The 113,393-nt window shown below is 61.1% G+C and carries 103 protein-coding genes and 1 tRNA gene (2 of these 104 cut by a window edge); 50 read left to right on the top strand and 54 right to left on the bottom strand.

From position 1 onward, the window contains the following. The 4 genes from ACODTD_RS14135 to ACODTD_RS14120 form a co-directional block, all read left to right on the top strand. Positions 1-710 carry the 3' portion of a LysR family transcriptional regulator gene (locus ACODTD_RS14135; protein ID WP_011331981.1) on the top strand. Its footprint begins 178 nt before the window's first position, so the window shows 710 of its 888 coding nt (coding positions 179-888); its start codon lies beyond the left edge, outside the window; the stop codon is at positions 708-710. 92 nt (positions 711-802) lie between these two features. Further along, the gene (gene fdhD / locus ACODTD_RS14130) at positions 803-1,642 is read left to right on the top strand and encodes a formate dehydrogenase accessory sulfurtransferase FdhD (protein WP_011331980.1); all 840 of its coding nucleotides are present in this window, start codon (positions 803-805) and stop codon (positions 1,640-1,642) included. Further along, complete coding sequence (locus ACODTD_RS14125; RefSeq protein ID WP_221615540.1) at positions 1,639-3,987, top strand: FdhF/YdeP family oxidoreductase; 2,349 nt, start codon at positions 1,639-1,641, stop codon at positions 3,985-3,987. The genes fdhD and ACODTD_RS14125 overlap by 4 nt, the downstream gene beginning before the upstream one ends. Before the next feature lie 288 nt (positions 3,988-4,275). Beyond that, a complete protein-coding gene (locus ACODTD_RS14120) occupies positions 4,276-4,755 on the top strand; it encodes a glycine zipper domain-containing protein (protein ID WP_011331978.1) in 480 nt (159 codons plus the stop codon). A gap of 65 nt (positions 4,756-4,820) precedes the next feature. Here ACODTD_RS14120 and ACODTD_RS14115 read toward each other — a convergent pair whose 3' ends face one another. From ACODTD_RS14115 to ACODTD_RS14100, 4 genes are all read right to left on the bottom strand, one after another. Continuing rightward, the gene (locus tag ACODTD_RS14115) at positions 4,821-5,252 is read right to left on the bottom strand and encodes an acyl-CoA thioesterase (protein ID WP_011331977.1); all 432 of its coding nucleotides are present in this window, start codon (positions 5,250-5,252) and stop codon (positions 4,821-4,823) included. Positions 5,253-5,283: 31 nt separating this feature from the next. After that, on the bottom strand, positions 5,284-6,507 hold the full coding sequence (locus ACODTD_RS14110) for a 3-hydroxyacyl-CoA dehydrogenase (protein WP_011331976.1): 1,224 nt from the start codon (positions 6,505-6,507) through the stop codon (positions 5,284-5,286). 109 nt (positions 6,508-6,616) lie between these two features. Then, complete coding sequence (locus tag ACODTD_RS14105) at positions 6,617-8,545, bottom strand: RecQ family ATP-dependent DNA helicase (RefSeq protein ID WP_489104951.1); 1,929 nt, start codon at positions 8,543-8,545, stop codon at positions 6,617-6,619. A gap of 372 nt (positions 8,546-8,917) precedes the next feature. Beyond that, complete coding sequence (locus ACODTD_RS14100) at positions 8,918-9,421, bottom strand: hypothetical protein (RefSeq protein WP_011331974.1); 504 nt, start codon at positions 9,419-9,421, stop codon at positions 8,918-8,920. 303 nt (positions 9,422-9,724) lie between these two features. On the opposite strand from ACODTD_RS14100, the gene ACODTD_RS14095 reads away from it, so the two are divergent. The 5 genes from ACODTD_RS14095 (at position 9,725) to nadS (ending at position 12,802) form a co-directional block, all read left to right on the top strand. Further along, a complete protein-coding gene (locus ACODTD_RS14095; RefSeq protein WP_011331973.1) occupies positions 9,725-10,006 on the top strand; it encodes a hypothetical protein in 282 nt (93 codons plus the stop codon). A gap of 102 nt (positions 10,007-10,108) precedes the next feature. Next, on the top strand, positions 10,109-11,236 hold the full coding sequence (locus tag ACODTD_RS14090; RefSeq protein WP_011331972.1) for a hypothetical protein: 1,128 nt from the start codon (positions 10,109-10,111) through the stop codon (positions 11,234-11,236). 550 nt (positions 11,237-11,786) lie between these two features. Beyond that, a complete protein-coding gene (locus tag ACODTD_RS14085; protein WP_011331971.1) occupies positions 11,787-12,086 on the top strand; it encodes a hypothetical protein in 300 nt (99 codons plus the stop codon). Between the two features lie 111 nt (positions 12,087-12,197). Then, entirely contained in the window at positions 12,198-12,512 is a 315-nt protein-coding gene (locus ACODTD_RS14080) for a type II toxin-antitoxin system RelE/ParE family toxin (protein WP_011331970.1), read from the top strand. A gap of 2 nt (positions 12,513-12,514) precedes the next feature. Next, the gene (gene nadS / locus ACODTD_RS14075; RefSeq protein ID WP_041475108.1) at positions 12,515-12,802 is read left to right on the top strand and encodes a NadS family protein; all 288 of its coding nucleotides are present in this window, start codon (positions 12,515-12,517) and stop codon (positions 12,800-12,802) included. A 65-nt stretch (positions 12,803-12,867) separates the two neighbouring features. Here nadS and ACODTD_RS14070 read toward each other — a convergent pair whose 3' ends face one another. Beyond that, the gene (locus ACODTD_RS14070; protein WP_007952682.1) at positions 12,868-14,409 is read right to left on the bottom strand and encodes a phosphoenolpyruvate carboxykinase; all 1,542 of its coding nucleotides are present in this window, start codon (positions 14,407-14,409) and stop codon (positions 12,868-12,870) included. 181 nt (positions 14,410-14,590) lie between these two features. Continuing rightward, positions 14,591-15,493, bottom strand: a complete 903-nt coding sequence (hslO, locus tag ACODTD_RS14065) for an Hsp33 family molecular chaperone HslO (protein WP_489104950.1) — start codon at positions 15,491-15,493, stop codon at positions 14,591-14,593. A 104-nt stretch (positions 15,494-15,597) separates the two neighbouring features. On the opposite strand from hslO, the gene ACODTD_RS14060 reads away from it, so the two are divergent. After that, on the top strand, positions 15,598-16,398 hold the full coding sequence (locus tag ACODTD_RS14060; RefSeq protein ID WP_011331967.1) for a phosphatase PAP2 family protein: 801 nt from the start codon (positions 15,598-15,600) through the stop codon (positions 16,396-16,398). Between the two features lie 67 nt (positions 16,399-16,465). Here ACODTD_RS14060 and ACODTD_RS14055 read toward each other — a convergent pair whose 3' ends face one another. Beyond that, positions 16,466-16,873: an RNA-binding S4 domain-containing protein gene (locus ACODTD_RS14055; RefSeq protein ID WP_011331966.1), complete on the bottom strand. Its 408-nt coding sequence runs from the start codon at positions 16,871-16,873 to the stop codon at positions 16,466-16,468. A 116-nt stretch (positions 16,874-16,989) separates the two neighbouring features. Here ACODTD_RS14055 and rimA point away from each other — a divergent pair, with 116 nt between their 5' ends. The 3 genes from rimA to rimK are packed head-to-tail and all read left to right on the top strand — an operon-like array spanning position 16,990 to position 19,167. After that, complete coding sequence (gene rimA, locus ACODTD_RS14050) at positions 16,990-17,769, top strand: S6 modification regulatory phosphodiesterase RimA (protein ID WP_011331965.1); 780 nt, start codon at positions 16,990-16,992, stop codon at positions 17,767-17,769. Between the two features lie 16 nt (positions 17,770-17,785). Then, positions 17,786-18,265 (top strand): retropepsin-like aspartic endopeptidase RimB, encoded by a 480-nt coding sequence (rimB, locus tag ACODTD_RS14045; RefSeq protein WP_011331964.1) that lies wholly within the window; start codon positions 17,786-17,788, stop codon positions 18,263-18,265. Further along, on the top strand, positions 18,262-19,167 hold the full coding sequence (gene rimK, locus ACODTD_RS14040; protein WP_007949201.1) for a 30S ribosomal protein S6--L-glutamate ligase: 906 nt from the start codon (positions 18,262-18,264) through the stop codon (positions 19,165-19,167). Before rimB ends, rimK begins: the two co-directional genes overlap by 4 nt. A gap of 35 nt (positions 19,168-19,202) precedes the next feature. Here the strand turns inward: rimK and ACODTD_RS14035 are convergent, their stop codons facing one another. Together ACODTD_RS14035 and ompR are read right to left on the bottom strand one after the other, a co-directional pair. Then, a complete protein-coding gene (locus tag ACODTD_RS14035) occupies positions 19,203-20,516 on the bottom strand; it encodes an ATP-binding protein (RefSeq protein WP_007952691.1) in 1,314 nt (437 codons plus the stop codon). Between the two features lie 114 nt (positions 20,517-20,630). Continuing rightward, complete coding sequence (ompR, locus tag ACODTD_RS14030; protein ID WP_007952694.1) at positions 20,631-21,371, bottom strand: osmolarity response regulator transcription factor OmpR; 741 nt, start codon at positions 21,369-21,371, stop codon at positions 20,631-20,633. Between the two features lie 360 nt (positions 21,372-21,731). Here ompR and ACODTD_RS14025 point away from each other — a divergent pair, with 360 nt between their 5' ends. The 7 genes from ACODTD_RS14025 (at position 21,732) to tauD (ending at position 29,956) form a co-directional block, all read left to right on the top strand. Beyond that, positions 21,732-24,056, top strand: coding sequence for a Tex family protein (locus ACODTD_RS14025; protein ID WP_011331963.1), 2,325 nt, complete (start codon positions 21,732-21,734; stop codon positions 24,054-24,056). After that, positions 24,056-24,439 carry a PaaI family thioesterase gene (locus ACODTD_RS14020; protein WP_201817938.1) on the top strand — a complete coding sequence of 128 codons (384 nt, stop codon included), beginning with the start codon at positions 24,056-24,058 and terminating at the stop codon, positions 24,437-24,439. The genes ACODTD_RS14025 and ACODTD_RS14020 overlap by 1 nt, the downstream gene beginning before the upstream one ends. A 214-nt stretch (positions 24,440-24,653) precedes the next feature. Further along, a complete protein-coding gene (gene gshA, locus ACODTD_RS14015; protein ID WP_007952700.1) occupies positions 24,654-26,237 on the top strand; it encodes a glutamate--cysteine ligase in 1,584 nt (527 codons plus the stop codon). A 194-nt stretch (positions 26,238-26,431) separates the two neighbouring features. Beyond that, a complete protein-coding gene (tauA, locus tag ACODTD_RS14010; RefSeq protein WP_201817939.1) occupies positions 26,432-27,409 on the top strand; it encodes a taurine ABC transporter substrate-binding protein in 978 nt (325 codons plus the stop codon). Positions 27,410-27,425: 16 nt separating this feature from the next. Beyond that, positions 27,426-28,220 (top strand): taurine ABC transporter ATP-binding subunit, encoded by a 795-nt coding sequence (gene tauB, locus ACODTD_RS14005; RefSeq protein ID WP_011331959.1) that lies wholly within the window; start codon positions 27,426-27,428, stop codon positions 28,218-28,220. Then, positions 28,217-29,056: a taurine ABC transporter permease TauC gene (tauC, locus tag ACODTD_RS14000; RefSeq protein ID WP_221615545.1), complete on the top strand. Its 840-nt coding sequence runs from the start codon at positions 28,217-28,219 to the stop codon at positions 29,054-29,056. The genes tauB and tauC overlap by 4 nt, the downstream gene beginning before the upstream one ends. Before the next feature lie 57 nt (positions 29,057-29,113). Further along, positions 29,114-29,956, top strand: a complete 843-nt coding sequence (gene tauD / locus ACODTD_RS13995; RefSeq protein ID WP_489104949.1) for a taurine dioxygenase — start codon at positions 29,114-29,116, stop codon at positions 29,954-29,956. Between the two features lie 219 nt (positions 29,957-30,175). On the opposite strand, the gene mgrA is transcribed toward tauD, so the two are convergent. The 3 genes from mgrA to ACODTD_RS13980 are packed head-to-tail and all read right to left on the bottom strand — an operon-like array spanning position 30,176 to position 34,799. Further along, positions 30,176-31,213: an L-glyceraldehyde 3-phosphate reductase gene (gene mgrA / locus ACODTD_RS13990; RefSeq protein WP_011331956.1), complete on the bottom strand. Its 1,038-nt coding sequence runs from the start codon at positions 31,211-31,213 to the stop codon at positions 30,176-30,178. 39 nt (positions 31,214-31,252) lie between these two features. After that, entirely contained in the window at positions 31,253-32,572 is a 1,320-nt protein-coding gene (locus ACODTD_RS13985) for an LLM class flavin-dependent oxidoreductase (RefSeq protein ID WP_221615547.1), read from the bottom strand. Between the two features lies 1 nt (position 32,573). Then, complete coding sequence (locus tag ACODTD_RS13980) at positions 32,574-34,799, bottom strand: TonB-dependent receptor (protein WP_489104948.1); 2,226 nt, start codon at positions 34,797-34,799, stop codon at positions 32,574-32,576. 206 nt (positions 34,800-35,005) lie between these two features. Here ACODTD_RS13980 and ACODTD_RS13975 point away from each other — a divergent pair, with 206 nt between their 5' ends. Beyond that, positions 35,006-36,043: a LacI family DNA-binding transcriptional regulator gene (locus tag ACODTD_RS13975; protein ID WP_011331953.1), complete on the top strand. Its 1,038-nt coding sequence runs from the start codon at positions 35,006-35,008 to the stop codon at positions 36,041-36,043. A gap of 199 nt (positions 36,044-36,242) precedes the next feature. Further along, a complete protein-coding gene (locus ACODTD_RS13970) occupies positions 36,243-36,503 on the top strand; it encodes a hypothetical protein (protein WP_201817942.1) in 261 nt (86 codons plus the stop codon). 24 nt (positions 36,504-36,527) lie between these two features. Here ACODTD_RS13970 and betT read toward each other — a convergent pair whose 3' ends face one another. Further along, positions 36,528-38,489, bottom strand: a complete 1,962-nt coding sequence (gene betT / locus ACODTD_RS13965; RefSeq protein ID WP_489104974.1) for a choline transporter BetT — start codon at positions 38,487-38,489, stop codon at positions 36,528-36,530. Positions 38,490-38,777: 288 nt separating this feature from the next. Further along, the gene (epsC, locus tag ACODTD_RS13960; RefSeq protein ID WP_007952730.1) at positions 38,778-39,704 is read right to left on the bottom strand and encodes a serine O-acetyltransferase EpsC; all 927 of its coding nucleotides are present in this window, start codon (positions 39,702-39,704) and stop codon (positions 38,778-38,780) included. A gap of 190 nt (positions 39,705-39,894) precedes the next feature. Here epsC and ACODTD_RS13955 point away from each other — a divergent pair, with 190 nt between their 5' ends. The 11 genes from ACODTD_RS13955 (at position 39,895) to ACODTD_RS13905 (ending at position 51,273) form a co-directional block, all read left to right on the top strand. Next, positions 39,895-40,899, top strand: a complete 1,005-nt coding sequence (locus ACODTD_RS13955) for a D-cysteine desulfhydrase (RefSeq protein WP_085647938.1) — start codon at positions 39,895-39,897, stop codon at positions 40,897-40,899. A 245-nt stretch (positions 40,900-41,144) separates the two neighbouring features. Beyond that, a complete protein-coding gene (gene tcyJ / locus ACODTD_RS13950; protein ID WP_201817951.1) occupies positions 41,145-41,945 on the top strand; it encodes a cystine ABC transporter substrate-binding protein in 801 nt (266 codons plus the stop codon). Beyond that, the gene (gene tcyL / locus ACODTD_RS13945) at positions 41,945-42,610 is read left to right on the top strand and encodes a cystine ABC transporter permease (protein WP_011331947.1); all 666 of its coding nucleotides are present in this window, start codon (positions 41,945-41,947) and stop codon (positions 42,608-42,610) included. The genes tcyJ and tcyL overlap by 1 nt, the downstream gene beginning before the upstream one ends. 4 nt (positions 42,611-42,614) lie before the next feature. Then, positions 42,615-43,364: an L-cystine ABC transporter ATP-binding protein TcyN gene (tcyN, locus tag ACODTD_RS13940; protein WP_011331946.1), complete on the top strand. Its 750-nt coding sequence runs from the start codon at positions 42,615-42,617 to the stop codon at positions 43,362-43,364. Between the two features lie 456 nt (positions 43,365-43,820). Next, positions 43,821-44,585, top strand: a complete 765-nt coding sequence (locus ACODTD_RS13935) for a hypothetical protein (protein WP_011331945.1) — start codon at positions 43,821-43,823, stop codon at positions 44,583-44,585. A gap of 266 nt (positions 44,586-44,851) precedes the next feature. Further along, entirely contained in the window at positions 44,852-46,093 is a 1,242-nt protein-coding gene (locus ACODTD_RS13930) for an SfnB family sulfur acquisition oxidoreductase (RefSeq protein WP_011331944.1), read from the top strand. A 38-nt stretch (positions 46,094-46,131) separates the two neighbouring features. Beyond that, positions 46,132-47,325, top strand: a complete 1,194-nt coding sequence (locus ACODTD_RS13925) for an SfnB family sulfur acquisition oxidoreductase (protein WP_011331943.1) — start codon at positions 46,132-46,134, stop codon at positions 47,323-47,325. Further along, positions 47,325-48,689: an LLM class flavin-dependent oxidoreductase gene (locus ACODTD_RS13920; protein ID WP_011331942.1), complete on the top strand. Its 1,365-nt coding sequence runs from the start codon at positions 47,325-47,327 to the stop codon at positions 48,687-48,689. Before ACODTD_RS13925 ends, ACODTD_RS13920 begins: the two co-directional genes overlap by 1 nt. A 13-nt stretch (positions 48,690-48,702) precedes the next feature. Beyond that, entirely contained in the window at positions 48,703-49,512 is an 810-nt protein-coding gene (locus ACODTD_RS13915; RefSeq protein ID WP_007952748.1) for a MetQ/NlpA family ABC transporter substrate-binding protein, read from the top strand. A gap of 2 nt (positions 49,513-49,514) precedes the next feature. Continuing rightward, the gene (locus ACODTD_RS13910) at positions 49,515-50,639 is read left to right on the top strand and encodes a methionine ABC transporter ATP-binding protein (RefSeq protein WP_489104947.1); all 1,125 of its coding nucleotides are present in this window, start codon (positions 49,515-49,517) and stop codon (positions 50,637-50,639) included. Further along, a complete protein-coding gene (locus tag ACODTD_RS13905; RefSeq protein ID WP_007952752.1) occupies positions 50,629-51,273 on the top strand; it encodes a methionine ABC transporter permease in 645 nt (214 codons plus the stop codon). The genes ACODTD_RS13910 and ACODTD_RS13905 overlap by 11 nt, the downstream gene beginning before the upstream one ends. A 5-nt stretch (positions 51,274-51,278) precedes the next feature. Here ACODTD_RS13905 and ACODTD_RS13900 read toward each other — a convergent pair whose 3' ends face one another. Beyond that, positions 51,279-52,697, bottom strand: coding sequence for a hypothetical protein (locus tag ACODTD_RS13900; protein ID WP_489104946.1), 1,419 nt, complete (start codon positions 52,695-52,697; stop codon positions 51,279-51,281). A 182-nt stretch (positions 52,698-52,879) separates the two neighbouring features. Between ACODTD_RS13900 and ACODTD_RS13895 the strand changes: the two genes are divergently transcribed. After that, positions 52,880-53,509, top strand: coding sequence for a class I SAM-dependent methyltransferase (locus ACODTD_RS13895; RefSeq protein WP_221615552.1), 630 nt, complete (start codon positions 52,880-52,882; stop codon positions 53,507-53,509). A 26-nt stretch (positions 53,510-53,535) separates the two neighbouring features. Here the strand turns inward: ACODTD_RS13895 and ACODTD_RS13890 are convergent, their stop codons facing one another. From ACODTD_RS13890 to ACODTD_RS13880, 3 genes are read right to left on the bottom strand one after another with little or no spacing between them, the layout of a single operon-like run. Then, complete coding sequence (locus ACODTD_RS13890; protein ID WP_064382722.1) at positions 53,536-56,589, bottom strand: efflux RND transporter permease subunit; 3,054 nt, start codon at positions 56,587-56,589, stop codon at positions 53,536-53,538. Next, a complete protein-coding gene (locus ACODTD_RS13885) occupies positions 56,586-57,650 on the bottom strand; it encodes an efflux RND transporter periplasmic adaptor subunit (protein WP_221615553.1) in 1,065 nt (354 codons plus the stop codon). The genes ACODTD_RS13890 and ACODTD_RS13885 overlap by 4 nt, the downstream gene beginning before the upstream one ends. After that, positions 57,647-58,750 (bottom strand): efflux RND transporter periplasmic adaptor subunit, encoded by a 1,104-nt coding sequence (locus ACODTD_RS13880; RefSeq protein ID WP_011331936.1) that lies wholly within the window; start codon positions 58,748-58,750, stop codon positions 57,647-57,649. Before ACODTD_RS13880 ends, ACODTD_RS13885 begins: the two co-directional genes overlap by 4 nt. Before the next feature lie 144 nt (positions 58,751-58,894). Here ACODTD_RS13880 and ACODTD_RS13875 point away from each other — a divergent pair, with 144 nt between their 5' ends. Continuing rightward, on the top strand, positions 58,895-60,055 hold the full coding sequence (locus ACODTD_RS13875; protein WP_285357460.1) for an AAA family ATPase: 1,161 nt from the start codon (positions 58,895-58,897) through the stop codon (positions 60,053-60,055). On the opposite strand, the gene ACODTD_RS13870 is transcribed toward ACODTD_RS13875, so the two are convergent. From ACODTD_RS13870 to ACODTD_RS13825, 10 genes are all read right to left on the bottom strand, one after another. Then, on the bottom strand, positions 60,052-60,930 hold the full coding sequence (locus ACODTD_RS13870; RefSeq protein WP_489104945.1) for a transporter substrate-binding domain-containing protein: 879 nt from the start codon (positions 60,928-60,930) through the stop codon (positions 60,052-60,054). The genes ACODTD_RS13875 and ACODTD_RS13870 overlap by 4 nt on opposite strands. Further along, positions 60,927-61,724 (bottom strand): amino acid ABC transporter ATP-binding protein, encoded by a 798-nt coding sequence (locus tag ACODTD_RS13865; protein WP_285357463.1) that lies wholly within the window; start codon positions 61,722-61,724, stop codon positions 60,927-60,929. Before ACODTD_RS13865 ends, ACODTD_RS13870 begins: the two co-directional genes overlap by 4 nt. Next, positions 61,721-62,380: an amino acid ABC transporter permease gene (locus tag ACODTD_RS13860; RefSeq protein WP_285357465.1), complete on the bottom strand. Its 660-nt coding sequence runs from the start codon at positions 62,378-62,380 to the stop codon at positions 61,721-61,723. Before ACODTD_RS13860 ends, ACODTD_RS13865 begins: the two co-directional genes overlap by 4 nt. After that, a complete protein-coding gene (locus ACODTD_RS13855) occupies positions 62,361-63,026 on the bottom strand; it encodes an amino acid ABC transporter permease (protein ID WP_285357468.1) in 666 nt (221 codons plus the stop codon). The genes ACODTD_RS13860 and ACODTD_RS13855 overlap by 20 nt, the downstream gene beginning before the upstream one ends. A gap of 462 nt (positions 63,027-63,488) precedes the next feature. After that, positions 63,489-64,286, bottom strand: coding sequence for a MetQ/NlpA family ABC transporter substrate-binding protein (locus tag ACODTD_RS13850; protein ID WP_011331930.1), 798 nt, complete (start codon positions 64,284-64,286; stop codon positions 63,489-63,491). A 164-nt stretch (positions 64,287-64,450) separates the two neighbouring features. Further along, the gene (locus ACODTD_RS13845) at positions 64,451-65,383 is read right to left on the bottom strand and encodes a sigma 54-interacting transcriptional regulator (RefSeq protein ID WP_011331929.1); all 933 of its coding nucleotides are present in this window, start codon (positions 65,381-65,383) and stop codon (positions 64,451-64,453) included. 56 nt (positions 65,384-65,439) lie between these two features. Continuing rightward, positions 65,440-66,021, bottom strand: coding sequence for an alpha/beta hydrolase (locus tag ACODTD_RS13840; RefSeq protein ID WP_007952774.1), 582 nt, complete (start codon positions 66,019-66,021; stop codon positions 65,440-65,442). Between the two features lie 169 nt (positions 66,022-66,190). Continuing rightward, positions 66,191-66,592, bottom strand: coding sequence for an ExbD/TolR family protein (locus ACODTD_RS13835; protein ID WP_003220570.1), 402 nt, complete (start codon positions 66,590-66,592; stop codon positions 66,191-66,193). A gap of 1 nt (position 66,593) precedes the next feature. Beyond that, positions 66,594-67,319 carry a MotA/TolQ/ExbB proton channel family protein gene (locus ACODTD_RS13830; protein ID WP_011331927.1) on the bottom strand — a complete coding sequence of 242 codons (726 nt, stop codon included), beginning with the start codon at positions 67,317-67,319 and terminating at the stop codon, positions 66,594-66,596. A 45-nt stretch (positions 67,320-67,364) separates the two neighbouring features. Next, positions 67,365-68,177, bottom strand: coding sequence for an energy transducer TonB (locus tag ACODTD_RS13825; protein ID WP_041475106.1), 813 nt, complete (start codon positions 68,175-68,177; stop codon positions 67,365-67,367). A 404-nt stretch (positions 68,178-68,581) separates the two neighbouring features. Here ACODTD_RS13825 and ACODTD_RS13820 point away from each other — a divergent pair, with 404 nt between their 5' ends. Further along, positions 68,582-69,142, top strand: coding sequence for a hypothetical protein (locus ACODTD_RS13820; RefSeq protein ID WP_011331925.1), 561 nt, complete (start codon positions 68,582-68,584; stop codon positions 69,140-69,142). 207 nt (positions 69,143-69,349) lie between these two features. Here ACODTD_RS13820 and ACODTD_RS13815 read toward each other — a convergent pair whose 3' ends face one another. After that, positions 69,350-71,710 carry a TonB-dependent receptor gene (locus ACODTD_RS13815; RefSeq protein ID WP_011331924.1) on the bottom strand — a complete coding sequence of 787 codons (2,361 nt, stop codon included), beginning with the start codon at positions 71,708-71,710 and terminating at the stop codon, positions 69,350-69,352. A 165-nt stretch (positions 71,711-71,875) separates the two neighbouring features. Between ACODTD_RS13815 and ACODTD_RS13810 the strand changes: the two genes are divergently transcribed. After that, a complete protein-coding gene (locus ACODTD_RS13810) occupies positions 71,876-72,820 on the top strand; it encodes a LysR family transcriptional regulator (RefSeq protein WP_011331923.1) in 945 nt (314 codons plus the stop codon). 101 nt (positions 72,821-72,921) lie between these two features. After that, entirely contained in the window at positions 72,922-74,532 is a 1,611-nt protein-coding gene (locus tag ACODTD_RS13805; RefSeq protein WP_489104944.1) for an alkaline phosphatase family protein, read from the top strand. A 140-nt stretch (positions 74,533-74,672) separates the two neighbouring features. Here ACODTD_RS13805 and ACODTD_RS13800 read toward each other — a convergent pair whose 3' ends face one another. After that, positions 74,673-75,593, bottom strand: a complete 921-nt coding sequence (locus tag ACODTD_RS13800; protein WP_007952791.1) for a TauD/TfdA dioxygenase family protein — start codon at positions 75,591-75,593, stop codon at positions 74,673-74,675. 180 nt (positions 75,594-75,773) lie between these two features. On the opposite strand from ACODTD_RS13800, the gene ACODTD_RS13795 reads away from it, so the two are divergent. Continuing rightward, the gene (locus ACODTD_RS13795; protein WP_041475105.1) at positions 75,774-76,694 is read left to right on the top strand and encodes a LysR family transcriptional regulator; all 921 of its coding nucleotides are present in this window, start codon (positions 75,774-75,776) and stop codon (positions 76,692-76,694) included. Between the two features lie 39 nt (positions 76,695-76,733). Here the strand turns inward: ACODTD_RS13795 and ACODTD_RS13790 are convergent, their stop codons facing one another. Continuing rightward, positions 76,734-77,747, bottom strand: coding sequence for an ABC transporter substrate-binding protein (locus tag ACODTD_RS13790; RefSeq protein WP_011331920.1), 1,014 nt, complete (start codon positions 77,745-77,747; stop codon positions 76,734-76,736). 303 nt (positions 77,748-78,050) lie between these two features. Between ACODTD_RS13790 and ACODTD_RS13785 the strand changes: the two genes are divergently transcribed. Genes ACODTD_RS13785 through ACODTD_RS13775 form a run of 3 tightly spaced genes read left to right on the top strand, consistent with a single transcriptional unit; the run spans position 78,051 to position 82,086 of the window. Next, positions 78,051-79,649, top strand: coding sequence for an ABC transporter permease (locus ACODTD_RS13785; protein WP_489104943.1), 1,599 nt, complete (start codon positions 78,051-78,053; stop codon positions 79,647-79,649). Next, the gene (locus ACODTD_RS13780; protein WP_201817974.1) at positions 79,646-80,461 is read left to right on the top strand and encodes an ABC transporter ATP-binding protein; all 816 of its coding nucleotides are present in this window, start codon (positions 79,646-79,648) and stop codon (positions 80,459-80,461) included. Before ACODTD_RS13785 ends, ACODTD_RS13780 begins: the two co-directional genes overlap by 4 nt. A gap of 14 nt (positions 80,462-80,475) precedes the next feature. Further along, complete coding sequence (locus tag ACODTD_RS13775) at positions 80,476-82,086, top strand: arylsulfatase (protein ID WP_489104942.1); 1,611 nt, start codon at positions 80,476-80,478, stop codon at positions 82,084-82,086. 227 nt (positions 82,087-82,313) lie between these two features. Here ACODTD_RS13775 and ACODTD_RS13770 read toward each other — a convergent pair whose 3' ends face one another. Beyond that, positions 82,314-83,387 (bottom strand): fatty acid desaturase, encoded by a 1,074-nt coding sequence (locus tag ACODTD_RS13770; RefSeq protein ID WP_011331916.1) that lies wholly within the window; start codon positions 83,385-83,387, stop codon positions 82,314-82,316. A 100-nt stretch (positions 83,388-83,487) separates the two neighbouring features. Between ACODTD_RS13770 and ACODTD_RS13765 the strand changes: the two genes are divergently transcribed. Then, positions 83,488-84,492, top strand: coding sequence for an AraC family transcriptional regulator (locus ACODTD_RS13765; protein WP_489104941.1), 1,005 nt, complete (start codon positions 83,488-83,490; stop codon positions 84,490-84,492). A 15-nt stretch (positions 84,493-84,507) separates the two neighbouring features. Here the strand turns inward: ACODTD_RS13765 and ACODTD_RS13760 are convergent, their stop codons facing one another. The 4 genes from ACODTD_RS13760 to ACODTD_RS13745 all read right to left on the bottom strand — a co-directional run bounded on the left by ACODTD_RS13760 (position 84,508) and on the right by ACODTD_RS13745 (position 88,145). Continuing rightward, on the bottom strand, positions 84,508-85,731 hold the full coding sequence (locus ACODTD_RS13760) for a type II toxin-antitoxin system HipA family toxin (protein WP_201817978.1): 1,224 nt from the start codon (positions 85,729-85,731) through the stop codon (positions 84,508-84,510). Continuing rightward, positions 85,724-85,972 carry a helix-turn-helix domain-containing protein gene (locus ACODTD_RS13755; protein WP_011331913.1) on the bottom strand — a complete coding sequence of 83 codons (249 nt, stop codon included), beginning with the start codon at positions 85,970-85,972 and terminating at the stop codon, positions 85,724-85,726. The genes ACODTD_RS13760 and ACODTD_RS13755 overlap by 8 nt, the downstream gene beginning before the upstream one ends. Positions 85,973-86,086: 114 nt before the next feature. Continuing rightward, positions 86,087-87,475, bottom strand: coding sequence for a heavy metal sensor histidine kinase (locus ACODTD_RS13750; protein ID WP_285357497.1), 1,389 nt, complete (start codon positions 87,473-87,475; stop codon positions 86,087-86,089). Next, positions 87,465-88,145, bottom strand: coding sequence for a heavy metal response regulator transcription factor (locus tag ACODTD_RS13745; RefSeq protein ID WP_011331911.1), 681 nt, complete (start codon positions 88,143-88,145; stop codon positions 87,465-87,467). Before ACODTD_RS13745 ends, ACODTD_RS13750 begins: the two co-directional genes overlap by 11 nt. 136 nt (positions 88,146-88,281) lie before the next feature. Between ACODTD_RS13745 and ACODTD_RS13740 the strand changes: the two genes are divergently transcribed. Both ACODTD_RS13740 and uraH read left to right on the top strand, forming a co-directional pair. Further along, on the top strand, positions 88,282-88,764 hold the full coding sequence (locus ACODTD_RS13740; protein WP_221615564.1) for a GlcG/HbpS family heme-binding protein: 483 nt from the start codon (positions 88,282-88,284) through the stop codon (positions 88,762-88,764). Between the two features lie 16 nt (positions 88,765-88,780). Continuing rightward, on the top strand, positions 88,781-89,191 hold the full coding sequence (uraH, locus tag ACODTD_RS13735) for a hydroxyisourate hydrolase (protein ID WP_221615565.1): 411 nt from the start codon (positions 88,781-88,783) through the stop codon (positions 89,189-89,191). A 61-nt stretch (positions 89,192-89,252) separates the two neighbouring features. On the opposite strand, the gene ACODTD_RS13730 is transcribed toward uraH, so the two are convergent. Next, entirely contained in the window at positions 89,253-89,936 is a 684-nt protein-coding gene (locus ACODTD_RS13730; RefSeq protein WP_221615566.1) for a Crp/Fnr family transcriptional regulator, read from the bottom strand. Between the two features lie 85 nt (positions 89,937-90,021). On the opposite strand from ACODTD_RS13730, the gene ACODTD_RS13725 reads away from it, so the two are divergent. Then, positions 90,022-90,546 (top strand): Mpo1 family 2-hydroxy fatty acid dioxygenase, encoded by a 525-nt coding sequence (locus ACODTD_RS13725; protein WP_221615567.1) that lies wholly within the window; start codon positions 90,022-90,024, stop codon positions 90,544-90,546. Between the two features lie 123 nt (positions 90,547-90,669). Here the strand turns inward: ACODTD_RS13725 and ACODTD_RS13720 are convergent, their stop codons facing one another. The 6 genes from ACODTD_RS13720 to dibA form a co-directional block, all read right to left on the bottom strand. Then, a complete protein-coding gene (locus ACODTD_RS13720; protein WP_221615568.1) occupies positions 90,670-91,659 on the bottom strand; it encodes a sulfate/molybdate ABC transporter ATP-binding protein in 990 nt (329 codons plus the stop codon). A 3-nt stretch (positions 91,660-91,662) separates the two neighbouring features. Beyond that, a complete protein-coding gene (gene cysW / locus ACODTD_RS13715) occupies positions 91,663-92,535 on the bottom strand; it encodes a sulfate ABC transporter permease subunit CysW (RefSeq protein WP_011331905.1) in 873 nt (290 codons plus the stop codon). A 13-nt stretch (positions 92,536-92,548) separates the two neighbouring features. Continuing rightward, complete coding sequence (cysT, locus tag ACODTD_RS13710) at positions 92,549-93,367, bottom strand: sulfate ABC transporter permease subunit CysT (protein WP_007952818.1); 819 nt, start codon at positions 93,365-93,367, stop codon at positions 92,549-92,551. Positions 93,368-93,438: 71 nt separating this feature from the next. Continuing rightward, positions 93,439-94,452, bottom strand: a complete 1,014-nt coding sequence (locus tag ACODTD_RS13705; protein ID WP_011331904.1) for a sulfate ABC transporter substrate-binding protein — start codon at positions 94,450-94,452, stop codon at positions 93,439-93,441. A gap of 132 nt (positions 94,453-94,584) precedes the next feature. Next, complete coding sequence (gene oscA, locus ACODTD_RS13700) at positions 94,585-94,767, bottom strand: sulfur starvation response protein OscA (RefSeq protein WP_007952821.1); 183 nt, start codon at positions 94,765-94,767, stop codon at positions 94,585-94,587. A gap of 190 nt (positions 94,768-94,957) precedes the next feature. Beyond that, the gene (gene dibA / locus ACODTD_RS13695; RefSeq protein ID WP_489104940.1) at positions 94,958-96,877 is read right to left on the bottom strand and encodes a phosphodiesterase DibA; all 1,920 of its coding nucleotides are present in this window, start codon (positions 96,875-96,877) and stop codon (positions 94,958-94,960) included. Positions 96,878-97,023: 146 nt separating this feature from the next. Between dibA and desA the strand changes: the two genes are divergently transcribed. Then, on the top strand, positions 97,024-98,208 hold the full coding sequence (desA, locus tag ACODTD_RS13690; protein ID WP_489104939.1) for a delta-9 fatty acid desaturase DesA: 1,185 nt from the start codon (positions 97,024-97,026) through the stop codon (positions 98,206-98,208). Between the two features lie 146 nt (positions 98,209-98,354). Further along, positions 98,355-99,344, top strand: coding sequence for a GGDEF domain-containing protein (locus tag ACODTD_RS13685; protein WP_197870234.1), 990 nt, complete (start codon positions 98,355-98,357; stop codon positions 99,342-99,344). Between the two features lie 27 nt (positions 99,345-99,371). Here ACODTD_RS13685 and ACODTD_RS13680 read toward each other — a convergent pair whose 3' ends face one another. The 3 genes from ACODTD_RS13680 to gabD all read right to left on the bottom strand — a co-directional run bounded on the left by ACODTD_RS13680 (position 99,372) and on the right by gabD (position 103,630). After that, complete coding sequence (locus ACODTD_RS13680) at positions 99,372-100,583, bottom strand: response regulator (RefSeq protein WP_197870236.1); 1,212 nt, start codon at positions 100,581-100,583, stop codon at positions 99,372-99,374. A 140-nt stretch (positions 100,584-100,723) separates the two neighbouring features. Further along, a complete protein-coding gene (gene gabT / locus ACODTD_RS13675) occupies positions 100,724-102,001 on the bottom strand; it encodes a 4-aminobutyrate--2-oxoglutarate transaminase (protein ID WP_007957613.1) in 1,278 nt (425 codons plus the stop codon). Positions 102,002-102,187: 186 nt separating this feature from the next. Beyond that, on the bottom strand, positions 102,188-103,630 hold the full coding sequence (gabD, locus tag ACODTD_RS13670; RefSeq protein WP_102717905.1) for an NADP-dependent succinate-semialdehyde dehydrogenase: 1,443 nt from the start codon (positions 103,628-103,630) through the stop codon (positions 102,188-102,190). A 443-nt stretch (positions 103,631-104,073) separates the two neighbouring features. On the opposite strand from gabD, the gene ACODTD_RS13665 reads away from it, so the two are divergent. Beyond that, a tRNA-Arg gene (locus ACODTD_RS13665) sits at positions 104,074-104,150 on the top strand. A gap of 67 nt (positions 104,151-104,217) precedes the next feature. Here the strand turns inward: ACODTD_RS13665 and ACODTD_RS13660 are convergent. From ACODTD_RS13660 to ACODTD_RS13640, 5 genes are all read right to left on the bottom strand, one after another. Continuing rightward, positions 104,218-104,487 carry a hypothetical protein gene (locus ACODTD_RS13660; RefSeq protein ID WP_489104938.1) on the bottom strand — a complete coding sequence of 90 codons (270 nt, stop codon included), beginning with the start codon at positions 104,485-104,487 and terminating at the stop codon, positions 104,218-104,220. A 20-nt stretch (positions 104,488-104,507) separates the two neighbouring features. Then, entirely contained in the window at positions 104,508-105,122 is a 615-nt protein-coding gene (locus ACODTD_RS13655; protein WP_489104937.1) for a hypothetical protein, read from the bottom strand. Next, a complete protein-coding gene (locus tag ACODTD_RS13650; protein ID WP_489104936.1) occupies positions 105,119-105,730 on the bottom strand; it encodes an RNA polymerase sigma factor in 612 nt (203 codons plus the stop codon). Before ACODTD_RS13650 ends, ACODTD_RS13655 begins: the two co-directional genes overlap by 4 nt. After that, entirely contained in the window at positions 105,730-107,421 is a 1,692-nt protein-coding gene (locus ACODTD_RS13645; protein WP_489104935.1) for a vWA domain-containing protein, read from the bottom strand. Before ACODTD_RS13645 ends, ACODTD_RS13650 begins: the two co-directional genes overlap by 1 nt. 88 nt (positions 107,422-107,509) lie before the next feature. After that, positions 107,510-108,070 carry a YbhB/YbcL family Raf kinase inhibitor-like protein gene (locus tag ACODTD_RS13640; protein ID WP_489104934.1) on the bottom strand — a complete coding sequence of 187 codons (561 nt, stop codon included), beginning with the start codon at positions 108,068-108,070 and terminating at the stop codon, positions 107,510-107,512. A 139-nt stretch (positions 108,071-108,209) separates the two neighbouring features. On the opposite strand from ACODTD_RS13640, the gene ACODTD_RS13635 reads away from it, so the two are divergent. Next, a complete protein-coding gene (locus ACODTD_RS13635) occupies positions 108,210-109,739 on the top strand; it encodes an FAD-dependent oxidoreductase (protein WP_489104933.1) in 1,530 nt (509 codons plus the stop codon). Here the strand turns inward: ACODTD_RS13635 and pgaD are convergent. The 3 genes in view from pgaD to pgaB are tightly spaced (at most 1 nt apart) and all read right to left on the bottom strand, a layout consistent with a single transcriptional unit that may run on beyond the window. Continuing rightward, on the bottom strand, positions 109,732-110,265 hold the full coding sequence (gene pgaD, locus ACODTD_RS13630) for a poly-beta-1,6-N-acetyl-D-glucosamine biosynthesis protein PgaD (RefSeq protein WP_489104932.1): 534 nt from the start codon (positions 110,263-110,265) through the stop codon (positions 109,732-109,734). The two genes, ACODTD_RS13635 and pgaD, sit on opposite strands and share 8 nt — an antisense overlap. Continuing rightward, positions 110,262-111,617 carry a poly-beta-1,6-N-acetyl-D-glucosamine synthase gene (pgaC, locus tag ACODTD_RS13625; RefSeq protein WP_201817989.1) on the bottom strand — a complete coding sequence of 452 codons (1,356 nt, stop codon included), beginning with the start codon at positions 111,615-111,617 and terminating at the stop codon, positions 110,262-110,264. Before pgaC ends, pgaD begins: the two co-directional genes overlap by 4 nt. Position 111,618: 1 nt before the next feature. Next, positions 111,619-113,393, bottom strand: partial view of a poly-beta-1,6-N-acetyl-D-glucosamine N-deacetylase PgaB gene (pgaB, locus tag ACODTD_RS13620; protein ID WP_201817991.1) — the 3' portion only. The gene runs 223 nt beyond the window's last position; only the last 1,775 of its 1,998 coding nucleotides appear in the window; the start codon falls outside the window, past its right edge; its stop codon occupies positions 111,619-111,621.

The raw sequence follows: 113,393 nt of genomic DNA, 5'->3' as shown, positions 1-113,393 counted from the left end.
CGGGCGAACGGGTGTTGGCCTGGGCGCGCACCGTGCTGGCGGCCTACGACGGCTTACAGGCGGAAGCGGCGGCCTGTCGCGGCAACCTGATCGGCACCCTGCGGCTGGGCGTGGTGCCGTTGTCGAGTTTCGATGCGCTGCCTTTGATGCAACGCCTGCACGCGCAACACCCGAACCTGCGCTTCGAACTGTCTTCGCTGAGCTCGGAACAGGTTCTGGAGCAACTGGCGAACAACCGCATCGACATTGGCGTGTCTTACCTGGACCGCCTCGACGGCGAGCGTTTTGAATCCCTGGCGTTCAGTGAAACGCAGATGGGCCTGCTCTACGACCAGCGATTCTTCAGTTTTGGTCAGGCGCCGCTGAGTTGGGAATCGCTGATCGAACTGCCACTGGGCATGCTCACCAGCGGCATGCATTTTCGCCAATCCATCGACCATAACTTCCACAGCCGTGGCCTGACGCCACAACCGTTGCTGCAAACCGACGCCGTTCACCAATTGTTGCAAGCCGTGCACGGTGGCCTGTGCTGCGCGGTAATGCCACTCGATGGTGGTCTGGAAAACCTCACGGATAACCTGCGCCTGCAACCCATCGAAAACGCCCAGACCCTCGCCCGACTGGGGCTGATCATGCGGCGCGGGGCACCACGATCGGCGTTGGCCGAGGCCTGTTTCGCGCTCTATCAAAAATCACCGACGGACGCTTGATCGACGGCATCTATCGAGGGATCGACACTAGCGATTAGACGCGACATCTTGCCGCGCCTAGTCTTAACGTTGATCAATCCATCGGTGATGCCATGAACGCCAAGCGCCCGGCCTGCGCGGCGCCCGCTCTCGAAACACCCGCGCCTGCCGCCAGTCAGACCTACAGCTACAGCGATCTACCCCTCGCGGAATCGGCCAGCACCGCGCTGGCCGAAGAAGTCGCGTTGGCGATTGCCTACAACGGCATCAGCCAGGCCGTCATGCTGGTGACGCCGACCGACCTTGAAGACTTCATCGTCGGTTTCAGCCTCGGCAGCGGCATCATCGAAGACGCCTCGGACATTTACGATCTGCAACTGAGCGGTTCGGGCTCGGCGCAATACGCGCAAGTGACCATCGCCAACCGCGCGTTCTGGAACCTCAAGCAACAGCGTCGGCAACTGGCCGGCACCAGCGGCTGCGGGTTGTGCGGCGTCGAAGCAGTGGAGCAGGCGTTGCCTGATCTCAAGGTCTTGCCCGGCGCCCCCTTGCCGCCCATCGAATGGCTCGACGGTTTGCGTCAGCGCATCGGTGCTTTTCAGCCACTGGGTCAGCACTGCGGCGCGGTGCACGCGGCAGTGTTCATGAACGCCAGCGGTGAATTGCTGCTGGGCCGCGAAGACATCGGCCGGCACAACGCCCTCGACAAACTGATCGGCGGCCTGATCCGGCAAAAGATATCGACAGCCGGTGGCCTGGCGATTGTCACCAGCCGTTGCAGCCTCGAATTGATCCAGAAAGTTTTGCGGGCCGGGATTCAGACCCTGGTCAGCCTGTCCGCGCCCACCGGCCTTGCCGTGCAATGGGCCCGGCGCCACAACCTCAATCTCATCCACCTGCCGCAGAAAAACGCGCCGCGGGTGTATAGCCCAGAAATGGAGAAACACCCGTGAGCCAACATCATCAAGCCGACCAGAAACCCGTCCCGCGTTACAAGCCTTACAAGGGCCCGGCCGGCGGCTGGGGTGCCCTGATCAGCGTGGCCCAGGCCTGGCTGACCAGCGACAACGCGCTGAAAAATCTGCGCATGATGCTCAAGACCAACCAGAACGGCGGCTTCGACTGCCCGGGCTGCGCCTGGGGCGATTCGCCGGAAAGCGGCATGGTCAAGTTCTGCGAGAACGGCGCCAAAGCGGTGAACTGGGAAGCGACCAAGCGCCGGGTCGATGGCAAATTCTTCGCCAAACACAGCGTCACCTCGCTGCTGGAACAGAGCGACTACTGGCTCGAGTATCAGGGTCGTTTGACCGAACCGCTGGTGTATGACGCCGAAACCGATCGCTACAAACCCATCAGCTGGGACGATGCATACGCGCTGATCGGCAAACACCTGCAAGCGCTGTCGAGCCCGGATCAGGCCGAGTTCTACACCTCGGGTCGCGCCAGCAACGAAGCGGCGTACCTGTATCAACTTTTCGTGCGCGCCTTCGGTACCAACAACTTCCCTGACTGCTCGAACATGTGCCACGAGGCCAGCGGCGTGGCGCTGGCGCAGAGTGTCGGCGTCGGCAAAGGCACCGTGACCTTCGACGACTTCGAACACGCCGATGCAATTTTTGTCTGGGGCCAAAACCCCGGCACCAACCACCCACGCATGCTCGAGCCGCTGCGTGAAGCGGTGAAACGTGGCGCTCAGGTGGTGTGCATCAATCCGCTGAAAGAACGCGGTCTGGAACGCTTCCAGCATCCACAGCACCCGATCGAAATGCTCACCAACGGCGACAAGCCGACCAACACCGCGTACTTCCGCCCCGCGCTGGGCGGCGACATGGCGGTGTTGCGCGGCATGGCCAAGTTCCTGCTGCAATGGGAACGCGATGCGCAGAAGGCCGGTGCGCCGGCGGTGTTCGATCACGATTTCCTCAATGAGCACAGCGTCAATGTGCTCGAATACATTGGCGTCGTCGATGACACGCCGTGGGAGCAGATCGTCGAGCAGTCCGGCCTGACCCTGGTGGAAATCGAACAGGCGGCGCGCATGTACGCCAAAGGCAAGAACGTGATCATGTGCTGGGCGATGGGCATCACTCAGCATCGTCACTCGGTGCCGACCATCCAGGAAATCGCCAACCTGATGCTGCTGCGCGGCAACATCGGCAAACCCGGCGCCGGTCTGTGCCCGGTGCGTGGCCACAGCAACGTGCAGGGCGACCGCACCATGGGCATCAACGAACGTCCGCCGGTGGCGTTCCTCGATTCCCTGGAGCGTCGCTTCCAGTTCAAGGTGCCGCGCCACAACGGGCACAACGTGGTCGAGGCGATTCACGCGATGGCGGAAGGTCGCGCCAAGGTGTTCATCGGGCTGGGTGGCAACTTCGCTCAGGCCACGCCGGACAGCCCGCGCACGTTCCAGGCCCTGAGCAACTGCGACCTGACCGTGCAGATCAGCACCAAGCTCAACCGCAGCCACCTGGCTCACGGCAAGGACGCGCTGATCCTGCCGTGCCTGGGCCGTACCGACATCGACATCCAGACCGAAGGCCCGCAGGCCGTCACCGTGGAAGACTCGTTCAGCATGGTGCACGCCTCCAACGGTCAGTTGCAGCCGCTGTCTAACCAGATGCGCTCGGAGCCGTCGATCATCGCCGGCATCGCCGCCGCGACCCTGGGCAGCCAACCGGTGGACTGGAACTGGCTGGTGGCCGACTACCGACGCATCCGCGAACTGATCGCCGACACCATTCCGGGCTTCAAGGACTTCAACGAGAAGGTCAAGAACCCGGGCGGTTTCTACCTCGGCAACAGCGCCGGTGCGCGCAAGTGGAACACCACGTCCGGCCGGGCCAACTTCAAGCCGAACATGCTGCCCAAAGACCTGATCCACGAGCGCACCCGCGCCACCGGCAAACTGCCGGACCTGATCCTGCAATCGATGCGTTCTCACGATCAGTACAACACCACGATCTACGGTCTCGACGACCGTTATCGCGGGGTGAAGGGACAGCGTGACGTGCTGTTCGCCAACGAGGCGGACATCATTCGCCTGGGCTTCAAACCGGGGCAGAAGGCTGACATCGTGTCGCTGTGGGACGATGGCCGCGAGCGTCGGGTGAAGGGTTTCACGCTGCTGGCGTTCGATATACCGGCGGGGCAAGCGGCGGCTTATTACCCTGAGGTGAACCCGTTGGTGCCGCTGGAAAGCACTGGCGATGGCAGCCATACGCCAACGTCGAAGTTCATCGCTATCCGGCTGGAAGCGGCGAGTGAGACGGGGCTGATCATGGCCAAGTCGGCCTGATTCTGATTGCTCCCACGCTCTGCGTGGGAGCGCAGCCGTGTACGCTCCGCGTCCGAAAGTCAGACTCGATACATCTCGCAGACACTTTTCAAACGCCCACAAAAAAGGCCGCCTTGTGATCAAAGCGGCCTGTCCGAAGTAGCTAAAGACCGGCGAAAAACCGTTAAGTTCCGCCCAAAAATCAGCAACTTGCAGAATTGTATACAGGTCGTGCTATTCGTCGGATTTCGATTGTCACGACCATCGCAGAGCCTCAGGATCGCGCCGTCATCCCTTTGAGGCTCCTCTATGAAGTTCTCCTCGATTCTCTTGTTGTCCCTTGGCCTGGTCAGTGGCTTCGCTTCTGCCGGAGGCACCACCGAAGCAGGTGTGGGCGGCGCATTGGGCGGGGTTCTTGGCTCGGTCGTCGGTCAATCCTTAGGCGGCAGTACAGGTTCAACCATTGGCGCGGCCCTGGGCGGCGCGGGTGGTAGTGCGGTGGGCGCCGACAAGCGCAGCCGTGGCGAAGCAGCCATCGGCGGTGCGCTGGGCGCAGCCGGCGGCAACGTGGTCGGCCGCAGCATGGGCGGCACCACCGGCAGCCTGATCGGCGCAGCAGCCGGTGGCGGCGCGGGTGGCGCGCTGGGCAACTACATGGGCAACAAGAGCGATGACGATGATCGTCATTACGATCGTCGCCATGATGATCGTCGCTACTACCGTGACCGTCACCCAGGTCGTGGCCATGCCTATGGCCATCGCAAGCACCACCGCTACTATCGCGACTGAGGCCTGGCCTCGTTAGCTGATACCCCCAGATCGCAGCTCCCCCGGGCTGCGATTTTTTTTGCCCGTCACACCGTCAGGCGTTCCAGCGCTTCGCGCAATCGGGCCGGAATCGACACCGGCTGATTGGATGCCCGGTCGACGAATACATGCACGAAGCGCCCGGCGGCACAGGCTTCCTGTTCTCCTTCCTTGAACACCGCCAGTTCGTATTGCACCGAACTGTTGCCCAGCTTACCGACCCGCAGACCGATCTCGATTCGATCCGGGAAAGCAATCGACGCGAAGTAGTCGCAAGACGAACTCACCACAAACCCCACCACCTCGCCGTCATGAATATCTAACCCTCCAACCTGGATCAGGTAGGTGTTCACCGCCGTGTCGAAGAAGCTGTAATAGGTGACGTTATTGACATGGCCGTAGGCGTCATTGTCGTGCCAGCGCGTAGTGATCGGCTGGAAATGCGGGTAATCGCTGCGTTGCGGCATCGGGTTGGACATCAGTGTCTATTCCTGGAGTGATCTGCTCAGTCTAAAGGTAAAAACCCTTGCCTCGCGCCGCCAGCTCGCCGATCAATGGCGCCGGCCGCCAGTGATCGCCCTGCCGAGTCTCCAGCGCCAGCAATCGCTTGTGAATATCGGCCAGCCCCTGATCGTCCGCCCAGGCCATCGGCCCGCCCCGCTCCGCCGGGAAGCCATAGCCATTCAGATAGACCTGATCGATGTCATGCGCCGACTCGGCAATCCCTTCCTGCAGGATCTTCGCACCCTCGTTGACCAACGCCAGCAGACACCGCTCGAGGATCTCCTCCGAGCCGATATCCCGCCGATGAAATCCCAACCCTTCGCTGACACTCAACACCAGCGCATCGACCTCGGGATCATGCTCGGCCTGACGGCTGCCCGGCTCGTAATGGTAATAACCGTTGCCGGACTTCTGACCGAACCGACCCTGCTCGCACAAACGGTTATCCACCTGAACCTCCGGCGCGTCCTGCCCCTTGCCTGCCAGCTCGCGGGCACGCCACTCGAGATCGATGCCGACCACGTCGTACATGCGGAACGGCCCCATGGCAAAACCGAAGCTCTGCAAGGCTGCATCGACCTGATGCGGGTACGCCCCTTCGAGCAACATCTTGCGCGCTTCGAGCACGTACGGATGGAGCATGCGATTGCCGATAAAGCCGTGGCAGTTGCCCGATACCACACTGACCTTGCCCATGCGCTTGCCCAGCTCAAGCGCAGCCTCCAGCACAGCCGGTGCGGTCTGCGCGCCACGGACTATTTCCAGCAACTTCATGATGTGTGCCGGGCTGAAGAAATGCAGGCCCAACACTTGAGTCGGGCGCCGTGTCGCGGCGGCAATGGCGTCGATGTCCAGCGCCGAAGTATTGCTCGCCAGCAGCGCCTCGGGCTTCAGCACGCCATCGAGCTCGCGGAAGATCTTCTGCTTGAGCTCAAGATTCTCGTACACCGCTTCGATCACCAGATCGACATTGCGGATCGCCACATAGTCGGCCGCCTTGCTGACACGGGCAATCCGCGCATCGGCTTCGGCCTGATCGATCCGTCCCTGCCGCACGTTGTGTGCGTAAGTCTCGGCCACGCTGGACAGCGCCTGTTCGAGCATCTGTGGATTGTTATCGACCCACTGCACTGACACGCCGGCATTGGCCAGGCACATGACAATGCCGCGGCCCATGGTGCCGGCGCCGATCACGGCGGCCTGCTGAATAGCGAAGGATGTCTGGCTCATGTTGTTCTCTTGTTGGCGATCCGAAGACAGCCATCACCTTAGTCAGCCGCCGGGCATTTTTGAAGTTCATTGCCGTGATGATCGACATTCAGCAGATGGATTCGAGACCTCAAAGATGCGCCTGAGCCCAGGCCCGAACCTCGGCGTAGGGATACTCCTCCAGTGCCGCAAACCCGGAAATGGCCCGGGCCTTGAGTTTGGTAAACAGCGGCACACTGATTCCGCAGAGGAACCGGGTCAGCCGCTCGGCCGACGGAGCACTGCCAGCGTACTGCTGATGCCTGTGGATAAATTCCCCACACAACTCCGTAAAGTTTTTATCCACAAGCGCCGGCAATTCCGGCGGTGCCGGCAACCGGGCGACGTGCCCGTGGCACACCGAGCAATGCCCGCATTGCTGCGGCGCATTGTGATCACCGAAATATTCGGCCAGCCGATAACCGAGGCATCGCTCGGTGGCGAACAGCTCGAGCATGGCGTGAATCCGCGCCACTTCGGTTTGCTCGTGGAGGGTGAAGTACTCATGCAGTTCAGCGCTCAAGACCTGGCTGTCGTAATCGCCACGCAGGACGTTGTAGACCTCGGTCATCTGCTTGCTCTCAAGCTCGACCCAGCCCTTTTCCTGGAAATAGTCCAGGGCCTTCACCACCCGGTTGCGCTCGGCGGAATACTGCTCGTACATCGCCTCGAAATCCACCGTGGCCCAGGTGCGTGCGCGGCTTGAGGTCTGGATGATCGCGGCGACGAAATCCCTTCGTTCACCTTCGAAACGCTCAAGCAACGTGTCGGGCTCCAGCAGGTATTTGAAGCGATATTCGGCGTAGTACGCGTAGCGCGGGGCAATCAGTCCTCGCAACTCCAATTGCACCAACAGCGTCTTCAAGGGCAACGCACGAATGTTGCTCTGATCCGCCAGCGGCCCGAGCAGAAACTCCCATTGGCCTTCCGATGCAGCAGCCTGCAACTCGTCCAGCACATGACGAATGCCGTCCTGTTCCGGCGTGTCGCCATACACGAAGTTTTCCAGCACGTTGAGGCTGTCGCGGTTGGCCAGTACCAGACAATCAGACGGTTGCCCGTCACGTCCGGCGCGACCGATTTCCTGGCTGTAGTTTTCGATGGATTTGGGCAGGTCGAAATGCACCACGTTACGGATGTCGCTCTTGTCGATGCCCATGCCGAAGGCGATGGTGGCGACGATGCAATTGGACTGCCCGCCCATGAAGCGCTTCTGGATCGCATCCCGTTGCTCATGGGGCAAACCGGCGTGGTAAGCCTCGGCCTGAATGCCATTGCGCTCCAGATGTTCGGCAATCTGCTCGGCGGTTTTCTGCAGGGTCACGTAGATGATGCTCGGCTGCCCCGCGCGCTCGTTCATCCACTCCACCAGGCGCCGGCGCTTGTCCTGTCCACGCACCGGCTCGACCAGCAGATTGAGGTTGGGCCGGTAGAAACCGGTGGTCACCACATCGTCTGCCGCGATGGCGAATTTCGCCTGCATGTCGTCGATGACCTTTGGCGTTGCGGTGGCGGTCAGCAGAAGGGTTTGCGGGATGTTTAACTGACGCTGGTAGTCCGGCAGCTTGAGGTAGTCTGGACGGAAGTTGTGGCCCCATTCGGAAATGCAGTGCGCCTCGTCCACCACCAGCAGCGAGATCGGCACCTGCTGCAAAAAATTGCGAAAGCGCTCGTTCTTCAAACGCTCCACGGAAATCATCAGGATCTTCAATTCGCCCGAACGGGCGCGGGCCATCACATCGTTGGCGTCTTCGCGGCTCTGCGTCGAGTCGATGCTGCCTGCGGATATCCCGTGCCGGCGCAAGAACTCGAGCTGATCCTGCATCAGCGCCAGCAACGGTGAGACCACCAGCGTCAGGTGCGGCAGCAAGAGTGCCGGCACCTGGTAACAAAGGGATTTGCCGGAGCCGGTGGGAAATATCGCGGCTGCCGAGCGCCCGGCGAGCACAGCGCTGATCGCCGCTTCCTGGCCGGGTCGAAACTGTGGATAACCGAAAACCTGTTCCAGGGTGTTGTGCATTCGCTGTCACTCCGTTGACCGCTGTGATGCCAACAGCCTAGCGGGCGATCGCAGCGAGTCGAGAAAAGGTCGGGGGTCAAATCGATACGGAATGATACAGCGTCAAATGCACCACCACGGCCTCTAACAAACGAAACACTTTCTTTCTCGCCGAAGTCGTGATCGCGAGTGTAACGTCCATCGAACATCGCGCCAGGACGGCCGATGACTCTGGATTATCACCAAGGAAGACACATGTCGAATCGTTTGAAACTGCCCTTCGCTCTTGTCATCGTTGCCCTGTTGCTGAGTGGCTGCACCCCCTTTCCCGGCGACCTTCCCCCACTCGCCGGCGAGGTGACAGCGAGCCCCACGCCAACGGCTTAGCAGGCTCTACGGCTGCAACACCGCCACTCGCAATTGCTCGTTCAACAGTTGCTCATGCACGCCCTGGCTTTTGCTGGCCCACAGTGCATGGGCCGGGCTGATATCACCGGTGAATGCCGCCGCCAACTGACGCAGGTCGGCGACACTGCGCACCCGTGGACAGAACGCTTGCTCGTCACAGTTCTGACTGGCGTTGCGATAGGTGGTGAACAGACGATCCCATAGACCGTCACGCACCTGACGGATCGACTTGAGCTGCACATGCGGCACGTCGAGACGTTTTTTCAACCCGGATTCGTCCAGGCATTCACTGGCCAGCAGTGCCTTGCCGAACATCAGCACTTCGGCACGGGACGCCGTGTCGATGCTCGCCTGTGTTGTGAGGGCGTCCGGCCATTCTGTGCGCTCCACTTGCGTGAGCACCATTGCATTGCTTGCTTCGGTGGCCATCGCCAAACGACAACCACTAACCCACAGCAAAACGATCGAGGCCATTCGTAGCCACTGCATACCTAATTCCCTTTAAGTCTGTGTCGGACGCCTGTAAACGCCCTACGGATTCTGGCGCGCACCATACAGAGGTTTACTCTGAAACGCCTGATAATCACGTCGGAAAATTCGCCAATAAGGGTTTGGCTTTGAAAAACCGAAAAAACATGTAGGGCAAATGCCCATATCATGGAAAAACCCTTACGAAATCTGTCCATTGCGGCCGTCTTGTCCCTCCGGTCAGCGTCCTTCTATAGTGGCTGGCGCGACTGAAAACACTGTGTCGGCTCACCGAAGCGACTTCGTAAAGGACGCACCTTAATCATGAATATGTACACACCGCTGAATACCCGTTTTCTCCCTCTCAAGACTTGCGAAAGCGACAAGCCGGTATTGGTTATCGACACCGAGGCAGAACCGGGCGACCTGCTCAATGCCGCCGATCAACGCCTGCGTGCCGCCAGCGATCTGCTGGAAACTCTTTACTGCGTATGTTTCAAACAGGCCGATGTGAAAGACATCCCCAACATCGTTAACGCGCTTTATTTGTTGACGCAAGACGGTTGTGACTTGCTGAAAGTTGCCAGACAACGAATAAATAACTGATGGCGCCAGCCACACTTACAAAGTTCGCAACAACCCATCACTTCCATTACTACCAAGTTCAGAACTAGCCTGATCGCTCTTACATCAATCAAGAGCAACAACATGACTACACTAACTATTTTCTTCTGCGGTACAGGTTCGACAAAGTTTGATAGCGCCCACGAAAACTACTGGAATGGTGAATTGGTATCTACACTCGCCTCTCATCACACCGGGCGCGAGTTCGCCGACTGGATCGTGGTCGACGGTCCCGGCACCAGCAACCTGCAAGCCGATGAACTGTTCACCCAGTCCAAGGACTACGGCTTGAGCGGAACCCTGTTCGGCAAGGGCTGGGAGGAAAACGTTCAGCACGCGATGAACATCATCAAAGGCAAATGCGACTGGCAACGTCAGCAACTGACCGAAACGGAATACAACCGCCTCAAAGCCGCCGGCATTCCGATTGAAGATGTAAAGGTCGAAGGTTCCTGGCTATGGCGCAAATACAACTATGGTGATCGCAGCGTCACGCAGCAAAAGTTGCAAGAACAAATCATTAAAACGTTTCGCAAGGACGGCGTTATTCCAACGAAGGTCAATCTGGTGGGCTGGAGCCGCGGCGGTATCAGTTGCCATATGCTGGCCAACGCCATGTTCAATGACAGCATGCTGACAAACATTCCGGTTAATATCTTCGCCATTGATCCGGTACCCGGCATCGGTAACTTTCAGGAGCACAGGGTTAAACTCAATTACAACGTAAAGGAATACGTGGGCTTTTATGCACGGGACGAACGCTCCAAGGGTTTCAGCTGCGTCATCCCGCAAACCGCGACCGGCACCAAGACCAGCATCTTCCCGATGCCTGGCCGTCACGCCACTCTGGTCGGTAACGCCTCCGCCGATGGCAACAGTGGTCCCAAAGTGCTGGCCGAACCCGGCCTCATCGTCCGCCACTTTGCCGAGGTCTGCCTGAAACGCTGGGGCACCGTACTCGACAAAAACCTTAACCTCACCGACGCCGACCTTCGCAACCACACCGCCGCCATCGTCAACGCGGCAGCGAAATACAAGGCCATGGAGAAGTGCTCCTACACCTGGTTCACCGAGCTGGATCAAGGCGAACGCTACGTATCGCTGGGCAGCAAAGGCGTGCCGTTCTCGACGGTGAAAGGCGGGATCTACACCCCGGCGACCGGGCTGACGACGAGTGTGCTGGATGTTGAGGGGTATCGGGCGATTCGTTGAGGCGGGACTGGTAACAGACGTCAACACAATCACGGGAGAATTGAACGATGGATAGATCCACTGACGGAATTGAACCTCACTGCGACGAGGAGGCCTACAAAGAGTGGGTTACTCGGCAAGTTCAGAAAAGCATCGATGATCCCCGCCCAAGCATCACCGATGAAGAGTCGAGACGCTTGATGGCAGCGAAACGTGAACTGTTGAGAACAAGCAAGAATCAGTAGGAACAACCCTATTGAATCTTCGTCCACGTCCTACATGGAGCGATGCCTTATCGGCTATCGCCGTTTGTTAGCTCAAATCTATAGTCGTGACTGTCGTTGCCAAATCAGCGACTCGGGTTTGGTCACCTGAAAATGAGAGAGAAACTTCGCATGCCCTTGTATGCTTGCCGCCTGATTCATGCGGCACGCTTTATGGCGGCTGTGTTTGGGACGCTTCGGCGTGCCTGGAGTTCTCTCTCTCTGGTTGACCAACCCGAACACAGTCCGCCTCCTATCGTTTGGTCATGATGTTGGCGGTTCTTCTGATACTTGAGAGAGTCTAACCAATGAAATTATGGAACCAATTCCCCAACGATCGCTACCGCCCACTTGATACCAACCTCACCGACACCAAGCCATTGGTCATCGACACCGAGGCCGACCCGCAAGACATCCTCGAATGCGCCGTCCAGCGCCTGCGCGCCTCAAGCGACCTGCTGCAAACCCTCTACTGCCTCTGCTTCAAACACGCCGACGTCGAAGACATCCCGCACATCACCCACGCCCTTTATCTGCTGACCAAAGACGGCTTTGACCTGTTACAGGTCGCCCAGCAACGAATGCTCAACTGGAAAGCTCCAGTCTGAGGTTGAGTGATCAGATCGTTCCCATGTTCGACATGAGAACGATCACTTACCAGTCATCTACTCAAATCCCGCCAGCATTGCTGGAAAGTAAGCCAATGGCGTACATTTGCGATGATTTTTATTGAGACTCGGATCTTTACCCGTCGAGTAAAAGAGCTGCTGGACGATGACACTTACGCCGCTTTTCAGAAGCAACTGGTTGTAAGTCCTTCGATTGGCGATGTAATTGAAGGCACAGGCGGGATCCGAAAAACCCGAATCGCAGCGAAAGGACACGGCAAGCGAGGCGGAGCACGGGTTATCTACTACCACTTCGTTTCGGCATCACAAATCGGGTTATTGATGATCTACCCTAAAAATGAACAACACGATCTGTCCAGCGATGAGCGTAAAGCACTCAAGGTCTTGATCGAAAAATGGAGATGACCATGAGCAAATTTTTTGATGAGCTGATGGAAAGTGTGCAAGAGATGGACGAGATCGTACGAGGCGAGCGCACACCTTCTCGCGAATTCCACGTTGATGCATTGCAGGTCAAAGAAATTCGTAAAGCTACCGGTTTGACCCAGGCCAAATTTGCGGCACTGATCGACGTCCAGCTCGGCACTCTACGAAATTGGGAACAGGGTCGTCGCGAGCCAACCGGGCCGGCAAAAGCTCTGCTCAAGGCCATTCATAACGACCCGGTTCATGTTTTGAATGCATTGGCCCATTGAGAAAATGAACGCTCACAAAAAAGCCGCCCTCAACAGGCGGCTTTTTCATTCACCAAAACTAAGTCTTACAACTTAGGCCCGGCAGCCTTGATCGCGTCGCTCACTTCGAACTTCTTGAAGTTCTCGATGAACAGACCGGCCAGTGCTTTGGCAGCTTCGTCGTACGCAGCCTTGTCAGCCCAGGTGTTGCGTGGGTTGAGCAGGTTGGTTTCGACGCCCGGTACGGCCAGTGGCACGTCCAGGTTGATGGTGTCCAGGTGCTCGGTGGCTGCACCGATCAGCGCGCCGCTCTGGATCGCTGCGATCACCGCGCGGGTGGTCGGGATGTTGAAGCGTTTGCCGACGCCGTAGCCACCGCCGGTCCAGCCGGTGTTGACCAGGTAGACCTTGGAGCCGAAGCCGCGGATGCGCTTGATCAGCAGTTCAGCGTATTCGCCGGCCGGACGCGGGAAGAACGGTGCGCCGAAGCAGGTGGAGAAGGTCGACTTGATGCCGCTGCCCGAACCCATTTCAGTCGAGCCCACCAGTGCGGTGTAGCCGGACAGGAAGTGGTAGGCCGCTTGTTCTTCGTTGAGGATCGACACTGGCGGCAGCACGCCGGTCAGGTCGCAGGTCAGGAAGATCACAGCGTTCGGCTCGCCGCCCAGGTTCTTCTCGGAACGCTTGGCAACGTGCTCCAGCGGGTAGGCCGCGCGGCTGTTCTGGGTCAGGCTGACATCGGCGTAGTCGGCGTGCTTGGCATCGTCGATCACGACGTTTTCCAGCACCGCGCCGTGCTTGATGGCTTTCCAGATGACCGGCTCGTTCTTCTCGGACAAGTCGATGCACTTGGCGTAGCAGCCGCCTTCGATGTTGAAGACAACGCCTTCGCCCCAGCCGTGTTCGTCGTCACCGATCAGGTAACGGCTTTCGTCGGCGGACAGGGTGGTCTTGCCGGTGCCCGACAGACCGAAGAACAGGGTCACGTCGCCTTCTTCGCCGATGTTGGCAGCGCAGTGCATCGGCAGCACGTCAGCGGCCGGCAGCAGGAAGTTCTGCACGGAGAACATGGCTTTCTTCATTTCACCGGCGTAACGCATGCCGGCGATCAGCACTTTCTTCTGGGCGAAGTTGATGATCACGCAACCGTCGGAGTTGGTGCCGTCACGCTCTGGCACGCACTCGAAGTTGGCGACGTTCAGCACTTGCCACTCTTCGCGACCGGCCGGGTTGTACTGGGCCGGGTTGATGAACAGGCAACGACCGAACAGGTTCTGCCAGGCAGTCTGGGTGGTCATCTTCACGGCCAGGTAGTGATCTTCGGCCGCGCCTACATGCACGTGGGAAACGAAATGCTCTTGCGCGTTGTTGAATGCTTCAACACGAGCCCACAGCGCGTCGAACTTGTCGGCCGGGAACTTGCGGTTGATCGGGCCCCAGGCGATGGCAGCCTGGGTGGAAGGCTCTTCAACGATGAAACGGTCGACTGGCGAACGGCCGGTGCGATGACCGGTGCGAACAACCAGAGCGCCGGTATCGGCAAGCTCGCCCTCACCGCGGTTCAGGGCTTCTTTTACCAGATCATCAACACTCAGATCGGTGTACACGGCGTTATTGGCTTGCGTCATGAGGTTCCCCGTCGGCCAGTGGCCGAGTGTGCTCCAAACGTTTTGTAGTAGAAAGTCGTGCACTACTACCGCGAAAAAAGTGGGCCGGATTATGCCAGAAAAGCCCAAAAAGAGTAGGGCCCTCCCGTCGTAACGGCGTAATTCCGTCGTTGAGCAGTGAATTTACCTGCGCTGAACCGTTTTAGTGCCGGGTATCTGACGGCGTCTCGACGCCCGCGCCAGCGAACAATTGAGCGATATCCGCCGCGTCGAACAGGTAGCGCTGGTTGCAGAACTGGCAATCGATCTCGACCTGGCCACCTTGCTCGGCCACCAGTGCCTGCGCATCTTCCAGACCCAGGCTGACCAGTGCATTGCCCGAACGCTCGCGGGAGCAGCTGCAGTGGAAGCGCAGTTTCTGCACATCGAACAGACGAACCTGCTCTTCATGGTAGAGGCGATGCAGAACCGTTTCGTTGTCCAGGCTCAACAGTTCATCAGCGGTCAGGGTGTTGCCCAGCGCGGTGATGTGCTGCCAGCTGGCGGCGCGTTCTTCTTCGTCTTTCAGGCGATCGGCCGGCAGTTGCTGCAGCAGCAGACCACGGGCACGACGGCCATCGGCACAGAGCTTGAAGCGAGTGCCGACCTGCTGGGACATGACGAAATAGTTGGTAAAGCAGTCGGACAGGGTTTCGCCGTCGAGGTCGACGATGCCCTGATAACGCTGGCCGGCGATCGGGTCGACGGTCAAGGCCAGGACACCGTTCGGCATCAGGTCGCCAAGGGTTGCGTCGGCCGGGATCTGCTCGGCGTGGTAGCGCGCCAGGCCACGAATCTCGTGCTCGCTGGAGCACTCGATCATCAGCAGCGGGATCGGGCCTTCGGAACGGGCCTGAAGAATCAGCAAGCCATCGAATTTCAGGGTGCCCACCAGCAACGAGGCGGCGGCCATCAGTTCACCCAGCAATTGCGCAACCGGTTCCGGGTACGGGTGCTTGGCGAGCACTTCGGCGTAGCTGCGCTCCAGCGACACCAGTTCGCCGCGCGTGTCGCTGTCATCGAAGATGAAGCGTTGGGTGTAATCGGTATCGAGGAAATCGGTCATAGGTCTGGGTATCTGAATGTGATGACAAAATGGTTACAAAGAATGAAAATCCCGCGCTTCTGGCATCCTTTTTGATGCCGATGTTCAGCCACGGGAGGCATTTTATGAACAATCCGGGTTTGTTCCAATCAAGGTGGAACCTCGGCCGGCTGGTTCTGTGCAACGTTGTGCCATTGGCACTGCTGGCTTTCTGGTTATGGCCTACAGGTCAGATGCTGTGTGTGATTTTCGACGAGTGGCTGTTCCGCTCACTCAATGCACCGCTGGCCAGCAACCCCATATGGCTCCACATCTGGGCAATTGCAAGTCTGCGACCGTTCGACATTGTCGTCGGTGTGATTCTGCTGATGCTGCTGATCAAGGGCGACTGGGTGTTCAGGGCAATTGATGTACGCCGCGCATTTTTCGGTTTTTTTTCGATCCTGCTGCTGATGGTGGTGATCCGCGCGCTGTTTTCCAAGTTCTCCGATCACATGGGCTGGCAGCACAGCAGCCCGTCGATGGTGCTCGAAGGCGCGGTGCATATCAGCGATTACTTCCCGCATCTGGAGAAGACCTGGGAGCTGAAGGACCGCTCGAGCCAGAGCTTCCCCGGTGACCACGCATCGGTGCTGCTGATCTGGGCTCTTTTCATGGGCGTGTTCAGCCGTACGGCTGGTCAGTTCCTGGTGATCTGGGGTCTGGCGCTGCTGTTCATGTTGCCTCGCCTGGTCGCCGGTGCACATTGGGGCCAGGACGATTACATCGGCGGCATGCTGCTGGCGGTGTGGGCACTGGGCTGGGGTTACTACACGCCGTTTGCTTATCACGCGGCGAACTTCTGGCTGAAGGTCACGGCGCCGGTGTTCCGGCTGCTGGGCAAACTGCCGATGGTTTCGCGGATGAGCGTGGTGTCCGCGCAGTAATCAACGGTTACTGAAAAAACGCAGCCGCCGGCGGGTCTTGAGCCCAGGCCGTCAGGCTGCGTTTTTTTTATTCGCCGCTACTATTCCCACGAAATTTAAACAGATCCCGACGCTGCTTCTTGCTCGGTTTGCCGTCGGTGGTCACACCCAGAGCGCCCGCCTTGCGCATCGCCGCAGCCGCTTCACGTTTGGCAATGCTGGCCTCGGTCTCGGCGTACAGCGTCTGCGCCTCAGGTGCGCCGCGACGCACGATCGACAAGGCCTGAACCACCACGGTCTTCTCATCGAAGCCGGCGCGAATCTCGAATTCGTCGCCAATGCGTGGTTCTTTGCCGGGCTTGCAGCGCTCTCCCCGACAATGCACCTTGCCACTCTCGATGGCGGCTTTGGCCAAAGCGCGAGTCTTGAAAAAACGCGCGGCCCACAGCCACTTGTCGAGACGAACCTTGTCGTCTTCTTCGCTTTTTTGTGCCATATGAATTCCTCGTTCAGCCAGTAGTCGGAACTGTACTACCGATTCTGTCGGGCGCAAGAACTCGGCCCTCCAGATAAACTGTGATCTTCGCCGGTTCAACGGCATGGAGTGATCGAGTGACCAAATTTCCGTCTTCATTGACCTCACCCCAATCCGGGTGCCAGGGCTGCCAGCAAAGCGAGCCGCTGGGCTTCGATTTTTCCTTCGCCTATCAGCCCATCGTGGATCTGCGGGACAAGTCGGTGTACGCCTACGAGGCCCTGGTCCGCGGTACGGCCGGTGAAGGTGCGTTAACCGTGCTGGATCAAGTTACAGAAGATAACCGCTACCGTTTCGACCAGCTCTGCCGGACTCGCGCCATCGAAGGCGCAGCCGGGCTTAATATGCAGACACACTTGTCGATCAACTTCATGCCCAACGCCGTCTATCGTCCAGAGCTGTGCATACGGAGCACGTTGGAAGCAGCAAAAAAACACAATTTCCCGGTCGACCGGCTGATTTTCGAAACACTGGAAAGCGAGCATGTAGATAACTATCGCCATTTGACCAATATTCTGCGTGAATACCGCGAATTCGGCTTCAAGACGGCCATCGACGATTTCGGTGCCGGGTATTCGGGGCTCAATCTGCTGGCCGATTTCCAGCCGGACCTGATCAAACTCGACATGGCGCTGATCCGCGATATCGACCATGACCGTGTACGTCAGGCTATCGTTCGGGGGATTGTCACAATCTGTGCGGAGTTGGGCGTTACAGTCATCGCCGAAGGCATAGAGAGTGCGGGTGAACGGGATTTCCTGGCGGACTGCGGAATATTTCTGATGCAGGGTTACTGGTTCGCCAGACCCGCATTCAAAGCGTTAGCCCAGGTGTCCCCTGAAGCGTGGACGCGTTAATCGTTGGTTTTTTCCATTGAAGACATTTGACCATTTGACCGTTATCGGTCTGCGCGAGTGGGTGGCGCTTCCGGATCTGGGAGTCGCTGGCCTTCGGGCAAAAATCGACACCGGCGCCAGCACCTCCAGCCTGCATGCCACCGACATCGAGCCGTTCGAACGCGACGGCGAGAAGTGGGTGCGTTTCACCGCGCACCTGGGCACTGTCGTGCAGTTGCGCCATCGTCGATGCGAAGCGCCGCTGGTTGCCCGCAAGACCATCAAGAGTTCGAACGGCCAGGCCCAGGTGCGCTACGTGATCAGCACCACCCTGGCCCTGGGTGACCGGGTCTGGCCGATCGAGTTCACCCTCGCTTGCCGCAAGTCCATGCGCTATCGCCTGTTGCTCGGTTCCAAAGCCCTGATCGACGGCCAGCTGGTGGTCAATCCGGGCATCAAATATGTACAAGACAAGCCGGTGTTCCCGGTATCTACCTCCTCCACAGGTGTTGCATGAAGATCGCTGTGCTGTCGCGGAACCCGCGTCTGTATTCCACCCGTCGTCTGGTCGAAGCCGGAACCGAACGCGGGCATGAAATGGTGGTGATCGACACCTTGCGCGCCTATATGAATATTGCCAGCCACAAGCCACAGATCCACTACCGTGGCAAGCCGCTGGAGGGTTTCGATGCAGTGATCCCGCGGATCGGCGCGTCGGTGACGTTTTATGGCTGCGCAGTGTTGCGCCAGTTTGAAATGATGGGCGTGTTTCCGCTCAACGAATCGGTGGCCATCGCCCGCTCGCGGGACAAGCTGCGTTCGCTGCAATTGCTGTCGCGCCGGGGCATCGGTTTGCCGGTGACCGGTTTCGCCCACTCGCCGGACGACATTCCCGACTTGATCGACATGGTCAACGGCGCGCCGCTGGTGATCAAGGTGCTGGAAGGCACCCAGGGCATCGGCGTGGTGTTGTGTGAAACCGCGACGGCGGCGGAGTCGGTGATCGAGGCGTTCATGGGCCTGAAGCAGAACATCATGGTGCAGGAATACATCAAGGAGGCCGGCGGCGCCGACATCCGCTGCTTCGTGGTCGGCGACAAGGTGATCGCGGCGATGAAGCGTCAGGCCAAGCCTGGCGAGTTCCGCTCCAACCTGCACCGCGGCGGCAGTGCCAGCCTGATCAAGATCACCCCGGAAGAACGCATGACCGCGCTGCGTGCGGCCAAGGTCATGGGCTTGGCGGTGGCGGGCGTGGATATTTTGCGTTCCAACCACGGCCCGCTGGTGATGGAAGTGAACTCGTCACCGGGTCTGGAAGGGATCGAAACCACCACGGGCAAGAACGTGGCGGGGATCATCATCGAGCATCTCGAGAAGAATGGCGGGCCGAACATGACCCGCACAAAAGGCAAGGGCTGAACCTTGAATCAGGCGGCCGCAAGGTCGCCTGAAACTTAAACCGCGTCTCGCGGCAGCATCAATCCCAGCGGCAACCGAACCCGTGCTTCCAGCCCGCCACCAGAGCGGTTGCGCAGTTCGACATTGCCGCCGTGCATCGAAGCAATCCGCTTCACAATCGCCAGTCCCAGCCCGGTGCCCTTCCCGCCCCGCGCACGATCGCCACGGGTGAACGGGTTGAAGATCGCCTCAAGTTCGGAAGGATCGATACCTGCCCCCCGGTCCATCACGCTCAGCACCACATACGGCGCACTGGTGTCACCGGACACATAGGCCGCGACGTCCACGCTGCCGCCGGCATGATTCAACGCGTTGCCAATCAGGTTGTTCAGCAAGCGCTTCATCGACACCCGACGCAACGGGAACGGCTGGATCGGCTCCAGGCGAAGGCGCACTTTCTCTTCCGTCTGGTTGTAGGGCGCCGCCACTTCACGCACCAGATCGCTGAGATCCACCTCCTCCACCGACTCGTCCCGACCATCGCGAATGAACGCGAGGAACTGATCGAGAATCGCGTCCATGTCTTCGATGTCGCGCACCATGTCGTCGGTCAGGTCGGTGCGGTCGCCCATCAACTCCAGCGACAACCGCAAACGAGTCAGCGGCGTCCGCAAGTCATGGGACACCCCCGCCAGCATCAGCTCACGCTCGCGACCGGCCTGCTCGACGTCTTCGGCCATCTGGTTGAAGGCGCGATACACCTCGGCCATCTCGCTGGGGGTGTCACTGATCGGCAGGCGCACGCTGCGGCCCTGGCCGAGTTGCCGGGCGGCGTAGACCAGACGCTTCAGTGGTTGGTTGAGCTGGCTGACGAAAATCCAGGCGGACGCCGTGGACAGCAAACCGATCGCCAGGAACCAGCCGAGCACGTTCCAGATTTTCTGGCCACGCAACGGGTGTGGATACAGTGGCACTTTCAGCCAGCCGTCACCGAGGCTCGGCGCACGAACCCACAAGGCCGGCGGCGAGTGCATGCGCAAGCGCACTTCGGTGTCGGCCCCCAGCTCCGCCTGCATCTGCCGCTGGTAGATTTCGCTGTACGGCCAGTGCTGTTCGCCTTCCGGCACACCGGCGCCCACCACCCGGATCAGCGTGGCAGCATCGGCGATTTTCGCGCGGTTTTCTTCGTCGGCAGCCCAGTAGGCGCGCAGCGTCAGGGCGACGCCATGGCTGTATTGGCGGTCCACCAGCACGTCCTCGTTCATCAACAGATAAACCAGGGTCAATGCCTTGGAAAACAATACGACGATCAGCACCAGCCACAGGGTGCGGGAGAAGAAACTTTGGGGGAACCAGACGGGGGTTTTCATGGATAACCGCTACACACTTGCAGGAGCGAGCAATGCTCGCATATTGCGGATTGCGAGTCTGCGCGGACGGCGTTTCCGACCGTTTCCCGCAGACCCGCTCCTACAAATCACCCATCACTTGGTGGAGTTGCCATCCGGCACGAACACGTAGCCGACACCCCAGACAGTCTGGATGTAGCGCGGCTTGGAAGGATCGGGTTCGATCATCCGGCGCAGACGGGAAATCTGCACGTCGATGGAACGCTCCAGGGCATCCCACTCACGGCCACGGGCCAGGTTCATCAGCTTGTCGCGGGTCAGCGGCTGACGGGCGTTCATCACCAGGGCCTTGAGTACCGCAAACTCGCCGGTGGTGAGCATGTGCACTTCGTCGCCGCGTTTGAGTTCGCGGGTGGCCAGGGACAGCACGTAGTCGCCGAACGTGACGTTTTCTTCTTCACTGCCCGGCGCGCCCGGCACCGGCGCGGCCTGACGGCGCAGCACGGCTTTGACGCGAGCCATCAGCTCGTCCGGGTTGAACGGCTTGGCCAGGTAGTCGTCGGCGCCCAGTTCCAGGCCCTTGATACGGCTCAGCTCGTCACCCTTGGCAGTGAGCATGATGATCGGAATCTGATTGTTCGCGCCACGCAGGCGGCGGCAAGCGGTCAGGCCGTCTTCGCCCGGCAGCATCAGGTCGAGGACGACCAGGTTGAACACTTCACGCGACAGCAGACGGTCCATCTGCTCGGTATTCGGTACGGCGCGGGCACGATAGCCCTTGCTGACGAAAAAGCGTTCCAGCAGGCTGCTCAGCCCCGGATCGTCGTCAACGATGAGAATTTTTTCGCCTTCAGCAGTTTGTGCAGTGCTGCTCATTGGATGCTCCTTTTAGCTCGGCGCGCATTATGGCGTAGCTGCCGTTATACGCACCGTGTGCATTGTTAGCAGATTTTTCCTTCACTGCCAGAAAACCGGGGCTTGAGCCTACAGACTGTGTCGCCCCCGAATGACAGAACGCTGGTTATAATGCGCGGCCTTTTGTGTCAGGCAACGTCTGAATCGTTACCGAAGGTGGCCGTCCCTTATTTTCATGGGCGCCGCAGTAATTGTTCGATTTCACGGGTCAATGGGATGCCTTTTGACCCAGGCAGCGGCCAGCATCAAGCCGCCCCACCAGACTCCGGGCCTTCATTTACGCGCCTGCGAGCCTGCTTTCACAATTTGTCAGGTGGTTTTATGGACAGCATCAACAGCCGCATCGCCGAGGAACTCGGCGTACGCCCACAACAGGTCGAAGCGGCCGTCGCGCTACTCGATGAAGGCTCTACCGTTCCCTTCATCGCCCGTTACCGGAAAGAAGTGACCGGCAGCCTCGATGACACCCAACTGCGTCATCTGGAAGAGCGTCTGCGCTACCTGCGAGAACTCGACGAACGGCGCATCAGCATTCTTTCCAGCATTCAGGAGCAGGGCAAACTCACCCCTGAGCTGGAGCGCGAAATCAAACTCGCCGACACCAAGACCCGCCTCGAAGACTTGTACCTGCCGTACAAGCAGAAGCGCCGCACCAAGGGCCAGATCGCCCTGGAAGCCGGCCTCGGCGAACTGGCCGACGGTCTGTTCAACGACCCGTCGCTGGCCCCGGAAGCCGAAGCCGCGCGCTTCATCGACGCCGAAAAAGGCGTGGCCGACGTCAAGGCAGCGCTGGAAGGCGCCAAGTACATCCTCATGGAGCGCTTCGCCGAAGACGCCAACCTGCTGGAAAAACTGCGCACCTACCTGAAACAGGAAGCCACCCTCAGTGCCCGCGTGATCGCCGGCAAGGAAGAGGAAGGCGCCAAGTTCCGTGACTACTTCGAACACGACGAACCGCTGAAAAGCATGCCGTCGCACCGCGCGCTGGCGATTTTCCGTGGCCGCAACGAAGGCATTCTCAGCTCCGCGCTGAAAGTCGGCGAAGAGCTGCCGGGCACCCTGCACCCGTGCGAAGGCATGATCGGCCAGCACGTCGGCATCCAGAACCAGAACCGTCCGGCCGACAAGTGGCTGAGTGAAGTGGTGCGCTGGACCTGGAAGGTCAAGCTCTACACCCACCTGGAAACCGACTTGCTCGGCGAGCTGCGCGACGGCGCCGAAACCGAAGCGATCAACGTGTTCGCCCACAACCTGCACGACCTGCTGCTGGCCGCCCCGGCCGGCCCGCGCGCGACTCTGGGCCTCGACCCGGGCCTGCGCACCGGCTGCAAGGTTGCGGTGGTCGACTCCACCGGCAAGCTGCTGGATCACGCCACGGTTTACCCGCACGTGCCGCACAACAAATGGGATCAGACCATCGCCATCCTGGCCGCCCTGTGCGCCAAGCACTCGGTCGACCTGATCGCCATCGGCAACGGCACCGCCAGCCGTGAGACCGACAAGCTGGCGATCGAACTGATCAAAAAATACCCAGCGATGAAAATGACCAAAGTCATGGTCTCCGAAGCCGGCGCATCGGTGTATTCGGCATCGGAACTGGCAGCCAAGGAATTCCCGGATCTGGACGTGTCGATCCGTGGCGCGGTATCGATCGCCCGTCGTCTGCAGGATCCGCTGGCCGAACTGGTGAAAATCGATCCGAAATCCATCGGTGTCGGCCAGTACCAGCACGACGTGTCGCAGCTGAAACTGGCGCGCGGTCTGGACGCCGTGGTCGAGGACTGCGTGAACGCCGTGGGCGTGGACGTGAACACTGCCTCCGTGGCGCTGCTGGCGCGGATCTCCGGCCTCAACGCGACCCTGGCGCAGAACATCGTGGCCCACCGTGACGAGCACGGCGCGTTCAAGACTCGCGCGGCGCTGAAGAAAGTCGCGCGTCTGGGCGAGAAAACCTTCGAACAGGCCGCCGGCTTCCTGCGTGTGATGAACGGCGACAACCCACTGGATTCCTCGGCCGTTCACCCGGAAGCCTATCCGCTGGTGCAACGCATCGCCGCTGAAACCGACCGCGACATTCGCTCGCTGATCGGCGACGCCGCGTTCCTCAAGCGTCTGGATCCGAAGAAATTCACCGACGAGACCTTCGGTCTGCCAACCGTTACCGACATCCTGCAAGAGCTGGAAAAACCGGGCCGAGACCCGCGTCCGGAGTTCAAGACCGCCGAGTTCCAGGAAGGCGTCGAGGACCTGAAGGACCTGCAACTGGGGATGATCCTCGAAGGCGTGGTGACCAACGTGACCGCGTTCGGTGCATTCGTCGACATCGGCGTGCATCAGGACGGTCTGGTGCACATTTCGGCGCTGTCGGAGAAATTCATCAAGGATCCGCGCGAAGCCGTGAAGGCCGGCGACGTGGTGAAAGTGAAGGTCATGGAAGTCGACATCCCGCGCAAACGCGTCGGCCTGTCGATGCGCATGAGCGACACCCCGGGCGAGAAGATCGACGGTGCCCGTGGCTCGCGTCCGGGCTCGGCACCACGCCAGTCGCAAGGTTCGGCGCCACGCAAGGAAAGCACCCCGGCGGCTCCAGCCAATAACGCGATGGCGTCGTTGTTTGCCAACGCCAAGCAGTTGAAGAAACGCTGATGGATATGCCGGCCGGGCTCGTCGAGAGCGCGTTTTTCAAGCTGTTGGGCTGCCGCCTGCACAGCCTGGAAACCGGGGTGGCGCAAGTCGCCCTGGTGCTGGAACCCGAACTGCGCAACCGCGGTGGCAAGCTGCACGGTGGCGCGTTGTTCAGTCTGGTGGATATCGCCATGGGGCTGGCCTGTTCCAGCACCCACGGCTTCGACCTGCAGAGCGCGACCATCGAGTGCAAGATCAACTACATCCGCGCCGTCTCTGAAGGCGAGGTGATGTGCACGGCGCGGGTGATCCACCCGGGCCGGCGCACGCTGGTGGTCGAAGCCGACGTGATGCAGGGCGACAAACTGGTCGCAAAAGCGCAAGGCACGTTCGCTGTCCTGTAGATGTTGTTCATCATTTTGAGTTAATTTCGGCGCTGTGATCGCAGCGTCGGAGTTTTCCTCGCCCGCGTCTGCCAGATTCAGGGACTGAAGTTGGCGTTTCCAATGGGGCTTTCATGGCCCGAAAACCAGGCGAAAACGCCAGTTTCAACTTCACCCTTGTAGACCGTCCTGCCCACCCCCATATTGGGGCGACTGACGCGTGAAGGAATCCAAATTGAGCGAACTTCTCAACCGCCGCCTGGCTCTGCTCGGCGAGCGCGCTAACCTCTCTCTGCTTGAGCAGTGCCTTCACGGTATCGAACGTGAATGCCTGCGCGTGACCGGCGAAGGCCGCCTGGCCCAAACGCCGCACCCTGAAGCCCTGGGTTCCGCGCTGACCAACGAACAGATCACGACCGACTATTCCGAGTCGCTGCTGGAGTTCATCACGCCCGCCCTGCCAGACCCTGCCGACACCCTGGCGAGCCTGGACAAGATTCATCGCTTCGCCTACAGCAAGCTCGGCAACGAGTACCTGTGGAGTCCATCGATGCCGTGCCCGTTGCCGGCCGAGGAAGACATCCCGATCGCCTATTACGGTACCTCCAACATCGGTCAGCTCAAGTACGTCTACCGCAAGGGTCTGGCCCTGCGTTACGGCAAGACCATGCAGTGCATCGCCGGGATTCACTACAACTTCTCCCTGCCGGAAAAGCTCTGGCCGCTGCTCAAGGAAGCCGAAGGCTTCGTCGGCACCGACCGGGATTTCCAGTCGTCTTCCTATATCGCGCTGATCCGTAACTTCCGCCGCTACAGCTGGCTGCTGATGTACCTGTTCGGTGCTTCGCCGGCGCTGGACGCGGGTTTCCTGCGCGGTCGTGCGCACCAGTTGGAACAGCTGGATCCGGACACCCTGTACCTGCCCTACGCCACCAGCCTGCGCATGAGCGATCTCGGTTACCAGAGCAACGCCCAGGCCGGTCTGACACCTTGCTACAACGACCTGGCGAGCTACACCGACAGCCTGCGCAAAGCGGTGGCGACGCCGTACGCGCCGTATGTCGAAGTCGGCACGCACCAGGATGGCGAGTGGGTGCAACTGAACACCAACATCCTGCAGATCGAAAACGAGTACTACTCGAACATCCGCCCGAAACGCGTGACCTACACCGGCGAGCGTCCGATCCAGGCCCTGATGGCCCGTGGCATCCAGTACGTCGAAGTGCGCTGCCTGGACATCAACCCGTTCCTGCCAATGGGCATCGACCTCACCGAGTCGCGCTTCCTCGACGCGTTCCTGCTGTACTGCGCGCTGAACGAAAGCCCGCTGCTGACCAACAACTCCTGCGGCAACGCCACCTCCAACTTCCTCAGCGTGGTCAAGGAAGGTCGTCGTCCGGGCCTGCAATTGCAGCGCGACGGCCAACCGGTCGAGCTGAAGGAATGGGCCGCCGAACTGCTGGAAAAAATCGCTCCGCTGGCGGCGCTGCTGGATCAAAGCCACGGCGGCGATGCCCACAGCAAGGCACTCGATGCGCAACTGGCCAAGGTTAAGGATTCGTCCCTGACGCCTTCGGCCCAGGTGCTGGCGGCGATGGCAGCGCACAAGGAAAGCTTCGCGCAATTCTCCCTGCGCCAGAGCCAGGCCCATGCCGAGTTCTTCCGCAGCGAGCCGTTGGCGGCTGAGGAACAGGCGAAGTTTGAAGAACTGGCGCGGTCTTCGCTGGCGCAGCAGGCTGAGCTGGAGCAAAACGAAGTTGGCGATTTCGACGTGTTTGTCGGGTCGTATCAGGCGAGCATTCTGGCGATCAGTAACTGATCGCTTCCATCCGTGATCTTTGATCGTTCCCACGCAGAGCGTGGGAACGATCACCTTCTCTCCCAACTATCACGTTCTCTCCCTTAGATTTTTCCGCTCATAAGCTCATTCTAAAAAGTTATTTATTTTTAGATTCTTAGATCATTTAGTCTCCTTTCACGCCGACGCTCGGTCGCCTGATATGGAGCTCTTCAATGAAACTGAATTTCCCGCTTCGCCTGCTGGCCGTGGCCTCTCTGGCCGCTGCGAGTTTCCTGGCTCAGGCCGCCGACCTCACCGTCGCCTACCAGACCACCGTTGACCCGGCGAAAGTCGCCCAGGCCGACGGTGCCTACGAGAAAGCCATCAAGGCTGACATCAACTGGCGCAAATTCGATAACGGCGCCGACATCATTGCCGCCATCGCGTCCGGTGACGTGCAGATCGGCTACCTCGGTTCCAGCCCGCTGACCGCCGCGATCACCCGCAAAGTTCCGGTGGAAACCTTCCTCATCGCCACCCAGATCGGCGCCGCCGAAGCACTGGTCGCCCGTGACGGCTCCGGCATCAAGACGCCGCAGGATCTGGTCGGCAAGAAAATCGCCGTGCCGTTCGTGTCCACCGGTCACTACAGCCTGCTGGCCGCGCTGAAGCACTGGAACATCGATCCATCGAAAGTCACCGTCCTCAACCTCGCCCCGCCAGCGATCATTGCTGCGTGGAAACGCGGTGACATCGACGCCACCTACGTCTGGGATCCAGCGCTGGGTGTGGCCAAGGAAAACGGCAAAGTGCTGATCACTTCCGGTGAACTGGCCAAGTTCGGCGCGCCGACCTTCGACGCCTGGATCGTGCGCAAGGACTTCGCCGAGAAGCACCCGGAAATCGTCACCGCCTTCGCCAAGGTCACCCTCGACGCCTACGCCGACTACCGCAAGGATCCGAAAGCCTGGCTCGCCAACCAGAGCAACGTCGACAAGCTGGTGAAGCTCTCCGGCGCCAAGGCCAGCGACATCCCATTGCTGCTGCAAGGCAACGTCTACCCACTGGCAGCGGATCAAGTCAGCGACCTCGGCGCTCCGACCACCAAAGCCATCACCGACACCGCCACGTTCCTCAAGGAGCAAGGCAAGGTCGAAGCGGTACTGCCGGACTACGCGCCGTACGTCAGCGCCAAGTACATCACCAACTGATCGGGAGTGAATCGCGATGGCCTTGCTACAGCTGGAGCGCATCAGCGCACAGTATCCCGGCAGCCCGGAACCGGTACTGTCCGACATTTCCCTGACCCTCGGCCCTCAGCAATTGCTGGTGGCCCTCGGCCCCTCCGGCAGTGGCAAGACTTCGCTGTTGAACCTGATTGCCGGTTTCGTCGAACCGAGCGCCGGCCGCATCACCCTCGACAACGTGCCGGTCAAAGGCCCGAGCGCCGAGCGCGGCGTGGTGTTCCAGGACGACGCCCTGCTGCCCTGGCAGGACGTGCTGGCCAACGTTGCCTTCGGTCTGGAACTGGCCGGTGTGGCCAAGGACAAACGCGAACAGCGCGCCCGGGAAATGCTCGCGCTGGTCGATCTTTCCGGTTTTGAACACCGTCGCATCTGGCAGCTTTCCGGCGGCCAGAAGCAGCGTGTCGGCCTGGCCCGCGCCCTCGCGGCGGACCCGCGTGTGTTGCTGATGGACGAGCCCTTCGGTGCTCTTGATGCTTTCACCCGCGAGCAGATGCAGGAGCTGTTGCTGCAAGTCTGGCAACGCACCGCCAAACCGGTGTTCCTGATTACCCACGACATTGAAGAAGCGGTGTTCCTCGCCACTGACCTGATTCTGCTGGCGCCGAATCCGGGGCAGATCGTCGAGCGTCTGCACCTGGACTTCGGCCAGCGCTACGCCGCCGGCGAATCGGCGCGGGCGATCAAGTCCGATCCGCGCTTCATCGAAACCCGCGAGCACGTGCTGGCCAAAGTGTTCTCGCAACGCAGCGCCGTTCAGCGGCAGGAGCGCGCATGAGCAGTTACGACGTTTCCGCTACCGCCGTGAAACCCGCCGCCACGTCGGTGGTGATTCCCGTGCGCCGCAGCCTCAGCACCCGCTGGATCAGCCTGCTGACCCTGTTCGCATTGTTGGTGATCTGGTGGGCGGTGACGGCCAGTGGCCTGATCGAGCCGCTGTTCTTGCCGCCACCGTCCGCCGTGCTGCAAGAAGGCTGGTTGCTGGCGACCACGGGCTATATGGATTCGACGTTGTGGCAGCACTTGGCCGCGAGCCTGAGCCGCATCGGTCTGGGCCTGGGTTTTGCGATTCTGACTGCCGTGCCGGTGGGCATCGCCATCGGCGCCAACCGCATCGCCCGTGGCGTGCTGGATCCGCTGATCGAGTTCTACCGGCCGATTCCGCCACTCGCCTATTTGCCGCTGATCGTGATCTGGTGCGGCATCGGCGAGTTGTCGAAAGTGCTGCTGATCTATCTGGCGATTTTCGCCCCGATCGCGATTGCCACCGCCACCGGCGTGCGCACCGTCGACCCGGCCAAACTGCGCGCCGCCCAGTCGCTGGGCGCCACTCGCGCACAACTGATCCGCCATGTGATTTTGCCAAGCGCCCTGCCGGACATTCTGACCGGTGTGCGCATTGGCCTGGGTGTGGGTTGGTCGACGCTGGTCGCCGCCGAACTGATCGCGGCCACCAGCGGCCTGGGCTTCATGGTGCAGTCGGCTGCGCAGTTCCTGGTCACCGATGTGGTGGTGCTGGGGATTCTGGTCATCGCCCTGATCGCCTTCGCGATGGAGATGGGCCTGCGCGCCCTGCAACGCAAACTGGTGCCGTGGCACGGCCAGGCCCACTGATTTTTCAGCACTGACTACCCCGACAGTTTCGGGGCCCCGGAATTGAAGAGAACCACCATGAGCAGCCTGAACATCACCCCGTTAAGCTCGGCCCTCGGCGCACAGATCAGCGGCGTCGACATCAGCCAGCCGCTGAACCAGGAACAGCGCGACGCCATCGAGCAGGCGCTGCTCAAGTTTCAAGTGCTGTTCTTTCGCAATCAGCCGATCGAACCTTCGCAACAGGCGCGCTTCGCCCACTATTTCGGCGACTTGCACATTCACCCGATCTACCCGAACGTGCCGGAACAACCGGAAGTGCTGATCCTCGACACCGCCGTCACCGACGTGCGCGACAACGCGATCTGGCACACCGACGTGACCTTCCTGCCGACCCCGGCCATGGGTGCGGTGCTCAGCGCCAAGCTGTTGCCGGAGTTTGGTGGCGACACGCTGTGGGCCAGCGGGATCGCTGCGTACGAAGCGCTCTCGGCGCCGATGAAAGCGCTGCTCGAAGGGCTGACCGCGACTCACGATTTCACCCGCTCGTTTCCGCTGGAGCGCTATGGCAACACGCCGGAGGCACTGGCGCAGTGGGAAGAGGCGCGGCGCAAGAATCCACCGCTGTCGCATCCGGTGATTCGCACGCACCCGGTGAGCGGACGGCGTTCGTTGTTCGTCAACGAAGGGTTCACGTCGAAGATCAATGAGCTGTCGGAAACCGAGAGCGAAGCGGTGTTGAAGTTCTTGTTCGCGCATGCGACGCGGCCGGAGTTCACCATTCGCTGGCGCTGGCAGAAGGACGACATTGCGTTCTGGGACAACCGCGTGACGCAACATTACGCGGTGGATGACTACCGGCCGGCGCGGCGGGTGATGCAGCGGGCTACGGTGTTGGGGGATGTGCCGTTTTTTCGCTGAGCCTTTAACGCCAGAGCAAAATCAAGAGCCCCCCTCACCCTAACCCTCTCCCGGAGGGAGAGGGGACTGACCGAGGTGTTTTGTCGCTATACACCGACCTGAAATATCGAATCGAACTCGGGTTTGAAAAGCACGGAGATTTGCTCCCTTTCCCCCTCGCCCCCCCTTGGGGAGAGGGCTGGGGTGAGGGGGGATCTATCTGACCCGCCCCAGTTTCGATCACTCCGCCGTCGAAGGCTTCTCCCAAAGATTGATCCCGCCCTCCTGGGCAAACCGGTCAATCTCCGCCAGTTCCTCAGCACTGAAGCTCAGATTCTTCAACGCCCCGACGTTCTCGACAATCTGCTCCGGCCGGCTCGCGCCGATCAGCGCCGAAGTCACCCGCGGATCCCGCAGTGTCCACGCCAATGCCAGTTGCGCCAGGCTCTGGCCACGACGCTTGGCGATCTCGTTCAGCGCCCGAACGTGAGCGATGTTGGCCTCGGACAAGTGCGAAGCCTGCAAAGAACCACCGCCCGGACGGTTGACCCGCGCATCCGCCGGCACGCCGTTGAGGTATTTGTCGGTCAGCAGACCCTGCGCCAGCGGGGTGAAGGCAATCACGCCGGTGCCGAGTTCGTCGGTGGTGTCGAGCAGGTCCTTTTCCACCCAGCGGTTGAGCAGGTTGTACGCTGGCTGGTGAATCAGCAGCGGCACTTTCCACTCTTTGAGCAATGCGGCGATTTCGCGGGTTTTCACTCCGGAGTACGACGAGATGCCGATGTACAGCGCCTTGCCCTGCTGCACCGCCGTGGCAAGGGCGCTGGCGGTTTCTTCCAGTGGCGTGTCCGGGTCGAAGCGGTGCGAATAGAAAATATCCACATAGTCCAGGCCCAGGCGTTGCAGGCTCTGGTCGAGGCTGGCCAGCACGTATTTGCGCGAACCGCCACCCTGGCCGTAAGGGCCGGGCCACATGTCCCAACCGGCCTTGCTGGAGATGATCAGTTCATCGCGGTACTGCTTGAAGTCTTCGCGCAGCAAACGGCCGAAGTTGATCTCGGCGCTGCCGTAGGGCGGGCCATAGTTGTTGGCCAGGTCGAAGTGGTTGATGCCCAGGTCGAACGCCGTGCGCAGCAACGAGCGCTGGGTGTCGATCGGCGTGCTGTCGCCGAAGTTGTGCCACAGGCCCAGGGACAGCGCCGGCAGCACCAGACCGCTGCGTCCGACGCGGCGGTAAGGGATGGAGTCATAGCGGTTTTCGGCAGCGGTGTAAGTCATCGAATCCTCTCTTGTCGGTCTTGAATCGGGTGTCGATTGCTACGCAAATCTGTTGCGGGGCCGGGCGAGGCCAAGGTTCTGGCGCAAGGTCCGGCCCTCGTATTCGGTTCTGAACAGCCCACGCCGTTGCAGTTCCGGGACCACGCCGTTGGCGAAGTCTTCGAGCCCGCCGGGCAGGTGCGGCACCAGCACGTTGAAGCCGTCCGCCGCGCCCTGCTCGAACCATTCCTGCAAACGGTCGGCAATCTGCGCCGGAGTGCCGACGACGCTGTAATGCCCGCGACCGCCAGCGATTCTGCGGCCCAGTTCGGCCAGGGTCAGATGCTCGCGGCCGGCCAGTTCGGTCAGCAGTTTCTGTCGACTCTGCTGACCGCTGTCGGTCAGCGGCAACTCCGGCAGCGGCCCGTCCAGCGGGTACTTCGATAGATCGAAGTTGCCCAGCATACGCCCAAGCAGGGCGATGCCCACCTCGGGTTCGACCAATTGCTGAAACGTTTCACATTTTTCCTGCGCTTCGGCTTCCGTCTGCCCGACCACGACAAACACGCCGGGCATGATTTTCAGCGAATCGGCACTGCGTCCGTACTTCGGCAAGCGTCCCTTGAGGTCGGCGTAAAACGCCTGAGCGCTGGCCAGTGAGGTCTGCGCGGTGAACACCACTTCGGCCGTCTGCGCCGCCAGTTCACGCCCGGTTTCCGACGAGCCGGCCTGCACGATCACCGGCTGACCCTGTGGCGAACGCGCGACATTCAGCGGGCCTTTGACCCGGAAGTGCTCACCGACGTGATCCAGCACATGCAGTTTTTCCGGGTCGTAATACGCGCCACTGACCTTGTCGCGGAGAAAGGCATCGTCCTGCCAACTGTCCCAAAGCCCGGTGACCACCTGATGAAATTCCCGGGCGCGGCTGTAGCGTTCGGCATGGCCGATGTGTTCGTCGCGGCCGAAATTCTGCGCTTCGGCGGCGTTGTCGGAGGTCACCAGATTCCACCCCGCCCGCCCGCCGGACAGGTGATCGAGCGAAGCGAATTTACGCGCCACGTGGTACGGCTCGTTGTAGCTGGTGGTGGCGGTGGCGATCAGGCCGATGTGCTCGGTCACTGCGCTCAGTGCCGAGAGCAAGGTCAGCGGCTCGAAATGATCGGAACGGGCCATGCGGCTGGCGATGTCCTGGGTCGGGGCGGCGACGCTGTCGGCGACGAACAAGGTGTCGAACTTCGCCGCCTCGGCAATCTGCGCCAGGCGTTTGTAGTGGGCGAAATCCAGCCCGGCGTTAGCCGGCACATTCGGGTGACGCCACGCGGCGACGTGGTGCCCGGTGGCCATGAGGAACGCGCCGAGTTTCAGCTGTCTGCTCATCTCAGAAGTCCTTGCGCAGTTGCACACCGAAGTAGCGCTCGTCGTCGCGAGGTACGGCGCGGTAGATGTAGTTGCCACCGCTGGCGAGCAATGGCGAATACGACTTGTCGGTGAGGTTCTTGCCCAGCAATGCCACGCGCCAGCCATTGGTGTAATCGGCCAGGGCCACGCTGGCATTCCAGAGACCGTAGGCGGCCTGCTTGGTGTCGGCGTTCTGGCTGATGTCGTACTGCACTTCGCTCTGCCAGCTGTAGTCGGTGCCGAGTTCGATATCCAGGCCGTTATCCAGCGGGATGGTGTAGTCGGCCCGCACGTAGCTTTTCCAGTCCGGGCTGAACGGCAGCGGCTTGCCGTTGACGTTGCACGACGCCGCCGCGCCCGCCGGGCAGGCGAACTCGTCGATGCGGGCGCGGGTGTAGGCCAGCGCGCCGGAGAACTTCAGTTGCTGGGTCGCCTGCAGGGCGAAATCAAGTTCCACGCCCTCGGTGCTGACGCTACCGGCGTTGATCAGGCGCGTTACCACTTGCCCGGCAACGGTGTCGAAAAAGTTCGCCTGGTAGTTGTCGTAGTCGCTGTGGAAAACCGCCAGGTTGGTGGTCAGGCGATTGTTCCAGCTTGAGGCTTTGATCCCCACCTCCCAAGTGTTGGAAGTCTCCGGTTTCAGCGCTTCGGTATCGCGCGGCTGCATGTTGAAGAACACGTTGTAGGCCGGGCCTTTGTAACCACGCGAATAGGTCAGGTAGGTGGTGACGGTATCGCTCAGGTCGTACTGCAAACCGAGCCGGCCGGACCAGCCGTCCTCGTCCACCGAACCGGAGCTGCGAGTGGCCGGTTGAATGCCGCTGACGGTGGTGGCGGACGTGGAGACGCGACGGTGATCGTATTCGAGATCGTCGTGGGTGTAGCGCAGGCCGGCGATGCCACGCAAATCCGAAGTGAAATTCAGCGTGCTCTCGCCGAACACCGCGTAGCTGTCGCTGGTGGTGCTGTAATCGGCAACGCCGCGATCAGTGCGCGTGGTGGTCGTCAGTGTGCGCTGATAGGTCTCGTCGTCCTTGCCGTGCATGTAGAACAGGCCGCCGACGTATTCGAGGAACTCGCCTTTCGGCGACGCCAGCCGCAGCTCCTGCGAGTACTGATCGAAGGCCAGATCGCCCTTGTCCGCCGTGCCGGGGAACGCAGCCGTCACCGTGCCGAGGCGGTCGCCATCCTGATACTGAGTGTTGTCCCAGCCGCGCCACGCGGTAATCGAGGTCAGGGTGTAATCCCCCAGTTGCCAATCGAGCTGGCCGGACAGGCCCTTGTTGGTGTCCTCGACGTGGGAACGGGTGTCGGTGTTGATGTCGCGGTTGTGGCTGGTGGCACTGACCGGGCTCAACGCATTGGCGAAAGCCGGGGTCAGAGCCTTGGTCACGACGCCGTTGGGGCCGTCATCGTGGGACTGCATGTAGTCGGCGATCAGGGTGAAGGTGATGTCGTCGTTCGGGGTGAATTCCAGTTTGCCGCGCACGCCACGATGGTTATAGCCGTTGACCTCCTGACCGTTGTGCTGGTTGTCGACGTTGCCGTCGTACGTGCCGAACAAGGTGCTGATCGAGCCCTTGAGCGTGTCCGGAATCAGACTGCCGCCGATGCCGAAACGGGTGCGGCTTTCGTTGCCGCTGTAGTACGACTGATCGATGTAGCCGTGGGTCTCGGCGGTCGGCGCCTTGCTGGTGATGTTCAGCACGCCGGCCGAAGCGTTCTTGCCGAACAGCGTGCCTTGCGGGCCGCGCAGAACTTCGACGCGTTCCAGGTCCAGCAGATCGAGAGTGGACTGGCCGGGACGGGCATAGACCACGCCATCGATCACCGTGGCCACGGTCGGCTCGACGCCTGGCGAGGTGGAAATCGTCCCCACGCCACGCACGAACAACGAGGTGTCCTTGTTCGATGCGCCGGTGCGGAAATTCAGCGACGGCACTTGCTGGACGATACTCGCCACGCTGTTGCGGTTGTCGCGTTCCAACTGCTCGCCGTCGATCACCGACACCGCCACCGGGACCTTTTGCAGCGACTCTTCGCGGCGGGTGGCGGTGACCGTGACGGACTTGAGTGTCGGCTCCTGATCGGTGCTGTCGGCGGCGAACGCGGCCGGCAGCGGCAGCGCAGCCAGCCCGGTGATTAGCCAGCCCGCAGCGCGGATCGATTGCGCCAGTTTGTGTGTCGCCCCAGGAATGTTGTGCATGTTTGCCCGCTCGGAAAGTTGCCCTGAACCGCTGCCGTTCTGCGACGACAGCGCCTGTCTCGGTGTCTTGGGCATTCGCTCGAGCGAGTAGCAGACAACGCGCATTGTTAGCGCTAACATCGCCAGTATTGGCAAGCCGGACATAGACCGTCCAATACTGAAAGATTACTTTTATATGCGTTTTGGTTTTTAAGAAGGGTCGAGCCTTGAGCGAAGAAAAGCCCCGCAAACGCCGTGGCGCCGGCCGCGTGACCCTCAACGCGGTGGCGCGCCAGGCCGGTGTTTCGGCGATCACCGTGTCGCGCTATTTCAACCAGCCGGAACAGGTCTCGCCCGAGCGTCGCGAACGGATCGCGGCGGTGGTCGCCGAACTGGGTTATGTGCCGAATCTGGTGGCCGGCGGACTCGCCTCTGCACGGGGGAAAATCGTCGGCATGGTGATCCCGAACATCTCCGGGCCGATCTTTGCCAACACCATTCAGGGCTTCAGCGACACCCTCAGCCGTCACGGTTATCAGCTGTTGCTGGCATCGAGTTACTTCAGCACCGAGCAGGAAGAAAACGCCGTGCGGGCGTTCCTCGGCTGGTCGCCGGCGGCGCTGGTGGTCACCAGTCACTTCCACAGCGCGGGCACGGAAAAGATGCTCGCCGAAGCGGATATTCCGGTGGTTGAAACCTGGGATTACCAACCGGATCGCGAGCCGATGCAGATCGGCTTTTCGCACTTTGAAGTGGGGGTCAGTGCCGCTCGTTATCTGCATGACAAAGGCTACCGGCGAATCGCCTTCGTGCAGAACAGCGCACCCGGCGACTTCAGCGCACTGGAGCGCCGCGACGGTTATGCGGCGACCGTGCGTGAGCTAGGACTTGAGCCCTGGGTATTCGCACCCGACACCGATCGAGCCCCGTTCGAGGCCGGCAAGCAAGCGATGCAAGCGCTGATGAACGCCTCACCCCGCCCGGACGCGATCATCTTCGCCAACGACAACCTCGCCGCCGGCGGCCTGCTCGCCGGACAACGCGCCGGCCTTAAGATCCCCGAAGACTGCGCCGTCCTCGGCTTCGGCGACTACCCGTTCGCCGAAATGCTGCTGCCGAGCCTGAGCACCATCAAACCGCCCGCGCTGGAGATCGGTGTACTGGCGGCGACGCGGGTGCTGGAAAGTCTGGGCGTGCTGCCGAGTGATGAGGTGCAGCGGTTGAATCTGCTGCAATGCACAGTCATTGAGCGGGAAAGTATCTGACGAATATGGCGTGGGCGGGTTTGGCTATGCTCTAAATGAAACCGAGGTGGCGCCTTCGCGGGCAAGCCCGCTCCCACAGGTTCTGTGTTGCGTACAGAATCTGTGGAGGACACAGAACCCTTGTGGGAGCGGCGGTGCGACGATTCGACTTGCCCGCGAAGGCGCCCGACCAAACACCGACTATGCCGCAGGCCTCCCCATGCACACCGCAATCATCATCTTCTTCGGCCTGATCCTGCTGGCGCTGATGTTCTACATCGGCGAGCGCATCGGTTTCAGTCGGCAGACGCTGGCCTATGGTTTCGCGGCGTTGTGGCTGGCGTTGACGGTGATCAATGGTGCGGTCGGCGTGGTGCACGCCGGGCAGCCGCTGGGGACGGAGATTGCGATCGGCAGCGCCGTGTATGGCGTGCCGCTGGCGGCGATGGTGTTGTTCATGGTGCTGAGCGCCGAGACCTGAAAGCGTCCCGGCGCCCTGCCCCGATCAACGCACCAGATGCAGGAACTGCATGTGCCGTTCGTACTGGTCGAGGATGTCGTTGATGATCTGCTCTTTGGTGTAACCGACCAGATCGTAGTCCTGACTGCCCTCGCTCAGATGCACTTCGGCGCGGTAGTAGCGGCGATTGTTGAGCTGCTTGGAGCCCATGCCTCCGCGGGCGAACGACGGCGTGAAGTAGCCGCGCATCTGCACCTGATAAATAAACGGGTGCTGCTCGCCGTGTCCGATTTCCAGACTGACGCTGTCGTGCGCCGGATCCGGTTGGGTGACCACGTTCAGGCCTTTCTCGGCAAACACGGCCGTCACTTCTTCGATGGCCGGTTTCACCGTGGTTTCCATGAAGCGGTACACCTCGTCGCGCGACGGGAAGTGCACGGCCTGGCTCAGACGCTGACGCCAGCCGCCCTTGCCACGCCGTGAGCCGGACACCGGCGCCAGGGAATGCAGTTGCGCGATCTGCTTCTGCGACTCCAGATAGAACGCCTTGTGCAGGCCCCACATCATCAGCAGCAGAATCAGCGAGAACGGCAACGAGGTCAGCACCACCGCCGACTTCAGCGCATCGATGCTGCCGGAGAACAGCAGCGCACTGGTCACCAGCGCGGTCATCGCGCCCCAGAACACCCGCAGCCATTTCGGCCCGTCTTCATCCGGGTTGCCGCCCTTGGCCGACAGGGTCGAGAGCACCACGGTGCCGGAGTCGGCGGAGGTGACGAAGAACACGAAGCTGATGAACACCGTCACCGCGATGACGGTCTTGCTCCACGGATAGGTTTCCAGCAGCAGGTAGAGGGTCATCGACGGGTTGTCGAGGGCCGACATGCCCAGCGCCGACATACCGTGGTTGAGCACTTGGTCGATGGCGCTGTTGCCGAAGATCGACATCCACGCCAGGGTGAAACCGAGCGGAATCAGCAGCACGCCGAAGACGAATTCGCGGATTGTCCGGCCACGGGAAATCCGTGCGATGAACAGGCCTACGAACGGCGACCATGCAATCCACCAGGCCCAGTAGAACACCGTCCAGCCGCCGAGCCAGTCGCTCGGTTTGTCGTAGGCGTAGAGGTCGAAACTCTTCATCGGCAACGCGCCGAGGTAGTCGCCCAGATTCTGGATCAGGGTGTTGAGCAAATGCTGGGTGGGGCCGGCGAACAACACGAACAGCAGCAGCGCACAGGCCAGCAGCATGTTGATGTCGGACATGACCCGCACGCCTTTATCCACACCGGAGACGGCGACGATGATCGCTGCGCCCATCATCAGCGTGATCAGGCCGACCTGAATCCACTGGGTGTGGGCGATGCCGAACAGGTAGTCCAGACCGGAGTTGAGATGGAGCACGCCGAAGCCCATGTCCGCACCGAGGCCGAACACCGTGGCGATGATGCCGAAGCCGTCCACCGCGTAGCCGATGGGGCCGTTGATGCGTTTGCCGATCAGCGGGTACAGCGCCGAACGCAGGGCCAGTGGCAGATTGTGCCGATAAGCGAAATACGCCAGCGCCATGCCGACAAAGGCGAACACGCCCCAGCCGTGCAGGCCCCAGTGCAGAAACAGAATCTGCATCGCCTGACGCGCCGCCTCCGGGGTGCCGGCCTCGCCTTGCGGCGGCTGAAGCATGTGGGTCAGCGGCTCGGATACGCAGAAGAAAAACAGCGTGATGCTGATCCCGGCGGCGAACAGCATGCCGGCCCAGGACAGGTAACTGAATTCGGGTTCGTCGTGGTCGGCACCGAGTTTGATCTTGCCGTAGCCCGATAACGCGGTGACCACCACGAAGACCAGATACAGGGTCATCGCGAGCATGTAGTACCAGCCGACCGTATTGGCCGCCCAGTTTTGCGCTTCGAGAAGCCAGGCGCCGGCCTGTTCCGGCATGGCGATGACCGTCAGGCCGAACAGCAGGATCACCGTCGCGGCGAACCAGAACACCGGCGGATTCATGCGCACCAGACCGCTGGCGGGGGTGGACGATGCACTCATGAACGGTGCACCTCAAGGGGTTGGAAAATGGCTGAAATGATCGGACTCAGCAAAGGCAAGCCTCCTGTTGTGAGCGGGCAGCGAACCGCCGGTTTAACTTGAATGAACGTTCAAGTTAAACATGGATAGTACGCTCAGGACTAATCGCAGGGCTCAGCGGTACCTTTCGTACGCTAGCTCAAGAGGGGTTATGACGCTGTGGCGAGGACGATCGTTCCCGCGTTGCGCGGGAACAATCAGACAGAAAAATTACTTCTGCGTCCCGTCATCATGCTGCAGATTGGCCTGGGTCAGGTTGCACCCGGCCGGCACGCTGCGGGTCAGCCACACATTGCCGCCGATGGTCGAGCCTTTGCCGATGGTGATCCGCCCGAGAATCGTCGCCCCGGCGTAGATCACCACATCGTCCTCGACGATCGGATGGCGTGGATGGCCTTTCTGCAACTGGCCGTCCTCGTCCGCCGGGAAGCGTTTGGCGCCGAGGGTCACCGCCTGGTAAATCCTGACGCGCTCGCCGATGATCGCGGTCTCGCCGATCACCACGCCGGTCCCATGGTCGATGAAGAAACTGCGGCCGATCTGCGCGCCCGGATGAATATCGATGCCGGTCGCCGAGTGGGCGATTTCCGAGCTGATCCGCGCCAGCAGCGGCAGACCTGCGCGATACAAATGGTGAGCCAGACGATGGTGAATCACCGCCAGAATCCCCGGATAGCACAACAGCACTTCATCGACGCTGCGCGCCGCCGGGTCACCGTGGTAGGCGGCCAGCACATCGGTGTCGAGCAGGCTGCGCAGGCCCGGCAGTGCGAGGGCGAAATCCTGGATGATCCTGATCGCCTGAGCCTCGACTTCAGTGTCTGCCTGAGCACTGTGACGGGCGACGTAACGCAACTCGAGTCGTGCCTGGGCCAGCAACGCATTCAGCGCGACATCGAGGGTATGACCGACGTAAAAATCCTCGCTCTCTTCACGCAGATCCACCGGCCCCAGCCGCATCGGAAACAGTGCGCCGCACAGGGCTTCAAGGATCTGCGCCATCGCATCACGGGACGGCAATTCGCGCCCGCCCTGCTCGCCGGAAGCACGGCCATTTTGTGCCCGCCACTGATCCCGCGCGGTACGCAGCTGGCTGACGATGGTCTGCAATTGCCAATGGCTGGAACGCTCGCTCACGGTAAAGACTCCTCACGGGCGGCCGGACTGTCTGGCCGCGTCAACGGCGACTACTTTACGGCAAGCCCACGGGCGCGAATTAAGAACCGATAGTGCTGGCCTAAGCACGTTTGGATATAAGCGATTGGCGGTTGCCCCGGTAAATCGGCGTGCCTATAGTCCGGTGATCTTCCTCCGCCAGTACGGAACCATGTCCACACAACCGATCAAACAACAGCTGCAACGCTTCAACCGCCTCGACCTGCTCGGCCAACCGACCCCACTGGAAAAGCTCGAGCGCCTGTCCACCTGGCTCGGCCGCGATGTCTACATCAAACGCGACGACCTGACGCCGCTGGCCATGGGCGGCAACAAGCTGCGTAAGCTCGAATACCTCGCCGCCGATGCCCTCGCCCAAGGCGCCGATACCCTGATCACCGCCGGCGCACTGCAATCGAACCACGTTCGCCAGACCGCCGCGCTGGCCGCCAAACTGGGCCTGGGTTGCGTAGCGCTGCTGGAAAATCCGCTGGGCACCGACGACAGCAACTACACCGGCAACGGCAATCGCCTGCTGCTGGACCTGTTCGACACCAAGGTCGAGCTGGTCGACAACCTCGACAACGCCGACGAACAACTGGCCGCCCTCGCCGTGCGCCTGCGCAGCAACGGCAAGAAGCCGTATCTGGTGCCGATCGGAGGCTCCAACGCCCTCGGCGCGCTGGGTTACGTGCGCGCCGGTCTGGAGCTGGCGGAACAGATCAAGGACACCGGGCTGCAATTTTCCGCCGTCGTTTTGGCCTCGGGGAGTGCCGGCACTCACAGCGGTCTGGCGCTGGCGTTGAGCGAAGCCCTGCCGCAACTGCCGGTGATCGGCGTGACCGTCTCGCGCAGCGAAGAAGATCAGCGCCCGAAAGTCCAGGGCCTGGCCGAACGCACCGCCGACCTGCTGGGCGTGGCGCTGCCGGACAGCTTCAAGGTCGAGTTGTGGGACGAATACTTCGGCCCGCGCTACGGCGAGCCGAATGCCGGGACACTGGCGGCGGTGAAACTGCTGGCGAGTCAGGACGCCGTGCTGCTCGATCCGGTCTACACCGGCAAGGCCATGGCCGGGCTGCTCGACGGCATCGGTCGCGGGCGTTTCGACGACGGCCCGATCATCTTCCTGCACACCGGCGGCGCCCCGGCGTTGTTTGCGTACAAGGATTTTCTCTGACGCGCTCGTTCCCACGCTCTGCGTGGGAATGCATCCCGGAATACGAAAAACACATATTCCACAGATGAATAACAAACGGAAAATTCATTATTTTCCATTCTAAAAGAACCGTCATATAGTCTCGCCGCAGGCGAATTTCGCGAGAGACGCATAAGCTGCTTTAAGGCAGGATAGCGCTGTCGTCCAATTCCCGGATTCGCCAACTTTCCTTAAGCGTCTTCCATAAGAAAACACAGGGGCTTGTCATGATTCTTTCCGCACTACGTCGAAATCTGCTGGTAGGTTCGCTGGGCCTGGCACTGAGCGCCGGTCTGATCAGCAGCGCCGTTGCCGGTGAGCAACTGCAACAGATCAAGGACAAAGGCGTTATCAACGTCGGCCTGGAAGGCACTTACCCACCGTTCAGCTTCGTCGATGCCGACGGCAAGCTGTCGGGTTTCGAAGTCGAACTGTCCGAAGCCCTGGCCAAGAAGCTGGGCGTGAAGGCCAAGATTCAGCCGACCAAATGGGACGGCATCCTCGCGGCCCTGGAATCCAAGCGTCTGGACGTGGTGGTCAATCAGGTGACCATCTCCGAAGAGCGTAAGAAGAAGTACGACTTCTCCGAGCCGTACACCGTTTCCGGGATTCAGGCACTGGTACTGAAAGACAAGGCAGCCGCGCTGAACATCAAATCCGCCGCCGACCTGTCCGGCAAGAAAGTCGGCGTCGGTCTGGGCACCAACTATGAACAGTGGGTCCGCGCCAACGTGCCGGGTGCCGACGTTCGCACCTACGACGATGATCCGACCAAGTTCGCCGACCTGAACAACGGCCGTACCGACGCGATCCTGATCGACCGACTGGCTGCACTGGAATACGCCCAGAAAGCCCCAAAAACCGTCGCTGCCGGTGAAGCCTTCTCCCGTCAGGAAGCGGGTATTGCCCTGCGCAAAGGCGAACCTGAACTGCTGGCCGCCGTGAACAAGGCCCTCGACGAACTGCGTGCCGACGGCACCCTTGAGAAGCTGTCCAAGAAATACTTCAACGCTGACGTCACCCAATAATGGAAGAAGCTTTCCAACTCGCTCTGGACTCCGCGCCCTTCCTGTTGAAGGGCGCGTACTACACGGTAATCCTCAGCCTCGGCGGCATGTTTTTCGGCCTGCTGCTGGGCTTTGGCCTGGCGTTGATGCGCCTGTCGCGTTTCAAGTCGGTCAGCTGGCTGGCCCGCATCTACGTGTCGTTCTTTCGCGGCACGCCGTTGCTGGTGCAACTGTTCGTGATCTATTACGGCTTGCCGCAATTGGGCATGGAACTCGACCCGCTGCCGGCGGCACTGATCGGCTTCTCGCTGAACATGGCCGCCTACGCCTGTGAAATCCTGCGTGCCGCGATCGGTTCGATCGAACGCGGCCAGTGGGAAGCCGCTGCGAGCATCGGCATGACCCGTGCGCAGACCCTGCGCCGGGCCATCCTGCCGCAGGCGATGCGCACGGCGTTGCCGCCGCTGGGCAATAGTTTCATTTCACTGGTCAAGGACACCGCACTGGCCGCCACCATTCAGGTGCCGGAGCTGTTCCGTCAGGCACAGCTGATTACCGCCCGGACTTTCGAAGTCTTCACCATGTATCTTGCCGCCGCGCTGATCTACTGGATTCTGGCCACGGTGCTGTCGCACTTCCAGAACAAGTTGGAAGAGCGGGTCAATCGGCACGACCAGGAGTCCTGACCCCATGATTGTCGTGGAAAAACTGACAAAGCAGTTCAAGGGTCAAGTCGTGCTCAACGGCATTGACCTGGAGGTGAAGGAAGGCGAGGTCGTGGCAATCATCGGGCCCAGCGGCTCGGGCAAGACCACGTTCCTGCGTTGCCTGAACTTCCTCGAGGAACCCACCAGCGGCCGGATCAAGGTCGGCGAGATCGAGATCGATACCAGTCGCCCGCTGAACCAGCAGCAGAACCTGGTGCGCAACCTGCGCCAGCACGTGGGCTTCGTGTTCCAGAACTTCAACCTGTTCCCCCACCGCACCGCCCTGGAAAACGTCATCGAAGGCCCGATCGTGGTCAAGAAGACGCCTCGCGATGCAGCCATTGCCCTGGGCAAGAAGCTGCTGGCCAAGGTTGGCCTGGCGGGCAAGGAAGACGCCTACCCACGGCGCCTGTCCGGTGGCCAGCAACAGCGCGTGGCGATTGCCCGGGCGCTGGCGATGGAGCCGGAAGTGATCCTGTTCGACGAGCCGACCTCGGCCCTCGATCCGGAACTGGTAGGTGAAGTGCTGGCGACCATCCGCGGCCTCGCCGAGGAGAAACGCACCATGGTGATCGTCACCCACGAAATGGCGTTCGCCCGTGACGTGGCCAACCGCGTGGTGTTTTTCGATAAAGGCGTGATCGTCGAACAAGGCGAAGCGAAAGCGTTGTTTGCCAATCCGAAAGAAGAACGCACTCGACAGTTCCTCAGCAAGTTCAGAAACAACGGCTGATCCGTAAACTTTCCTGAATATAAACTTCCATGGATGGAAGTTTGCCTTACGCCCTCCCGAATAAAAACTTAATCAAGTGACCGCATTACATATATATGTCCTGCAACAGTCTCGGCGCGATTAAAGTTTGCCCCCTCCAAGTTTCCAGCCGTATAAACAGACCGACGACAGAACAATAAAATCCGGCAAAAGCTGTGGCCCGATTCGCCAGGTGGAATAGGTAGAGCGCCTTATCTGCGTAGGAAGCTTCTGATAAATCCGTAATTCTTCAATTAACTAACGCTGTCCGTTGACACGCCATTCAGCGAACTTTTATCTAGTCACTCATCACGCCCCACAACATGACCAAGACCCGATAACGAATGGCCGAACGACCCTGTTTTTATTACCGGACAATTCACGCCATTTTAACTTTCAGAAACGGATTTCGCTGCAAGGCTTCAAGGAGAGGACTTCATGACCCGCACTTCGCACATCCCCGAACTGGCCGCGCCGAGCCTGGCGCCATCCCGAAACAATGGCATCAACCTCGCGGCAGCGGCTCATCTGCTGGTCGATGTGCCGCCTTACCCGGAGATGGACACCGGCGACCTGATCGAACTGTTCTGGAACAACTGCTATGTCGCTTCTCACCTGCTGACAGCACAGGACGTCGCGGCCCCAATCAGCCTGCGAGTGCCGGAAAGCTTCATCGCCAGCGGTTCGTCTCGCATCCACTATCGGGTCATGCGGGTCGGGCACGGGCCATCGCTGTCGGCGGCGGCGCGCGTCACGGTGAAACTCGACTGCCCCGGCGGGCAGCCCCCCGCGGTGTGTGGTGACGAAAACCAGCAACTGGCCCCTGTGACCCTGCCCGAGACCATTCGCCGTCAGGGGGTCAACGCGAACCAGATCAAGCGTGGCGTACCACTGACCATCGAGCCGTACCTGAACATGGCTGACGGCGATGCCATCACCCTGCGCTGGGGCGATGTGCGGATGGACCTGGCGCGCATCACCCCTGCCGATGTCGGCCAGCCGATTCAGGTCTGGGTGCCGCCGGCGATCATCACCGAGGCCGGCGAAGACCTGCGGCTGGATGTGACCTACTGCATCCTCGACCGGGTCGGCAACAACTCGCGCTGGGCGCCGCCGCGAACGCTGAAGATCGGTTGCGTGAATCCCTACCTCAAGGTGCCGCTCAAGGAAACGCCGAAGGCAGCAGAGCCGCAAAAAAAATGAGCATCGACGGCCGGTGAGGGACGACTTCCCTCGCCGCCGCACGCTTAACCAACCGGACCACGCCCCCTTCTATACATATTCCTAAAAGTTAGTTTATTTAAATTTTATACGCGCTTAGGGTATATGAACCGGACCACCGGACATTCTTTCGTTCGCCGCACTTTTGCGGCGTTTTTCATGAGATGTGAGGTAGGTAACATGGTCCGGAACACAATCACCCCAGTGCAGATCGCCAGGGCATTGCGTGCAGCCAGGGAGCGGCACTGATGTCCAGTCTGGCAGACGCAAACGTCCAGAGTGACCTGGACATCGCCCCGTTGTTGTTGCCTGCACAAGTGCTGCGCAACGACGCTCAAGCCATCAAGGCCGCCCATGAGCTGGCGCAAGTCGCCCGCGTGCAGGCCGCCAAACGTGATCGCCAGCGCAAGCTGCCGTGGTCGGAAATCGAACAGTTCACCCGCAGCGGCCTCGGCAGCATCGCGATTCCGCGCGAATACGGCGGTCCGCAGGTTTCCTTCGTGACCCTGGCCGAGGTGTTCGCGATCATTTCGGCAGCCGACCCGGCATTGGGGCAGATCCCGCAGAACCAGTTCGGCATCATCAACCTGATCCTCGGCAGCGCCACCGAACAGCAGAAAAAACATTTGCTACAGAGTGTGCTCGAAGGCTGGCGCATCGGTAATGCCGGGCCGGAGCGTGGCACCAAGAACACCCTGGAATTGAAAGCGCGCATCACCGCCGACGGCGATGACTACGTGATCAATGGCCAGAAGTTCTACTCCACCGGCGCCCTGTTCGCCCACTGGGTCGCGGTCAAGGCGCTGAACGATGACGGTAAACAGGTTTTGGCCTTCGTCCGTCGGGGCACGCCGGGCCTGCGCATCGTCGATGACTGGTCCGGTTTCGGCCAGCGCACCACCGCCAGTGGCACGATCCTGTTGAACAACGTGCGGGTCGACGCCGGCCTCGTGGTGGACAACTGGAAGATCAACGAAAAGCCCAACACCCAGGGCGCGGTGTCGCAGCTGATTCAAGCGGCGATCGACGCCGGCATCGCCCGTGGCGCCATCGATGACGCCATTGAGTTCGTCAAGACTCGCGCCCGGCCGTGGATCGACGCTAACGTCGAACGGGCCAGCGATGACCTCTACGTCATCGCCGACATCGGCAAACTGAAAATCGAACTGCACGCCGCCGAAGCGCTGCTGCGCAAGGCCGGGCAGGTACTGGATCAGGTGCACGCCGCACCGCTGACTGCCGAGTCCGCCGCCCGCGCCTCGATTGCCGTGGCCGAAGCCAAGGTGCTGACCACCGAGATCTCGCTGCTGGCCAGCGAAAAACTCTTCGAACTGGCCGGCAGCCGCGCGACCCTCGCCGAATTCAACCTCGACCGTCACTGGCGCAACGCCCGGGTGCACACCCTGCACGACCCGGTGCGCTGGAAGTACCACGCGGTCGGCGCTTATCGCCTCAACGGCAAGTTGCCGGCTCGCCATTCCTGGATCTGACGACCCGAACACTTTTGACCAGATCTCTGGAGAAATACATGACTTTTTCCCATCCCGTCGCGGTCATCACCAGCGACGAGCAAGCCCTGATCGTCGCCAGCGACCTGGCCGAAGATTTCCAGCGCGACAGCAACCTGCGCGACCGCGAACGCCGGCTGCCGCTGCCGGAGCTCGACGTGTTTTCCCGTTCCGGCCTGTGGGGCATCAGCGTGCCCAAGGAGTACGGTGGCGCCGGCGTATCCAACGTGACCCTGGCCAAAGTCATCGCTTTGATCGCCAGGGCCGATGGCTCGCTCGGGCAGATTCCACAGAACCATTTTTATGCCCTGGAAGTGCTCCGGGTGAACGGCAGCCACGAGCAGAAACAACGTCTGTACGCCGAAGTCCTCGCCGGCCAGCGTTTTGGCAATGCCCTGGCAGAACTGGGCACCAGGACCGCCCACGACCGTGTCACCCGCCTCGAACGCGACGGCAGCGGTTATCGCATCAACGGTCGCAAGTTCTATGCGACCGGCGCCATTTACGCCCAACGGATTCCAACGTCCGTGGTCGATGAAAACGGCGTGCAGCAACTGGCGTTCGTCCCGCGCGACAGCAAAGGTCTGACCGTGATCGACGACTGGAGCGGCTTCGGCCAGCGCACCACTGGCAGCGGTTCGGTGGTGTTCGAAAACGTGTACGTCGCCGCCGAAGACGTCATTCCGTTCCAGAGCGCTTTCGAGCGCCCGACCCCGGTCGGCCCGTTGGCGCAGATCCTTCACGCCGCCATCGACACCGGCATCGCCCGCGCCGCTTACGAAGACGCGTTGCACTTCGTGCGCAGCAAGACCCGTCCATGGATCGATTCGGGCAACGACAAAGCCACCGAAGACCCGCTGACCCTCAAGAGCTTCGGCCACTTGAGCATTCGCCTGCACGCCACCGAAGCCCTACTCGAACGTGCCGGCGAATTCCTCGACGCGGCCCAGGCCGAGACTAACGCCGAGACCGTTGCGGCAGCCTCGATTGCCGTCGCCGAAGCACGGGCAATCAGCACCGAAATCTCCCTGGCCGCCGGTAGCACCCTGTTCGAACTGGCCGGCAGCCAGGCCACCCTGATCGAGCACGGCCTCGACCGCCACTGGCGCAACGCCCGGGTACACACCCTGCACGACCCGGTGCGCTGGAAGTATCACGCGGTGGGCAATTACTACCTCAACGATGAAAACCCGCCGCTGCGAGGGACCATCTGATGAGCAAGAAAAAGATCCTGCTCAATGCGTTCAACATGAACTGCATCGGCCACATCAACCACGGGTTGTGGACCCATCCCCGCGACACCTCGACCCGATACAAGACCCTCGAGTACTGGACCGAACTGGCACAGTTGCTGGAGCGCGGGCTGTTCGACGGGCTGTTCATCGCCGACATCGTCGGCGTGTACGACGTCTATCAGAACTCGGTGGACGTCACCCTGAAGGAGTCGATCCAGCTGCCGGTCAACGACCCGCTGCTGCTGGTATCGGCGATGTCCGCGGTGACCAAAAACCTCGGTTTCGGCCTGACCGCCAACCTCACCTACGAGCCGCCATATTTGTTCGCCCGACGCATGTCGACCCTCGATCACCTGAGCCGTGGACGGGTGGGCTGGAACATTGTCACCGGCTATCTGGACAGCGCCGCCAAGGCGATGGGCCTCAGTGAACAGGTCGAGCACGACCGGCGTTACGATCAGGCCGACGAGTACCTCGAAGTGCTCTACAAACTCTGGGAAGGCAGCTGGGAAAACGGTGCGGTGCTCAACGATCCACAGCAGCGGATCTACGCGCAGCCGGACAAGGTGCACAAGGTCGAACACAAGGGCGAGTTCTATCAGGTCGAGGGTTATCACCTGTGCGAACCGTCACCGCAGCGCACGCCGGTGCTGTTTCAGGCCGGCAGTTCGGATCGCGGTCTGCTGTTCGCCGGGCGCCATGCCGAGTGCGTGTTCATCAGCGGCCAGAACAAGCCGTCGACCAAGGCGCAGGTGGACAAAGTCCGGGCCAGCGCCGTCGAAGCCGGGCGCAATCCCGAGGACATCAAGGTGTTCATGGGCCTCAACGTGATCGTCGGCGAGACCGAGGAAGCGGCCTGGGCCAAGCACGCTGAATACCTGAGCTACGCCAGCGCCGAAGCGGGCGTGGCGCATTTTTCGGCCTCCACCGGGATCGATTTTTCCCAGTACGAAATCGACGAACCGATCCAGTACGTGAAGAGCAACGCGATCCAGTCCGCCACCAAGAACTTGCAGAACAACGACTGGACCCGGCGCAAATTGCTCGACCAGCACGCCCTCGGCGGGCGCTACATCACCGTGGTCGGTTCGCCGCAGCAAGTGGCGGATGAACTGGAATCGTGGATCGCCGAAACCGGCCTCGACGGCTTCAACCTGACCCGCATCGTCACCCCGGAAAGCTATGTGGATTTCATCGATCTGGTGATTCCGGAACTGCAACGGCGCGGCTCGTACAAGACCGCGTACGACAGCGGCAGCCTGCGGGAAAAACTGTTTCACGGCGAAGCGCATTTGCCGCCGCAACACACCGGCGCCCACTTCCGACACACCTCCTCGCACTGACTGGAAAACCACCATGACCAAGAAACTGCTGTCCCACCCAGTCAAAGCACTGGCCCTGGCCTTCGGCCTGTTCAGCTCGGCTGTTTTCGCCGCCGATGCCCCGTTGAAAATCGGCACTACCGCCGCCTTCGCGATTCCGCTGGAAGCCGCAGTCGAAGAGGCCTCCAAACAAGGCCTGAAAGTCGAGCTGGTGGAATTCACCGACTGGATCGCGCCGAACGTCAGCCTCGCCGCCGGTGACATCGACGTGAACTACTTCCAGCACATTCCGTTCCTGGAAAACGCCAAGGCCGCCTCCGGTTTCGACCTGGTGCCGTTCGCGCCGGGCATCATCAACAACGTCGGCCTGTACTCGAAGAAATACAAAAGCTTCGACGAGCTGCCGGAAGGCGCCAGCGTCGCCATTGCCAACGACCCGATCAACAGCGGTCGCGGTCTGCAACTGCTGGCCAAAGCCGGTCTGATCACCCTCAAACCAGGCGTCGGCTACAAGGCTACCGAAGACGACATCGTCGCCAACCCGAAGAAAATCAAGATCCTGCAGGTCGAAGCGGTGCAACTGGTGCGCGCCTACGATGACGCCGATCTGGTCCAGGGCTATCCGGCCTACATTCGTCTGGCGAAGACTTTCGATGCCGGCTCCGCACTGCTGTTCGACGGCCTCGACCACAAGGAATACGTGATCCAGTTCGTGATCCAGCCGAAGAGCAAGACCGACCCGCGCCTGATCAAGTTCGTCGACATTTACCAACATTCGCCAGCCGTTCGCGCCGCACTGGATAAGGCCCACGGCAAGCTGTACCAGGCCGGTTGGGAAAGCTGAGGATGACCGCAGCCATCCAACGGCGACTGGACCTTCCAGAGCCACCTGCGCTTGCGCAACGCACCGAACTGCATCCGGAACTGAACCGCGCTCATGTGCGTTTCGTCGGGCTCGGCAAAACCTACGACGGCAAACAAGGCACGGTCGCTGCCCTGCAAGGCATCGACCTGGCGATCCAGCGCGGTGAAGTGTTCGGCATCATCGGCCGCAGCGGCGCCGGCAAGTCGTCGCTGATCCGCACCATCAACCGCCTCGAACAACCGACCTCGGGCCGGGTGCTGATCGACCAGGTGGACATCGGCGAATACGACGAGGATCGCCTCGTCGCCCTGCGGCGGCGGATCGGCATGATCTTCCAGCACTTCAACCTGATGTCGGCGAAAACGGTGTGGCAAAACGTCGAACTGCCGCTGAAAGTCGCTGGCGTTCCGAAGGAACAGCGGGAGAAAAAGGTTCGCGAACTGCTGGAACTGGTGGGCCTGCAAGCCAAGCACACGGCGTATCCGGCGCAGCTGTCCGGCGGGCAGAAACAGCGTGTCGGCATCGCCCGCGCGCTGGTGCATGACCCGGACATTCTGCTCTGCGACGAAGCCACTTCGGCACTGGATCCGGAAACCACCCAGTCGATCCTCGGCCTGCTGCGCGAGATCAACAAACGCCTGGGCCTGACCATCGTGCTGATCACCCACGAGATGGCGGTGATCCGGGAAATCTGCGACCGCGTCGTCGTACTGGAACATGGCCGCATCGTCGAGCAAGGCCCGGTGTGGGAAGTGTTTGGCAATCCACAGCACGAAGTCAGCCAGACCTTGCTCGCACCGTTGCAGCACGCTTTGCCCGAAGAATTGCAGAGCCGTTTGCAGGTGCAGCCGTCGTCGTCCGATGCGTCAGTTGTGCTGCGTTTGCAGTTCACCGGCAGCCAGCAGGATGAGCCGGATCTGGCCGCGCTGTTCGCCGCGCTTGGTGGCCGGGTGAAATTGCTCCAGGGCGGCGTGGAACGGATCCAGGGCCACGCGCTCGGGCAACTGTTGCTGGCGGTCGCTGGTTCACAGCTGAATGCCGAGCAATTGCGTGAGCGTGCCGGCCAATGGGCACAACGCACGGAGGTGTTGGGTTATGTGGTTTGATCGCTTGCTGCAGGGTTTCATCGACACGTTTCTGATGGTCGGCGTGTCGTCGCTGATCGCATTGCTCGCCGGGATTCCGATGGCGGTGATTCTGGTCACCAGCGACAAGGGCGGGATCTACGAAGCGCCGGTTCTTAACCGTGCGCTGGGTGCCTTCGTGAACCTGTTTCGTTCGATCCCGTTCCTGATTCTGATGGTCGCGCTGATTCCGTTCACCCGGCTGATCGTCGGCACCACTTACGGCGTGTGGGCGGCCGTCGTGCCGCTGACCATTGCGGCCACGCCGTTCTTTGCGCGAATCGCCGAGGTGAGTCTGCGTGAAGTCGACTACGGCCTGATCGAGGCCGCGCAAGCCATGGGCTGCCGGCGCTGGCACATCGTCTGGCACGTGCTGTTGCCCGAGGCCCTGCCGGGGATTGTGGGCGGGTTCACCATCACCCTGGTGACGATGATCAACTCATCGGCGATGGCCGGAGCGATTGGCGCCGGCGGTCTGGGTGACATCGCCTATCGCTACGGCTATCAGCGCTTCGACAGCCAGATCATGCTGACCGTCATCGTACTGTTGGTGGCGCTGGTGGCGCTGATTCAGCTGGGTGGAGATCGTCTGGCACGGGGGCTGAACAAGCGCTGAGATCGTCAACGGTTCAACAGGCTTTCAAGCAGCTGGCTGTCTGCGATTCTGGCCAGATGCAGAGCCTGCAAACTGGTAGCGGCGTAGATAATGCTGTCGGCATTGCTTGAGGCTAGCGATGTCCGAACGGTCGGGTGGGCATTGAACAGGTCGACGGCCGTCTGGACATCCAGCTTCTCTGCCAGTCCCAGAGCCTCTCTGACTCCGGCGGTGAAACGGATGTGGTCGCTCGTGAACCCATCCAGGTATGCCACCGTCATGCCGCCCTGCATGATGACTTCCGAAACACCGCGCTCGGCCATGTCGTAAACCGGCACAGGACGACTTAGAGCATTTCCCATGCGCGCGTCCAGATAAAAGAAATCCAGCGCGCCTGGCCCAACGCTCTTGAACCGGTTGACCCTGTTCGTGTGCAGCATCTCATGACCCAGAACGGCGGCAAAATCCCCGGTTTGCAGGTGATTGAGACTGATAAATAAACGGCCATGAAAATCGAACTGGTACATCCACGCCCGGCGATCCTGGTCAAACGCCACACCCACGAACTTTTCCATCCCCCATGGCCCCTGATACTCCTTTGACAGCGCCTCGCCTCGCGACAGGCAATCGGCGAACTTCGCCTTGATCAGTGCATGCTGCGTGCCGAAAAATCCCTGAAAAATACCTGCGACCTCGGCGTAGTTCGCCGCGAGCCCATTGCGAGCATCGGAAAATATCTGGTGCGTGGCGTGCAACTCGGTTCGCAGGGTGGCTGCGTGCCGGGATTCAAACTGACTCAGTCCACGGGCAACGATCGTCACGGTGAGAGAGGTTTGACGCTCGAACCGGTCATCCCGGCCTTCATACAGTCGACCCTGCGCAGCTGTTGCATCCCTGCCGATTGAAGGCTTGAGGCCGATAAGCTCGGAATCGGGTCGGGCGCTCATGGCGTTGCCGATGTCAGCCAGAATCGACAGTTGTTCGGTTTTCCAGAGCTTCGTCCGCTGATCAAGAACAAGTCTCGGCCCCGAGGCGGACTGTTCCGACGGGAGCGTCGCACGGTATTCACCCGTTACGACGTCCTGCCGGACCTGCACGATTTCACCCGCAGCGATATCGACAAACTCGCGACCCTTGAAACGCCTGATGCCCTGGGTATCGGCAGCTGGGAGGCCACGCGGCAGTCTGAGGCGATACTTTTCAAGCGACATCACTACGGACCGGATAGAAGTATTTTCCGCCAGGGGCAGCCCGGTAATCGTGACCGCGGCGTCAGCAGAAACCGGCATCGCCGGATCTTTTTCCAGCGCTGGAGAGGTTCGCGCAACCTTGATTGCCGGGGCCTCGATGGAAAGGGTATCGCCTGGCCTCGTACGGGGCCGCGTGGCATCCGGTGCAAAACGGGCATGTGATGGCGTGACGTGGGGCTTGCGACCGATGACCATAGGAAATCCTGTTTCTGAAGAGGTCGCCCGAGACGGGGCGGCATCGCGACAATCATCTGTCGCACAGGCGTTATTTCATCCGTTTCGGGATTGCTCAGTGCGGTACAGGGTTATTGCCTGCGCACCCGCCTGAACCTGTATGGCGTATATTCACCAAACCCGAATGCCACCGCAGTCCGACCATGAAACAGACCCCCACCGATCTTGAGCAGATCACTTCGACCACCCTCAGCCACTACAACGCGGTGGCCGAAGATTTTCGTGAAGGCACCCGCGATCACGATGTCAGCCAGAACATCGACGCCCTGTTGCGGCACATCCAGGGTACGGCGCCGTTTTCCATCCTCGATTTCGGCTGCGGGCCGGGGCGGGACTTACAGACATTTACCCGGATGGGACACGTCGCCGTCGGCCTCGACGGTGCGGAAAAATTCGCGCAGATGGCTCGCGAGGACAGCGGTTGCGAGGTGTGGTGTCAGGACTTTCTGAAGCTGGATCTGCCGCCAGAACGCTTCGACGGGATCTTCGCCAACGCGGTGCTGTTTCATGTGCCGTTGCAGGAGCTGCCTCGGGTTCTGAAGCAACTGCACGGGACATTGAAACCGGGTGGCGTGTTGTTCAGCTCCAATCCGCGCGGGGATAACCGCGAGGGCTGGAACGGGCCGCGTTATGGCTCGTATCACGATCTGGAGGCCTGGCGCGGATTGTTGACCGCTGCCGGGTTCGTCGAGCTGGAACATTACTACCGGCCGGCGGGGCTGCCGCGTGAGCAGCAGCCCTGGCTGGCGAGTGTCTGGCGCAAAGCCGTGTAGTTGGCGATAAACGCAAGGCGCTCGCCTTACTGCGCCTCTTTCTTCGGCTCGCGAATCTTGTACCAGGCCACGTATAGCGCCGGCAGAAACAGCAGCGTCAGCAGGGTCGCAATCACGATCCCGCCGATCATCGCGTAGGCCATCGGCCCCCAGAACACTTCCCGGGCGATCGGGATCATGCCCATGCTCGCCGCCGCGGCGGTCAGCAGGATCGGCCGGCGCCGGTGTTCGGTGGCTTCCACCACGGCATCCCAAGGCGCGTAACCTTTGCGTTCGAACTCGTCGATCTGGGTCACGAGGATCACCGAGTTGCGGATGATGATGCCGATCAACGCCAGAATCCCGAGGATCGCCACGAAGCCCATCGGCGTACCGGTCGGCACCAGCGCCAGCACCACACCGATCAACCCCAGCGGCGCAACACTGGCCACCAGAAACAGCTTCTGCACACTGTGCAGCTGGATCATCAGGAAGGTCGCCATCAAAAACAGCATCAACGGCAGCACTTTCGCAATCGGCCCTTGGGCCTTGCCACTCTCCTCGACCGTACCGCCAGTGGCGACCTTGTAGCCAACGGGCAGTTTGTCGGCGAACGCGTCGATGGACGGCTTCAACAGTTTCACCAGATCGGTCGGCTGAATCTCGTCACGCACCGACGCCTTGATGGTGATGGTCGGCAGGCGATCACGACGCCACACCAGCGGCTGTTCCAGCTCATAACGAACGGTGGCGAAGGCCAGCAAGGGAATCGACGTGCCGTTGGGCGTGACGATCTGCAGGTTCTGCAGGGTTTCCGGCGTACCGCGTTCCGAACTCACCGCGCGACCGACCACGTTGATCAGGTAGATGTCGTCGTTGACCTGGGTCAGCGGCGCCCCGCTGACGATGCTGTTCATCAGGTTCGCCACGTCTTCGGACGACAGCCCGAGCTGGCGCGCCTTGTCCTGGGCGATGTCGATGCGCAGGACTTTGCCCGGCTCGTTCCAGTCGTAAATGATCTCGCCGATGTGCGGGTTCTTGTCCAGTTCAGTCGCCAGGTCGATGGCATGCTTGCGCACTTGGTCGATGTCCTTGCCGCTGATCCGGTACTGGATCGGGCGCCCCACCGGCGGCCCCATTTCCAGCGCCTGCACGTAACTGCCGATGCCGACGAAGTCCTTGTGCAGACGTTCGCGCAGGCGCTGACTCAGGGCCTCGCGGGCTTCGAAGTCTTTGCTGACGATCACCAGTTGCGCGTAATACGGGTTCTGCAATTGTTGGTCGAGTGGCAGGTAGAAACGGATCGCACCCTGACCGATGTAGGTGCTCCAGCGCACGATGTCCGCATCGCCCTTGAGCGTGGCCTCGAGTTTGTCGACGGCCTTGCGGGTTTCGTCGATCGAGGCGTTTTGCGGCAGGTTGAGGTCGACCAGAATTTCCGGTCGATCCGAAGACGGGAAAAACTGATTCTGCACAAACCGCATGCAGAACACTGCCAGCACAAACAACAGCACGGTGATGCCGATGGCCCACCAGCGATTGCGCATGCACCACAGCAAACCTCCATTGAACGCCCGACCAACGCGCCCCGGTTCGGCCTCATGGGATTTCACGTTGGTACTCAGAATATGTACGCCGATCACCGGGGCGAAGAACACCGCCACAATCCAGGACACGATCATCGCCACGGCAATCACCGCGAACAGCGTGTAGGTGTACTCGCCGGCAGAACTGGCGTTGAGGCCGATGGGGACAAAACCGGCGACCGTCACCAGCGTACCGGTGAGCATCGGGAACGCGGTCGAGGTGTAGGCGAACGTCGCAGCCTCCTCCTTGCTCTCGCCCATTTCCAGGCGCGTGACCATCATTTCCACGGTGATCATCGCATCGTCCACCAACAGGCCGAGGGCAATGATCAGAGCGCCGAGGGAAATCCGCTGCATGGTGATGCCGCTGTATTCCATGAACACAAACACCATCGCCAGCACCAGCGGGATCGAGCACGCCACCACCAGCCCGGCGCGCACGCCCAGGCTGATGAAGCTGACCACCAGCACGATAACCACCGCCTCGAACAAGGCACTGGTGAATCCGCCAACGGCCTCCTCCACCACCACCGCCTGATCGGACACCGTGTGCACACCCACGCCAACCGGCAGATCCGCGGTCAGTTCATCGATGCGTTTGTGCAGGGCCTTGCCGAATTCCTGAACGTTGCCGCCCTTCTGCATGGCAATCGCCAGCCCGATCGCCGGTTTGCCGTCGAAACGGAATTCCGGCGTCGCCGGATCAGTGTAACCACGAGTGATGTCGGCGATATCCGCCAGACGATAGAAGCGGTCGTTGAGCTTGAGATTGACCTCGGCCAGGTCTTTCTCCGAAGCGAACTGACCCGAAGTCCGCACGGAAATCCGCTCGGGCCCCGCCTCGATGACACCGGCCGGAGTCACGGCGTTCTGCGATTGCAGGCTCTGCACCACCTGGCGCTGATCGATGCCCAGCGCCGCCAGTTTGCGGGTCGAGAAGTTCAGGTAAATCACTTCGTCCTGCTGGCCGATCATTTCGATCTTGCCCAGGCCCGGCACATTGCGGATCTCGGCCCGCGCCTGTTCCACATAATCGCGCAACTGGCGCATGGTCAGGCCGTCGGCGGTGAAGGCGTACACCGAGCCGAACACATCACCGAATTCGTCGTTGAATCCCGGCCCCTGAATCCCTTGAGGAAACTGCCCGCGAATGTCGTCGATCTTCTTGCGCACCTGGTACCAGATTTCCGGAATGTCCTTGGCGCTGGTGGTGTCGCGCAGGTACACGTACACCGTCGATTCGCCGGGGCGCGTGTAGCTTTTCACATAGTCGAGGGAATCGAGTTCTTCGAGTTTTTTCTCGATGCGATCGGTGACCTGCTTGAGGGTTTCCTCCTGGGTCGCGCCCGGCCATTTGGTCTGGATCACCATGGTCTTGATGGTGAACGACGGGTCTTCCTCGCGCCCCAGATTGAAGTAGGAGAACACCCCCATGAGCAACGCGACGAACATCAGATACCAGACGAAAGACTGATGCTTGAGGGCCCATTCGGAGAGATTGAAAGAGCCTTTCATTGACTGTCCTCGTCAAGTTTCACGGATTGTCCGGGTTTGAGACTGTTGACGCCGGCGCTGACCACGCGCTCGCCGTTCTTCACGCCACCCGCAAGTACAACGCTGCTGTCGGTGCGGCTGATCACGCTGACGTCGCGCGGGTTGACGGTTTTGCTTTGGGTGTCGATGACCCAGATCCGCTGTTTGCCATCGGCCTCCTGCAACGCCGTAGCTGGCAATTCGATACGTGGCTTGATCGCCGAGCTGAGGGTGACGCTGATCGCCGTGCCGAGGCGAAAGCCGTCGGGCGTATTGGCCAGGGTCAACCGTGCACGGCGGGTGCGCGTGGCACTTTGTGCCTGCGGTTCGATCTCGCGCAGGGTGGCCGTGGTGTTGATGCTCGGGTCGAGCTGCCCGGCCACCAGAAACACCACGTCGGACGGGATCTCATCGACCAGGGTGTCCGGCAGATCGATCACCGCTTCCTTGATGTCCGGTTGCGCCAGGGTCACCACTTGCTGGCCCGCCGTAACCACTTGCCCGGCCTCGGCGTTCCACGCGGTGACCACGGCTTTGTGATCGGAGCGCAGTTGGGTGTAATCGAGTTGGTCCTTGCTTTGATTGACCGCCGCGCGAGCCTGATCCAGCGAGGCCTGGGTGGTTTTCAGGTCCGTCATGGCAATGTCCAGTTGCGCCTGCGCACCCACGCCCCGGTCGAACAGCGCTTGCTGACGGCGGGCGTTGGCCTGGGCGTTGATCAGTTGTGCCTGAACCCTGGCCAGATCGCCCTGGGCCGAACGCAACTGGTTCTGCTGATCGGTCGGATCGAGCGTAGCGAGCAGCGTGCCCTTCTGCACCTCGGTACCGACGTCGACGTTGCGGCTGGCAATGCGCCCGCCGACACGAAAACCGGTATTGCTTTCATAGCGCGCCTGAATGCTGCCGGCGAAACGCCCGAGGTTTTCCTCGCTCAACGCTTCGACCTTGACCGACAACACCGGCCGTACCGGCTCCGGCGGTGGCTCGCTTTTCGAGCAGGCGGCCAGCAACACGCCAATGGATAACAGCCCCAGACGCTTCATGGCTGTGCTCCCGGCTGCAGATCCTTGTAGGTGTTTTCGGCAATTTCGACCTTCATGCCCGGATGCAGCAACTGCCCACCCGCGACGATGACTTTTTCCCCGCCCTTGAGGCCCTCGCTGATGATGACCTTGCCGATCAGGTAGCGGCTGACGGTGACGTTGTGCAACTGCGCTTCACCTTTGTCGTCGACCATCCACACCGCCGGATCGCTGACGTTCTTGGTCAGCGCCGACCACGGCAATTCAACGGCCGATTTGCCGGTACCCTTGGCCGTGGCGCTCACCACCGAGCCCAGTTGCATCCCTTGCGGCAGGCTGTCGAGGCTGACTTTGACCTGCACCGTGCCGGACTGCGCGGACACCGCCGGGGTGATTTCGCGCACGGTGCCGGTGGTCTTGATGGCGGGGTTGTCGAGCAGGCTGACGACAATCGAACGCTCCGCCGGCCGTTCGGCCAGCAGGGATTCGTAGACGTTGAACACGGCGTCGCGGTCGCCGTCCCGGGCCAGGCTGAAAATCGGTGCCGTGGCCTGAACCACCTGGCCGACTTCGGCCTGACGCTCGGTGATGACGCCGGGCGCATCGGCGATCAGCGCGGTATAGCTCAATTGATCCTTGGCGTTGGCCAACTGCGCCTGCGCTGCACTCAAGGCACTCTGGCTGCTGCGCAATGCAGCCTGCGCGGAATCGTATTCGCTCTGGCTGGTGTAGCCCTTGGGCAACAGTTTCTGCTGGCGGACGAACGCGGCGGCGCTCTGTTTGACCCGCGCCTGCTCGGCCACTACCTGAGCCTGAGCGGAATCGACATTGGTCTGCAAATCCTTCGGATCGAGCTTGGCCAGCACTTGTTTGGCCGAGACACGGTCACCGACATCGACCATGCGCTGGATGATCTTGCCGCCGACCCGGAACGACAGTTCGGTCTGCACCCGTGCCTGAACATCGCCGGTGAGGGTCACGGCGGCGGCGTAATTGGCGGGGTTCACCTCCTGCACGAAGACCCGGGGCAGGTATTCCGCAGGGGCCTTTTTCTCGCCGCAGGCGCTCAATAAAGCGAACAGACTGAGCATGACCGCTGTTTTCAATCCGGGACTCGCCATGCAGACTCCTTCCTGTGTACGAACGTGCAAGTGACGATACGACTGTGAGCTTAGAACAGGGTTCAACCTTCGTCCGGGCGATATATGCATTTCTGTGCGGCGAGTATCCTTATCCGGATTTCGGGGCACCCAGGAAGGATTTTCATGCTCAAGACCCTCGCGGTGGCCAATTACCGCTCGATCAATAAATTGGTGATTCCGCTGGGCCGTCTGAACCTGATCACTGGCCCCAACGGCAGCGGCAAGTCCAACCTGTACCGGGCGCTGCGGCTGCTGGCGGAAACCGCTCAGGGCGGCGTGGTCAATGCGCTGGCCCGTGAGGGCGGGCTCGACTCGACGTTCTGGGCCGGGCCGGAAACCATCAGTCGGCGCATGCGCAACGGTGAAGTGCCGATCCAGTCCACCGTGCGCCAGGGTGTGAAACGCCTGCGCCTAGGCTTTGCCGGGGAGGATTTCAGCTATTCGATCGCCCTGGGATTGCCTGAGCCGAGCCTCTCGTACTTTTCCCTCGACCCGGAAATCAAAAAGGAATGCATCTGGGCCGGGCCGCTTTATCGTCCGGCCAGCCTGCTGGTGGATCGCGACGGGCCGATGATCCGTACCCGCGACGGTCGCAGTTGGGACGTGCTGGCCCAGCACACGCCGAACTTCGACAGCCTGTTCGATCAGGTCGGCAGCCTGCGCACCTCCCCGGAGGTGTTCCAGATGCGCGAGTTCATCCGCCGCTGGCGCTTCTACGATCACTTTCGCAGCGACGCCGACGCCCCGGTGCGCCAGCCGCAACTGGGCACGCGCACGCCGGTGCTGCATCACGACGGGCGCGATCTGGCGGCGGCGTTGCAGACCATCCGCGAGATCGGCGATCCCGAGGCGCTGCAGGCGGCGATCAGTGATGCGTTTCCCGGTGCACGCCTGAACATTGCGCCGCTGGCGGGCGGACGCTTCGCTATCGAGTTCTTTCAGGAAGGGTTGCTGCGGCCGTTGTCGGCGGCGGAATTGTCGGACGGCACGTTGCGCTATCTGCTGCTGGTCGCCGCGCTGCTGACGCCACGCCCGCCATCGCTGATGGTCCTGAACGAGCCGGAAACCAGCCTGCATCCGGATCTGCTGCCGGCGCTGGCGCGCTTGATCATCCGCGTGTCGGAGCAGTGTCAGGTGTGGGTGGTATCCCATGCCCGACGATTGATTTCGGCGTTGCAGCAAGACCCGGAATGCAATTGCATCGTGCTGGAAAAAACCCTCGGCCAGACCGGGATCGTCGGGCAGAGGGTTCTGGATGAGCCGGCGTGGAATTGGCCTGATTAACCCTGCCACTTCCCGCCTTCGACAATCACGCTCTCAGGCTTGGTGTCATCACTCAGCTCTTTACGCACGTATTGGTCATACAGCTTGAGCAGATATTTCTCTTCCCCCAGCTTGGCCAATTCCGCATTCACCCAATCGCGCAATTCGATATTGCCCTTCTTCACCGCCGGCGCAATCGGTGCTTCGGCGCCAAGTTTTTCGTCCAGCACACGGTAGCCCGGGTTTTGCTTGGCCCAGCTGAACAGCACCAGATTGTCCTGCGCGTAGGCATCGCCACGGCCGTTGGCCAGGGCTTGCAGGGACTCGGAGTTTTTCTCGAACTTCAGCAGTTTCCAGTCCGGGTGGTTCTTGGTCAGCCAGATATCGGCGGTGGTGCCAGTGGTGACGATGGTGGTGCGGGTTGCCAGATCATCGAGCTTTTTCACATCACTGCTCTGCGGCACCAGCGCCTGCACCGCGACCTTGAGATTCGGGTTGGTGAATTCCACCGCTTCCTTGCGCTCCGGGGTCACGGTCATGTTGGCGAGGATCAGGTCGACCTTGTCGCTTTGCAGAAACGGAATGCGGCTCGCCGGTTCCACGGCCACGAACTCGACCTTGTTTTCATCGCCCAGCAGATCCTTGGCGAATTGACGGCCGATGTCGGTATCGAAGCCGACGTAGCGCCCCGCTTCGTTGACAAAACCGAACGGCGGCTTGTCGGTGAATACGCCGACGATCAGTTTGTCGCGGGCCTTGATCTTGTCCAGGTAACCCGCCGGCGCGGTGCTTTCGCTGGCGACTTTCGGCTTGGCCCGCTCTTCGGTCTTGTTGCAGCCGGCCAGCAACGCAAGGCTGATCAGCGGTAATGCAAATAGGGCTTTGGCAGTTTTCATGGCAGTTCCAGTTCCTTGGTTTGAGGCGTTGTGGGCGAAGTCGTTGAAGTCAGCGCTTCGACGTAGGAGAACTTCTCCAGGAACTGCTGCGCGCGTGCGGTTTGCGGGTTCGTAAAGAAAAGCTCGGGCGGGTTCTGTTCAAGGATGCGCCCGGCATCCATGAACACGATGCGATCGGCCACCGCGCGGGCGAAGGCCATCTCGTGGGTGACAATCAACAGGGTCATGCCTTCGCGAGCCAGCCCCTGAATCACTTCCAGCACTTCCTTGACCATCTCCGGATCAAGGGCGGCGGTGACTTCGTCGAAGAGCATGACCCGCGGGTTCATGCACAGCGAGCGGACGATGGCGATGCGTTGCTGCTGGCCACCGGAGAGCTGGCGCGGGAAAGCGTCGCGCTTGTCCGCCAGGCCCACGCGCTCAAGCAACGCTTCGGCTTGTTGCTGTGCTTCGCGGCGTTCGCGCTTCTGCACCTTGAGCGGGCCGAGCAGCAAATTGTCGAGCACGCTCATGTGCGGAAACAGGTGATAACTCTGGAACACCATGCCGATCTGCTGACGCACTTCGCGCCAGTCGGTGGCCTTGTCCAGCAATTCGCGGCCGGCGAATTTCAGGTGGCCGCTGTGGGCGGTTTCCAGACCGTTGAGGCAACGCAGCAGGGTGCTTTTGCCGCAGCCGCTGGGGCCGAGGACGACGATGACTTCGCCGGATTTCACTTGCAGGTCGATGCCCTTGAGCACCTGCTGTTCACCGAAGAATTTGTTGAAGCCCTGAAACTCGATCAATGCGCTCATGCTTGCGTCCAGCGCCGCTCCAGCACGCGCGAAGCGGCCGACAGCGGGTAGCAGATGAAAAAGAAAAACAGAAACAGCGCGCCGTAGATCAGCACCGATTCGTAGGTACGCTCGATGATCTGCTGCCCAACCTTGATCACATCCACCACACCGATCAGCACCGCCAGGGAACTGGTCTTGATGATCCGCGTGTAGACGTTGACGGTCGGCGGCGTCATGCGCTTCAGCGCCTGGGGCAGCAGCACGTAACCGTAGAGCTGCGCCGCGTTCAGGCCGATCGACAGCCCCGCCTCACGCTGCCCGCGCGGCAACGAATGCAGCGCACCGCGCGCCACTTCGCCGACCTCACTCGCGCCCCACAGCGACAGCACCAGCACCGCGCACCAGAAGCTCGGCAGGCTCAGGCCGAAGAAAATCGGCAGGCCGAAAAACAGCAGGTACAACCAGACCAGCACCGGGATCGCCCGGAACAGTTCCAGATAGATCCGCAGCAGCGCGTTCAACCACCGTACCTTGAGCGTGCGCAGCACGCCGTAGAGCACGCCGCCGACGGTACTGATGGCGATGCTCAGGAACGAGATCGACAGGGTTTGCCCGGCGCCTTTGGCCAGTTGCGGCAACGACACCCAGAGCAGTTCAAGACCCGAACTGGCCATGCTGGAGCCTCCTTTCCAGACGGCTCAACAGCAGCGACAGCGGCAGGAACAGCAGCACGCAGATCAATGTCAGCACGGCGAGCATTTCGTAGGTTTTGTAGTAGAGCGCGATGTAGCTTTTGGTGGTGTAGAGAATTTCCGGCACCGCCACGGCCGAGACCACGGTGGTCTCCTTGAGCAGGAAAATGAAATTGGCGAACAGCGACGGCAGGCTGAGGATTCCGGCTTCCGGCAGGATCACGTAACGCAGCAACTGGCCGTGGGACAAACCGATGGAGCGCCCGGACTCCAGTTGCGCCTGGGGCACCGCATCGACGCCGGCGCGCAGCACTTCGGTGAAGTAGGCACCGCCGAGAAAGGTCATGGTGATGATCGCCGCGGTGAATCCGGAAACCTTGATCCCCAGTGCCGGCAGCGCGAAGTAGACGAAGAACAGCTGGATCAGCAGCGGTGTATTGCGCGCCAGCTCCACATACAGCCCGACCAGTTTTTGCAGGTAAGGCGTGCGGAACACCAGAATCGTCGCATTGAGCAACGCCACCAGCAGCGAGGTGCCAATGGCGATCAAACCGACCTGCAGCGTCACGCCCACCGCTTTGAGAAACGCCGGCAAGGTGCTGAGGATAAATGCGTAATCGAAGGTCATGAAACATCCTGACGCCGCTCGGTAAGCGGCGGTGGTGCAGTCCATGGACAGCGGGTAACTGTCCGGCAGGCACCGACTTTATAGGCATAAGAAAAAGAATTTAAATACCGTTAAAGCATATTGATATCACACAAAAAACTATCCTGCGGGTTTGCCCCGACAGAATAAGAAGGCTATTTTTCCTTTCGCTGTAGGACGGATCTTTTTTTCATGAAAGCCCTCCAAGGACGAACAGCTTTTGGCCAGACTCCCCCGGCCAACCCCATAACAAGGAAGAGAACATGGACGTAAAAGTGCCGCAGCGACCGGACCCGCAGGATTTCGTGAAATGGCTGGTGGCCTTGCGCAGAGCGCTGAAAACCAGCGCTGCCTGAGTCAGCCACACGCAAGAAAAAACGCCGATGACCATCGCGGGTCATCGGCGTTTTTTTCAACCTTGAAGGGGGTTGCTGCTGCGTCGGATCAGAACGCCGGCAGTACCGCGCCGTTGTACTTCTTCTCGATGAACGCTTTGACTTCAGGGCTGGTCAGGGCAGCGGCCAGTTTCTTGATGGCGTCGCTGTTCTTGTTGTCTTCACGGGCAACCAGGAAGTTCACGTAAGGCGAATCCGCGCCTTCGATCACCAGAGCGTCCTTGGTCGGGTTCAACTTGGCTTCAAGTGCGTAGTTGGTGTTGATCATGTCCAGATCGACTTCTTTCAGAACACGCGGCAGCAGGGCCGACTCCAGTTCCTTGAACTTGAAGTTGTGCGGGTTCTTGGCGATGTCTTTTGGCGTGGCCAGGGCGTTCTTCGGATCTTTCAGTTCGATCAGGCCAGCCTTCTGCAGCAGGATCAGTGCGCGACCGCTGTTGCTGCCTTCGTTCGGAATGGCGATGGTGGCGCCGTCCGGCAGTTCAGCCAGGGTCTTGTACTTGCTCGAGTAGCCACCGAACGGTTCAACGTGCACGCCTTGCACGGTCACCAGGTACTTGGCCTTGTCATCCTTGTATTTGCCGGCGTTGAAGCTGTCCAGGTAAGGCTTGGTCTGGAAGTAGTTGGCATCCAGACGCTTCTCGCCCACCTGTACGTTCGGCTGTACGTAGTCGGTGAAGACCTTGATTTCCAGATCCACGCCTTCTTTGGCGAGGGTCGGCTTGATCAGCTCGAGGATCTCGGCGTGCGGCACCGGCGTCGCGGCCACCACCAGTTTCTCGCCAGCCTGGGCCAGGGAAGCCGTCAGAGCAGCCGCCAATGCGGTAAACAACAGAACCTTTTTCATGCAGTGTCCTTATCGAAAATCGGTCGTCATCGACGACGGCATTAATACGTGTGCCAGCGATGTGCTACTGCTGGCGTGAAGCGGACAATACCGGGATTTTTTATTCCCGGACAATAACGTTTATTCAGCTTCATATTCCATTTTGTTCATGTTGAGCAAAAGGGTTACAACGCCTCGCTCAAGCTCAACAGCCATTCTTTCAATGCCTTACGTTCGTCGACGGTGCCGTTGAGGCTGACGCTCGCCACCTGACGCTCGATCTGAACCTGCGGCCCAGACACCTCGGGCAGGTTCAGGTGCTCCGGCAGGATTTCGTCGCCGGTGCTCACCAGCAACGCAAAATGAATGACGTTTTCCAGCTCCCGGGTGTTGCCCGGCCAACTGTGCTGTTCCAGCACCTGCTGCGCCGCTTCGCTGATCAAAGGCACCGGCAGATCCAGACGCTGGCTGTAAATGCCGAGGAAGTACTCGGCCAACGACAGAATGTCGCCAACCCGCGCGCGCAACGCTGGCAGTTCCAGATGCCCTTCGCTGAGATAGTGATAAAGCCGCTCGTGGAATTTCCCTGCCGCCACCGCTTGCGCCAGATCGATGCTGGTCGCCGCTACCAGGCGCACGTCCACCGGGCTCGGCTGATGCGCACCGACGCGGGTGACTTCGTGGTTTTCCAGTGCGGAAAGCAACTTGATCTGGATCGGCAACGGCAGGTCGCCGATCTCGTCCAAGTACAAGGTGCCGCCGTTGGCTGAACCGAACCAACCGGCGCGACTGCTGGCCGAACCGCTGTAGCTGCCGGCGGCATAACCGAACAATTCCGCATCGGCGTAGGTCGGGCTGATCGCCCCGCAATTGACCGAGACAAACAAGCCGCTGCGATCACTGGCGCGGTGGATGTGGCGAGCGAGCAATTCCTTGCCGGTGCCGGTCTCGCCGCGAATCAACACAGAGATCGAGCGCGGTGCGAGTTGGGCCATTTCTTCGCGCAACTGGCGCGAACGTGGATCGACGAACACCAGCGCCTTGGCGCGAATGCTCAGGGGACTTTTTTCCGCATCGGGAAAGGTCAGCAACGGCTGACCGAAGGTTTCAAGACTCATGGCAGACTCCCGCCCCAAATCGCCGGGAGACGGGGGCGTTGAACAAATAAAAGTGGTCAGGCACGGCGCCGGGCGTGGTGTTCCATGCGGTTTTGCAGGCGATACAGATAAGCGAATCCCTGCTCCCAGCGTTGATGCCCGGACTTCACGTTGATATGGCCGGCGCCCGCGAGAATCCCCGCCTCGGCGCCCCAGTTGCGCGCCAGTTCCAGCGCACGCGGCGCACTGACGGCGGCGTCGTTGTCGGAGCTGACGACCTGGCTCGGGAAGGGCAGCAGATCGGTCGGGATCGGTGCGAAATTGCGCAGTGCCGGCACGCACGCCGGACGCTCGACATCCGCTGGCGCCACCAGCAGCGCCCCCCGCACTTGACGCAAATGATGCAGTGGCGCAGTAGCCGCCCAGTGCGCCACGGTGATGCAGCCCAGGCTGTGCGCGATGAGAATCACCGGCGAGCTGTCGGCGGCAATCGCCTCGGCCAGCGCCGCGACCCAGTCTTCACGACGCGGCGTCAGCCAGTCGGCCTGCTCTACCCGCGCGCTGTTGGGCAGGCTGTTCTGCCAGTGGGTTTGCCAATGATCTTCTGGCGATCCTTGCCAGCCCGGCACAATCAGATAGCGGATTGATTCGTTGCGCATGGGGGAGCTCTCCTGCGTCGTGTCTGTTCCTGAACGAGTATAGGGACGGGATTTATATTCGTTAAGGAATAAGAAGCTATTTATTAAGACCTGAAAAGAATATTAAGCATTGAGCAAAAAAAGGGGCCGCACCCTGCCAAGGAGACGGCCCCGGAAAAACGTGAAACCCTTATCGTGCAGTGATCACCGACAGCTTGGTGATGCCCGCCCGCTCAATCGAAGCCATGGCTCGCGCCACTTCGCCGTAATTCACCCCGTCGTCGGCCTGCAATTGCACGCGCACTTCCGGGTCCTTGGCCTTGGCCGACTTGAGGTTGAACTCCAGCAGATCCGGCTGGATTTCGTCCTTGTTGATAAACAGTTTTCCAGCACCGTCGATACTCACCACCAACGGGTCTTTCTGCTCGACCGGCGCCACCGCTTCGGTCTTCGGCAGGTTGATCGGTATCGCGTTGGTCAAAAGCGGCGCGGTGACGATAAACACCACAAGCAACACCAGCATCACGTCCACCAGCGGCGTCACGTTGATCTCGCTCAGCACCTCGTCGCTGTCTTGCGTGGAGAAGGCCATATCAGGACGCCTCCTTCACTTTTGTTGCGTTGCCCTGGGCCGCAGCCTTGTGCGCGGTCGGGTGAATCAGCACACGGAACGAACTCTTTTGCGCCAGGCTGTAGAAGTCGTGGGCAAAGTCATCCAGGTCCGCCGCCGTCAGTTTCAGACGGCGCAAAAAGTAGTTGTAAACCAGCACCGCCGGCACCGCGACCGCGATCCCCACACCGGTGGCGACCAGCGCTGCACCGATCGGTCCTGCGACCGTTTCCAGGCTCGCCGAGCCCGCCGCGCTGATGCCTTTCAACGCTTCCATGATTCCCCACACCGTGCCGAACAGACCAATGAACGGCGAGGTGCTGCCAATACTCGCGACCACCGCCAGACCGGTTTCCAGCGAACGCCGCTCGCGAACGATCTGCTGACGCAAGGCACGTTCGAGGCGATCCTGATGGTTGATCGCCTGGCTCAGGTCATTGGCCTGCGGCGCCTCGCCCACTTGTATCGCCGCATAACCGGCCTGTGCCACCCGCGCTGCCGCGCCGGGCTGGGTTTCGCTCAACTCGGCGGCGGAGTCCAGACTCGACGCCGCCCAGAAGCGCTTGTGAAATTTGCGGTCCTGCGCCTTCAGCCGGCCGAACTGCACAGCCTTGAGCAATGCCAGGCCCCAGGTAGCGACAGAGAAGACCACCAGCAGCCAGATCACCGCGCTTTCGATGGATTCCAGTGGAGATGCCAGTAACGTCATGATGTGTTCCCTCGTGTAAACGTTTAACGCGAAATTGGTTTCGGTTTAATGAATCTTGAAATCGATGGGTACGCTGACCCAGCCGTCCTGGGCGACATCACCCTGCTTGGCCGGCACGAAGCTCCAGCGCTTCACGGCGTCCAGCGCCGCGTCGTCGAGCTGTTGCCGGCCACTGCTTTTCTGAATCTGGATTTCGCCCGGTTTGCCGCTGGCCAGAACGTGCACCCGGAGCAACACCGTGCCTTCCCAACCGCGACGCTGGGCCAGCGACGGATACTCCGGCGCCGGGTTCTTCAGGTACGCCGCGTTGGCCGAGGCCGGCGTCACCGGCGCAGGTGCCGGTGGTGCAGGTGGCGCGGGCGCGGCGACCGGGGCGGCCGGTTGTGGCGGAGCCGGTGGTTGCTCGACCGCTTTTGGCGCCGGTTTCGGTACGGGTTTGGCGACCGGTTTCGGTTTTGGAATCGGCTTTGGTTTCGGTGGCGGCTTGGTTGCCAGTTCGTCCTCCACCGGGGGCGGAGGCTCAACCACAGGTGCCGGTGGCGGCGGCACAACTACAGGTGGTGCCGGTGGCGCCGGGCGAGAAAACTCGATGGTCATCGGTGGAATTTCCGGCGGCACGATCGGCAGCGCCGGCGTCGGATGCTGGTTGATCCAGTAGATCACCGCGCCATGCACCACCAGCGCCAGAACGCCGAGCAGAATCGTTTCGCGGCGGCTCAAAATGCCCTTGGGCGCGCGCTGCAAACGCAGCTGCCCCAACGGCACGCGATGGGGCCGGCCGAGATCGACCAACTCGCCGCTCGGCGCCTGGCGCCACAGCACCTCCTGTGCGCTGGCGGCGGTCTGGACATTGCCCATTGATTTACTCCCTGCGGTCTCTTTGCGAAAAGCCCGAAGCGTCATGCCTGACATCCCCCGCACAACGTTTCAGTTGGTGAATCATTGATACAGACACTTATTTCTTAAAGTATTTTTTATGACAAAGTATATAACCAAAAAGAATATAAATACCGATTGGTTTTCTGAAAGCCTTGCCTTACAAGGGCTCTGGCCAACATAGCTCTAACCACATGCTTTTAAGGCATGGAAAATATTCGTCAAAGGCAGCTTGAACGATAGAAAAAGAAAATCAGGAATTAGAAGTTGGTCATTATTCCAAAAGATTATTGAAAATCTTCAAAACCTGTAATTTCTGACAGTATCGCCACTGTCAAAAACATCATCAAATGAGGGCGTATTACCTACTACGTTGAGAAACCCTTATGAAACTCAATAATTTCGTTATAGCCCTCGCTCTGCTTTCATCGACCCTGCTGCACGCAGCCGAAGAATCAAAATCTGCCGATTTCAAAACGGATTTCAAGAACGCTTCCCAAGCTCTAACACTTATAGCTAAAATCTACGGACACCCCGATACGAATTTATTACCCGGAGAAAATATCTCTATACCATTCTTACCTGTCGCAGGCGCCATTATTAATGCCTCCGCGAGCGGCAAAATCCAGCACATTTCGATTTCCCGGGTGGGGTGCCCTCAAGAACTGTGCGTTGTCCTGTCTGACTCTAAAAAATCTAATTCATCGTTGAACAAGACTGCGGCTCAACGTCGCATAACCCCTGATTTCGAGATCATCAACAAAGGAACATCAAACATTACGGCTCGTAAAGTAGACGATTTGTCTTGGGTAACCATTCCACCCGGAGGATCAGCGAAAATTGGCAACATCAATGATTCAGGATTTCATATAGATGGGTATATGAAGATAATCCAAATTGACAAGCAAAAGTGCACTCTCGAACACTGCTTTTGGGTTCTAGAGTAGCCAAATCCATTCAAAGCATACTTCAGCCTTACTTATGCCGACCTTCTATGTTAATACTTCCTCGAAATATGCCCTTTCTTAATACATATCAGATACTTGAATGATGATGTCTGTTGTACGTCGTGATACATCTACACGTAATATTCGGCCCCCCCTTTCTGGCAGGCGTAACAGGCGCCCTGCCAGAAAGTGCATTTCAAACCACCTTTAAAAGTCGTATCGACCACTCACACCTAACGTTCTAGGCGTACCGAGCAGGCCTTCATAGCCGCCGTTGCCGCCGGTCCACAGGGTCGTGTAGTAGGTTTTGTCGAAGGCGTTTTTCAGCCACAGCGAGACGTCCCACTGACCCTGATTGAAATCGCCGCGCAGGCCAGTGGAGAGATTGACCACCGCGTAACTCGGGATCTGGCCGTAGTCGGAATCCTCGACCGTGCCCACCGCTTTGGAGCGGAACGCGTAGCTGCCGGTGACATAAGGTTGCAGCCCGTTATCCAGATTCCATTCGTACTTGCCGTTGGCGTTGCCGATCCATTTCGAGGCGCCGACCACCTGATGACCGCTGAGGTCGCACGAGGCCGGAGCACCCGGTGCCTGGCTGACTTCAGGCGGGCACGGCGCGTCCTTGTAGGAGAGATAGCTGACGTCGTTGTACGAGCCGTTGAAGTTCAGCGTCAGGCCACGCAGCGGGATCACGGTGCTTTCGAACTCCACGCCACGTGAGCGCACTGAACCGGCGTTGGTCAGGTATTGCACGCGGTTGACGTCGTCGTAGGCGTTGGTCTGGTAAGCGTTGACCTGGGTCCAGAACACGTTGGCGTTGAGCTGCAAACGGCGATCCCACAGCGTGCTCTTGAAGCCGAGTTCGGCGTTGTTGGCGCGCTCGGTGCCGATCAGCAACGAGTCGGCACCAGCGGTCGGGGCCGAGCCGACCACGAGGTTGACCCCGCCGGATTTTTCGCCGTGAGACAACGTGGCGTAGCCGAGCAGATCATCGGTGAAGCGATAGCTGAGGTTGAGCAATCCGGACGGGCTGGAGCTGTACTGGTTCAGGTCGCCGGAATCGTAGGCGCCAGTCCGGCCGCGTCGCGCGGTGGCTGCGGCACCCGTGACAGCGGCGCCACCGACCGGCGCATCACGATTGACCCAGGCGTTCTTCTCTTCATAGGTGCCACGCACCCCGGCGGTGAAATCCAGACGTGGGGTCAGGTGCCAGGTGCCTTGGGCGAACAACGCGAAACTGTCGGTCTTGATATGACCACGGCCGACGCTATTGACGTTGGCCAGCGCGCCCCGTGGCGTGCCGTTCCAGATGTCGGCCTGCGGGCCGTAATAGGCGAAGGATTTGTTGTCCAGGTCCGATCCGAAATAGTAGGCGCCGAGGACGTAATCGAAGAACTCGCCCTTGGGCGACGCGAGGCGAAATTCCTGGGAATACTGTTTGTCCTCCACCGACACCCCGGCGTTGTAGGTGGCCGGCACATTGAGGCCGTCGTCGTTGCGCGGGGTGAAATTCCAGAAGCGATAGGAGCTGACCGAGGTCAGGGTGAAGTCGCTCGGCAGGGTCCAGTTGGCCTCCACCGAGGTGCCGCCCTGATGCACGGTGACGTGCTGATCGTTGTCCAGGTTGACCTTGCGGTGCGAGCCGTTGACCAGCGTCGCGCCGGCAGCGGCGGCGCGGGCCGAGTAGAGATTGACGCCATTGATGGTCGGTCCGGTGTTGTACAGCACCCGGGTGCCGGCGCTGGAATCCTCTTCGTTGTAGTCACCGATCCAGCGCAGGTTGAAATTCTCGTTGGGCTTGAACAGCAACTGCGCCCGGAAGCCGTCGCGGGAACCACCGTTCAGGTCATGGCCGTTGAATTCGTTCTTGATGTCGCCATCGCTGCGGGTGCGATAGGCCGACAAACGCCCGGCCAGCACATCGTTGAGGGGCCCGGAAATGGTGCCCTTGGTCTGGAAATAACCGTCCTCGCCGACCGAGGTTTCGATGCTGCGCTCCGGGGTGAAACTCGGCGCGCGGGTGCTGATGTTGATCACCCCGGCGGTGGTGTTCTTGCCGAACAACGTCCCTTGCGGCCCGCGCAGGACTTCGAGCTGCTCGATGTCCATCAGGTCGAACACCGCCATTCCCGGACGGCCCAGATAAACGTTATCGATGTACAGCCCGACGCTGCCTTCCAGACCATCGCTGGCCGGGTTGTTGCCCAGACCCCGGATCGACACGCTGGACTGACGCGCATGCATGTAGGCGACGTTGACGCTGGGCACCAGTTGCTGAAGATCCTGGATTCGGTAGACCCGTTGCGTCTCCAAAGTCGTGCCGCTCACCACGCTCATTGGCGTCGGCACATCCTGAGAGCTTTCTTCGCGACGGCGGGTGGTGACGGTCACGGTTTCCAGTTGCGAAGTGGCGGTCGCGGTCTTGCCTGCCGGTGCCGGCACAGGGGTTTCGGTTTCCGCAGCGTAGCCGTGGGTCCAACTGGCACTCCCCGCCAGCAACAGGGCCAGGGGCAGACGTTTGAGCCGTCGTGGCGGCGGCGGTGAAGCGAGGTTCAACGGACTCATGGGACTGCTCCTGGTCAAAAAACACGCAGACATCTTCCGTGCCGCATATTCTTTTAAGTTATTTATTTATGTTTTTACAAAGATTTACTGCATAAGAGATTGCCTTTATAAGGAGTCGACCTAATGCATATCCAATGCATTTCCCGGATATTTTTTATGTGAAAAATGCATATCGACTTGCGCCAGCTCAGACACTTCATCGCCCTCGCCGAACAACGCAGTTTCGTCGCCGGCGCGCAGGCGGTGAACCTGTCGCAGTCGGCGTTCAGCCGCAGCATTCAGGCGCTGGAGCACAGCGTCGGTTGTCAGTTGGTGGATCGCGGGCGCAAGGAATTGCCGCCGACCAAACAGGGCCAGGTGCTGCTTGAACATGCGCGGCGCCTGGTCAGCGGTGCGCAGCAGATGGCCAACGAGATCAGCCAGTTCAACGGGCTGGAGGCTGGGGAATTGCGCTTCGGTTGTGGCCCGGCGCCGGCAGCGGGATTAATCCCGCGAGCGATCGGCAGCTTCATCGGCCGCTACCCGAAAGCGCGGGTGCATTACCAGGTCGATGACTGGCAGAGCCTGAGCAAACGGCTGCTGAGCGAAGAGTTCGAATTCTTCGTTGCCGACACCCGACATTTCGAGGCCGACCCGGATTATCTGACCCACCGCTTGCGGCCACGCAAATGGCATTTCTGCTGCCGCGCCGGGCATCCGCTGGGCGCTTTCGAGCGAGTCACGGCAGAGCAACTGATGAGTTATCCACTGGCCGTGAGCATTCGCCCGCCAAACCTGCGCAAGGTCATCGTCGACCTCAGTGGCCGGCCGGATTTCGTCCCGAACGTAGAGTGCGAGAACAGCGCAAGCCTGCTCGGCGTGGTGCTGCGTTCGGATGCGATCGGCATCGTCGGTGCCTATTCGGATGCGCTGCATCAGGCCCGGGGTGAGTTGGTGTGTTTGAAGGTCGAAGGGTTGGCGGATGATCTGGAGGAGCTTTACACCCGTTATGGAATCGTCAGCCGCGCCGGGTATCGGTTGTCACCGTTGGCCGAGGCGATGATCGAGCAGATCAAGGCGATCGATGCGGTGGAAGAAGAGGTGTGCTCACTGGCGAACCTCGCCGTCTGAGCCCATGCGTTTCATGCATCGCAAGCATTCCCCGAATGCACTTGCCGAACACCCTCGCCGAAAGCGAAAAACCTCGCCTGTCTTTCTGACTGGTGAACCCCATGTCCAACCCGCAAAACCCCGTGCGCAACGTGCTGTACATCATGTGCGATCAACTGCGCCGCGATTACCTGTCCTGCTACGGCCACCCGCACCTGCACACCCCGAATATTGATCGCCTGGCCGCTGCCGGCGTGCGCTTCAGCCGCGCCTATACACAGGGCACGATCTGCGGGCCGTCGCGGATGTCGGCCTACACCGGGCGCTATGTCAGCAGCCATCAGGTGGCGTGGAACGCGGTGCCGCTGCCGCTGGAAGAACTGACCATCGGCGATTACCTGCGCCCCCACGGCATTCGTACTGCGCTGGTCGGCAAGACCCACGCCACGGCCAACGTGGACGCCTTGCAGCGGTTGGCGATCAACCCTGAAAGCGCCCAGGCCGAAGTGCTCAATGAAGTCGGCTTCGAGCCGTACTTTCGTCACGACGGCATCTTCCCCGACAACCCGCTGTTCGATGACAAACGCGAATCCGCGCCATACACCCACTACCTGCGCGAGCAGGGTTTCGAAGGGCGTAACCCCTGGCACGACTGGGCCAACGCGGCCGAAGGCGACAACGGCGAAATCCTCAGCGGCTGGAAAATGCGCAATGCCCATTTGCCGGCGCGAATTCCCGAGCAACATTCAGAGACTGTCTACACTACAAATCGAGCCATCGACTTCATCGGTGAGCAAGGTGAAAAACCGTGGTTTTTACACCTGTCCTATATCAAACCCCACTGGCCCTACATCGTACCGGCGCCGTACCACACTTTGTACAGTACGAAATCGATTCTCGAACCGGTACGTAATGCATCTCCCAGCGACCACCCGGTCTATCAGGCCTTTCGCCAGCATGAGGAAAGCCTGAATTTCTCCAAAGATCCGGTAAGACTGAATGTGATCCCGACGTACATGGGCCTGGTCAAACAGGTCGATGATCAGTTGGGGCGGCTCTTCGATTTCCTGCAAAGCAACGGCCGCTGGGAAGACACGCTGATCGTGTTCACCAGTGATCACGGCGACTTTCTGGGCGATCACTGGCTGGGCGAGAAGGAGTTTTTGCTGGAACAGGCGGTAGGCGTGCCATTGATCGTGCGCGACCCGCGTGCGGCGGCGGATGTCACACGGGGCACGGTGGACGAACGTCTGGCGGAAACCATCGACGGCGTGCCGACCTTTCTCGAAGCGCTGGGCGTGACGGGGGCGGAGCATCGCCTGGAAGGTCGCTCGTTGATTCCACTGCTGCATGGTGAAAACCCTGACTGGCGCCGCTATGCGATCAGCGAATACGACTACGCCTTCCAGGCCCCGGCACGGGAGCGGCTGGGCCAGCCGATCGACCGTTGCCGCATGACCATGGTGCGCAGCGAGCGCTGGAAATACCTGGCGTACGACGGCTTCCGGCCGCAGCTTTTCGATCTGCTGAATGACCCGCAGGAGCTGCAGGATCTGGGCGCTGATCCGGCGTATGCAGCGGTGCGCGAGGAGCATGCGGGGTATCTGTTCGAGTGGGTGCGCGGGCTGAAGCGGCGCACGACGATCAGTCATCAGGAGATTGATTTGCGTGGGCAGCGGTTTCGTTATGGGGAGCCGGAGACCGAGAAGCTCGTTCAGATTGGCGTCTGGTGATCGAGATTGGTGTTGATCGTTCCCACGCTCCGCGTGGGAATGCAGCCCGGGACGCTCCGCGTCCCAAAGCGGACGCAGAGCGTCCATTGAGGCATTCCCACGCAGACGGTTCGACGCCTCGACGTGGGAACGATCAGTTATCAAACGCCGACGATCTCAGCCCCTTTGATGGTCTGGCTACGCTGCCCATTCGCCCCGACCGGCACTTCCCCTTTGAGCGTCACCCGACGCACCACCCGATCCTGAGTGCCGTAATCATCAATCGCATAATGTTGAGTCGAGCGGTTATCCCAGATCGCCACGTCACCGGCCTTCCAGCGCCAGCGCACGACGTTCTCCTGGCGGATCACATGACTTTGCAGCAAGCCGAAGAGGTGCGCCGAGTCGGCCTGGGAATAGCCCTTGATGCGTTTGACGAAGTGACCCAGCAGCAAGCTCTTTTCGCCGCTGATCGGGTGCACGCGGACCACCGGATGCTCGGTCTCGTAAACGGTCGAGGTGAAGATCTTGCGATAGCGCTCGAGCTTCTCCGCCGACACGTCCGGCTTCACGGCGGCGTAGTCGTATTCGTTGCTGTGCACGGCCACCAGTTTGTCCGCCAGCTCACGCAATTCGGTCGGCAGTTCGTTGTACGCGGTCGCGGTGTTCGCCCACAGCGTGTCGCCACCGAACGCCGGGGCCACCACCGAGCGCAGGATCGAGGCTTTCGGGTAGGCATCGACGAAGGTCACGTCGGTGTGCCAAGAGTTGGCGCGCTGCCCTTCGGCGCCGTCCAGTTCCAGCAGATAACGGGTGCCCTCGCGGGACGGCACGGTCGGATGCGCCACGGGCTCGCCGAGCAGGTGCGCAAAGGCTTCCTGACGTTGATCGTCGAGCTGGGTCTGCTCACGGAAGAACACGACCTTGTACTGGATCAGCGCCTGTTGAATGGCTTCAACCGTCGCGGCATCCAGCTCACCGGACAAGTGCACGCCACGGATTTCGGCGCCGATACGACCGGCCACCGGATGAATGTCCAGCGCGTGGACAGCGGGTTTTACAGCGAGTGCGGCATTGCTCATGGGTAGACCCTCATCGACTGCTTGCGGTTGGACGGCAGCGAAACAACGCTCTATCTATATTCCATTTACATCTAATAGATATTCACATGCTTCGTTGACGGAATAAGAGCTTGCATTTAAAACCTCAAGCAACCTCGTCGCAAATGCCTTCGAGCTATTTTTAGGATGCCGGAAAAGCATATGGATCTTCGCCAGTTGCGCTACTTCATCGCCCTCAACGAACACCGCAGTTTTGTCCGCGCGGCCGACGCCATGGGCATCACTCAACCGGCGTTCAGCCGCAGTATTCAGGGGCTGGAGCAGGAGTTCGGCTGCGTGCTGGTGGATCGCGGCAACAAGGATCTGCGCCCGACACCCGAAGGCCAGGTGGTGCTTCAGCACGCCCTGACCCTGGTGCAGGGCGCGGCATTACTCAGCGCCGAAGTGACGCAGATGACCAAGCTCGATGCCGGCGAACTGCACTTCGGTTGCGGTCCGGCACCAGCGGTGAAACTGGTGCCGGACGCGGTGGCGCAATTCATCAATGCGCACCCGAAAGTACGCACCTGCTTTCAGGTGGATAACTGGGAAAAACTCAGCCGCGCCCTGAGCCGCGAGGAGATCGAATTCTTCATCGCCGACATCCGCCATTTCGAATCCGACCCGAACTTCCAGACCCAGCCGCTGACACCCAAGCGCGGGGTGTTTTTCTGCCGGCCGGGGCATCCGCTGCTGGCCAAGGAAAGCCTGTCGACCAACGACATGTTCGACTACCCGCTGGCGACCACGTTGATCCCGCCGGGCATTCGCAAACTGCTGGCGAATCTCAGCGGCCGGATCGATTTTTCACCGACCATCGAGACCGAGCATTTTCCGGCGCTGGTGAAAGTGGTGCTGCAATCCAACGCGATTGGCGTCGGCACTGAAGAGGCGTTTGTCGAGGACATCGCCCAAGGCTCGCTGGCGCTGCTGCACTGGCGCAATCTGCCGCAGAACCTAGAGAGCATGAATGCGCGGTGCGGGATTGTGAGCCGCACGGGGTTCCGGCTGTCACCGGCGGCGCGGGCGATGATCGAGACGTTGGTGGCGGTGGATAAGCAGGCGATCAGCGTCGCGGTATGAGGGTCATTCCCACGCCTTGCGCGGGAATGACCGCATGACTCAGAGCTTCGCAGCTGCCAGCTCAGGCGCCACCCACTCGTTGACCTTGAACGGCTTGCGAATCAGCTTCTGCTGCGCCGCCAGATCCACCTTGCCCTGCAGGTTTTCGAGGAACAGCGGATCCAGTGTCGAAGGGAAGACTTCGCTCAGGTTCTGATCCTTCAGATCCTGGGTGAGGATCACCGGTGGATAGCTCGCCAGCCCCGACACAAGCTGCACATAGGCGTCCTTGTTGCTGTCCTGCGTCAACCACTCCACCGCCTGCTGCTGCGCCTTGAGCAGCTTCGCCACGGCTTCCGGATGCCCGTCGACAAACTTGCCGGTGCCCACCAGAACCGACTGCACACTGCCGGCGCCACCGAGATCCTTGGTATTCAATGGCAGCTCAGCCAGTCCTTTGGCCTGCAATGCAGTCAGCCCGGAGCTGCCCCACGATGCATCGATCTGCTTCGCCGCCAGTGCAGCAACCGCTGCGTTGAAATCGAGGTTGATCACCTTCACGTCCTTCTCGCTCAAACCGACGCTGGCCAGCGCCGCATCGAACGACAACTGGGTCGCAGTGCCCCGGAAGATCGCTACGCGCTTGCCTTTGAGATCCTGCAGCGTCTTGATCCCCGAACCCGGCACGACGCCGAGATATTGCTTCACACCCCGGGCGCTGGCGCTGAGCAGACGCGTGTCCAGACCGTTGGACTTGCCGATGATGGCCGCCAGATCTCCGAGATAGGCCAGATCCACCTGGCCGTTGGCGAATGCCTCGTTGATCACAGGTCCGGCGCCCTTGAAGAAGCTCCACTGAATCTTGATGCCTTGATCGGCGAAGGCCTTTTCAAAGATCTGCTGATCGCGCAGCACGTCCACGATGCCCCCGCCGCTGTGCTGGGTACCGGCGCTCAGATCAGGCACGGCAATCCTGATTTCCTTGAGCTCGTCGGCCTGGGCAGAGAACGCCAGCAGACCCGCCAGTGCCGGCGCGGCAAACAGACTGATGACACGTTTGAAGGGAAGGTTCATGGGTGCGGCTCCTGATCACGGCGGGCATTGAGGAGCCGAAAGTAGGCGCAATCCATATCAGCACTTAAATACTTAAAAAGAACATTTTTATAGCTTTTCACGCTAAGCCAGCAAAGTAGGGACATGTAGAGCCGTATGCATGGAGAGCATCGAAAATATTCTTCGAATGCATTGGATGCGCGCAGGGCTGGAGGCCTTAAATGGCGCTGCTTATCTCCAAAATGATTATTTTCAAACTCAATTATAACAATTTGTTTTTAGCTAATTCCGCTGACTCGATCCAACCCGACAACGGAGGTCACCATGGCCCGTGAATCCCTGCTCAGCCTGCCACTGGCCGCACCGCCGTTGAAAAGCCGGCGTACCTGGCCAAGCCTGAGCCACCGCGTTTTACCCTGGATATTGCCGCTCGGACTGTTCGCCCTGTGGTGGCTGGCGGCGCGTAATCAATGGATGAGCGAACAGATCCTGCCGGCGCCGTCACTGGTGTGGAACAGCGCGATCGAGCTGTCCCAGGGCGAGTTGTGGAGTCACTTGTGGATCAGCCTGCAACGGCTGTTGTGGGGCCTCCTGGCGGGCGTTACCGCTGGTGCGGTACTCGGTGCGGCGCTGGGCTTCAGCCGTCGCCTCGAACGCCTGATTTTCCCGACGTTCGCCGGCCTGGCCCAGGTGCCGACGCTGGCGTGGATTCCGCTGTTCATGGTGTTTTTCGGCATCGGCGAAACGCTGAAACTGGTGGTGCTGGTCAAAGCCATCGTGGTGCCGGTGACCTTGCATACGCTGGTCGGCGTGCGCGATGCGCAACCCAAGCTGCGCGAAGCCGCCGCTGTTTTACGTTTGCCTCCACGACTGTTGATCCGCCGACTGGTGCTGCCCGCCGCCCTCCCGGCGTTCATGGCTGGCGTGCGTCTGGCGCTGGCCGCTGGCTGGACCTCGTTGCTTGCGGTCGAGCTGCTGGCCTCCAGCGAAGGCATCGGTTACCTGATGGTCTGGGCGCGACAGCTGTTCATGCTCGACATCGTCTTCGTGTGCATCGTGGTGATCGGCCTGATCGGCGTGGCGATGGATCGCGGCATCGGTCTGCTGGACAAAAAACTGGTGCACTGGCCGCACCCGGCCACGGCGGAAATTCGTCGCGGCCCACGTTATGAAGGCTGGCAGCGCGTGCAGCCATGGCTGCTGCCACTGGCGCTGTTTGCATTGTGGCAACTGGCGGTCGACCAGCAATGGATCGATGCCAACATTCTGGTCAGCCCGTGGGTGGTGCTTGAGGCGACGAAAAACGGATTGCTCGACGGCACGTTGATTTCGGGCATGGCCCTGAGCCTGGGCCGCACCCTCGGCGGCTTGTTGATTGGCGGTGGCCTCGGCCTCGGGCTGGGTTTGTTGCTGGGTCTGTCGCGTACCAGCGAACGCGTGCTCGGCCCGACCCTCGCCGCCCTGCGCCAGATCGCGATTTTCGCCTGGGTGCCGCTGCTCACCGCGTGGTTCGGTCTGGGCGAACTGGCGAAATGGGTGTTCGTCGCCCTGGCCGCTTTCTTTCCGTTGTTTGTCGCGACCCAACGCAGCGTCGTCAACCTCTCGCCGCAACTCAACGAAGCCGCGCAGGTGCTGCGCCTGAGCCTCGCCCAACGCCTGCGCCGACTGGTGCTGCCGGGGGCCGCGCCGGGGATTTTCGCCGGCCTGCGCCTGAGCCTGATCTACGCCTGGCTCGGCACCATCGGCGCCGAATACTTCATGCCGTCCAACGGCGGCATCGGCAGCCAGATGATCGGCGCCCAACAACTGCTGCGCATGGACCTGATCATGGCCGGGATGCTGCTGGTCGGCCTCACCGGCGCCCTGCTCAACCTCATTGGCCAACGCCTGGAAATCTGCGCCACCCGCTGGAGACACGCATGAACGCACCGATTGTCAGCTTCAACCATGTAGGCAAATCCTTCGACGTCGACGGCTTCGAACTGGAGGCGATTCGCGAATTCAACCTCGACATTGCAGAAGGCGAATTCGTCGCCATCGTCGGCTCCAGCGGCTGCGGCAAATCCACCCTGCTGCGCTTGCTGGTCGGCCTCGATACGCAGTTTCGCGGGCAGATCAGCGTCGATGGCAAAGCCGTCAGCGGCATCGGCGGCGAGCGCGGCATCGTATTTCAGGAGCACCGTTTGTTCCCGTGGCTGACGGTGGCCGACAACATCGGCCTGGGCCTGGTCAACGAGCCGCTGGCGGCCTCCGAAAAGCAGCAACGCGTCAACGATTTCATCGAACTGGTGGGCCTGCGCGACTTCACCCGCGCCTACCCGCATCAACTCTCCGGCGGCATGGCCCAGCGCGTGGCGATTGCTCGCGGACTGGTAGCGAGCCCACGAATTCTGTTGCTCGACGAACCCTTCGGCGCCCTCGACGCGCTGACCCGCCAGCAGATGCAGGACGAACTGCTGGCGATCCGCGAGCGGGCAAAGATCACCACGATTCTGGTCACCCACGATGTCGAGGAAGCGATTTTCCTCGCCGACCGCGTGGTGGTGATGGAACCGCGTCCCGGCCGGATCAAGCAGGTGGTGGACATCGCCCTGCCCCATCCGCGCCAGCGCAGCAGTTTCGACTTCCATCAGCTGCGCGAAGAACTGCTGCACGAGCTGACCAGTGACGATCATTACCAACCGAGCGCACCGGTACAGATCCGCGATCTGCCGCTGTCGTTCATTGCCTGCTGAACAGGAGCCTGTCGATGCCACAACGTCCCAACTTTCTGGTGATTCTGGCCGATGACCTCGGCTTCTCCGACATCGGCGCGTTCGGCGGCGAAATCACCACGCCGAACCTCGATGCCCTGGCCAACAATGGCCTGCGCCTGACCGATTTTCACACTGCACCAACCTGCTCGCCGACCCGCTCGATGCTGCTAACCGGCACCGATCACCACATCGCCGGCATCGGCACCATGGCCGAAGCGCTGACCCCGGAGCTTATCGGCAAACCGGGTTACGAAGGCTATCTCAACGATCGTGTCGTCGCGTTGCCGGAGTTGCTGCGCGAGGCCGGTTACCAGACCTTGATGAGCGGCAAATGGCACTTGGGCCTGACTGCCGAACTGGCGCCCCACGCCCGTGGTTTCGAGCGCTCGTTCTCGCTGCTGCCCGGCGCGGCCAACCACTACGGATTCGAACCGACCTACGATGAACACACGCCCGGCCTGCTGAAATCCACCCCGGCGCTGTACATCGAGGACGACACGTTCATCGACGAATTGCCCAAGGATTTCTATTCCTCCGACGCTTTCGGCGACAAGCTGTTGCAGTACCTCAAGGAGCGCGACCAGAGCCGGCCGTTCTTCGCCTATCTGCCGTTTTCCGCGCCGCACTGGCCGTTGCAGGCGCCCGCCGACATCGTCGAAAAATATCGCGGCCGCTACGACGCGGGGCCGGAAGTGCTGCGCCTCGAGCGTCTGGAAAAACTCAAGTCACTGGGCCTGATCGAGCCGGATGTCGAACCGCATCCACTGATCCAGCTGACCGCGCAATGGGACGCGCTGAGCGATGAACAAAAACGGATTTCCGCCCGGGCGATGGAGGTCTACGCGGCGATGGTCGAGCGTATGGACTGGAACATCGGGCGCGTCGTCGATTACCTGCGCCAGCAGGGCCAGCTCGACAACACCTTCATCCTGTTCATGTCCGACAACGGTGCCGAAGGCGCGCTGCTGGAAGCCTTCCCGAAATTCGGTCCGGAGCTGGTGACCTACCTGAGCCAGCACTACGACAACAGCCTCGACAACATCGGCCGCGCCAATTCCTACGTCTGGTACGGGCCGAACTGGGCGCAGGTGGCGACCGCGCCGTCACGCCTGTTCAAGGCGTTCACCACCGAGGGCGGGATTCGCGTTCCGGCGCTGCTGCACTATCCGCAACTGCCGCTGAAGGGACAGATCAGCCATGGTTTCGGCACGGTGATGGACATCACGCCGACTATCCTCGATCTGGCCGGCGTGCGCCATCCCGGCAAGCAGTGGCACGGCAAACCGGTGGCGCCGTTGCGTGGTAAATCGTGGCTGGGTTTCCTGTCCGGCGAGACGGCGCAGGTGCATGACGAACACACCGTTACCGGTTGGGAATTGTTCGGGCGCCGGGCGATTCGGCAGGGTCAGTGGAAGGCGGTGTGGATCCCCGGGCCCGTGGGGCCGGCGACCTGGCAGCTTTACGACCTGGGGAGTGATCCGGGGGAGATTCATGACCTGGCGTCGAGTCAGCCGCAGAAGCTTGAAGCGCTGATCGAGCATTGGCAGCGGTATGTGGAGGAGACCGGGGTGATCTTGAGTGAGTCGCCGTTTCAGCCGGATTGAGATTTAGCTCAAGAGCTGCCCTCATCGGAACGCCGCCCGCCCAGCCCTCTCCCGGAGGGAGAGGGCTGGGGTGTTCCGCGTTATACATCGACCTGAAATACCGAGTCGATTATGGATTCGGCACATCAAGATCACGTCGGCGTACTTCCCCAATATCCCCCAATCAGTCCCCTCTCCCCCGGGAGAGGGTTAGGGTGAGGGCTGGATCTCCAGCCGAAAACACAAAGTCAGTTCACCTCGATCGCCTTACCCGCCAACCCTTCATTTTCCTTGCGAACAAACCTGTTCGCCCGCCCGAACGTCCCGAAATCGTTGAACCGAACCCCCATCTCCCGCATCACCTTGTGCGCCACCGGCACCGTCAGCTGGCGAATGTAAAACGGCTCCTTCACCACAAAATGATGAATCCCGTGACTGCTGCCGAAGTTGAAGCAGAACGCCTGCAACGGCCACAGCCACCACGGATTCAGCACCTGACATTGCTGAAGCACATTGCCCGGCTCCACATCCCCGTAGTAATGCATGTTCGAACTGATGAAGTGCAGGCAAAACGTGCGTAACACGTTCGGGCCAATGATCACCACGGCGGCGATATCGATCACTTGCATCACCGACAACGTGGTCGCCGACCATTCAATCGGCGAGCCCATCAGGTAGGCGATCCCGTTGGCGGCATGGAACCCGAGAAACACATACCACGCGCCCCAATGCACCAGTGCCAGCGGCGCGTAGACCTTCAGCGTGCGTTTGATGATGCTGAACTTGTGCGCCCAGGTCTTGGCCCGCAGCATGCGGATGAACGCTGACATCACGTTGTCGCCGACCATCAGCAACCGCGCGAAACCCCAAGGCTCGCCATTGGTGATCGCCCGTTCTTCCATGTCGGTTTCGGTACCGGACACCTTGTGATGATTGAGGTGCAGATGGCGGCGGATCCACGGATTGATCGTGCTCGGCCGCGCCAGCCACACCAGGCCCATCATCAGGTTGTGCGGCACCCGCTGTTTGCGGAAATACATGCTGTGGATAAGGTCGTGCTCAAGCTCATGGGTCAGCGAAGCGAAAAACGCGTTGAGCAACAGACACGCCCACCACGCCATGTGCCCGGTGACGTAGAGCGCCGCTGAACCGATCATTCCGGCCAGGGCAAACACCAGAATCCCCGCGCCGAGGGCGTCCTGATGGTTGAGAATCGGGTAGCGCTCGCGCAGCTCGACGCCTTTGGCAAGCACCACTTCGCGAATATGCGCTGATCGCTGGGCAGCATTGTGTCGCTGGGGACTTGCAGAAGTACGGTCCATGCTTCCATCCTCTGGTTATTGATGTTCGTATCCTGCCCCGCGCAGGGTCCGGACGCGGTAGCCGAGAACGCCAACCTGTTGACCGGAAGCGCCAACCAGCATGAAGGAACCGACTTCTCTCGCCAGCTGGACCCGTGCCCTGCGCAAGCAACTCGACGCGCTGGGGCTGGACAGCACTGCCCTGTGCCAGCAGGCCGGGCTCGATCCGCAATTGATGGACGACCCGAATGCCCGCTATCCGTTGTCCGCGACCACACGCCTGTGGGAAATCGCGGTGCAGGTCAGCGGCGATCCGGCAATCGGCTTGCGGGTGTCGCGGTTCGTCAGCCCCACGACGTTTCACGCATTGGGCTACGCGTTGGTGGCCAGCGGCAGCCTGCGGGAAGTGTTCGAGCGGATCGTGCGTTATCACCAGGTGGTCAGCGACGCGCTGGAACTGGAGCTGACCCGCACCGAGGACCGCTACCGCTTTCGCCTGAAAATCCCGGTCGGCAATCCGGCACCCGCCTTCGAAGCCATCGACGCGTTTGCCGCGATCTATGTGCGCACCTGCCGCAATCGCCTCGGCCGCGACTACGCGCCACTGGCGGTGTACCTGCGCCGCCCGGAACCGGCCGATGCGCATCAATGGCACAAGGTGTTCCGCTCGCCGGTGCACTTTTCCGCCGAAGAAGACCGGATCGAATTCGCCCTCACCGACTTTGACAGCCACCTCGACGACGCCAACCCGGAGCTGGCCGAGCACAACGAAGCGGTGCTCAAACGCACCCTCGCCCAGCTCAAGCCGCTGACCTGGGAGCGCAAGGTACGCGACGCCATCGAAGAACAACTGCCCGAAGGCGAACCCAGCGCCGAACGCATCGCCCAGGCCCTGCACTTGAGCCTGCGCAGCCTGCAACGGCACCTGGCGGACGAGGGTTGTCGCTTCGACACCCTGCTGAATGAAAGCCGCGAGAATCTCGCACTGCTGCACCTGCGCGATCCGCAATGCTCGCTGAGCGAGGTCAGTTATCTGTTGGGATTTGCCGACACCAGCAGCTTCAGCCGCGCGTTCAAACGCTGGACCGGGATGACGCCGGGGCAGTTTCGGGATCAGTTGCGCTGAGCGCAAATGGGTCGCTCAACCCTTGGTCAGACTGCGTTCAATCCCGGACTCCCACTGCTCGATCATTGCCGTACCCACCTCGGCGAATGACTGATGGGTTCGGCAATGCTCGAGCATTTCCGCCATCGCCGTCTGCATGCCATGAACAACCTGCTGCAGTAGTTCATTGCACCGGCCTTCAGTGAGATTGCACGCCGTACGGCCGAAGCGGATGAGCGCCTTCTGCTTGGGCCATGCCTTCGACCCGCCCAGCAGCAAGGCCAGGCTGTCGTTCCTGATGTAAACCGATGTGGTGATGATGTCGTAAGCCGGGGCCAGCCGGATCGAAGCCTGCGCACCGCAATGGTCATACAGCACACCGAAGTTCTTCAGGTGCGCATCGCCGTTTTTCAGTCCCGCTGACAGCGCCACGATCTTGAAAAAAGCCTCCAGCGCCTGACTCAACAGCGCAGGCGAAACAAAGGCCTTGATCTGTCGGGCAGCGCCTTCGTAAGAACCATCGTATTTGGCTCTGGAAGGCCAGCCGTTGAGTACGCAAAAGTCCTCGAAACCCAGATAGCCGTGCTCAATCAGGTCAAAACGCTCGACCACCAAAAACTTGCCCTGCTCACTCAATTCAAACTTTGGCACTTCAAGTCCGCTAAGCGCTGCGGCGCGCATACAGAAGTACTCGTTGGTCGCCAGCTCGGGAAACTCTTCGGGACGGAAGGCTTTGACCAGATGTGTGGAGCCTCGGTGAGTCAGGCGATCAACTGCTGCCGCACTGTCGCGCACCAGAACTTTGGGCTGCACGCCCGAAACCCCGGAGTATTGGCCGTACTTCTGTAGCAAATCATCGAACAATCCCTGGGCACCGTCATGCACCAAAAGCTCGGCCAATGATGTTTCGGGCTGACGCTCGGTTGCCGACTCGCTGGTAATCGCCAGCCGTCCCAACTGATGCGGTCCGACGATAGCGAGCAAGGCGAAATCATCAAAACCGCGCACTGCTTTACTGAAGCGTCGAACCAGTTCATCGCGCAGCGCGCCTTCCGGCAGATTCATTTCGAAGACGGGATGAATGCCCCGCTCCCAGCCGTAGCTCTCCAGCCGGGTCGGCATTGTCAGCGACACTGCATTCTCGTCGATGGCGTCCTCGCGATAACTGAACACACTGTCCATGCCCGGCTGCCCTCGACCGAGCGTTCCGACCGGGCTATCAGCGACGGTGATGTGCAAGCGATCTGTCGGCTCAGTCATGGAAATTGGCCTTCTGCAACGCGTCGAGTGTCGGACGTTGCGCTCTCACGGGAACCGCCGTCAGCTCATAGCCAAAGCCGTTGAGGATCGCCTCGACTTTGCGCAGACCAATTTCAGAAATCGTATTGTTTTCGATACCCGAAATGGTGGCGCGGCTCATGCCGTAACGTTGCGCCAACGCCTGTTGCGAGAGTTTTTGCGCTTTGCGCAGAGTTCTGATCAGTTCGCCCAACTGTTCCATGACGCACCCGTGCATTATATACAGTGCAAAAAATCGTAATTCTACGTTTACGCATCGCATTTGATGCCAATTCAGGGCGAGTCTAGCTCAGATGAAACGGCATGTGCGGGTCGATTAGCGACTGGTTACAAATCCAAGCTCAAAAACCGTACCCGTTGCATCACTGCTGACCCGCACCCGGCCCCCATGCAACTGCATGATCGACTGCACGATCGCCAGTCCCAATCCGCCGGAGTCTCCTGGCTCCGCGCGGGACGGGTCGACGCGGTAGAAGCGGTCGAACAGTTTGCCCAGATGCTCATCCGCGATCACCGGGCCGAGGTTGTGGACTTGCAGCCAGCACAGGCCTGGCTCATCGCGTCGGCGCAGGCTGATGACCGAGCCGGCATCGGCATGGCGTACGGCGTTGGCCAGCAGATTGCCCAAGGCGCGTTGCAGCAGTTGCTGATCCGCCAGCAATTCTCCGCTGAACGTGTTTTCGAGGCGGATTTCCCAGTCATCCGCCAGGGCTTCGAAGTAGTCGCACAACTCATCGCCGATTTCGTGCAGTTCCAGCGTGCGCAGATCGAGCGCTCGCTCAGCTTGCTCGGCGCGGGCGAGAAACATCAGGTTTTCGGCCATGCGCTTGAGCCGTTCAAACTCTTCCATGTTTGAAGCCAGCACTTCCTGATACTCGGCGCTGCTGCGCGGGTAATTCAGTGCCTGGCCGTTGCTCGCGAGCAAGGTATGCAGGGGCGTGCGGATTTCGTGGGCGAGGTCGGCGGAAAACTGTGAGAGGCGCTGGAAGCCGTCGTCCAGCCGCCCGAGCATGCCGTTCAACGCATGCACCGGCTCCAGCAATTCCGCTGGCGTGCCGGCGGTGGGAACGCGTTGGTCGAGGCTGCGCAGGTCGATGCCGCGCAGCGCTTCACTCAGCTTGCGCAGAGGCCGCAAACCTCGGCGCAACAGCACCAGACCCAGCGTGAAGGCGAGCACGGCACCCAAGCCGACGGCCAGATACAAGCGCAGGCGATAGCTGCCGAGCATCTGCTCGCGCTCGCTCAAGACCTTGCCGGCGATCACGGTCAGTGCTTCGCCGTTCGGCCCTTGGGCCTGACCTGACAACAGGGCCAGCTCGACACCGTCCGCCGCCTGCCAGGTCAGCACATCGCGGCGTTGCGGCGGTTGATCCCGGGGGATGGCCTGCACGGACGGCAGTGCGCGTTGGCGAGGGTTGATCGTGATCACGTTCGAGCCGTCCGCTCGTTGCACCAGCAGCAGACTGTCGAGGTTGCCGAGCATGTTCTGGTACAGCCGTGGCCGCGCCTGCAGGGCGTCGAGGCTGTCGCTGTCGGCGAGCAGCGCGCGCACCTGTTCCAGGCGACCGAGCAACGCCATGTCGTCGCGCCAGGCGATTTCCGCAGCCAGCGAGCGATACAGGAACACGCCAATCGCACTGAGTACCAACGCACAGACAGCAGCGAACGCCAGGGCCAGGCGCCAGGCAATCGACCTAGCGCGCATCGTCGGGCGCTTCGAGTTGATAGCCGACCCCGCGCACGGTGTGAATCAGTTTGGGCATGTACGGATCATCGACTTTCGAACGCAGCCGGCGCACCGCGACTTCGACCATGTTGGTGTCGCTGTCGAAATTCAGGTTCCACACCTGCGAGGCGATCAGCGTGCGCGACAGCACTTCACCCTGACGGCTGGCGAGCAGATGCAGGAGAGCGAATTCCTTGTTGGTCAGGGCGATGCGCTGGCCGCCCCGGCTGACCCGGCGGCGCAGTACGTCGATTTCGAGATCGGCGATGTTGTACGACTCGGCTTCACGCAGGGGGCCGCGCCGCAACAACGTGCGCACCCGCGCCAGCAATTCGGCGAAGGCGAACGGCTTGAGCAAATAGTCATCGGCCCCCAGTTCGAGGCCGCGCACGCGGTCTTCGATGGCGTCCTTCGCCGTCAGGAACAGCACCGGCGTGGCGCCGCGCTGGCGGATCAGCTGGAGCAATTGCCAGCCGTTGAGGCCCGGCAGCATCACGTCGAGGATGATCAGGTCATATTCCTGCTGCTCAATAAAGTAGCGACCGTCGAGGCCATTCAGCGCCACGTCCACGGCAAAACCCGACTCACCCAGCCCTTTGGCGATGAAGTTCGCGGTTTTGGCTTCATCTTCTACGACCAGCAAACGCATGGCACACCTCGATTGATCAGAGTCACAGGCTAGGCGCCTTCGGCGACGTTGCCCATTACAAACTTGTAATCCGACTGACGAGGTTTCGACGGGGACCGGCGGATAAGGTGATGGCCTTCGCTTTTGGAGCCTGCCCATGTCCGTCAAATACCTGCTTGCCAGCCTCGCGATCGGCCTCAGCGGCGCGGCGCACGCCACGCCTGAGCTGCCCCGTCACGCCGATCTCGATCTGAAAACCGCGCGGCTGCTGGCCGACGCGGCGCTGGAAAACTGCACCGCCACGGTGTCGGTGCTCGACCGTGGCGGCAATCTGCTGGTGACCTTGCGTGGCGACGGTATCGGCCCGCACAACACCGCCGCCAGCCAACGCAAGGCCTACACCGCGCTGTCGACGAAAACCCCGACTCGATTGTTCGCCGAGCGCGCCCGAAACAACCCGGAAACCGCCAACCTCAACACGCTGGACGAGTTGCTGTTGCTCGGCGGTGGCATCCCTTTGTTTGCCGGGAAAGAACTGGTCGGCGCCATGGGCGTGGCCGGTTCCGGCGGCGGCGAACAGGACGAAACCTGCGCAATCAAGGCCGCCGAAATCGTCGATCTGTCCATCAACCGTACTTGAACCGAGGAGTATCACCATGACCCCACTGCGCATGACTTTCACCGCGCTTGGATTGAGCGCCTTTTCGAGCCTGGCGCTGGCCGCCGGCAACCCGCTGAGCGTACACGTGCTCAACCTGGAAAACGGCCTGCCGTCGCCGGGCATCAACGTGACGCTGGAACGTCATGTCGGCCAGAACTGGCAGCCGCTGGCGCAGGGCACCACCAATGAACAGGGACGGATCGCCGAGCTGTTCCCGGCGAACAAACCGTTCGAGGCCGGTGAATATCGAGTGGTGTTCAAGACCGGTGAGTACTTCGAGAAGGCCAAGCACGAGACGTTTTTTCCGGAGATTCCGGTGATTTTTAAAGTGAAGCAGACGGATCAGCACTATCACATTCCGTTGCTGCTGAGCCCGTATGGCTTCTCCACTTATCGCGGTTCGTAAAAACAACATCGATCCAATGTGGGAGCGGGCAAGCCTGCTCCCACAGGGGAACCCGTATTCTTCAGAGGGTCGCCAGTGCCCGCAATCGCGCGGCGTCAAGGATTTCGATCTCGCCATAACTCAGTCCGATAACCCCCTGCCCCTGCAACTCCTTGAGGATCTGGTTGGTGGTCTGCCGCGACAGCGACAGCATCGACGCCAGCTGTTCCTGAGGCAGTTGCAGCACCCGGCGTGGCGGATCGAGTTCGCCGTAGCTTTCGGCGATCATCAGCAAGCGATGAGCCAGACGCGCCGGGGCCGGCAGCAGGCTCAGCTGTTCGAGATTGATGAAGGTCAGGCGCAGTTTGTGGCTCATCAACAGAGCGAGATGCCGCCAGTAGACGGGTTGCTCGTCGAGCATTTTCAGCAGCGTGGCCTGGGGAATGTTCAGCAAGGTGCAAGACCCGACCGCGTAGGAATCGTGGGTGCGGGGCTGGCCATCGAACAGGCAGATTTCGCCGAACCAGTGCGGCGCCTCCACCAGACTCAGCAAAGCCTCCTTGCCCTGCTCGCTGACCGCGCCGATGCGCACTGCGCCGTCGAGCACCGCGTACAACCCGCACGGCGCATCACCGCGCTGAAACAGCCGCTGCCCCGCCGACAGCCGCCGCTCCCGGGCCGCCGCCAGCAGACTATCCTGAAAGGACGAAGGCAGATGACTGAACCATTGCCCGGTCAACAGGCGCTCGCGCCAGACCTTATCCATGCGTTCTCCGAAAGATTGTCGCCTGCCTGACAGAGCGAGCCGTGAACCCGGGGCATGATTCGATCACCCTACAGGAGGAACAACAATGAAAAGCCTCGTCGATCATTTGAGTCAATACGCCGCTTACCACCGTGACCCGCGCAACATCGCCAGCCACTTTATCGGGATTCCGCTGATTGTGGTGGCAGTGGCCGTGCTGTTGTCGCGGCCGGAATGGTCGGTGGGCGGATTGTGGGTTTCCCCGGCGGTGATTGCCGCCCTCGCTTCGGCTTGGTTTTACCTGCGTCTGGAGCTGAAGCTCGGGGTTCTGATGACCGTGTTGATGGGGCTGTCGGTCTGGGCCGGGCATGCCCTGGCGCAGCAGAGCACCATGGTCTGGCTCAGCAGCGGTCTGGCGATGTTCGTGATCGGCTGGGTGATCCAGTTTGTCGGGCACCACTATGAAGGACGCAAACCGGCGTTTGTCGATGACTTGAGCGGACTGATTGTCGGGCCGCTGTTTGTGGTGACCGAGCTGGCGTTCATGCTCGGGATGCGGCATGAGCTGAAAGAGCAGATCGAGGCGCGGGCGGGTGTGGTGCGGGTCAATCCGAATCGTGCGGCTGTCTGAACCACTGCCCGGCTCGCTCGTTCCCACGCTCTGCGTGGGAATGAATCCCGTGACGCTCCGCGTCACAGTGGACGCGGAGCGTCCATAGCGGCGTTCCCACGCAAAGCGTGGGAACGAGCGAGATCAAACGTTGGCGATTTTCTGCCAGACCTTCGGCTTGAAGAACAACGTCTCTCCCTTCGCCAACCCGGTCAGGCTGTCGTGGTCTTTCACCACTTCCGCCTCGATCAGATCGGTTTGACCTTCAACCTTCAACGTCACCCGCGTGGTCGCGCCCAGCGGCCGGATATCGCGGACTTCAGCGGCGTGGTGATCCTCCAGCTCATGCCGCGACAGCGACACTTCGTGCGGGCGGAACAGCACGTGGTTGTCATCGCCCAGATGCAGGCGGTTCGAATCGCCGAGGAAGTGATAGACGAAATCGCTGGCCGGGTTTTCGTAGACGTCGCCCGGTGAGCCGATCTGCTCGATCACACCCTTGTTCATCACCACGATGCGGTCGGCCACTTCCATCGCCTCTTCCTGGTCGTGGGTCACGAACACCGAGGTCAGGTTGATGTCTTCGTGCAGGCGCGCCAGCCAGCGGCGCAGCTCCTTACGCACCTTGGCGTCGAGGGCGCCGAACGGCTCGTCGAGCAGCAGCACTTTCGGCTCTACCGCCAGGGCGCGGGCCAGGGCGATACGCTGACGCTGGCCGCCGGACAGTTGCTCCGGATAACGATCCGACAACCAGTCCAGTTGCACCATGTTCAGCAGCTCGTGAACCTTGGTCGCGATCTGGCTTTCAGTCGGGCGCTGGTTTTTCGGCTTCATGCGCAGGCCGAACGCGACGTTGTCGAACACCGTCATGTGGCGGAACAGCGCGTAGTGCTGGAACACGAAACCGACGTTGCGATCCCGCACGTCGTGGCCGGACACGTCTTCGCCGTGGAACACGATGTTGCCGTTATCCGGGGTTTCCAGACCGGCAATGATGCGCAGCAGGGTGGTCTTGCCGCAGCCGGACGGGCCGAGCAGCGCCACCAGCTCACCGCTGTGGATGTCCAGGCTGATGTTGTCCAGCGCCTTGAACGCATTGAAATTCTTGCTGACGTTACGCACTTCGATCGACATGAATTATTCCTCCGCGGCGCTGGCGCGCAGGCGGTTGATACGGTTTTCGCTCCACTGCTTGAGCAGCAGGATGAAGAGCGCCAGGATCAGCAACAGGCTCGCCACGGCGAACGCGGCCACGTGGTTGTATTCGTTGTAGAGGATCTCGACATGCAGCGGCAAGGTGTTGGTCACCCCGCGAATGTGCCCGGAGACCACCGACACCGCACCGAACTCACCCATGGCCCGCGCGGTACACAGCACCACGCCATAGATCAGGCCCCATTTGATGTTGGGGACGGTCACGTGCCAGAACATCTGCCAGCCGTTGGCGCCGAGCAGGCGCGCGGCTTCCTCTTCCTGAGTGCCTTGTTCCTGCATCAGCGGGATCAGCTCACGGGCCACGAATGGCACGGTGACGAAGATCGTCGCCAGCACGATGCCCGGCAGGGCGAAGACGATCTGGATGTCGTGATCCTGCAGCCACGGCCCGAACAGGCCCTGGGCACCGAACATCAACACGTAGACCAGACCGGCGATCACCGGCGACACCGAGAACGGCAGGTCGATCAGCGTCACCAGCATACTCTTGCCGCGGAACGAGTATTTGCTCACGCACCACGCGGCGCTGACACCGAACACCAGGTTCAGCGGCACCGACACCAGCACCGCAATCACGGTGAGTTTCAGCGCCGACAAGGCATCCGGTTCAAAGATCGCGGTGAAGAACGCGCCGAGACCATTCTTCAATCCCTGCGACACCACGATGAACAGCGGCAGCAGCAGAAACAGAAAGAAAATCAGCCAGCCGAGGCCGATCAGGATCCGCCGCGAAGTGGCGCTGCCACGGCGGGCGGCGTTGGCCGAGGACGCGGCCGCAATAGACGATTGGGACATGGTTCGCGCCTCCTTATGGGGTTTCGATGCGCCGCTGCAGCAAGTTGATCAGCAGCAACAGGACGAAGGAAACCACCAGCATCAATACGCCGATGGAGGTAGCGCCGGTGTAATCGTACTGGTCGAGCTTGACCATGATCAGCAGCGGCAGGATCTCGGTTTTCATCGGCATGTTGCCGGCGATGAAAATCACCGAACCGTACTCGCCAACGCCCCGGGCAAACGCCAGGGCAAAACCGGTCAACCAGGCCGGCAACAGCGCCGGCAGCAGGATGTGGCGGAACACCTGCAACGGTTTGGCACCCAGGCACGCGGCCGCTTCTTCGACTTCACGCGGGATGTCGGCCAGCACCGGCTGTACCGTGCGCACCACGAACGGCAGGGTCACGAAGGTCAGCGCCAACGTGATCCCGAGCGGGGTGTAGGCGATCTTGAAACCGAGGTCAGCGGCGAACTGCCCGACCAGCCCGGTCGGCGTGTACAGCGCCGTCAGGGCAATACCGGCCACCGCGGTCGGCAGGGCGAACGGCAGATCGATCATCGCGTCGATCACCTTGCGCCCCGGGAACGTGTAACGCACCAGCACCCACGCCAGCAGCGTGCCGATGATGCCGTTGATGATCGCGGCGCACAGCGCGGTGCCGAAGCTCAGCTTCAGTGCGGCGAGGACGCGGGGCGCGGAGATGATCGTCCAGAACTGATCCCAGGTGAGTTGGGCGGCGTGGACGAACATCGCCGCCAGCGGGATAAGCACAATCAGGCTGAGGTACACCAAGGTGTAGCCCAGCGTCAGCCCGAAGCCGGGTATGACGGGGGAGATACGACGCGACATAAAAGTCCTTGGTTTGAGAACGCACAAAGCCCCGACGGTTAAATCGGGGCTCGTTTATGACCTATTTCAGATTACTGCGCCTGATAGATCTGGTCGAACACGCCACCGTCGTTGAAGAATTTCGGCTGCGCGGTTTTCCAGCCGCCGAAGTCCTTGTCGATGGTCACCAGCTCCAGTTTAGGGAACTGCTGGGCGTACTTCGCCGCCACGTCCTTGTCACGCGGACGGTAGAAGTTCTTCGCCGCGATTTCCTGGCCGGCCGGGCTGTACAGGTGCTTGAGGTAGGCTTCGGCGATCTGCTCGTTGCCCTTCTTCTCGGCGTTCTTGTCGACCACCGCCACCGGTGGTTCGGCGAGGATCGACAGCGAAGGCACGACGATGTCGAACTTGTCCTTGCCGCCGTCTTCTTTCAGCGCCAGGAACGCTTCGTTTTCCCAGGCCAGCAACACGTCACCCTGACCGTTGTTGACGAAGGTGATGGTCGAGCCACGGGCGCCGGTGTCCAGAACCGGTACGTGTTTGAACAGGGTTTGTACATATTCCTTGGCTTTGGCTTCGTTGCCGCCATTGGCTTTCAGGCCGTAGGCCCACGCCGCGAGGAAGTTCCAGCGTGCACCGCCGGAGGTTTTCGGGTTCGGGGTGATCACCGAGACGTCATTCTTGATCAGATCGCCCCAGTCCTTGATGCCTTTCGGGTTGCCCTTGCGCACCAGGAACACGATGGTCGAGGTGTAAGGAGTGCTGGCGTCCGGCAGACGCTTCTGCCAGTCGGCCGGCAGGGTCTTGCCGAGCTTGGCAATTTCGTCGATGTCGCCGGCTAGGGCCAGGGTTACGACGTCGGCGCGCAGACCGTCGATCACCGCACGGCCCTGCTTGCCCGAACCGCCGTGGGATTGCTGGATTTTCACAGTGTCGCCGGCGTGCTCTGACTGCCAGTACTTCACGAACTCGGCGTTGTAATCCTGATACAGCTCGCGCGTCGGGTCATACGACACGTTGAGCAGTTCGTAATCCTTGGCAACCGCGGAACCGGCAAACACAGCGCTGGCCAGGGCGGCCAAAGCGTAACGGCGAATCGACGACATGGTGAAAGCTCCTGGAATTCTTGGTGGTGGCTTTTTCTTATGGATTGCTGGAATCGGGTTGCTCGTTCAACGACCGCAGCCTGTGGCAGCTTCTGCCAACAGCTCCCCGCAGGAGCTGCCGCAGACTACGAATCAGGCCGGTTTGTTACCCGGTTGCTGCAGACGGAATTTCTCTTTGCGTTCGATCTGGACCACCTGGGCGTTATGCACAGTGATTTCCACCGCGCCGAAACGCAGGTCGCGCAAGGCGCTCTGGATTTCGCGCAAGATGGTGCTTTCGTCCTGACCGTCAACGCTACGCAGGGATGCGCTCATGGTGCTGCTCCTTTGTATGGGATATGCCTGGCAGTGGGCGGCACTGCATTCGGCGTGGGAGCAATATAAGAGAGGCGCGGATATTCTTAAAAAGACTATTTAAGAATGTTTATATAACTGGAAAACATTATGTGATGCAGCAAGGGTTTGCGGCGGATTTGCCCGCCGGCAAACCCGCCGTACGCCCTCATCAACCGATCAAGGGCGCCCGGTTCCAGTCGATTTGCGCTTCCGGGACCGGCCGCCCAAACCAGTAGCCCTGCCCCAGATCACAGGCCTGGCCCAGCAGGAACGCCGCCTGTTCCACCTGCTCGATGCCCTCGGCATGCACCTGCATGCCCATGCTGCGGGCCAGGGCGATGATCACCCGGACGATCGCAGCGTCGTCCTCGTCCCACGGCAGGCCGGCGACGAAGCCCTGATCGATCTTGAGCTTCTGCACCGGCAGGCGCTTGAGCCGCAGCAACGACGAATAACCGGTGCCGAAGTCATCGATGGCCAGACGAATGCCCAGCTCGCGCAGCCGATGCATCTGCTCCAGCGCGACTTCCGGATCGTCCATCACCGCGCTTTCGGTGACCTCCAGTTCCAGATAAGCCGGATCCAGGCCGGTGTCGTGCAGCACCTGCGCCACCTGCTGATACAACTCGCGGCGGGCAAACAACCGCGAGGACACGTTGACCGCGACAAACGACAGCACCACCCCGGCCTGCTGCCATTGGCACATCTGCCGACAGGCCTGCTGCATGACCCAGGCGTCGATTTCCGAGATCAGCCCGGTGCGCTCGGCAATCGGGATGAACTCCGCAGGGGAAACCAGGCCTCGCTGCGGATGCTCCCAGCGCACCAGCGCCTCGACGCCTATCAGGCGACTGGTTTGCAGGTCGTGCACCGGTTGGTAGTAGACCCGCAGTTCCTGCTGCTCCAGCGCGCGGCGCAACTCGAAGGCGATTTCGACCCGCTGCTGGGCGTGGGCCGTGAGTTCTTCGGTGTACAGCGCGTAGCCGTTGCGGCCGCTGCTCTTGGCCTTGAACAGCGCCGCATCGGCGTTGCGCAACAGTTGTTCGGCGCTCAGCGCATCGCTGGGAAACAGGCTGATGCCGAGGCTGGCGTTGATGAACAGTTCATGGCCGTCGAGGCAGAACGGCTCTTTAAGCGCATCGAGAATGCGCTGAGCCAATGCTGCCGCCTGCGCCGGTTGTGGACAACTTTCCAGCAGGACCGCGAACTCATCGCCGCCCAGCCGCGCCAGGGTGATGCCCGGCCCGAACAACGCCTGCAAACGCGCGGCGACCGCCTTGAGCAAACGGTCACCGATAGTGTGGCCGAGACTGTCGTTGATCAGTTTGAAATGGTCCAGATCGATCATCAGCAGCGCGCAGCCGCGCTTGTGGGTCTGCGCCGATGCCAGCGCCTGTTCGGCGCGGTCGCTGAACAGCAGGCGGTTGGGCAGGTCGGTCAGCGGATCGTGGTGGGCCAGGTGCTTGAGTTCGTGCTCGGAATCCTTGATCGCGCTGATGTCGGAAAACACCGCGACGTAATGGCTGAGCCGGTTGTCATCGTCACGAATGACCCGGATCGTCTGCCATTGCGGGTAGATTTCACCGCTCTTGCGCCGGTTCCAGATCTCGCCGCTCCATTCGTCCCGCGCCTGTAAAGAAGCGAACATCGCCTGATAGAACCCCGGCGGATGGTGCCCGGACTTGAACAGGCTGGGCTGCTGACCCATCACTTCTTCACGCTGATAACCGGTGATTTCCATGAACGCGCGATTGACGTGCACGATCAGCCCCTGCCGGTCCGTGACCAGCACGCCTTCGCGGGTGCAATCGAATACCGCAGCGGCCTGACGCAGGCGTTCGCGATCCGCCTGGCGCTCACGCAAGCGGGCACCGATCCCCAGGCATTCGAACAGCCGCGCCCGGGCGAGGAAGATCAACCCGGCGCTGAGCGCTACGAACAGGTAGCCGTTGATCAGTTGCCAGCGCAGCAACTCGTCAGAGCTATCGAAGAAACTGTTCAATAAATAACCAGTGCCTTGCAGCCAGACCACGGCAAGGACCAGGTAAAGCAGCGCTGCACGCAAGGCATCGCGATAAGTGGCAGACATTCGGTCATCCATGTCCCTACAAAAATGTCGGGATTATAGGTCAAGAAACATCCAGCCATCTCTTATCTGAAAGGGCGACTGGTTTTATCTGTGTGCTTGGTGATAATGCAACGGCTGTTTTTTCTTTATCGAGGGCCCTATAGCCTATGTGGTACGAAGGTTTTCTTGGCTTGTCGGCCTGGTCGCTGGTCGCCGTCACCCTGGCGATGACCCACGTGACGATCGTTGCCGTCACGGTCTACTTGCACCGCTACTCGGCCCATCGCTCCCTGGAGCTGAATGCCGGCCTGAAGCATTTTTTCCGTTTCTGGCTGTGGCTGACCACGGCACAGAACACCCGCGAGTGGACTGCCATCCACCGCAAACACCACGCCAAATGCGAAACCGAAGACGACCCGCACAGTCCGGTCGTCAAGGGTCTGTCCACCGTCCTGCGCAAAGGCGCCGAGCTGTACCGCGAAGAAGCGCAGAACCCGGAAACCCTGCGCATCTACGGCAAGAACTGCCCCGAAGACTGGATCGAGCGCAACCTCTACAGCCGCTACCGATTGCTGGGCGTGGCGATCATGGCGGTCGTCGATCTGCTGCTGTTCGGCACCATCGGCATCACCGTCTGGGCGATCCAGATGATGTGGATCCCGGTCTGGGCGGCCGGTGTGGTCAACGGCCTCGGCCATGCCGTCGGCTACCGCAATTTCGAATGCCGCGACGCGGCGACCAATCTGGTGCCTTGGGGCATCCTGATCGGCGGCGAAGAACTGCACAACAACCATCACACCTACCCCAACTCGGCCAAGCTGTCGGTCAAGAAGTGGGAGTTCGACCTCGGCTGGGCGTGGATCCAGGTCTTCAGCTTCCTGCGTCTGGCCAAGGTCCAGCGAGTCGCCCCGATCGCCCACCGCGTCGAAGGCAAGGGCAGCCTGGACATGGACACTGCCATGGCGATCCTCAACAACCGCTTCCAGATCATGGCCCAGTACCGCAAGCTGGTGATCGGCCCGCTGGTCAAGCAGGAACTGGCCAAGGTCGATCATTCGGTACGCCACCAGTTCCACCGGGCCAAACGTCTGCTCTCGCGGGAAACCAGCCTGTTGGAAGATCGCCACCACGCGCGCATCCAGAACATGCTCGAGCACAGCCAGGCGCTGAAGGTAATCTACGAGAAGCGCCTGGCCCTGCAGCAGATCTGGGTCAAGACCAGCGCGAATGGCCACGACATGCTCGCCGCCATCAAGGAATGGGTCCACGAGGCAGAGGCCAGCGGCATCCAGTCCCTGCGCGAATTCGCTGACCAGTTGAAAACCTACTCGCTGCGCCCTGTCGCCGTCTGAGTGCCGTTGATCGGTGCGCCCGGTTGCCGGGCGCACCCTTCGGAACTTCACCCTCGATCCCCTATCTCAAAGACACTTCGCCACCCCCGGCGGGTTTTCCCGTGGCCGTTGTCGATAGATCGACACGCCCTTTGAGATTCGTGTCGATGGTCAACAACAATCAAAATCAATCATCCCCTCCCCAGTGGCCCGAGGCCGCGCAAACCCTGATGGCATTGATGCATGCCCAGGGCGAAGTCGCCCGCCTGAGCGAACGCGAGCAGCTGTTCAGCTCGCTGCTGGTCAGCGTCAATGCCGTGCTTTGGGCCTTCAACTGGGAAACCCGGCAGGTGCTTTACGTCAGCCCTGCTTACGAGCGGATCTTCGGCCGCTCCGCCGCCCTGCTGTTGGCCGACCACAACCAGTGGCGCGACAGCATCTACCCGGACGATCTGGAATACGCCGAACGCAGCCTCGCCGAAGTGCTGCACAAAGGCGCTGTGGAAGACCGCGAATACCGGATCATCGCCGCCGACGGCCAGATACGCTGGATCAGCGACAAGTGCTTCATCAACCGTCAGGACGAACCGGGGCAACCGGTGATCATCGTCGGCATCGCCGAAGACATCACCGACAAGAAGCAAATGGAAACCGAGCTGCAACGCCTGGCCACCACCGACGTGCTGACCCAGAGCAGCAATCGCCGGCACTTTTTCGAATGCGCCCACCGCGAATTCGAAAACGCCCGCCTGCAAGGCGCTCCACTGGCGTTCCTGCTGCTGGACATCGATGACTTCAAAGTGATCAACGACACCTACGGCCACCCCGAAGGCGACAACGTGCTGCAACGAATCGCCGAATGCGGTCGTGCCTCATTACGCCGGGGCGACCTGTTCGGGCGGATTGGCGGTGAGGAGTTTGCTGCGGTTTTCCCGGGCTGTGCGCCGGACATGGCCATGCAGGTGGCCGAGCGGCTGCAACGGGAAATTCAGCGGCTGAGTTTCAATTACGGTGAACAAACGTTCGGCATCACCGTCAGCCAGGGCCTGACCAGCCTCACCCCGGAAGACGAAAGCCTCGACACCCTCTTCGCCCGTGCGGACGCGGCAATGTACGAGGCCAAGCGGCAGGGCAAGAACCGGATCATTTCCGCCTGATTCCAGATCGGATGCGCAATCAAGCCGCTATTTGCGCATCCGCATCAGCTCCGGCAAGCCGATCTTGAGCAAGCGCGCCGTACGGCTCTTGGCCAGTTCCTCGACGCCTTCATGTTCGGTCAGCCGGGCCATTTGCGCCGCCATGTTCATCACCAGCGCCTCGCGGGAGTACACCCCGCCCCCGAGCTGGTAGACCGAGGCAATCAACTCGCGCAGTTCCAGCGGCAAACGCCAGCGGGTGCGCAACGCCGAGCCGTAAGCCGCACCGAACTCCGCCAGTGCATCGCCGACTTCCTCCAGCTCGTCCAACTCGCCGCCGGCCTGCTTCCACTCTTGAAGACAACGCAGCAACGCCAGATCGCCGAGGCGATGGAGCATGCCGGCGCAGTAGCAGCGCTCCTGATCCAGATCGAGCAACCGCGCCAAGGTGCGGGCGTACTCGGCGGTGTGCAGTGACAGGCCCCAATAGCGCTCGGCGTAGTCGGCCAGGCATGGGTCGCTCAGTCGGGCACTGCGCTTGAGTGCCAGGCCAAGAATCAGGTTCATGCTTTGCCCGGTGCCCAGACGATGCAGCGCCTGCGCCAGGGTCTGCACCGGCGAACCGTGGTGCTGGGCGGCACTGTTGGCGGCGGCAATCAACACCGCGGTGATTTGCGGATCAGTGCGGATTTCCTCCTCCAGCAGCTTCAGGTCCAGGCCGTTGGGGTTGAGGCTGCGCTTGACCGCCACCTGCACGTCGGTCATCAACGGTGCGCCGTCGGCCTGTTCGCGGCGACGTTCGAGGAATACCGACAGCGTCATGCCCGGCGCCAGTGCGGGTACTTCACAGAACACTTCTTCGCCGGCATTGAGCAGCAGCCCCTGCAAACGCTCGGTCAGGCTTTCCATGTTCAGGGGTTTGGCCAGGTAGGCGGTCGGCGCTAGCGGCAAGGCTTCGCGCACGCTGGCGCTGTCGTTGCGGCTGCTCATCAGAATGAACGGCAGCGGCGGCTTGCGTTTGCGCTGGCGGACGCTGCGCAACACGCTCAAGCCATCGACGCCGGGCAACTCCCAGTCGACGATCGCCAGGTCATAGGGCACTTCGCTGAGCAGCGTCATTGCCTCCTGGCCATCGGCGCACAAGTCCAGCCGCGCATCGCAGCGCACATTCAGCAGCACTTGTTTGAGCAGGTCACGAGACCACGGGTCGGCCTCGGCAATCAGGACTCTCGGTACAGCGGGTAAATCGACGGCCGTCATGCTCGCCCTCCCTTGCAATGCTTGAACCTTAGCCAATGCTGGCGTTTCGGTACAACCTGAAAACCGCGCAGGTGTTTCCCGGGCATGAAAAAACCCGCAGAAGCGGGTTTTTTGTCGATCCGATCACACGGTGCTACGGATTACAGCTCCGAGAAGCACTCTTCGATGATCGCCAGACCTTTGTCCAGTTGCTCGTCCGGTGAGGTCAGCGGTACCAGGACGCGCAGAACGTTGCCGTAGGTGCCGCAGGACAGCAGGATCAGGCCCTTGTCACGCGCCTTGGCCACGACAGCCGCGACGGCGGTCGGGTTTGGCTTGTGGCTGTCGCCGTTTTCGAACAGCTCGACCGCGATCATCGCGCCGAGGGCACGGACTTCGCCGATCACCGGGTACTTGGCCTGGATGGCTTTCAGGCCAGTGACCAGACGCTCACCAACAGCCTTGCAGCGGTCCAGCAGTTTTTCTTCTTCGAACACTTCCATCACGGCCAGGGCCGCAGCGCAAGCGATCGGGCTACCGGCGTAGGTGCCGCCCAGGCCACCTGGCGCGATGGCGTCCATGTATTCGGCCTTGCCGCACACACCGGCCAGCGGGAAGCCGCCAGCGATGGATTTGGCGAAAGTGGTCAGGTCGGCAGCAACGCCCATCTGCTCCATGGCGAAGAAAGTGCCGGTACGGCCAGCGCCGGTCTGCACTTCGTCAGCGATCAGCAGGATGCCGTGCTGGTCGCACAGGGCGCGCAGGCGCTTCATGAATTCTTTCGGTGCGACGTAGAAACCACCTTCACCCTGCACAGGCTCGATGATGATCGCGGCGATGTCTTTCGGCTCGGCGTCGTTCTTGAAGATGCGTTCGATGGAAGCGATCGAGTCGTCGATGCTCACGCCGTGCAGTTCGTTCGGGTACAACGCGCGGAAGATGCCGCCTGGCATCAGGCCCATGCCGGCCGAGTAAGGCACGACTTTACCGGTCAGGCCCAGGGTCATCATGGTGCGACCGTGGTAAGCGCCGGTGAAAGCGATCACGCCAGCGCGGCCAGTGGCGGCACGAGCGATCTTCACGGCGTTTTCAACGGCTTCGGAACCGGTGGTCACCAGCAGGGTTTTCTTGGCGAAGTCGCCCGGTACGCGAGCGTTGATTTTCTCGCACAGCTCGACGTACGGCTCATAAGCCAGAACCTGGAAGCAGGTGTGAGTCAGCTTGTTCAGTTGCTCGGTCACGGCGGCGATGATTTTCGGGTGCACGTGGCCGGTGTTCAGTACAGCGATACCGCCAGCGAAGTCGATGAATTCACGACCTTCAACGTCGGTCACGGTCGCGTTCTTCGCGGACTCGGCGAAGATCGGGTGAATCTGGCCAACACCCCGTGGAACAGCAGCGGTACGGCGGGCCATCAGTTCAGCGTTAGTCTTGCTCATTACAGTCCTCATTCGCCGCTCATCGGGCGGCGCGGTTCAAGGATAAAGCGGGAGGAATCGGCGGTGGCAGCATGCGATGATCGACTGCCACGGCGTTCCCGGCCGCAGAGAAAATTCCGGTTTGAAACGACGCAAAGGGACAGCGCTCTCGTGCCCTTTGCGTTTACAGCGATCTTCTACCGAGGCTTAGATGCCCAGGCAGAGGTATTTGATTTCCAGGTAATCTTCGATGCCGTACTTGGAGCCTTCACGGCCCAGGCCCGAGGCCTTGATGCCGCCGAACGGCGCGACTTCGTTGGAGATCAGCCCGGTGTTGACGCCGACCATGCCGTACTCCAGGGCTTCCGCCACACGGAACACACGGCCCAGGTCGCGAGCGTAGAAGTACGAGGCCAGACCGAACTCGGTGTCGTTCGACATCGCTATCACGTCGGCTTCGTCTTTGAAGCGGAACAGCGGCGCCAGCGGACCGAAGGTTTCTTCCTTGGCCACCGCCGCGTCTTTCGGCACGTTGGTCAGGATGGTCGGTTCGAAGAAGTTGCCTTCCATCGGCTTGCCACCGGCCAGAACGGTTGCGCCTTTGCTCACCGCGTCAGCGATGTGCTCTTGCACCTTGGCCACGGCTTTCTCGTCGATCAGCGGACCCGTGGTGGTGCCTTCTTCCAGACCGTTGCCGATTTTCAGCTTGGCGACTGCCACTTTCAGCTTCTCGGCGAACGCGTCGTAGACCGAATCCTGAATGTACAGACGGTTGGCGCAGACGCAGGTCTGGCCGTTGTTGCGGTACTTGGAAATGATCGCGCCTTCGACGGCCTTATCCAGGTCCGCGTCGTCGAACACGATGAATGGCGCGTTGCCGCCCAGTTCCAGGGAAACTTTCTTGATGTCCTTGGCGCATTCCGACATCAACTGACGACCGATTTCGGTCGAGCCGGTGAAGGACAGTTTGCGCACGATCGGGTTGCTGGTCAGCTCGCTGCCGATGTCGCCGGCGCTGCCGGAGACCACGCTGAACACACCTTTGGGAATGCCGGCGCGCTGGGCCAGTTCGGCCAGAGCGAATGCGGAGAACGGGGTTTGCGAAGCAGGCTTGAGCACCATGGTGCAACCGGCGGCAAGCGCAGGACCTGCTTTACGAGTGATCATCGCCGCCGGGAAGTTCCACGGGGTGATGGCAGCGGTAACGCCGATCGGTTGCTTGATCACGATCAGGCGCTTGTCCGGCTGGTGGCCCGGAATCACGTCACCGTAGATGCGCTTGGCTTCTTCGGCGAACCACTCGATGAACGAAGCGGCGTAAACGATTTCGCCCTTGGCTTCGGCCAGTGGCTTGCCCTGCTCGAGGGTCATCAGGCGAGCGAGGTCGTCCTGGTGCTCGATCATCAGTTCGAACCAGCGACGCAGCTTGCCTGCACGCTCCTTGGCGGTCAGTGCACGCCAGGCCGGCAACGCCTTGTCGGCGGCTTCGATGGCACGGCGGGTTTCGGCTGCGCCCATCTTCGGCACAGTGCCCAGAATCTCGCCGGTGGCCGGGTTGTTGACCTTGATCGTCTGACCGCTGTCCGCGTCGACCCATGCGCCATCGATGAAGGCTTGCTGGCGGAACAACTGGGTGTCTTTAAGCTGCATGTCGGCTTTCCTTAACAGCACCGCGCAAGGCGCGGAGCAAAATTATGATTGTAGAAAGGCGCCTCGCAAGGCTGCCGTCAGGGAAATCATTTACCGGGCTGGCACATAAATAGCGCACGACTCAAAACGCGTGCGGCTCAGCACCTGGATAAGGAGCGTTTGAAATCTCAAACGAATCCTAGGTTCAAAGGGGTTGAAGGACAATAGGGCGTTCGAAAAAAAGAACAAAAACGCCGCAATTGCTGAACATTTCAGATCAACGTACCAACAGCTCGGGTCGCAGGGAAACCATAGAACAGCCTCTCAAAAGCGCCAAGCGAGCCTTTTGCAGGACGTTACAGCTTTATGGAATGCAGTGCTTTTCAACCGACACGCGCACTGACAATCCGCACCAAAACCCGGCATGGACGCCCCGAGCCGACCTAGGTATGATGTCGCCCGCTGCACCAGTAGCTCAGCTGGATAGAGTACTGCCCTCCGAAGGCAGGGGTCGTGGGTTCGAATCCCGCCTGGTGCGCCATCGATTTAAACGAGAAAGCCCCGGACTGTGATGGTCCGGGGCTTTTTTGTGTCTGCTGGTTGGCGACTCACTCCGTCGTCCAGTCAAACTCGTCATATTCATCATCGTCTTCTTCGTCCTCGATAAAGTCATCATCGAGAACGTCGTCTTCCAGATCCTCTTCGGCCTGTTTGGCCAGAAGAAACTCCTTGCGACTCTCCGTCACTGCCCGCCGCAGTTCCTCGCCCTTGACCGGGCAGTTGAGCATTTGGGCGATGCGGTCGATTTTTTGGGCCACGGCATCCTCCAGCGCATCGGCAATGACCCGATAGTGCGCGTTTTTGCGGGTCAATGCCAAATGGCGGATGGCTGATACGGTCAGTTCTTGCGGATTTTTTCCAGTCGCAGGTCGAGATTCACGTTCGGGTAGCGCTTGTGCAGGTTGTTGAACAGGCTGTCGGCCGCTTGCGACTGGCCGGACTCGCGCAGGCGCAGGACTTCACGCAGTTGCGCGTCAAGACCGTTGACCGGGGCGGCGGCGCGCTTGCTGACCTTGGCGTCGTCCGCCGTGTCGGCGCTGATCGATTCGCTCTGCATCGGTGCGGCCATTTCCGCCATTGGCGCGGGAGCCATTGCGGGTGCAGGCGCGGAAAGTGCGCCGGCGGGCGCCGACAATGATCGGGCCTCCTGACGGACCACAGGCGCGGCCGGTTTGGCAGCAGGGGCGAAATCGTATTCAGCCACGGGCTCCGGCGCGCGTTGCACCAGCGACAGCATCAGCGCGATGCCGACCAGACTGGCAAAAGCCACCTGGTAGCGCGGTTGCTGGCAGGCCTTGAGCCATCGTTGCCACAGACTCTGCCGTGGCGCCGGGGTTTCACGGCGGGCGACGTTGAGGATCAGTGCGTCGAGACGCGCCGGCGGTTCGGCGTTGTGCTGTTCGCGCACGTGCTTGAGCATTTGCTCTTCGGGTGTCGGGCGGGCGTCCGTCATGTCAGTACCTCCTCGGCCAGCAGCCGACGCAGTTTTTGCTGGGCGTAGCGCAAGCGGCTCTTGACGGTTTCCAGCGGTGTTTCGGTGAGGCTGGCGATTTGCGCCAGGTCGAGGTCGCCGTGGGCACGAAGCAGAAACACTTCGCGCTGGTCGGCGGGCAAGGATTGCAGGGCGCTCTCCAGGCGCAGGCTGTCGCGGCTGAGGTTGAGCAGTTGTTCGGGATCCGAGGCATCGTCGCTGACGGCGTGGAAATGCTCGTCGTAGCTGTCATGCAGCGGTTGTCGGGCGCCGTGCTTGCGCCAGTGGTCAATCAGGCGATTGCGGGCAATCTGGAACAACCACGTACGAAAGGTCGCCCGGCCTTTTGGCTGACTGGTGCTGCGGATCAGGCTCAGCCAGGTCTCCTGGAACACCTCGTCGGCCAGTTCCGGTTTGCCGCTCAACCCAAGCAGAAACCGGTAAAGACTCTGCCGATGGCGGGCGTACAGGATCTCGAACGCCTTGGCGTCACCCTCGCGATAACGGGCCAGCAGCGATTCGTCGCTACTGGCCTCAAGGCTGTCGGCGGAAGCAAACAGCTGTGTGATAAAGACTTTGAGGCGACTCACTATTCAATCCGTCGCTCAGTGGAGATTGCGTTGGAGGCAGTGGAGGTACGCAGGCTCTGCGCCAGTTCCACCAGTTGCACGAACTCGTTACGCAGGCCGAAACGGTCATCGCCGCGTGCACCTCGGGCCAGGGCTTCGGTGTCCTTGAGGCTGAATTCGCCGGTGTAGCGGCCGTCCTTGAGTTGCTGGGAAAACGCAGCGACGGCGGCAGCAAAACGCAGGTCTTCACTGGCCGGCGCCACCTGACTGGCAATCGGCCGCTCGATCAGCAGACTTTTCCCACCCTCAGGCTTCTGATATCGCACACGCAGCATGGCCAATTCTCCTTTCTTCTCGGAAACCACTGCATCGGTTTTTCCGTAACGCAGCGGTTCCAGCCAGCCCTTCTCGCCCGTCGGGACGATTTCATACAGCGCCGTCACCGTATGGCCTGCACCGATTTCACCGCCATCGACCTTGTCATTGCTGAAATCCTCACGCTTCAACGCGCGGTTCTCGTAACCGAGCAGCCGGTATTCGCTAACCTGCGCCGGGTTGAACTCGACCTGCAACTTGACGTTTTTCGCTACCACGGCGAGGGTCGAACCGAGTTGATCCACCAGCACCTTGCGCGCTTCGCGCAGGTTGTCGATGTAGGCGTAGTTGCCGTCACCGGCATCGGCCAGTTGTTCCATCAGGTGTTCATTGTAGTTATCCACACCGAAACCCAGGGTGGTCAGGGAAATCCCGGTCTTGCGTTTATCCACAGCCATTTGTTTCAGGCTGTCGAAGTCGCTGATGCCGACGTTGAAGTCGCCATCGGTGGCCAACAGGATGCGGTTGATGCCGTTGGGGATGAAAGCCTGCTGCGCCATCTGATAAGCCAGTTCGATACCTGAAGCGCCCGCAGTCGAGCCGCCGGCGGTCAATTGCTCGATGGCTGTGCGAATTTTCGCTTTTTCCCGTCCGGAAGTCGGCTCCAGCACCACGCTGGATTCGCCGGCATACACCACCAGCGACACCCGATCCTGCTCGCGCAATTGATCGACCAGCAATTTCAGGGTGCTTTTGACCCGCGGCAAGCCTTCGGGGCGGTCCATCGAGCCGGACACATCCACCAGAAACACCAGGTTCGCCGGGGCCAGCTCCGCCATCGCACGGTCGGAGGCCTTGATGCCGATGCGCAGCAAACGGGTGTGCGGGTTCCACGGTGAAGCGGCCAGTTCGGTGGTCACGCCGAAGGGCGAGCCATCGCTCGGCAGTGCGTAGTCGTAGGGGAAGTAATTGACCATCTCTTCCAGCCGCACCGCGCCTTCCGGCGGCAGGCGACCCTGGTTGAGCAGCCTCCGCACATTGGCGTAAGCGCCGGTGTCGACGTCGGCGCTGAAGGTCGAGACAGGAGTTTCGGCGACGCTGTGGATCGGGTTGTCGGCCAGATTGCCGTACTGCTCGCGCTGTTCGGCGCGATAGCCTTGTGGATAACTTTCACTGGCCGGCATCGGTGCAAAACTGGCGATCGGCGCTGCCCGTACACTGCGTTTGGCCATCGCGCTGCCGGCCATGACCGCTTCGGGCTGCACGGAGGATTTCAGCTCGGTCTGCGTCGGAGGCGGCGCGACGGTGGCTTCCGGGCTGGAGGAAACACCGCAACCGGCGACCACCAGCAACACACTGGCAGCAAGGGGGCGCAGAAGCGTGGAAGGAAGGGACATGGGGGCTGACCTCGGGGAAGAATTGATCCATTCATCCCCTGAGACGGGCAGCCCTTTCAGTTCGGGTTAAACCTCGCCGAAATTTTTTTCAGCGGTGATAACGCCGCACCGCACTGCTGTTGCGCAGCACGTGGCCCTTGATCTTTTCCATCAGTTGGGCGCGGGTCAGGCCGGCGGGCAAGGCGTCCGGGGCCAGATCCAGGGCGTAGATCTGGATGATGTAGTGGTGCGCGCTGTCGCCCACCGGTGGGCATGGGCCGATGTAGCTGGTGGTGCCTTTGCTGTTGGTGCCACCGACGCCTTCAAGGGCCGATTTGGCGCCAACGCCGGCGGCAATCTGCCGGGTCGTGGCCTTGATCCCGTAGTGAATCCAGTGATCGACGCCCGCGCCTTTCTGGCCGTCCGGATCGTGCATGACGATGGCGTAGCTCAGGGTTCCGGCCGGGCCGGCATTCCAGCTCAGGGCCGGCGACTGGTTCTTGCCGCCGCAACCGGCCGCATCGCTGGCCGCCGCCGAGGTGAACAGACGGTTATCCGACACGCCGGGAATGCTGAGGGTGAAACGCTCCTGGGCCTGCGCCGGAAACTGCACGCAAAGGGCGACGGCAACGGCCGCCAGCCAAGGGTTGAGAGAGGTCAATCGGGTCATTCCGGGAGCACCTTGTGCAGTTGGGCCTTCGTCGGCCTGCAAACTATAGCCGTACCGTTCGTGCCGTGGCAGTGGCAAATGGCTGAACCTCGCAATGCGGCCCAAACTCGTAAGAGAAATGCCTGTGAGGAGCACGACCATGACCCTGCACCGTGTCGCCCGTTTCGCCGATGTGCCTGAAGACCGTGGCCTGGAGGTAAAGATCGGCGACTGCAAGATTGTTCTGCTGCGCGTTGCCGGCCAATTGCGCGCCTTTCAGGGGCAATGCCCGCACGCCGGCGCGCCGCTGGCGGAAGGCGCGTTGTGCCACGGCCGGCTGATCTGCCCGTGGCACAAGGCAGCCTTTCGCGCCGAAGATGGCGCCTTGTGCGAGCCTCCGGCACTGGACAGCCTCAAGCGCTATCCGCTGGAACTGCGCGGCGACGAGGTGTGGGTCGATGACCAGCCGCTGCCGGATCCGCAAACCCCGCCGCAGGACGATCCGCGCACCTTTGTCATCGTCGGCGCCGGTGCCGGGGGAACGGCCTGCGCCGCCGCCCTGCGGGAAAAAGGCTTCGGCGGGCGAATCGTGCTGATCGACCGCGAGCCGGACGCCGGCTACGACCGAACGGTGCTGAGCAAATTCGTGCTGTCCGGGGCAATGCCGGCGGCGGAAACCCCGCCGCTGCGCGATGAAGACTTTTACCGCGAGCAGCACATCAACCGGGTTTCAGGCGAAGTCACCGGGCTCGATACCGAAGCCAAAACCCTTCACCTGAGCGATGGCCGCACACTGCATTACGACGCGGCGGTGCTGGCCACCGGCGCAACGCCCAACACGCTGGAACTACCCGGCGCCGACCTGCCCCAGGTGTTTGTCCTGCGCTCAAAAGCCCAGGCGCAATCCATCATGGACGCTGCTCAACCGGGACAGCGCGCGGTGATCATCGGTGACAGCTTCATTGCCCTTGAATGCGCTTCGGCCCTGCGCCAGCAAGGTCTCGAGGTGACGGTGCTGGCGCGTCACGCAATTCCGTTCGCGGCGCAGTTCGGAGAAGCCGTCGGCAAGGCGATCCGGGCGCTGCATGAAGAGCACGGGGTGAAATTCATCAGCGAACACCAAGCCCGGGAGATCACCGGCGACGGCAAGGTCGAGGCGGTGTTGCTCGACAATGGCCTGCGCCTGTCAGCGGATCTGGTGTTGGCCGGAATCGGCGTGCATCCGGCCACCGAGGCCTTTGGCGACCTGCCGCGCGAGAAGGATCAATCCTTGCGAGTCGATGCCGGCCTGCGTGCCGCCGACAGTCTGTGGGCGATTGGCGACATCGCCACCTTCCCGTTGAACGGCCAGGCGCAGCGCATCGAGCACTGGCGCCTGGCCCAGCAGCACGCGCGGATCGCCGCCGCCAACCTGCTCGGTGGCGATGAGCATTACCTCGATGTGCCGTATTTCTGGACCTGGCATTTCGGCCGTAACTACGACTACCTCGGTCACGCCGAGCGGTGGGACGAAGTCGAATTTATCGGCGAACCCGAACAGCCGCCGTTTATCGGGCTGTTCGGGAGCAAGGGCGTGGTGGTGGCGGCGATCGCCTGTGAGCAGGAGCGGGCGATGGCGCTGCTGGCCGAACGCATGAAACAACCCCTGCCGATGGATGAAGCCTGGCGGCTGATTCGCGCCGTCAGGTGATCCGGTTCAACGGCTCGCGGTTGTCGTCGTCCTCGGCGCCCAGGAAGATCACCCGAGGATGCTCCAGCGGCGCCAGCGGTGGCGGCAGCTCTTGCGGCTGAGCCGGCCACAGATGCGGCACCACATGACTGACATCGCCGTCCTGATCGTTGTGGATGGTCATCACGCCCGGCCCGCGCAGCTTCTGAAAGCGGTCGTCATTCAGTTTGAAGCTGCGGCTCAGTCCCTCATCGTCGACCACCGGGGACGGCAGGCGGCGCTGGGCGAAGCTGCGGCTCTTGCGTTGCTGATAGCGCGCCCAGCCGATCAGGATCACCGCGTTGACCACCGCCACCCACAGGTAAATCTGCAAGGTGCCGAGGGCTTCGAACGCCGAGTTGTCGAGACGTGGCCCACCTTCGTGAGTATCAATCAGCGGCCACAGACCGCGTACCAGCAGATACAGCAGGCCGATCCAGGCCAGCACGGTGAAGAACGCATCGAGCAGCACCAGAAACGGTCGTTGCCGGGTCCGGATGATTTTCATTTGATAACCTCCTCTTCATCGTCCCCGAGCGGCTTGATACCCCGGTCGGGACTGACCCAGCGCGCACGTTTCTGGTGTTGGCCGAACAAGACTTTGGGGAAACTGACCAGCGTGGTCAGCAGGCTGACGAGCCAGAACGCGATCGGGTACCACACCACCCAGAACATGGTCCTGCCCAGTCCCGGCTCATAACGCCGGTCGATGACGATGCTGACCGCGAACTGCACCAGGCAGACAAACGCCAGCAGCAGACCGGTGAACGCCGGGGGCATCAGGTGATCGACCGCAATCGCTTCAGGCATGACCACGAACTTGCCGACGGCCCAGAAGATCACCGACAACAGGAACGTGAACGCCCAGCCGGTCGACAGGCAATATTCGAACAGCAGCGGCCACAGGTAACGATGGCGGTACTGCCAGATCCCGCGAATGTTCTTGAACAGCACTTCGGCACCACCCTGGGCCCAGCGCAGGCGCTGCTTCCACAGACCGCGCAGGGTTTCCGGCATCAGGATCCAGCACAGGGCACGGGGCTCGTAAAAGATGCTCCAGTGGTCCAGTTGCAGCTTCCAGCTGATGTCGATGTCTTCGGTGATCATGTCCGGGCTCCAGTAGCCGACCCGGTTCAGCGCCGTGCGGCGGAACGCAACGATCACACCCGACACAGTGAAGATCCGCCCGAACACCCGCTGTGTGCGTTTGATCAGCCCGATGATCGACGAGAACTCGCCGACCTGAACCCGCCCGACCAGAGTCGAACGCGTGCGGATCCGTGGGTTGCCGGTCACCGCGCCCAGTCGTGCGTTGTCGAGCATCGGCGCTACCAGATAAGCGGCGGTGTTCGGCGCCAGCAGCGCATCACCGTCGATGCACACCAGATATTCGCTGCGCGCCGCGATGGCGCCCATGCGCAGGGCCACGGCCTTGCCCTGGTTTTCCGCCAGATGCAGCACCCGCAGCCGTGGGTCTTCCTTGGCCAGCGCATCCAGCACTTCGGCGGTGTTGTCCCTGGAGCCGTCGTTGATCGCGATGACTTCGATGTTCGGGTAATGCTGCGCCAGCGCCGCGTGGATAGTGTCGGCGGCGTTATCGCCCTCGTTGTAGCAAGGGATCAGGATCGAAATCAGCGGTTCGCCTTCCAGCGGTGGCGGCAGGGTGTCGTCCTTCCACGGCCAGTGCCGTTCCCAGTGCAGCCAGAAATACAGGCCACCGGAAATCCACAACCCGGACATGAACAGCGGGTAGAAGAACACGAAGTCCATCAGGAATTGCCCGGTGACCAGGAAGATCAGCCCCAGCGGCACGCCGAGGACGATCGCCAGAACAAGCAGGGCCAGCAGTCTATCCAGCATGTCATGGGTTCCATTTGTTGGAGAGCGCAGGCCGCACGGTTTTCAGGTCCGGCAGGTTCTCGAGAAAGTTGTCCGGGTAGTAGCCGAAACTGGTGGCGCCCTGACGCTTGAGGCGGCTCATCCAGTCGGCCAGTTTCGCGCCGTCGATATCGGCCTGGTTCTTTTTCGTCCAGTCCCGGGCCTGCAATTCGAACACCGTGCGATCCAGCGCACCGGGGCGCTGTTTGATCTTCGCCACCAGTTCTTCGAGCCACGGGCCGGACTGCGCATACGTCTGTTTTTCCATGAGCGGCATGGCCATCGGCGCCGTCCAGTCGTAAGTCCCGAGGAAGTCGTCGAGGTTCTGCGCGAACCACGCTTCGCTGTGCGGATTGAGCACCGGCTCGGCGAAGATGTTGCGCGCGGTGAGCACTTGCGGGCCACGAATCGCGCGCACCTTGGCGGTCAGCTCATTGGTGAAGTCGATCAGGTAGCGGCTCTTGAAGCGCGTCCAGCGCTGCATGGCCGCCGGATCGTCACGCAGGGCGGCGATCGAGTCCGGCAAACCGTTCGCGGCATAAGCCTTCAGCGCCTGCGGGCCGGCGTCTTCGAAGTCCGAAAGCACTGCGTCGTCGTGATAGAGAATGCCGTCGACCGAAGTCAGGCGTGCCACGTCTTCGTAGATCTCGCCGATGATCCGCCGCACTTCGGGATCGAACGGCGACAGCCGTTTGTATTGATCCGGGTCGACTGCGGTCGTGCCGGTCTTCGGATCCCAGCGCGTCACCCGTGGCAACTTCGAATCCAGCTCGAAACTCAGCACCGGCATCCACGCGAAAACCTTCACGTGAGCCCGGGTGCGCAATTGCCAGGCGACGCGGTCGAACAGGTCGGCGCGCATCGGCAGATGACGGTTGGGGAAGTACAGCGAATGGACCAGGCCATCGCCCTTCGGATCGGCGAAGGCTTGCAGGAACACGGTGTTGGCGCCCATGTCGGCCATGCGCTGGATCAATTTGCCGAGGTTGATTTCCTGCTGCGCCGGGTCCGGGTCGTAGACGTTGTCCAGATCGACGTGGACCACGCGCATCACGAAATCCGCTTGCACGCCGACCACGCTGTTGGCGAAGTGCTCGCCGTCAGGGTCGGAAGCCACCAGGAAACGCGGCCCGCTCATCAGGTTGTCGAGGGCATCGAGGCCGTCATCGAGGGTCAGGGCCATTTCATAGCCCTCTTCGCTGACCACGGTCAGCGAGGTTCCGTCAGCCGTCCCGTAAGGCCAGACCCAAATGCGCGGTTTTTTACCGGTGTTCTTGCGGATCTTCTCCGAGATCGCCTGCACGTCGGCGCGGATCCGCGCCTGGAAATCGGCTTCGGATTCGTAGCGTTTGCTCACCGGATCGTAGCGTCGGGTCGCGGCCGCCGGCTGCAGGTTGCCTTGCGGGTTGGCGAGGATGCCTTTGTGGCTGGCGTCGGTGTGGGCGGCGATTTCCACCAGGCCCGATTGCGAGATTTCCCGCACCTGAGCCCAGGTCAGGAAGTCCGAGCGCGGACGCGGTGTACCGGCGAAATCCACCGGTTGGTTCAGCGGCGTGTCGATCCAGGTGCCGACCGGCGCCAGCAGCGCATGCCAGTTGTAGGCGCGCAACACCGGCAACACTCGGGTGTAGAAGCTTGAGTAACCGTCGTCGAAACTGAGCAGGATCGCCTTGGGCGGCAGTTCCGGCCCGCCTTTGCGCGCGGCCATGATCTGATCGACCGTCACCGGTTGGTAGTTGTTCTCCCGCAGCCAGGCGA

This window comes from Pseudomonas sp. FG35 (genome assembly GCF_057809295.1).
Note: the sequence above shows the minus strand (reverse complement) of the source record. Positions and strands in the feature narration are given on the sequence as shown.

What these genes read in the sequence shown, in the direction of transcription:
- ACODTD_RS13635 (WP_489104933.1), top strand. Translation starts at nt 108,210, where the DNA reads ATGACCCTGCACCGTGTCGCCCGTTTCGCCGATGTGCCTGAAGACCGT.
- ACODTD_RS13955 (WP_085647938.1), top strand. Translation starts at nt 39,895, where the DNA reads ATGTCCACACAACCGATCAAACAACAGCTGCAACGCTTCAACCGCCTC.
- ACODTD_RS13775 (WP_489104942.1), top strand. Translation starts at nt 80,476, where the DNA reads ATGCCACAACGTCCCAACTTTCTGGTGATTCTGGCCGATGACCTCGGC.
- ACODTD_RS14115 (WP_011331977.1), bottom strand. Translation starts at nt 5,252, where the DNA reads ATGTCCAACCCGATGCCGCAACGCAGCGATTACCCGCATTTCCAGCCG.
- ACODTD_RS14070 (WP_007952682.1), bottom strand. Translation starts at nt 14,409, where the DNA reads ATGACGCAAGCCAATAACGCCGTGTACACCGATCTGAGTGTTGATGAT.
- ACODTD_RS13935 (WP_011331945.1), top strand. Translation starts at nt 43,821, where the DNA reads ATGACCCGCACTTCGCACATCCCCGAACTGGCCGCGCCGAGCCTGGCG.
- uraH (WP_221615565.1), top strand. Translation starts at nt 88,781, where the DNA reads ATGACCCCACTGCGCATGACTTTCACCGCGCTTGGATTGAGCGCCTTT.
- ACODTD_RS14095 (WP_011331973.1), top strand. Translation starts at nt 9,725, where the DNA reads ATGAATATGTACACACCGCTGAATACCCGTTTTCTCCCTCTCAAGACT.
- gabT (WP_007957613.1), bottom strand. Translation starts at nt 102,001, where the DNA reads ATGAGCAAGACTAACGCTGAACTGATGGCCCGCCGTACCGCTGCTGTT.
- ACODTD_RS13770 (WP_011331916.1), bottom strand. Translation starts at nt 83,387, where the DNA reads ATGGACCGTACTTCTGCAAGTCCCCAGCGACACAATGCTGCCCAGCGA.
- ACODTD_RS13705 (WP_011331904.1), bottom strand. Translation starts at nt 94,452, where the DNA reads ATGTCGTCGATTCGCCGTTACGCTTTGGCCGCCCTGGCCAGCGCTGTG.
- ACODTD_RS14100 (WP_011331974.1), bottom strand. Translation starts at nt 9,421, where the DNA reads ATGCAGTGGCTACGAATGGCCTCGATCGTTTTGCTGTGGGTTAGTGGT.
- ACODTD_RS13875 (WP_285357460.1), top strand. Translation starts at nt 58,895, where the DNA reads ATGCTCAAGACCCTCGCGGTGGCCAATTACCGCTCGATCAATAAATTG.
- ACODTD_RS14025 (WP_011331963.1), top strand. Translation starts at nt 21,732, where the DNA reads ATGGACAGCATCAACAGCCGCATCGCCGAGGAACTCGGCGTACGCCCA.
- ACODTD_RS13880 (WP_011331936.1), bottom strand. Translation starts at nt 58,750, where the DNA reads ATGGCGAGTCCCGGATTGAAAACAGCGGTCATGCTCAGTCTGTTCGCT.
- ACODTD_RS13920 (WP_011331942.1), top strand. Translation starts at nt 47,325, where the DNA reads ATGAGCAAGAAAAAGATCCTGCTCAATGCGTTCAACATGAACTGCATC.
- ACODTD_RS13865 (WP_285357463.1), bottom strand. Translation starts at nt 61,724, where the DNA reads ATGAGCGCATTGATCGAGTTTCAGGGCTTCAACAAATTCTTCGGTGAA.
- ACODTD_RS13655 (WP_489104937.1), bottom strand. Translation starts at nt 105,122, where the DNA reads ATGACGGACGCCCGCCCGACACCCGAAGAGCAAATGCTCAAGCACGTG.
- oscA (WP_007952821.1), bottom strand. Translation starts at nt 94,767, where the DNA reads ATGAGCGCATCCCTGCGTAGCGTTGACGGTCAGGACGAAAGCACCATC.
- ACODTD_RS13800 (WP_007952791.1), bottom strand. Translation starts at nt 75,593, where the DNA reads ATGAGCAATGCCGCACTCGCTGTAAAACCCGCTGTCCACGCGCTGGAC.
- ACODTD_RS13760 (WP_201817978.1), bottom strand. Translation starts at nt 85,731, where the DNA reads ATGACTGAGCCGACAGATCGCTTGCACATCACCGTCGCTGATAGCCCG.
- pgaD (WP_489104932.1), bottom strand. Translation starts at nt 110,265, where the DNA reads ATGAAAATCATCCGGACCCGGCAACGACCGTTTCTGGTGCTGCTCGAT.
- ACODTD_RS13745 (WP_011331911.1), bottom strand. Translation starts at nt 88,145, where the DNA reads ATGCGTTTGCTGGTCGTAGAAGATGAAGCCAAAACCGCGAACTTCATC.
- ACODTD_RS13970 (WP_201817942.1), top strand. Translation starts at nt 36,243, where the DNA reads ATGCACACCGCAATCATCATCTTCTTCGGCCTGATCCTGCTGGCGCTG.
- ACODTD_RS13645 (WP_489104935.1), bottom strand. Translation starts at nt 107,421, where the DNA reads ATGTCCCTTCCTTCCACGCTTCTGCGCCCCCTTGCTGCCAGTGTGTTG.
- ACODTD_RS14105 (WP_489104951.1), bottom strand. Translation starts at nt 8,545, where the DNA reads ATGCACAACACCCTGGAACAGGTTTTCGGTTATCCACAGTTTCGACCC.
- ACODTD_RS13730 (WP_221615566.1), bottom strand. Translation starts at nt 89,936, where the DNA reads ATGGATAAGGTCTGGCGCGAGCGCCTGTTGACCGGGCAATGGTTCAGT.
- ACODTD_RS13750 (WP_285357497.1), bottom strand. Translation starts at nt 87,475, where the DNA reads ATGCGCGCTAGGTCGATTGCCTGGCGCCTGGCCCTGGCGTTCGCTGCT.
- ACODTD_RS13680 (WP_197870236.1), bottom strand. Translation starts at nt 100,583, where the DNA reads ATGACGGCCGTCGATTTACCCGCTGTACCGAGAGTCCTGATTGCCGAG.
- ACODTD_RS14020 (WP_201817938.1), top strand. Translation starts at nt 24,056, where the DNA reads ATGGATATGCCGGCCGGGCTCGTCGAGAGCGCGTTTTTCAAGCTGTTG.
- rimK (WP_007949201.1), top strand. Translation starts at nt 18,262, where the DNA reads ATGAAGATCGCTGTGCTGTCGCGGAACCCGCGTCTGTATTCCACCCGT.
- gabD (WP_102717905.1), bottom strand. Translation starts at nt 103,630, where the DNA reads ATGCAGCTTAAAGACACCCAGTTGTTCCGCCAGCAAGCCTTCATCGAT.
- ACODTD_RS13825 (WP_041475106.1), bottom strand. Translation starts at nt 68,177, where the DNA reads ATGGGCAATGTCCAGACCGCCGCCAGCGCACAGGAGGTGCTGTGGCGC.
- cysW (WP_011331905.1), bottom strand. Translation starts at nt 92,535, where the DNA reads ATGTCCCAATCGTCTATTGCGGCCGCGTCCTCGGCCAACGCCGCCCGC.
- ACODTD_RS13905 (WP_007952752.1), top strand. Translation starts at nt 50,629, where the DNA reads ATGTGGTTTGATCGCTTGCTGCAGGGTTTCATCGACACGTTTCTGATG.
- ACODTD_RS13985 (WP_221615547.1), bottom strand. Translation starts at nt 32,572, where the DNA reads ATGAGCAGACAGCTGAAACTCGGCGCGTTCCTCATGGCCACCGGGCAC.
- ACODTD_RS14085 (WP_011331971.1), top strand. Translation starts at nt 11,787, where the DNA reads ATGAAATTATGGAACCAATTCCCCAACGATCGCTACCGCCCACTTGAT.
- ACODTD_RS13815 (WP_011331924.1), bottom strand. Translation starts at nt 71,710, where the DNA reads ATGAGTCCGTTGAACCTCGCTTCACCGCCGCCGCCACGACGGCTCAAA.
- ACODTD_RS14055 (WP_011331966.1), bottom strand. Translation starts at nt 16,873, where the DNA reads ATGGCACAAAAAAGCGAAGAAGACGACAAGGTTCGTCTCGACAAGTGG.
- nadS (WP_041475108.1), top strand. Translation starts at nt 12,515, where the DNA reads ATGAGCAAATTTTTTGATGAGCTGATGGAAAGTGTGCAAGAGATGGAC.
- ACODTD_RS13895 (WP_221615552.1), top strand. Translation starts at nt 52,880, where the DNA reads ATGAAACAGACCCCCACCGATCTTGAGCAGATCACTTCGACCACCCTC.
- ACODTD_RS13755 (WP_011331913.1), bottom strand. Translation starts at nt 85,972, where the DNA reads ATGGAACAGTTGGGCGAACTGATCAGAACTCTGCGCAAAGCGCAAAAA.
- ACODTD_RS14090 (WP_011331972.1), top strand. Translation starts at nt 10,109, where the DNA reads ATGACTACACTAACTATTTTCTTCTGCGGTACAGGTTCGACAAAGTTT.
- hslO (WP_489104950.1), bottom strand. Translation starts at nt 15,493, where the DNA reads ATGACCGATTTCCTCGATACCGATTACACCCAACGCTTCATCTTCGAT.
- ACODTD_RS14120 (WP_011331978.1), top strand. Translation starts at nt 4,276, where the DNA reads ATGAAGTTCTCCTCGATTCTCTTGTTGTCCCTTGGCCTGGTCAGTGGC.
- ACODTD_RS13860 (WP_285357465.1), bottom strand. Translation starts at nt 62,380, where the DNA reads ATGGCCAGTTCGGGTCTTGAACTGCTCTGGGTGTCGTTGCCGCAACTG.
- tauB (WP_011331959.1), top strand. Translation starts at nt 27,426, where the DNA reads ATGGCCTTGCTACAGCTGGAGCGCATCAGCGCACAGTATCCCGGCAGC.
- ACODTD_RS14035 (WP_007952691.1), bottom strand. Translation starts at nt 20,516, where the DNA reads ATGAAAACCCCCGTCTGGTTCCCCCAAAGTTTCTTCTCCCGCACCCTG.
- ACODTD_RS13830 (WP_011331927.1), bottom strand. Translation starts at nt 67,319, where the DNA reads ATGACGTTACTGGCATCTCCACTGGAATCCATCGAAAGCGCGGTGATC.
- ompR (WP_007952694.1), bottom strand. Translation starts at nt 21,371, where the DNA reads ATGAGCAGCACTGCACAAACTGCTGAAGGCGAAAAAATTCTCATCGTT.
- ACODTD_RS13685 (WP_197870234.1), top strand. Translation starts at nt 98,355, where the DNA reads ATGGTCAACAACAATCAAAATCAATCATCCCCTCCCCAGTGGCCCGAG.
- ACODTD_RS13795 (WP_041475105.1), top strand. Translation starts at nt 75,774, where the DNA reads ATGGATCTTCGCCAGTTGCGCTACTTCATCGCCCTCAACGAACACCGC.
- ACODTD_RS14060 (WP_011331967.1), top strand. Translation starts at nt 15,598, where the DNA reads ATGAACAATCCGGGTTTGTTCCAATCAAGGTGGAACCTCGGCCGGCTG.
- ACODTD_RS13915 (WP_007952748.1), top strand. Translation starts at nt 48,703, where the DNA reads ATGACCAAGAAACTGCTGTCCCACCCAGTCAAAGCACTGGCCCTGGCC.
- ACODTD_RS13900 (WP_489104946.1), bottom strand. Translation starts at nt 52,697, where the DNA reads ATGGTCATCGGTCGCAAGCCCCACGTCACGCCATCACATGCCCGTTTT.
- ACODTD_RS13640 (WP_489104934.1), bottom strand. Translation starts at nt 108,070, where the DNA reads ATGACCCGATTGACCTCTCTCAACCCTTGGCTGGCGGCCGTTGCCGTC.
- ACODTD_RS13805 (WP_489104944.1), top strand. Translation starts at nt 72,922, where the DNA reads ATGTCCAACCCGCAAAACCCCGTGCGCAACGTGCTGTACATCATGTGC.
- ACODTD_RS13780 (WP_201817974.1), top strand. Translation starts at nt 79,646, where the DNA reads ATGAACGCACCGATTGTCAGCTTCAACCATGTAGGCAAATCCTTCGAC.
- ACODTD_RS13855 (WP_285357468.1), bottom strand. Translation starts at nt 63,026, where the DNA reads ATGACCTTCGATTACGCATTTATCCTCAGCACCTTGCCGGCGTTTCTC.
- ACODTD_RS13740 (WP_221615564.1), top strand. Translation starts at nt 88,282, where the DNA reads ATGTCCGTCAAATACCTGCTTGCCAGCCTCGCGATCGGCCTCAGCGGC.
- fdhD (WP_011331980.1), top strand. Translation starts at nt 803, where the DNA reads ATGAACGCCAAGCGCCCGGCCTGCGCGGCGCCCGCTCTCGAAACACCC.
- ACODTD_RS13820 (WP_011331925.1), top strand. Translation starts at nt 68,582, where the DNA reads ATGAAACTCAATAATTTCGTTATAGCCCTCGCTCTGCTTTCATCGACC.
- ACODTD_RS13930 (WP_011331944.1), top strand. Translation starts at nt 44,852, where the DNA reads ATGTCCAGTCTGGCAGACGCAAACGTCCAGAGTGACCTGGACATCGCC.
- ACODTD_RS13870 (WP_489104945.1), bottom strand. Translation starts at nt 60,930, where the DNA reads ATGAAAACTGCCAAAGCCCTATTTGCATTACCGCTGATCAGCCTTGCG.
- tcyL (WP_011331947.1), top strand. Translation starts at nt 41,945, where the DNA reads ATGGAAGAAGCTTTCCAACTCGCTCTGGACTCCGCGCCCTTCCTGTTG.
- ACODTD_RS14080 (WP_011331970.1), top strand. Translation starts at nt 12,198, where the DNA reads ATGATTTTTATTGAGACTCGGATCTTTACCCGTCGAGTAAAAGAGCTG.
- ACODTD_RS13845 (WP_011331929.1), bottom strand. Translation starts at nt 65,383, where the DNA reads ATGAGTCTTGAAACCTTCGGTCAGCCGTTGCTGACCTTTCCCGATGCG.
- ACODTD_RS13790 (WP_011331920.1), bottom strand. Translation starts at nt 77,747, where the DNA reads ATGAACCTTCCCTTCAAACGTGTCATCAGTCTGTTTGCCGCGCCGGCA.
- mgrA (WP_011331956.1), bottom strand. Translation starts at nt 31,213, where the DNA reads ATGACTTACACCGCTGCCGAAAACCGCTATGACTCCATCCCTTACCGC.
- tcyN (WP_011331946.1), top strand. Translation starts at nt 42,615, where the DNA reads ATGATTGTCGTGGAAAAACTGACAAAGCAGTTCAAGGGTCAAGTCGTG.
- ACODTD_RS13890 (WP_064382722.1), bottom strand. Translation starts at nt 56,589, where the DNA reads ATGAAAGGCTCTTTCAATCTCTCCGAATGGGCCCTCAAGCATCAGTCT.
- ACODTD_RS13910 (WP_489104947.1), top strand. Translation starts at nt 49,515, where the DNA reads ATGACCGCAGCCATCCAACGGCGACTGGACCTTCCAGAGCCACCTGCG.
- ACODTD_RS13885 (WP_221615553.1), bottom strand. Translation starts at nt 57,650, where the DNA reads ATGAAGCGTCTGGGGCTGTTATCCATTGGCGTGTTGCTGGCCGCCTGC.
- betT (WP_489104974.1), bottom strand. Translation starts at nt 38,489, where the DNA reads ATGAATCCGCCGGTGTTCTGGTTCGCCGCGACGGTGATCCTGCTGTTC.
- ACODTD_RS13785 (WP_489104943.1), top strand. Translation starts at nt 78,051, where the DNA reads ATGGCCCGTGAATCCCTGCTCAGCCTGCCACTGGCCGCACCGCCGTTG.
- tcyJ (WP_201817951.1), top strand. Translation starts at nt 41,145, where the DNA reads ATGATTCTTTCCGCACTACGTCGAAATCTGCTGGTAGGTTCGCTGGGC.
- ACODTD_RS13835 (WP_003220570.1), bottom strand. Translation starts at nt 66,592, where the DNA reads ATGGCCTTCTCCACGCAAGACAGCGACGAGGTGCTGAGCGAGATCAAC.
- ACODTD_RS13925 (WP_011331943.1), top strand. Translation starts at nt 46,132, where the DNA reads ATGACTTTTTCCCATCCCGTCGCGGTCATCACCAGCGACGAGCAAGCC.
- cysT (WP_007952818.1), bottom strand. Translation starts at nt 93,367, where the DNA reads ATGTCGCGTCGTATCTCCCCCGTCATACCCGGCTTCGGGCTGACGCTG.
- ACODTD_RS13765 (WP_489104941.1), top strand. Translation starts at nt 83,488, where the DNA reads ATGAAGGAACCGACTTCTCTCGCCAGCTGGACCCGTGCCCTGCGCAAG.
- ACODTD_RS13980 (WP_489104948.1), bottom strand. Translation starts at nt 34,799, where the DNA reads ATGCACAACATTCCTGGGGCGACACACAAACTGGCGCAATCGATCCGC.
- ACODTD_RS13725 (WP_221615567.1), top strand. Translation starts at nt 90,022, where the DNA reads ATGAAAAGCCTCGTCGATCATTTGAGTCAATACGCCGCTTACCACCGT.
- tauC (WP_221615545.1), top strand. Translation starts at nt 28,217, where the DNA reads ATGAGCAGTTACGACGTTTCCGCTACCGCCGTGAAACCCGCCGCCACG.
- ACODTD_RS14110 (WP_011331976.1), bottom strand. Translation starts at nt 6,507, where the DNA reads ATGAGCCAGACATCCTTCGCTATTCAGCAGGCCGCCGTGATCGGCGCC.
- tauD (WP_489104949.1), top strand. Translation starts at nt 29,114, where the DNA reads ATGAGCAGCCTGAACATCACCCCGTTAAGCTCGGCCCTCGGCGCACAG.
- ACODTD_RS13810 (WP_011331923.1), top strand. Translation starts at nt 71,876, where the DNA reads ATGCATATCGACTTGCGCCAGCTCAGACACTTCATCGCCCTCGCCGAA.
- desA (WP_489104939.1), top strand. Translation starts at nt 97,024, where the DNA reads ATGTGGTACGAAGGTTTTCTTGGCTTGTCGGCCTGGTCGCTGGTCGCC.
- ACODTD_RS13840 (WP_007952774.1), bottom strand. Translation starts at nt 66,021, where the DNA reads ATGCGCAACGAATCAATCCGCTATCTGATTGTGCCGGGCTGGCAAGGA.
- tauA (WP_201817939.1), top strand. Translation starts at nt 26,432, where the DNA reads ATGAAACTGAATTTCCCGCTTCGCCTGCTGGCCGTGGCCTCTCTGGCC.
- ACODTD_RS13850 (WP_011331930.1), bottom strand. Translation starts at nt 64,286, where the DNA reads ATGAAAAAGGTTCTGTTGTTTACCGCATTGGCGGCTGCTCTGACGGCT.
- ACODTD_RS13720 (WP_221615568.1), bottom strand. Translation starts at nt 91,659, where the DNA reads ATGTCGATCGAAGTGCGTAACGTCAGCAAGAATTTCAATGCGTTCAAG.
- dibA (WP_489104940.1), bottom strand. Translation starts at nt 96,877, where the DNA reads ATGTCTGCCACTTATCGCGATGCCTTGCGTGCAGCGCTGCTTTACCTG.
- pgaC (WP_201817989.1), bottom strand. Translation starts at nt 111,617, where the DNA reads ATGCTGGATAGACTGCTGGCCCTGCTTGTTCTGGCGATCGTCCTCGGC.